The sequence below is a fragment of the Novosphingobium barchaimii LL02 genome (assembly GCF_001046635.1).
GTDB lineage: Bacteria > Pseudomonadota > Alphaproteobacteria > Sphingomonadales > Sphingomonadaceae > Novosphingobium > Novosphingobium barchaimii.
The window spans coordinates 463,644-578,986 of the sequence record NZ_KQ130453.1 but is presented as its reverse complement, the minus strand read 5'-3'; the positions used below and the strand labels follow the sequence as shown (position 1 = coordinate 578,986).

Genomic DNA, 115,343 nt, shown 5'->3' with positions numbered 1-115,343 from the left:
CGTTGCCGCATCGTCGCTGACGTGTTCGTTGAAGTAGTACAAACCGGCAACGTAATCCACGGTGCCGACAGTGCCGACGGCCTGGAGTTCCTGGCTGAACTGGCGCTGGCGCAGATCGGCAAGGCTGTAGCGGCTGAAGGCGCAGGGCGCGGCGGCCGTGCAGGCGGCGGTCAGGTTGACCACGGGCACGCGGTGCGCCCCGCCGCTGTTGTCCCACTGCGTTGCGTCCACACCGCGCCATGCGGTGATCGCGCGCAGCTCGATCTCGGGCGAGACGGTCCACTTGAGCGAGTTGGTGAAGCCGTGGGTCTTGTCGACGCTGACTTGCTGCGGCACGCCGATGTCGGCAACCTTCATGCGCGTCTTGCCGTCGACGACGACGCCCGGAATCAGCGGCTTCACGGTGCCCGTGAGGCTGGTGTACTGCGTGCCCGGCAGGGTGCAGGCAGCGCTGGCAGCCTGGGTTCCGGCGACGCAGCCATTAGGATTGTAGTTGAGCAGCTGACTGTAGAACGGCGTATTGGCATCACGCGCGACATCGTAGGAGAAGTCATCGGTGATGCTGCTGGTCGGCTGCCAGCGCACGGCCACGCGGCCACCCTTGCGGTGATACTGGTTGAATCCGGCCTGGCCTGCGAGCGGGTTCTTGGTCGTCGGATCCTGGTGCTGCAGCACGCCGTCCAGCTTGACGCTGAAGCCGGCGAACTTGGGCAGGTCGAGGTGGATGTCGCCGTTATAGGAGCCGTAATTGCCGAAACCGCCGCTGGCGCGCCCGCCGAATTCGCCGGTCGGCGCCTTGCTGACGATGCTCAGGGCGCCGCCTTCGGTGTTCCGGCCGAAGAGCGTACCTTGCGGGCCCTTTAGGACTTCGACGCGCTCAACGTCGAACAGCGCAGCGTTGAGACCATGCTGGCGGCCAAGGTACACGCCGTCGACATAGATGCCCACGCCCTGCTCGCGGGCTGGCTGGTTGGCATCGAGCGGCACGATGCCGCGAATGCCGATGGTCAGCGCACTCTGGCGGGCTTCGAACGTGGCGATGCGCAGCGAGGGGATAGCGCCGTCTGCAAGGTCGTAGAGGCTTTGAACGTGACGGTCCTTGAGCGTTTCCGTGCTCATAACCGCCATCGCGATCGGGGTTTCCTGAAGGTTCGTCTCACGCTTGGTAGCGGTGACGACGATATCGCCGAGTCCCGAATCCGCGGCATCTTCGGCAGTTGCCGGAGCCTCGGCGAACACACTTGTAGAGGCCATGCTCGCAAGCACCGACCCGGCGAGAAGCGCCGCGCGGACAGTTTTGTTTAACATGATGAAAACGCACCCTTTTAGAAACATTTTTGCTCTGCAAGGGCGCTGTTATGGCAACAACAAGACAGTTAGATTTAGGTTTGAAGACACCGTCGTCACCAGGTCTTCATGTTCATCTCATATTCGGGGTAAATTACTGTTTTTTCTTGGTTTACCCCCGATATGAAGCGCGAAAAATTTGTTCTTTCCGTGAAAAATTTCGCGCAAGGTCCATCCGCCGGCATCCAGTGGTGGCCGGTACACGCGGTACTGCAATACGATAGCCTGCCCGGCTCAGCCGAACAGCAACAGCGCAGTCAGAAACACCATCAGCGCCACAACGCTCATCGCACACAGCATGCCCAGCGGGCAGGCGTGAATGCTTGGGTCGTACCTCTCCATAAACCGACTCTCCGTCGACTAATATTATCCAGCCAAATTACGCCTCCGCGCGCCTTACGGCAAGCCGCCCCACCGATATCTGCATTCGGAACGATATCCTGTTTTCAGACGTTCCAGCGGGCCGAACATGTGATGCCTGGACGACGCACTTGCACAATGATCTTGACGCCATGCCCGCCCGGCGCGATCAGCCGCGTTGATGGCTGAAACTTCTCCCCCGCAAGACCCGGAAAACGAACCCTCCAGCGCCGGGCGCCGCGCGCTCAGTGGCAGGACCAAGGCGATCCTCATTGTCGTTGCGGTCATCGCGCTTGTCGCTGCCGGGCTATGGTACTGGCGACACAAGACCTACGGGCAGTACTTCCAGGAAACCGATGACGCCCAGATTCGTGCCGATACGGTTGCGATCGCGCCGAAAGTCAGCGGTTACGTCACTGAAGTGCTGGTGAACGACAACCAGGACGTGAAGCAGGGCGAGGCGCTCGCCCGGATCGATCCGGGCGACTACGACGCCAAGGTCGCACAGGCCCGCGCGCAGATCGCGCAAGCTGTCGCCGGGGCAGAGAACGCCCGTGCCGGGATTGCCGAACAGCGCGCTGCCATCGTTCAGGCGGAGGCGCAGCTTGCCGCGGCGCGCACCAAGGCCGCGCACGACGCCGCCGAAGTGGCGCGCTACGTCCCTCTCGCCGCCAGCGGTGCGGAAACCCGCCAGCAGCTCGATCAGCTGCGCCTTGCCGCTGCTCAATCGGCGCAGCAACTGCGCCAGCAGCAGGCCGCGCTTGAGATGCAGAAGCGGCATGTCGCAGGGATAGAGGCGCAGGTCCGTCAGGCCGAGGCGCAAGGCCAAGGCGCCCGCGCCCAGCTCGATGCCGCGGGGATCGACTTGTCCGCCACCAGGCTGACAGCGCCGATCGCAGGACGCATCGGTGACAAGACTGTCCGCATCGGCCAGTTCGTGCAGGCCGGAACCCGGCTGATGTCGGTGGTTCCGCTTAGCAAGCTCTACGTCGTCGCCAACTTCAAGGAAACGCAGCTTGCGCTGATGCGCCCCGGCCAGCCCGCCAAGATTTCCGTCGACGCGCTTTCGGGCGTCGAGGTCGACGGACGTGTCGCCAGCGTATCTCCGGGTACGGGGGCGCAGTTCTCGATCCTGCCGCCCGAAAATGCGACGGGCAACTTCACCAAGATCGTTCAGCGTGTCCCCGTGCGCCTTGTCATCGAGGCCCCGGCCTCGGCGCGCAAGGTGCTGCTGCCGGGCCTCTCGGTAAAGGTCACCGTAGACACCCGCAGCGCCAAAGACGAACTGCAACGCATCCAGGACGACCAGGAGCGGCTCGAAGCGAAGGCTCGCTGACCGTGGCAAGCGCCGCTCTTCCCGGCAATCCGCCGCGCCCCGAGCGGGCCGATCTCAGCGCCTGGCTGGCGGTGGCGGCAGGCACGCTGGGCGCGCTGATGGCGACGCTCGACATCTCGATCGTCAATTCCGCACTCCCCACGATCCAGGGCGAGATCGGCGCCACCGGGACCGAAGGGGCCTGGGTGGCGACGTCCTACCTCGTCGCCGAGATCATCATCATTCCGCTATCCGCCTGGCTGGAGCGCTTGCTGGGACTGCGCACGTTCCTGCTGATCGCGGTTACCCTGTTCACCGGCTTCTCGATCCTGTGCGGCTTCGCAAATTCGCTGACGATCATGATCATCGGCCGCGTCGGCCAGGGGATCACCGGCGGAGCGATGATCCCCACCGCGCAGACCATCATCGCTCAGCGCTTGCCCCGCAGCCAGCAATCCATCGGCACTGCCGCGTTCGGCGTCGTCGCCATCCTGGGCCCGCTGATCGGCCCGCTGGTAGGCGGCTGGCTGGCCGAGAACCTGAGCTGGCACTACGCCTTCTTTCTCAACGTGCCGATCTCGATCATCCTCATCACCCTGCTGGTCGTCGGCCTGCCGCACCAGCCCTCAAAGCTGCACCTGCTGCGCGAGGCGGACTGGGTGGGCATCGTCGGCCTCGCGCTCGGCATGGGCGGGCTCACCGTATTCCTGGAAGAGGGCGCACGAGAGGAATGGTTCGCCTCGCCGCTGATCCAGGCTATGGCGGCGACAAGCCTGTTCGGATTTATGCTACTGTTCTACGGCCAGTTCACCGCGCGGCGCCCCGTTATCAAGCTCAGCCTCCTGCTTGATCGGCAATTCGGTTCGGTGGCGCTGATGGGTATGGCGCTGGGCGTCGTGCTCTACGGCACATCCTATGCGATCCCGCAGTTCCTCGCCGCCATCGCCGATTACAATGCGCTGCAATCGGGCAAGGTCGTTCTGCTTTCGGGCATTCCCAGCATCCTCCTGATGCCGTTCGTGCCCTTGCTGCTCAAGCATCTCGACATCCGCATCGCAGTGGCCTTCGGCATGGGGATCATGGGCTTCTCAGCCTGGATGGAATCAGGGCTGACGCTCGATTCGACCGGCGCGGAATTCACAGATTCCCAGCTCATGCGCGGTATCGGCCAGATCTTGGGCATGTTGTTCCTGAGCCAGGCAGTGGTCCAGTCGGTCCCGCCGGAAGACGCTGGCGATGCCTCGGGCCTGTTCAATTCCATGCGCAATCTGGGCGGCAGCTTTGCACTGGCAGGCATATCCATCCTCCAGCAGAACCGCGTCTGGCTGCATTCGCGCCGGATGGAGGAAACACTCAACGCCAATTCGCCGGACGTGCAGGGCTACGTCACCGGCCTCGGGCAGGCGGTCGGGAGTCCCGATGCGGGCATCCGCCTGCTCGGCCAGCAGATCCAGGGACAGGCGCTTGTCATGACCTACAACGACATATTTTTCGTGATGAGCATGGTGACGATCTGCGTCATCCCGCTCGTCCTTTTCCTGCGGCCGCTGCCGCGAAATGCCTCGATCGCGGGGATGCACTAATGCGGCGCGCCCTGGTACTCCTGACAGCGACTTGTGTCGCTGCCTGCACTTCCGGTCCCGACTATGCCGGACCGCCCGAAGTGGCTGCCACTGCGGCAACGCGCGGCACATTCGTGCGCGCGGACGACCCTTCGTTTGCCGCCGGCCCCGGCATCGCGCGGTGGTGGGAGACGCTGAACGATGCAGCGCTGACCCACCTCGTCGACGAGGCTCTGACCGCCAGCCCCAGCATCGAAGCTGCGCAGGCCCGTATCCGCGAAGCGCGCGCGAAGCTGGAACAGGGGCGCGCCAACCTGCTGCCCACTGCATCGGCGACCGGCATGTACGTCCACGCCCGTCTGCCCGGCTCCAGCCTCGGAGCGCTGGCCGGCGGCGATTCCTCTGACAGCGGCGAAGGCGAAGCGTCTTCGGGCAGTTCCAGCGCGCTCAACTTCTACAACGTGGGCGCCAATGTCTCCTGGGAGCCGGACCTGTTCGGCGGCAAGCGGCGCGGCGTCGAAGCGGCGCGCGATACGCTGGACCAGCGGTATGCCGACCTTGCCGATGCCCAGGTGTCGTTGAGCGCGCAGGTCGCGCAGTCCTATGTCAATTTGCGGGATGTCGAGGAACGTGCCCGCCTCAACGCGCGGTCAAGCGAACTGCAGCGCCGCGCGCTGGACCTGTCGCGCCAGCGCCTTGCGGCAGGCACAGCCTCCGGGCTGCAGGTAGAGCGGCTGCGGGCCGAACTGGCCTCCACCGATGCGCAGAACGTCCCGCTCACCGCGCAGATCACGATCTACAAGGACGCTCTGGCGGTTCTGACCGGCCGCGCACCAGGAGAGCTGGACGCCATGCTGGAGGCCAGCGCGCCCGTTCCCCTACCGCCTGCGTCGGTCCCGATCGCCGATCCGGCAACGCTGATCGCGCATCGCCCCGACGTCCGCTCCGCGGAACGGGCGCTGGCGGCCAGCACTGCGAACATCGGCGTGAAGAAAGCGCAGGCCCTGCCCGGCATCAAGTTCTCCGGCATTCTCGGCCTTGGCGGCACCGAGCCGGGCGACGTGCTCGATCCGGGCAACCTTGCCGCGCTGCTGATGCCGCAGCTCAGTTGGCCGGTCCTCGATTTCGGCCGCAGCCGCAGCGCCGTACGCGAGGCCGAGGCCCAGCGTGACGGGGCACAGGCGCAGTACCGCCAGTCGGTCCTCGCCGCGCTTCAGGATGCCGAGGACAGTCTTGCCCGTTTCGGTGCGACCCGCCGCCAGCTTGCACAGTTGACCGGCGCCGAGCAAAGCGCGGCGCGCGCTGCCGGCCTCAACCGTCAGCGCTTTGCGGCGGGCACATCAAGCCTGATCGACCAGTTGGACGTCGAGCGGCAGCAGCTTTCCGCCGCGATTGCCGTGGCACAGGCGCGCGCGCAGCTAACCATCGACTATATCGCGGTGCAAAAAGCCTTGGGCCTGGGCTGGAGCGACGAGCGGGGCCAGCAACCCGCCCGCTAGGCAGCGAGCCGTTGGTCGAACTCCTGCCGCGCTTCCTCCACCTGGTCCAGATTGACCACGGTCCAGTTGTAGAGCGCCTTGAACGGCACCTGCAGCGACCGGCCGAGCGGTGAAATCTCGTACTCGACAGCCACCGGCGAGGCCGGGATGACGCGCCGCGTTAGCAGGCCGTTGCGCTCCAGACGGCGCAGGCACTGCGTCAGCGCCTTTTGGGTCACGCCCTCCAGGTGGCGCTTGATCGAATTAAACCGCATCGGCCCCGGATCGAGAACCGCCAGCACCATCATCGACCATTTATCGGCGAGCTGGTCGAACAGCAGCCGGCTCGGGCAATCGACGACAAACCGTTGACATTCGGCCATGTGGTATCCTCCGGTATACCTGGGCGATCCAGGGTGCCTCATTGACGTCAGGTATCCAAGATATACCTAGTGCGCCTGCGCTGCAATGGAGACTATCCGCATGACCGCTTCTGCCACCGACATCCTGTTTCGTCCGTTTCGTATCGGCTCGCTGGAACTGCCCAACCGCATCGTCATGGCGCCGATGACGCGGTCCATCACGGACCAGGGTGTGCCCGTTGCCGCCAATGCCGATTATTACCGGCGCCGCGCAGAAGGCGGCGTGGGCCTGATCCTTTCCGAGGGCACGGTGGTGGACCGCCCCGCATCGCGCAACGACGCGGGCATTCCCTTCTTCCACGGCGATGCCGCGCTGGCAGGCTGGAAAGGCGTGATCGACGCCGTCCACGGCGCCGGCGGCCGTATGGGCCCACAGCTGTGGCACACCGGCGCGGTCAAGAGCTTCCTGACCGAATGGACCCCAGAAATGCCCGTGGAGAGCCCCTCGGGCCTTGACGCGCCCAGCGCGCCGCGCGGGTTGGCCATGGACGACGCGGCCATTGCCGATACCATCGCCGCCTTCGCGCGCGCGGCCGCCGATGCCAAGCGCCTGGGTTTCGATACCGTCGAACTGCACGGCGCGCATGGTTATCTCATCGACCAGTTCTTCTGGGCAGGCACCAATCTGCGCACCGACCGCTACGGCGGCGCCAGCCTGCGCGAGCGTTCGCGCTTCGCGGCGGAAATCGTCGCGGCGGTCCGCGCAGCGGTGGGCCCTGACTTCCCGATCATCCTGCGGGTGAGCCAGTGGAAGCAACAGGACTATGAAGCGCGCCTTGCCGAAACCCCCGACCTGATGGCCGACTGGCTGCAACCGCTGGTCGATGCCGGTGTAAATGTACTGCACTGCTCACAGCGCCGCTTCTGGGAGCCTGAGTTCCCCGAGATCGATGGCGACAAGGGGTTGAACTTTGCCGGCTGGGCCAAGAAGTTGACGGGCGCGGCGACGATCAGCGTCGGATCGGTCGGCCTGTCAGGCGATTTCATGGCCGCATTCGGTGGAGAAAGCTCCACCTCGGCAGGGCTCGACGGCCTGATCGAACGCATGGAGCGCGACGAATTCGACCTCATTGCGGTTGGCCGCGCCCTCATCAGCGATCCGCAGTGGCCCTCAAAGGTACGCGCAGGCGACGTCGCCGAACTCAAGGGATTCGACGCTTCCGCTCTGGCCGAACTGGTCTGACGACGCACAAATGAAAGGACAGGGGAACGGCAATTGCGCTCCCCTGTCCTGTTTCGTCAGAAATCCACCGTCAGCCCGGTGAAGAACGTGCGCCCATAGACGTCGTACGTCGACGGGAAGGTATTCGCCTGTTCCTGGTTGTCGCCCAGGATCGGCGGCTTGCGGTTGAACATGTTGTTCATGCCGACATTCCATGTAAACCGCTTGGCGATATCGAAGCTCGCGGTCAGGTCGAAATAGTCGTACGCCTTGATCTTCTCGACGGTGTAGACGGTCGATGGATCGTCGTCCTTGACCGCCGAAAGATGCCGCCAGGCGAGCGAGAGCGTGGTGCCCTCGGTTGCCCATGTCACGCGGCTGTTGAGGCGCCACTTGGCATAGACGTTGCCGCACAGCAGCCCGAAGCTGCCCTTGCAATCGACCGTGAGATCCGAAAGCGCCGCGATCGGCTTGAAGGTCCAGCCCAGCAGGCGGGTGCCCGAAACGCGCAGGTTCAGCTTGCTCTCGTTATTCGTGCCGAACGCCAGTGGGGCGGTGTACTGCGCGTCGAAGTCGATACCATCGGTCTTCACGCCGCCCGAGTTGGTCAGGTTGTCGAGCGCGCCGGTAATCGTGTAGCTGTTGGCATCGCGCGGCAGCAGCGAGCAGTAACTGGTATCATAGCCGCCGAAGCAGGCATTGATGATGTTCGCCGTTCCTGCCGCGGTGATGAAATTGTCGATCTTGATGTGGTAGTAGTCGACGGTGATCGACAGGCCCGGGATCGCCCGTGGCTGCAGAACGGCACCGAACGTATAGGTGTTCGCAGTCTCCTCACGCAGGTCCGGGTTGCCGCCGTTCACGCTGTCGACCTGCGTGTCGCCGCCGTTATACTCGGTTCCGACGTAGTTGGCCGGGACACCGGACGCTACACAAGCTGCCACCAGCGAGGCATTGTTGGGCGCCCCGGCCACGGCGCAGGGATCCGACGCCGTCTCGAAGTTCTGGGCGCTGCCGCTGTAGAGGTCGTTGACGGTAGGTGCGCGCACGGCGCGCGAGAACTGGCCGCGCAGGCTGATGTCCTTGATCGGCGCCCAGACCAGACCGGCCGAGAACGTGCCGACCGACTTTGCCGCCGTCGAGTAGTAGGAGTACCGCGCCGCTCCGTTGAAATCGAGCCGGTCGATAAAGGGGCGGTCGGCCAGCAGCGGGACGTTGATCTCGGCGAACAGTTCCTTGACGTTGTATCCGCCAGAGGTCGGCTCCGAGGCGTTGAACCCGATCACGTCGCCCGATGCTAAGGCTGCGTCCGGGTTGAACGAGCCGTGCTCGCTGCGGTATTCCGCGCCGATCGCGAGGCCGGCGTAACCGGCGCCAAGGTCGAACAGGCTGTCGTTTGTGATCGCGCCGCTGACGACCTTCTCGGTGATGGTTGAGCGGTTCATCGTGTCGATGGAGATGAAATCCGCCGCAGCCTGACTGATGTTGCCCGCGCCGAAGATGTTCAGCGGGACGCAGCCATTGCTGGTGTCCGAGCAGACGAGGCTGCCGGAACTGTCGTATGTCGTCAGCAGAGCCTGCTGCACGGCGTTGGCAGATACGTTGCCCTGCTGCCGCTCGACGCGCCTGGTGCGCGAGAAGCTGCCGTAGATGTCGTAGCTCCAGTCTCCGTCGATGGTCCCGCGCGCGCCCAGCACGCCGCGATAGGCCTTGCTGTCCACCTTGGAGATGCGCGGCCCCACTTCGCTCAGGCGGCGATATACGGACGCCGAGCTATACCCGTCGCCATCGGTATCGTAGCCGGAAAGCAGCGACTGGCTGCCTGCGCTGAGGAACGAGGAATCGGTGTCGAGCAAGAACGTCCCCGTCAGCGGCGTCGGCGCCAGCTGGTTGGCGACGCGGTTGTGAACGTACTGTCCCTCGGCATAGAGCGTCAGGTGATCGCTGACGTCGAAATGGGCCTGACCGGACAGCAGCTCGCGCTTCTGCGGGACCTGGAGATAGTTGTCGGGCGCGTAGTTGTAGGCGTCCGCGGTGCTATCATAGGCCGAATAGCTACCGTCCTGCGCGAACTTGTAGCGGTTGCCCCCCACCGCGATCGCGCCTTGCGGGATCGAACTGGAGCCGCCGGCGGAAAGGCCGCCCTCACCATCGTCAGTCTGGGCGACGGAGGTGTAGCTGCGCGCCGATTGCAGGACCGACTTGCGCTTCATGTAATCGCCGTAAAGCGTGATGTTACCCCTGCCGTCCGCGAAGTTCTTACCTACCAGCAGTCCGCCGGTATACTGCGCGCCGTCGCCGGAATCGGTGATGCGGTAGTTGCCGTTGGCCTGGATTCCTTCGAAATCCTGCTTGGTCACGAAGTTGATGACGCCGCTGACCGCATCCGAGCCGTAGACGGCGGACTTGCCGCCCGTCACCACGTCGACGCGCTCGATCAGCGCGGTCGGGATCGTGTTGAGGTCGACGATCTGGTTGGTGTCGTAGGACACGTAGCGGCGGCCGTTGACCAGCACCAGGGTGCGCGCGGAGCCGAGGCCGCGCAGGTCGGCTGTGGCGACGCCGTCGCCCGGGTTGTTGGACGCGCCGGTGGCGCCAGGAAGGATCTGCGGCAGGTCCTTGAGGATGTTCTCCACATTGACCTGACCGGTCAGCTTCAGTTCCTTCTCGCTCAGCGCCATGATCGGGGCCGCCTGTTCGAGGTTGGCATTGGTCAGGCGAGAACCGGTAACGACGATGGCGTCACCCTCGCCCCCGCCCTCGGCAGTATCGGCTTCCTGAGCCTGGGCGATGCAGGGAAGGCCCATGAGCAGGGTGGACGCCAGCAGCAGGCGCTTCATTTCGGATGTCATTGATGCTCCTTTCGCGGATTCCGGCGGGACCGAAGTCCACGGCGCCGGAAGCAGGCGGCGGCGTTTGCCCCCGCGAGCATCGGACTGTCATCTGTTATTCAATAAACTGATGAACAACAGCAGCCATCCGTTGTATTTCAACAACAAGTATTTCAAATATTGATAATATCATGAAATATTTGCGAAATATATTTCATTATAATTCAGATCATCAAATCCTGTAATACAGTTAGAATATTCATCCTAAATTTACTAGGATTTAATTTTTATGATTATGGAAAATTCAAATAGCGCATTCTATAAAATGGTGGGCATTCAATAAAGGATCCGGCGCAGATCGCGGTCATTTTCCGGCTCCGAATTTCCGCTCACGCTTGTGCCACATCGCTGTCACGTGACGGGCTTAACCATGGAGACGATACCTCTTGGGGGAACCGGTTCCATGAATGCCAGCGTCGCGGTCAGCAAATATGAACGCCCTAACCTGGAGGGCGGGCTAGGCCTTGCCGGCCAGTTGGGCTTTGGCGCAGCGATCCTCGCCGCCATCGCTTACGTCGCCTACAGCGTTTACGCGGACGCCAACGCGGCGGGTGTGTCGGCCATGGCCTTCCTGCCCTTCGCCCTGCTGTTCATCGCTTTGCTCATCGCGCTCGGCTTCGAATTCGTGAATGGTTTCCACGATACAGCCAATGCCGTGGCTACGGTTATCTACACCAATGCCATGCCCGCGAATGTCGCGGTGGTCTGGTCCGGTTTCTTCAACTTCGTGGGCGTATTGCTGTCCAGCGGCGCGGTCGCCTTCGGCATCGTCTCACTGTTGCCGGTGGAATTGATCCTGCAGGTAGGCTCCAGCGCCGGCTTCGCGATGGTGTTCGCCCTGCTGATCGCCGCGATCATGTGGAACCTCGCCACATGGTGGCTGGGTATTCCGTCCTCCAGTTCGCACACGCTGATCGGCTCGATCATCGGTGTCGGCGTCGCCAATGCGATGATGCATGGCAAGAGTGGCACCGCCGGTGTCGACTGGACCAAGGCCAGCGAAATCGGCCAGGCCCTTCTCGTCTCCCCGCTGGTCGGTTTCGGCGTCGCAGCGCTGCTGTTCCTGGCCATGAAGGTGCTGATCCGAAACAAGGAGCTGTATCAGGAACCCAAGGACGGTGTGCCGCCGCCGCTGTGGATCCGCGCTCTTCTGATCTTCACCTGCACCGGTGTCAGCTTCGCACATGGTTCGAATGACGGACAGAAGGGCATGGGCCTCATCATGCTCATCCTGATCGGCACCGTGCCGACCGCCTATGCGCTCAATCGTGCGGTTCCCGCCAGCTACACGCAGGAATTCCACGTTGGCGCCGATGCCGCCTATGCTGCTCTCGGCGGTGCCCCTGGCACTAACCCGGCCCTGCAGCCCGTTGCGGCGCGCATCGCCGTGACCAGCTATATCGCCGACAAGACCCATCAGGCTTCCACAACCCCGGCACTGGCGGCATTGATCAAGGACATAGACCGCCAGGTCGATGAATACGGCTCACTCGCAAAGGTCCCTGCCGCGGCCAGCGAGAATGTGCGCAACGACATGTATCTCGCCTCGGAAGGCATCAAACGCCTTGCGAAGGACAAGGCCGCCCATCTGAACGAAAGCCAGGTAGAGGCGATCAACGGCTTCAAGAAGTCGCTCGACGCGGGCACACGGTTCATCCCGACCTGGGTGAAGGTGGCGGTTGCCTTCGCGCTGGGCCTTGGCACCATGGTGGGCTGGAAGCGGATCGTCGTCACGGTGGGCGAAAAGATCGGCAAGTCGCACCTCACGTATGCGCAGGGTGCTTCCGCTGAACTGGTGGCAATGGGCACGATCTTCGCCGCTGACCACCTCGGTCTGCCGGTGTCCACAACTCACGTTCTGTCCTCGGGTGTTGCGGGCACCATGGCCGCCAACGGCTCCGGCCTGCAGATGAGCACGGTGCGCAACATGCTGATGGCGTGGGTGCTGACGCTGCCGGTGTCGATCCTGCTCGCCGGCGGGCTCTACGCCTTGTTCTCGACGCTCCTCTGACGGCGCGGGAGGGATATACGGGCGAACGGCAAATCCCTTCCCCCTCGGAAAACGGTCACGGGACCGGCGCCATTTTCGGCGCCGGTCCGGGCCTCGTCTGGGGCCTGGACTTTGCGCCCGGCGGCGCGCACGAAGCCGCGCCGTGCGACGGGGACCCGAACGGAAGGTTCCGCTGGCTGCATTTCAACCTGGCTGACCACGGCACGCGTGTCTGGATCGAGCAGGCAGCCGCTCTGCCCGTCGGTGCGCGCGAACTGCTGCTTTCGCCGGACTCGCACCAGCGCGCGCTTGTGGATGGCGGCGCCGTGTGCTGCATCCTGCACGATTTCGAGCGTGACTTCGACGTGCGCGACACTGCCCGTATCGGCGCGCTGCGGGTGGCGATACTGCCCGGCATGATCGTAACCGCGCGGCGCCATCCGCTGGGGTCGGCCGACATCGTCAGCCAGCGCATCCGCGACGGCGGACGGGTCGATGGCCCCGCCAGCGCACTGGACGTACTGATCGGCAGTCTGAGCCAGAACATCGACATCGTGATCCGCCGCCTCTCCGCCGACGTGCAGGCAGCGGAAGACGCCTTTCTTGAAGGGCACCACCCGCCGACGAGCCGCAACCTTCTCGACATCCGCCGCCGCCTTGCGCAGATCCACCGGATGCTGGACGGTGCCCAGCGCGTTTTCCGTCGCCTGGAGCAGGACGACGACCTGCCCGAAGCCCTGCAATCGACAGTGGAGAAGCTGTCACAGCGCTTACAGGGCCTCGACGCGGATGCGCTCGGTGTGCAGGGGCAACTGCGCCTGTTGCGAGACGAGCTGGATTTGCAGTCCAATCAGCGAACCAACCAGAACCTTTATGTCCTGTCACTCATGACCGCTCTTATGCTGCCGGCTACGCTTGTGACGGGGCTGTTCGGCATGAATACAGGCGGTCTGCCGTTTACCGGCCCCGGAGGCACGATCGCCGCCGGAGTCGTCGCAGCCGGCACGGCGCTTGCGACCTATCTCTTCCTGCGAAGCAAGGGCTTCTTTCCGTAACATACACGCGCGGGTCCGGCACCGGCCCTGCCGCTACACTCCCTGCGACCGCCGCCATACCGAAGGCCATGCATGACCGACACGCTTGACTTCCCCCGCGCCCATCTGGACCGCATCCTCACCCTAGAAGGCGCGCACAACTTCCGCCATGTCGCCGGCTGGCGCACCGTCGACGGCCGCACCGTCGCGCCCGGTCGCCTCTACCGCGCGTCGAGCCTGCACGGCCTGACCGATACCGACCACGACATATTGGCCCCGCTCGGCATCGCCCACGTCGTCGACCTGCGCAGCCGCGCGGAGCGCGAGGCATTTCCCAGCCGCTGGACTACCCCGCCCGCAACCGTATGGACGGGCGCCGAAGGCAGCGCCAATGCCGACCTGACGCGGATGATGCGCCTCGACAATGTCGGTCCGAGCGATGTCCGGGCGGCGATGAGCAAGGTTTATGCCGATTTCACCCAGGACCTCGCCGAGGCGCTGACTGGCCTGTTCAGCGCCTTGTTAACGCAGAAAGCCCAAGGGGCCGTGCTGATCCACTGCGCGGCAGGCAAGGACCGCACCGGCTTCGTCACAGCCATGCTGCTGCGCGCGCTGGGGGTGATCGAAGATGATGTAAGGGCCGACTACCTGCTCACTAACGCCACATACGACCGTGCTTTTGGCGCCTTTGCCCGCCATCACCGGCTGGCCGAGCTGGACGCAGGCATTCCCGGTGCGGCCAGGCTCATGCTGGGCGCTCACGCCGAGTACCTCACCAGTGCCGACGAGGCCCTGCTCGAACGATGGGGTTCGTTCGAGCATTATCTCGCCGCCGCCTGCGGTCTGAATGATACAGGCCGCGCGCGGCTGCAAGGATTTTACCTGACCGGAGCATGACCGCGCGGACCAATCCGACTGTTTGACGCAAGCGGCTGCCGCCGCTACCGCGAACGACATGATTGCCCTGCTGTCCCCCGCCAAGACGCTCGACTTCGAGCGCCCGCTTCCCCCCCTTGCCGTGTCGACACCGCATTTCGCCGCAGAAGCGCAGAGCCTTGCCCGATCCGCCGCGAACCTGACGCAGAAGCGACTTTCCGAGCTGATGCACATCTCACCGCGTCTGGCCAAGCTCAATGCAGATCGGTTTCGCGACTTCGCCGAATTGCCCGAACGGCAGGCGCTGTTCGCCTTCGCCGGCGACGTCTACACTGGTTTCGAGGCATATTCGCTGGACGAAGCAGGCATTGCTTTCGCGCAGGACCATGTGCGGATGCTGTCAGGCCTTTACGGTCTGCTCAAACCACTCGATGCGATCCGGCCCTACCGCCTGGAAATGGGCACGCGCTGGGCGCCGCGCCACAAGAGTCTGACCGACTGGTGGGGCGACCGTATCGCCGAATTCCTGCGCGACCAGCTGGCTGAGGAGGGTTCGAACGTCGTACTTAATCTCGCCAGCCTGGAATACTTCGCAGCCGTGAAGGGGAAGCTGGACGGGGTGCGCGTGATCGAGGTCGAGTTCCGTGAGCCCGGCCCTGACGGCCCGCGTTTCATCAGCTTCAACGCCAAGCGCGCGCGCGGCATGATGGCTCGCTGGCTATGCGAGCATCACGTTACCGACATAGACGCGATGCGAGGCTTCGACAGCGACGGATATCGTTTCGACGCGAAAGAAAGCGACACCGATCGCTGGCGCTTCACCCGCGCATGAGCGGGGCGGGCAAAACCTGTGCCGTCGTCATCGGCGCGTCCGGTGGGATCGGCGGAGCATTCGAGGCGGCTCTGATAGAAGAAGGCACCTTCGGCACAGTGCACGGTTTCGCGCGGTCGCGCAGCGGAACGCAGCATCTCGACCTGTTCGATGAAGGGACCATCGCTGCGGCTGCCGCGCATGTCGCCAAGGGGCCTCCGCCTGCTTTGGTGATCGTTGCCACTGGCCTGCTTCATACGGCAGATCGCGGGCCCGAAAAGGCGCTGGGCGATCTTGATCCGGCGTGGCTGGCGCAAGTATATGCCGTGAACGCGATCGGTCCTGCACTGGTGGCCAAACATTTTCTGCCGCTCCTGCCCAAAGTCGGAAAGCCTGTGTTCGCGGCGCTTTCGGCGCGGGTCGGGTCGATAGCCGACAACCGCCTTGGCGGATGGTACGGTTACCGCGCCTCGAAGGCGGCGCTCAATATGCTGGTGCGCAACCTGGCGATCGAGGAACGGCGCCGCAACGCCCGCGCGATCGTCGTGGCGCTGCACCCCGGCACGGTGGACACCGCCCTGTCCCTTCCGTTTCAGGGCAATGTCCAGCCCGGAAAACTCTTCGATGCCGAAAGGGCCGCGCTGCAATTGCTCGACGTGATCGAAGGACTGAACCTGCCCGACAGCGGCAAGCTGTTCGATTTCGAGGGCAAGGAAATCCCTGCCTGAACAGGGAGACCTGCATCGGATCAGGCCAGTGTCACTTCATGGCCTCGACCGCAGGGTAGATGCCGCGTTCGATCAGGGCCTGACGGGTACCTGTCGGACGCCAGCCCAAAGCGGTGATGCTCTGCTCTGCATCATACGTGGCGCTATGGGATCGGCATCGCCAGTCGTGAAGACTGGAGAGATGGCGATTGGGATGACGGATCGCGGTCTTGACCAGTCCGCGCATCAGGTCTTCCAGCCAGTATCGCCAGATAGGGCGCGGCGCTGCGTGCACTTTGGCCCCCGAACGCGCCTGCATCGCCGCGACATAGTCCCTTGCCGAAAGAAGCGGCGCATCGGCGATCAGGAAGCTGCGCGCCTCGATGGCAGGTGCGTCGAGCGCGCGGACAAGCGCTTCGGCGGCATCCTCGACAAGAACGAAGGGAAGTTTGTGCCTGCCATCCCCCCAATAGGTCAGCCGGTTCCAGGTCTTGAAGCGGCCGATGCCGTAATGGATCGGGGAACTGCCCGCACCGATCACGATACCGAGGCGCAGGATCACAAGCGGCAGCCCCCGCTCCCGCGCCATCGTCAACAGCATGTCTTCGCAGATCGCCTTCGACCGGGCGTAATGATTGCGCCTATCGATGCGCGGATCGAGCGCCGTCGAACCATCGATGCGGTCAGCTGCGTTACCCGATGCGTAGGAATCGATCGATCCCACATAAATGAACCGGCGCACACCCCGGCGCAGCGCCGCTTCCGCAACCCGGCGCGTAGGCTCCACATCGTTGTCGAGATACTCCTGCCAGTTGCGCCCCTCCCCCTTCGCGAGGTGGTAGACCGCATCGACACCGCCCATCGCCGCATCCAGCGCCGCAGGATCGCGGTAGCTACCCGCCACAAGCTCGACCAGGTCGGAAGCCAGAGCAGCCTCTACAGCTTGCGGATCGCGGGTCAGCACGCGCAAGTGCCTTCCGGATCCAGCCAGCCGGGTGACCAGATGGCGACCGACGAAGCCGCTTCCGCCGATCACAAGAACACGCGGCGTCTGCTGGGCCTCGCGGCTTTTCTGAACCAGTGACAATGGCATGATGAAGTGTGCGCTCCTGAGTTGCGAATCCGCATGGGGCACGCGCCAGCCAGCGGCACCGGTCGGGTGAGAATAGCTCTATGATCTAGCTACGGAATTGGGAGAACTCAGGACCGTAAATACCGGGTTGTTTGTGTTGCTGTAGCGTATCACATGTGCGCCGGGCCGCTGGCCGAATGCCGGATTACGCCGTGGCTTCGTCAAGGTTCATCGTATCGAAGGATTCGGAATGTCGAAGTCCCTTGCCCAGAAAATCCTGAGCCGCCTCGGAGACAGGCCTGCGAAGCTGGCCTTCAACATCTCCAACACGCCGGTGATCCGCAAGCGGCTCTGGCGGCGTTATCACGACGCGCTGGAAGCCTATCGGCCTTCGCTGCCAAAACTGGACGGGATCGACCGGGAGATAGTGGAGGGGCTGGAGCGTGACGGGATATTCGTGACCTCACTTGAGGCATTGGGCCTGAAAGGCTCGGAAGCAATGCTTCGGGCGGCGCAAAAAGTCGCGAGCGAATACACTGAAAGCGCTCGGCGAGAGGCCAGCGCCGGGCGCGAATTTATCTGCGCTCCGACATCCGCAACGCTCGAAAATCCGGAGATATTCCACTGGGGGCTCGACGAGCGGCTTCTGAACATCGCCGAGGCCTATATCGGCTTGCCGGCTGCCTACGATGGCATGGCGCTCATTTACACGGTGGCTGACGGAACCGAGCTTGGCCCGCGCAAGTGGCATCGCGACCGCGAAGATCGCAAGATGATCAAGCTCGCGGTCTACTGCACTGACGTAACCGACCGCGGCGGTCCGTTCGAACTGATCAGCCGGGTCGACAAATCGCAAGGTGTGGATGATCGTTACGATTTCGAGTTTGGCACCGAGGAAGTTCTGATCCAGCGTTTGGGCGCTGATTATGCGCAAGGCATCGTCAGCTGCACCGGGCCGGTCGGAACGGTGGTGTTCGCTGACACCGCGCGTTTCTTTCATCGAGGCGCGCCGACTTACGACAAGGACCGCGCTGCGCTGTTCTACGGCTATTTCGCGCACCTCACGCGGCACCCCTATTTCTGCGAGCGATCGGGCCTGAGCCGGCGCGAAATCGCCGCGCTGGCGAGCGGCCTGTCCCTGCGCCAGCGGGCAAGCGCGCTTTGGCAGGAGGCTTTGCCGACGTTGCTGAAACTGATCCCTCCCGCTCCGATCTGAACCGTCCCGCCTCCTTCATCGCAGAGGGCGGCGCATACTTGCTTGCAAAACAGGATGAGTGCGCGATGTCGAGTATGCAATATCAGGCTGCCGACGGCGGTGCCCCAAGGGGCGCCGCCGTCGGCGTCGTGGTGATCGGGCGCAACGAAGGGGACAGGCTCCCGCCCTGCCTGCTATCGGCGAAGCGCGCTTGCGAGCGAGTGGTTTATGTGGACTCCGGTTCGAAGGACGACAGTGCCGCCATGGGACGCACCCTGGGGGTCGAGGTTATCGAACTCGATTCCTCTCAGCCCTTCACGGCCGCGCGTGGTCGCAATACCGGCTTCGCGCGGCTAAAAGCGCTGTGGCCGGACACGCAGTTCGTGCAGTTCATCGACGGCGACTGCGAACTGGATATCGGCTGGATCGACGCTGGCCTGGCAGGGATCGCAAAGGACGCGCGCACCGCCGTTGTCTTCGGCCGCCGACGTGAACGCTATCCCGATCGCACCGTCTTCAACCACGTCTGCGACATCGAGTGGGATGGCCTCGCAGGGCCTGTCGACAGCTGCGGCGGTGATGCGCTTGTCAGGGTCGAGGCGATGCTGGAGGTAGACGGCTATGACGCAGGGCTGATCGCGGCAGAGGATGATGACCTGTGCCACCGGATGCGGCGCTGTGGCTGGAAGATCGTCCGCCTGCCCGACGAGATGACGCTGCATGACGTCGCTATGACCACATGGTGGCAATGGTGGCAAAGGAACCGGCGCAGTGGCTATGCCGGGGCCGAGGCCTGGCACCGCCGCGGAGCCGAAGACCCCAAGCTGCTCAAGCATGTGGTGAGCAACCTGCTCTGGGCGCTTCCGCCGTTCTGGCTTTTGTGGCCAGCGCTGTGGTGGCGGGTCTATCGCCGCTCCGGGGCGATCTATGCAACGCATATCGTGTTGGGTAAAGTGCCCCATTGCGTAGGGCAGCTCGGGTTCTGGTGGACCAGCCTGCGCGCGCGCAAGATGGTGCTCATCGAGTATAAATAGCGCGTTTCCGAAGCGACTTTAGCGCACAATCGTCGCCCGCGCCGTCGCCAGCCATCTAAGACCGAACTGCCCCTGACCATGCCTGGGATCAGGGGCGGATGGAGTTCAGAAGGCGTCAGGTACGTAGAGTTCTTCCGGCACCGGCTGGCGGATATAATCGCTGTTGCGCACGCGGTCGGGCAGCACCACCGGCGCGCGGGGCACGTCTTCATATGGGATCTGTTCCAGCAGGTGCGCGATGCAGTTCAGCCGAGCGCGCTTTTTGTCCACCGCTTCGACCACCCACCACGGCGCCTCGGGAATATGCGTATGCTCCAGCATCGCTTCCTTGGCGCGGGTATAGTCCTCCCACCGGCGGCGCGATTCCACGTCCATCGGAGAGAGCTTCCACTGCTTGAGCGGATCATGGATGCGCATGTTGAAGCGGAACTGCTGCTCGTCGTCGGTGATTGAGAACCAGTATTTAAGCAGGACGATTCCCGAACGTACAAGCATCCGTTCAAATTCGGGGACCGAGCGGAAGAATTCCTCCACGTCGCCCTCGTCGCAAAAGCCCATCACCCGCTCCACACCCGCGCGGTTGTACCAACTGCGGTCGAACAGCACGATTTCTCCTGCTGCGGGCAAGTGGGCGACGTAACGCTGAAAGTACCACTGGGTGCGCTCGCGCTCGCTGGGAGCAGGCAGCGCCGCGACCCGGCACACGCGCGGATTGAGCCGCTGGGTGATGCGCTTGATAGCGCCGCCCTTGCCAGCAGAATCGCGGCCCTCGAAAAGGACCACCACTTTCAGGCCCTTGTACTGAACCCATTCCTGCAGGCGCACCAGTTCGTGCTGGAGGCGGAAAAGTTCACGAAAATAGATACGGCGGTCGAGCTGTGCCTGCTCGGGATGTTCGGACATCTCGTCCAGAAGCGATTCCAGACGGCTCTCGTCGATCTCCATTTCCAGCTCCTCGTCGAAGCTGTCGGCGATTTCCGCCTTGATGCGGTCCATTTCGAAACCATGGGGCGGGTTCATCGCTGGAATCCTCGTGTTCGTGACATATCGTTTCTGCCGCACTTGCATGACAGCCGGGTTACGGGCCCTCACAGGCTGCCCGTCCCCTGCGGGAACAGCGGCCGCAGCCGTTTATGGAACGAACGCCGCTCCGGTCGTGCCCGGGGCAACCTGCTGCGCGCCCCGTTCGCACTGGAAATACTAAACTGTCTGGCAACCAGTGCGCGCGTGACGACTTCCGATAGGGGAGACCGTCATGCGCAGGGCCGAGCCGCCTCGCGAAACTGGGGGAAGGCAATGAAATCGACCTGGCTGATCGCCGCACTACTGTTCACCAGTGGCGGACCTGCCCTGGCCCAATCCGCCGCATCCCGATCCGCCGCGCCGATTCCGGCCGAAGACCGTCCCCGCGTGGACACCCTGCCCGGTTCCCCGGTCGAACCAAAGGATAGTCCTGCCTTGCGCTACGGCGCGCTCTTCGAAGCGGTGCAGAGTGGGCGTGTCTTTGCCGATGGCAAAACCTTCGCCGATGCCGTTCCCCGGCGCGATCCCGATGCGATCATGGCAGACTATCTGGCCCACAGACCTTCCGGCGAGGCGCTGAAGACCTTCGTTCTCGCCAACTTTACCGTGCGCGGGCAGAACGACCGCGGCGGCCTTCGCGATCATATCCGAAAGCTGTGGCCGCAACTGGTCCGCCAGCCTGAAGCGGTGCCGGCGGGCAGCTCCGCCCTGGCGTTGACAGCGCCCTATGTGGTGCCGGGCGGACGGTTCCAGGAAATCTATTACTGGGACAGCTACTTCACGATGCTGGGCCTGCGCCTCGACGGCCAGCAGCCCCTTGTGGAATCGATGCTCGAGAACTTCACCGGCCTGATCGAACGGGTCGGCCACATTCCCAACGGTACGCGCACTTATTACCTCGGCCGCTCGCAGCCGCCGTATTATGCGCTGATGCTGGACCTGTCACAGAATACCGATCCGATCGTCGCCGCGCGCCGGCTGGCCGCCCTGCGCGCCGAGCACGAGTACTGGATGAAAGGCGCCGGATGCGTGAAGGGAAAAGCAGCGTGCCTGCGCGTCGTGAAGATGCCCGACGGCAGCCTGCTCAATCGCTATTACGACGACCGCGACACCCCGCGCGATGAATCCTGGGCCGAAGATGTGGCGACGGCGGCCGAGGCGGCACCCCGCCTCGCTGCGGATGTATACCGGGACCTGCGCGCAGGCGCCGAAAGCGGCTGGGACTTCTCATCTCGCTGGCTGGCCAAACCCGGCTCGCTGGCGACAATACACACCACTGACATCGTACCGATCGACCTCAACAGCCTGATGTGGGCGATGGAGCGCGGGATTTCCGAGCGGTGTGCGAAAGCGGGCGACGAGCCCTGCGCCCGCCAGTTCGACGCGCTGTCCGTGAAGCGAAAGAAGGCGATCGACCGCTATCTGTGGCAGCCCGGCCAATCGCGCTTTGCCGACTGGGACATGGCCGCGCGCAGGCCCACGGCAGTGACCAGCGCCGCCACCTTGCAGCCGCTGTTCGTCGGCCTTGCTTCACCCGCGCAGGCAAGGGCGGTTGCGGCCACCACGCAGCGCGTGCTTCTGGCCGAAGGCGGCCTGCGCACGACCGTCCTTTCCACCGGCCAGCAGTGGGACGAACCCAATGGCTGGGCACCTTTGCAATGGGTGGCGATAGAGGGGCTTTCGAAAACCGGCCACGACGATCTGGCCCGCGATATCGCCCGGCGCTGGATCGGTACGGTCCGCAGCGCTTACGGCGAAACCGGCAAGATGCTGGAGAAGTACAACATCGAAACCCGCACGCCCGGCGGCGGCGGGGAATATCCGGTCCAGGACGGCTTCGGATGGACCAACGGCGTGGCCAGCGCCATCCTCGACAAGTATCCCGAACTGGCTACCGAGAACTGATCAGGCCGCAACCGCCGCGCCGCATCAGGCGGGCGAAAAGCCTGCCAGTCGCAGTGCGCCGTCCAGCGAATCGCCCAGCGGTTCGCTCAGACGCTCTACCGTGCGCCAGCGCAGCCAGGGGCTGATGCGCGGGGCAAGCCCTCCAACCAGCGTGCAACGGGTGGCGCCGCGCTCGAAGATCGTCTCGATGAAGCGCTCGATGTGCCCCGCCGCGTGTTCGACTATGGAACGGGCGATGGCGTCGTCGGCTTCGGCATAGTCCATGACCAGCGGCGCGAACGTGCCGTAATCGCGCGGGGTGGCCTGATCCATCCAGGCGATGGCCTGCGCGGTATCATGTTCGAAACGCTCGGTCACCGCCGCGCTGAGCGGGGTCTTGCGGGTCCGCCCATCCAGCGCGCGCAGGGCGTGACGCATCGCCGAAAGGCCCAGCGCGGCGCCGCTGCCCTCGTCAGAGATCGGGAAGCCGTAGCCGCCGATGGTGAAGTCATCTCCGTTCAGGCGGACCTGCGCGGCGCTGCCCGTGCCGATGATGAGGATCGCGCCGTCCTGTCCGCCGTGCGCGCCCAGGTTGGCGATCAGTGCATCGGTGGAATAGGCGGTGGAGGCAAATCCGAAGTCCAGCTCGGCCAAAGCCTCACGCACGCCGGGGCGGGTCATTCCGGCGATGCCCATGCCGGCATGGATGGTGGCGCGCTGGGCGGTGCTCAGGCCAGCTTCGGCGACGGCCTGGTCGACGGTGTCCAGCAGCGTCTCGTACAGCGCGTCCATGCCGATGCGGGCGTTGGCGGTGCCGGATTTGCCGTGGCCGATGACCGCCCCGGCCGCGTCGACCAACCGGGCGCGGCAATTGCTGCCGCCTGCATCGATGCCAAGGAAATAGGTCATGGGTGGTCTCCGGTTGCGGCGTTATCGGTCCAGTCGCGCCCTCGCGGCGTGTGCCCGATACCCGGGTTGAGCTGGTTGTGCGGATCGATGCTGCGGTAGAATTCCTGAAGGCTCGGCCGCGCGACGTAGAGGTGGCCGACGTTGTGCTCCGCCGGATACTGGGCGCCGCGTTCGTCGAGCAGCGCCCACAGCGCATGTTCGAAGGCCAGTGGATCAGTGCCCTTTTTCACGATGTAGTCCTGATGGAACACCTGGCAGAAGAAGTGCCCGTAATAGAGCGCATGGATCGTCTGCGCTTCTAGGGCGGCGGGAAGCTGTTCCACCCATTCGCGGGTATTGCGCGGCAGGGCGATGTCAAGCGCGACGATATCCGCCACCTCGTCCGCATGGACGGCGCGGTAGCGCACGGCGGCGCCCGCCGCGACAAAGCGGTGAAGGAACGCCTTTGCGGCTTCTTTCGCGGTGCATTCGAAGTGGTCGCCCTCGCTGCCGCCGGGGAACAGGCGCGCCAGCAGTTCGCGCGCGGCCTCCACTTGTCCGCGCGGGACCTTGAGGATCAGGTGATGCGCGAAACGGTCCCGGTACAGGCGCATCATTTCGGGAAGATGGTCCGGTATGAAGCGGCTGGACCATTGCATCAACCTGTCGCTGAGGCCTCCACCTATGGCTGCATCCACCCGCGCCTTGGCGGCGAACAGCGCCGGCAAACGATCGGTGCCGAGGCGCTCGATGGCGAAGAACATGTCCCGCCCATAGCGGTCGGCCACGTCGAAGGCGGTGCGGTGCATGTACTCGCCCGCGATCGGCAGCGTATCGAAATCGCGCAGCATCGTGCGGCGCAGTTCTGTCAGGCGAGCGGGCTCGGCGGTGCCGATGTAGAAGGTGGTGGTCTCATCCTCGCGCGCGAAGGTATCGAGGCGGACGGCGAAGACGATCAGCTTGCCGGCGCTTCCCGCAGCTTCGAACAGGCAGCGCGGATCGGCGTTGAAACGGGCGGGCACTTCGCTTTCAATGTCTCGCACATGGTCGGCATAGCTATGGTCGTGGGCCCATTTGTCCTTCGCCGGGTCGATGTCATCCTCGGTGAAAGCACTCTTGTCGATCCGTGAAAGGATTGTCTCCGGCTCATCGCCCAGCGCGATGCCGAGGTGGTTGACGAGGCGCAGGGTTCCATCCGGCAAAACCTCGCCAAACAGGGCAAGCTGCGTATAGGCAGGCCCGCGCCGGATCAGTGAACCGCCCGAATTGTTGCACACACCGCCCACCACGGACGCGCCAAGGCAGGATGATCCGATCACCGAATGCGGCTCGCGGCCATAGGGACGTAAGGCCTGCTCCAGCCGGTGCAGCGTGGTTCCCGGCTGACACAATACCTGCGCGCCCTCGCGGATGACCGCGAGACCGCCGAGCCGCGTTGTGCTGATGATGACCAGCCCGCCGGGATAGTCCGCGCCGTCAGGCGTCGACCCGCCGGTCAGGCCCGTGTTCGAGGCCTGCATGATGATCGAGACATCTGCCGCCACGCAGGCGCTGGCCGTGCGCCACAGCTCCACCAGACTGCCGGGGCGCACCACCGCGATGGCCGGGCCGTCGCCGGTGCGATAGCCCTTGCGGAACCGCGCCGTGGCCCGGCTTGCGGTAAGCACATGGCGCTTGCCGACCGCGCCGCGCAAGGCGGCCAAAAGCTGCGTGTCGCGGGTGTCTGGCATGGCTTTTACTGCGTCTGGACCTCATCGTCGGTCATCAGGTCTTCGCCGGCCAGCCACGTCACGATCTCCCGCGCGGCGGGGTGGTCGATGGCGCCGTAGCGGGCGCGCAGGCGATCGACCCGTGCGCCCAGACGTTCATAACCCACGTCCTGAAGGGCGGGAAGGTCCTGCTGCAGCATCGCCGCGAACTCATCGCCCAGCAAGTGCCGTGCCGCCACGCCGAAAGCCTCGCCGTAAGCATAGTCGTCACCATCGGCGTAGAGCATCGGCAGGGTCAGCGCCGGGATGCAGCCGAGATGCGCCTGGATCGCGGGGTTGATCGCGTGGCCCGAGACATGCTCCCCAATCCGCGCCGGACGCCCGGTGAAGGCACGCAGGTGCAGGAAGCGCGACATGCGCGCGCCGTCGTTCACCGGGTAGTTGTCCCAGAGGCAAACTGGCCGTCCAAGCTCGTCCGCCACCCGCTCAAGGTGTGAAGATCCGATCTCGCGCGAGCAGACTTCCTCGCCGGTCCAGTAGACCTGCACGGCCGGATCGAGCGCGCGGCCCAGATCGCCGAGATAATCCTCCGGCCGGTCCCCGAACACCAGATCCAGCACCGGATCGTCGGAGTAATACGTCGGGCAGGTGTAGACCCGCGTGGCCCCGGTCAGCCCGGCGCAGAAGTTCACCACTTCCGCCTGCCGCGCGGCAAGCTGCGGCATGTCGCCGCGCAGATCGTCGAACAGCACCGCAAGGTCGTCGACACCGATCGCGTCGAGGTCAGCCACCCGGCGGGTCAGGTCGGCGCGGGCCTCGTCGTCGAACGGGTGGGTCGATCCCACCGGGGTAATCGCCATGCCGAAGCGCATTCCCAGCCCCCGGCATTCGGCCGAAAGACGCATCAGCGCGTCGGTCTTCGCGGTGTCATGGCCGGTGCGCCATTCGCGCCGCATCGCACGGTCGGCCTTGGGTCCATAGTGGTAGAACGCATAGCCCGCCTCGGCGAGCGATTGCACCACGTAGCTGCGCTCCGCATCAGTCCAGATGCGGCCGAAGCGCCCTTCTATCAGCCCGAGTTCGGGCACCTTGAACTGCGTTGTCATTCGCGGGTGTCCTCACGCGCGCCGCCGATCCACGTCGCCCGCACCAGCCGGTCGTCCGACAGGTGTACTAGGTCGGCGCGCAGACCCGGCGCGATGGTGCCGATTTCGTCGTCGAGGCGCAGGAACTTCGCGGGGTTACCGCTGGCCATGCGCGAGGCGGCGACGATATCGCAGCCCAGCATGTCCATCGCGTTACGCAGCGCCTGCGACATGCTCAGCGCCGATCCGGCCAAAGTACCGCCCGGCCCGCGGCAGGTGCCGTCGACCACGGCGATATCCTGATCCATCAGCGAAAAACGGCCCATCTGACCGCCCACCGGCGGCATCGCGTCGGTCACCAGCATGGCGCCGTCGATCCCGCGCGCCAGCAGCGCCACGCGCAGGGCGGCGGGGTGGACGTGGAGACCGTCAACGATCAAGCCGAAATGGCTCGCCCGGTCCTCCAGCGCCGCGCCCACCATGCCAGGCTCGCGGCTGAGGAACTGCGTCATCGCGTTGAACAGGTGGGTGAAGCCCACCAGTCCTTCGGCCAGCGCCGCACGGGTCTGGTCATAATCGGCAAGGCTGTGCCCGGCGCAGACCAGCACTCCGGCCTCTGCCAGCGCGCGCACGGTGCCCTCGGGAGCCAGCTCCGGCGCGATGGTGACGATGCGGCGGCCGGTGGTGGGGGCCGCAAGCCGGGCGATGACGGCCGCGTCGATGGCCGAAAAGCGCGTCTGGTCGTGAATGCCCTTCTTCGCGGCGTTGAGGTGCGGGCCTTCGATATGAACGCCCAGCACACCCGGAACCCCGGCCTCCAGCGCCGCCTCGCCCGCCTCGATCGCGGCTTCGACGACCTGCGGGTAATCGCTGATGAGCGTGGGCAGGATTCCAGTGGTGCCATAGCGGCGGTGCGCGGCGGCAATCGCGCGAATGCCCTCGATGTTGGGCATGTCGTTGAACAGCACGTCGCCGCCGCCGTTCACCTGCGTATCGATGAAGCCCGGCAGCAGCCAGCCCCCGCCCAGACTTTGCACCTCACAGCCATCGGGCAGAGCGCCTTGCGCGGCGAGACCGACGATGCGGCCCCATTTGAGGAGCAGGGCCTGCCCCTCCACCACCCGGTCGGCCAGAACGATGCGCGCGCCGGTAAGAGCCTGAACGGTCATAGGGTACGCGTTACCTTGTTGAGATGCGGAGGGCTGTCGGGGTTGCGGCCTCGCGCCAGCGAGAGCGCGTTGGCAAGGCCGTAGAAGCTCTGGATCTGGGCGATGGCACCCAGAACCGGGTGCACGTCGGTGCGCGAAGGCAGTACCAGACCGGCAGGCGCCACGTCCTCAGGCGCCCCGGCAGCAATCACATGCGCACCGCGCGCGGCGAAATCTGCGAGCCGGTCTCGCAGGCCGGTGCGCGCCACGTCTAGCGGCGCGAGTGCCAGCACGGCGCTGCCTTCGCCCACCAGCGTCATCGGGCCATGCGCCACTTCGGCGATGCTGAAGGCTTCCGCGTGCAAACTGGACGTCTCCTTCAGCTTGAGCGCGGCTTCACCCGCGATCGGCAGGGTCGGGCCGCGGCCCAGCACCAGCATCTCGCTGGCATCCTGCAACAGTGTGACGGCATCGGTCCAGTCGGCAATGGCCGCCGTTTCGAGCACTTCGCCCGTGCTTTCCAGCGCGGCGAGCAGCGCTTCATCCTGGCTCCACTCGGCGGCAAGGTGGGTGAGCGCGACCAGCATGCACACGAAACTCTTGGTCGCCGCCACGCTGGTTTCGGGTCCGGCGTGGACGGGGATGACGATCTGCGCCAGCTGCGCCAACGGCGATGCGGCATCGTTGACCACAGCGATGACGATCGCACCCTGTTCGCGCGCATCCTTGGCGGCGGCCAGCAGGTCAGGGCTGCGGCCGGACTGCGATATCGCGATCAGTGGTACATTGCGGAAATTCGCCGAAGTCGCGTGGTAAAGCGAGCCAACCGAAGGCGCATGGCTGAGCGTGGGCACCCGCGCGTGGGTCTCCAGCAGGAACTTGGCGAAGGCCGCCGCCTGGTCGGAACTGCCGCGTGCCAGCGTCGCCGCGAAAGGCGGGGCGAGGTCGCGCAGCTGCCGACCGGCATCGCGCACGAGATCGGCATTGAGGCGCAGCTGCTGCGCGCAGAGCGCCGGTGCTTCGCGGGCTTCGCGGGCCATCTGGGTCTGGTCCATAGGTGCCTCCAATGCCGTGTTAGGGGTCGTCAATGTCATGCCTAGGGCAGATACCACTTTCGCATTTTGGCACAAGTGGCATTAAAGTGGTTTTGTTTTTGACGCATCTGATGATACCGGTCTGGTTCGCATGAGGGTCGAACCTTGGGAGCAACCATGTTGAAGATCGAAACCGCCGTGTCCGATGGACAGGGCAGCGTCAACGAGGATGCGGTGGGCCACCACGGCAATGCGGCCTGGGTGATCGACGGCGCCACCGGCATCGGCGCTTCACTGCTGGACGCGCCCTCGGACGCTTCATGGCTGGCGCAGACCGCGAGCCGCCTCCTTGGCGAAGTGCTGACGCTAAGCCCCGAACTGCCGACCGTCGAAGTGCTACGCACCGTCATGACCCGCTGCGCCGAGGCGCTGAAGCGAGAGCAGGTTCGCCCCGCCGCCGAGCCGCATGAGCACCCCTCCGCCGCCTTCGCGATGGTGCGCATCATCGAAGGCGAGGCCGAATTCACGACGCTGGCGGACTGCCGGGTCGCCGCGCTCGGCGGGGCCGGTGAGGCCCGACTTTTCGGCGTTTCCACGCTCGATGCCATCGAGGCGCGCACGCTGGCAGCGGCCAAAACGATCCTCGATGCCGCCCCCGTCGTCACGCCCGATGCGCTCAAGGCGCAGCTTATGCCGGTGCTGCGCGCCAACCGCAGCCTGATGAACCGCGAGGGCGGCTACTGGGTGCTGGGCACCGAGCCTGCCGCCGCCGACCATGTGTGGCAGACCCGGATACCGCTGCGCGCGCAACAACGCTTCGCCATCGCCAGTGACGGTTTCCTGCGCCTCATCGAGCTTTTTGATGCCGCTACGCCTGCTGACATGCTCGCCATTTCTGGCGCCGAAGATGCGGCGCGCTGGATCGAGCGACTGCGCGACTTTGAACGCCAGCCCGATTCGCTGCGCCGTTTCACGCGCGTGAAGCCGCATGACGATGCCAGCCTTGTCGTTTGCATTTGGAAGGATACGTAACGATGCTGGTCATGGGTTACATGAGCGGAACGTCGCTGGACGGCGTCGATGTCGCGCTCGTCGAGACGGACGGGGAGCGGATCGAAGCCTTCGGGGCGTCAGCGATGATGGCGTTTTCGCCGGGCGAATGCGCCGCCATCGAGCGCGCGACTGCCGATGCACTGGCGTGGAATGGCTACGGCGATACGCCTGCCTCCTTCGCCGCCGCCGCGCAGGTTATCGAGGGCGCGCATATCCGCGCCGGGCGCGCGGTGATCGCGCAGGCCGGGCGTGCGCCCGACCTCATCGGCTTTCACGGACAGACCCTGCTACACCGGCCGGAACGCCAGATCACCGTGCAGATCGGCGATCCGCAGGTCATCGCCGATGCGCTGGACGTCTCGGTGGTCGCGCAGATGCGGCAGGACGATCTCATGGCCGGGGGGCAAGGTGCGCCGCTGGTTCCGGCTTATCACGCCGCGCTGGCGGAGCGGCTTGGATTGGCTGGCCCCGTTGCGTTTCTTAATGTCGGCGGCGTGGCGAACCTCACCTGGATCAGCGCTGACGGCGAACTGATCGCCTTCGATACCGGCCCCGGCAACGGGCTGATCGACCAGGTCGTGCAGGCCCGAGGCGCCGGGCGTTATGACGACGGCGGGCGCTTTGCGGCGGCGGGAACGGTCGATGCCGGCGTGCTGGCGGACCTGCTTTCCCACCCGCATTTCCGGGGAGAAGGCCCGAAGTCGCTTGACCGCTACGACTTTCCGCTCGAATGGGCCGCCGCAAGGTCGCTGGAGGATGCGGCCGCGACGCTTACGGCCTTCACCGCGGCAGCTGTGGCACTGACGGCGCAGGCCCTGCCAAGCCCGCCGAAAGTCTGGATCGTCTGCGGCGGGGGGAGCCACAATCCCACGCTAATGGAGGCGCTGCGCGACCTCCTTGGCGATTGCCGCACGGCCAACAATGTAGGCCTGCGCGGTGACTTCATCGAGGCAGAGGCGATGGCCTTCCTCGCAGCGCGCAGCTTGCGCGGGTTGCCGCTGACCTTCCCTGGCACCACCGGGACGCCCCGCCCGCTGACCGGCGGGACGATCTGGCACCCTGCAAAGATTGTTGAAGTGGTCTGATACCACCTATTTACAAATCCGTGACAGGTCTACATAGGTACCGCCGATAAAAGATTACACCGTCGAGTCTTCGGGTCGCACCAGAACGACAAGTGATCTGGTTCAGGGAATATGGAAAAGTGAGGAGTTCCTAATGGTTAAGTCAAACAGGCAGGCCGTTGCACTGGCAGCGCTGGCTTTCGCTCTCGCGCAGGCACCCGGCGTCGCATTCGCGCAGTCCAGTACCGATGCGATGCCAGCTGACGATGCAGCCCAGGGCGGCGACATTGTCGTCACCGGCACCCGCATCGCGGTTCCGGGCCTGACCTCCAGCAGCCCCGTCGCATCGACCAGTCAAGAGCAGATCAAGCTCCAGTCGGCGCTGACCATCGAGGACTTCTCAACCAAGATTCCCCAGCTTTCCGGCGGTGTTCGCCAGGGTTCGCAGGGCAGCGACGCATTCGGCGCCCAGGTTCTCGAACTGCGAAACTTCGGGCAGAGCCGCTCGCTTGTCCTGATCGACGGCACCCGCGCCGCGCCTTTCAGCTTCCGTAACTCGGTCGACGTGAACGCCATCCCCGCCTCGCTCATCAAGCGTGTCGACGTGCTGACCGGCGGCGCCGCCGCAGTCTACGGCGCAGACGCGGTAGCGGGCGTGGTCAACTTCATCCTCAACGACGAGTTCACCGGCATTCGCGGCACCGCGACCTCGCGCCTGTCCGAACATGGCGGCGCGCAGTACGGCGGCTCGCTGATGATGGGCACTGGTCTTGGCGACCGCGGCAACATCGTCATCGCGGCGGACTACACCCAGCGCGACCTGATCCGCGCCGGTAAGCGTGACTGGGCGGCAACGCCGAACCAGACCATCCCCAGCCTCGGCGGCGTCTTCACTGACGTGGCGAGCGGACGCAAGTTCGGCTTCAGCGACAGCGGCGAATTCAGCACCAACCCTTCGGCGACTTCGAACATCTCCGACCAGTATCCGCTGGTTTCGCCGCTCAAGCGCATCAACGTCGCCGCGCTCTACAAGTACGAGATCACGCCGCAGATCGAGATTTACGGCCGCGCGATGTACACAAATTCGCGCACCGAAGAGACCGGCACTCCCGGCGCGACCCCGGCTTCGGTCAACCGCACCGTCTCGATCAGCGAGAGCAACCCGTTCCTTACCGATGCGATCCGCAACCAACTTACGTTCGTCAACGGCGCGGCGCAGGTGAACGTCGCGCGTTCGCTGGGTGAACTGGGCCTCGTCAACTACGAGACAGAACGCAACACCCTGCAACTCCAGACCGGCCTGCGCGGCCCGCTTACCAGCGCGATCAAGTGGAACTTCTACGCCCAGTACGGCCGTTCGACCGAGAACACGCTGATTACCGGCGACGGCCTTGTCAGCAACGCGGCCGGCGCGAACAACTTCGCCGCGATCGTCAACACCGTGAACATCTTTGGCCCGAATGCGGCGCTGGGCGATGCGCTGGGTAGCGACATCAACGGCTTCAACCGCAAGCGCGACCAGTTCGTGACGGCGGCGACGCTCAGCGGCACGCTGGAAGAACTGTTCTCGCTCCCCGCCGGTCCGATCGGCTTCGCCATCGGCGCCGAGTACCGCCGCGAGACCGCAAGCATCACCCAGGACACGGCGCTGCTGACCGGCAATACCTACCGCCAGGGCGTGCAGGCTGCCTATAGCGGCTCGTTCGACGTCAAGGAACTCTACGGAGAAGTCCTGATCCCGGTCCTTCGCGACCTGCCGCTGATCCGCAAGCTGGACGTGGGCGGCGCCTACCGCCTATCGGATTACAACCTGTTCGGCACCCACGGCACCTGGAAGGTCGAGGGCAACTGGGAAGTCGACCGCAACTTGCGTCTGCGTGGCACCTATCAGCGCGTGCTGCGTACCCCGAACTTCGGCGAGTTCGCCGCCAGCACCTCGTCGCTGCCATTCAACAACCTGGTCACCGTGGACCGCCTGAAGCCACGTTACGGCGGCGACCCCTGCGTTCTGGGCACCGGCGACGCTGCGCAATGCGCAAGGCTGGGCGCACCAGCCGTCGGTTCAGCAAACTCAAACGCCGCCAGCTACCTGACCGGCAACTACTATTACGGCGGCAACCCGGACATCAAGCCGGAGACGGGCTACACCACCACCATCGGCGGCGTACTCACCCCGACGTTCCTGCCCGGCCTGAATATCACGGTCGACTGGTACGAGCTTGACCTCAAGGGCGCTGTCGGCGTGATCCAGCCCATCGCCGCGATCACCAGCTGCTACATCACCAACCCCACCGCCGGTAATCCGCTGTGCGGCCTGGTGACGCGCAACTCGGACGGCACCTTCAAGGACGCCTACGTCAATAACCAGAACCTGGGCCGCCTGCTCCAGCGCGGTCTGGACATCGGTGCCAGCTACACGCTGCGCCAGGACTGGCTGCCGGGTGAAGGTCTGCGCCTTAGCTATCAGGGCAACATCGTTACCTCGTACAAGATCCAGGCGAACTCCACCGTCGCCGCGATTCAGTGCAAGGGCACGTTCGGCGCCACTTGCTCCAGCGACGGCACCACGCTGGTTCAGCCCGATTACCGCCACACGGTCGGCGTCGGCATGCTGTTCGACAAGGGCGTGATCCAGTTCGACTGGCAGCGCATCGGCAAGGTCAAGTCGAGCACGGCCGGTTCCACCGAGACGATTTCGGCGCAGAACACATTCGACCTCTCGGCGTCTTACGACTTCACCGAGACCGTCACGATGAGCGCGGGCGTCTACAACCTGCTCGACAAGAATCCCCCCCGCGTGTCGACGGGAGGCGTGTTCAACACCTTCCCCGACACGTACGATATCCTTGGACGCACGTTCGGCTTCTCGCTGACCGCGCACATCTAAGGACGTCAAACCTGCGTAGCGCCCGGCCATCCTCCTCCGGCCGGGCGCTCGCTTCTTGGAACAGTTCATGCGGCTGTGTCGAGGTATCTGTTTCAAGGTTATGTTTTACCATGTTTTCTGAGTCGTCAGGTGATTTCGCCTGATTAGAAAACGCTCTAAATCGCGGGCCTGACGACGTAGTTCTGGCCTGACCGGAGAATAGTTCGATGATGCTGCCGTTCACGATGGCGGACTGGCTGGTTATCGCCGCCTATCTCCTGCTGCTCCTTGCCGGAGGCTGGATCTTCACGCCGCGCAAGACCGAAACCGCGAACGACTATTTCCTCGCCGGCGGCAACGTGCCCGCATGGCTGGCGGCGATCTCGGTGCTGTCGGCCACGCAGTCTGCCGCGACGTTCCTCGGCGGTCCGGACTACGGCTACCACGGCGACCTCACCTATCTCAGCGGCAATATCGGGGGCCTGATGGGCGCGATCTTCGTGGCCCATGTGATGATCCCGCGTTTCTACGCGATCAAGGCGACCACCGCCTACGAACTGCTGACGCTGCGCTTCAGCGAGAAGGCGACCCGCTGGGCGGGCGGCATGTTCCTCGTCGGCCGGGTGTTTGCGGGCGGTGCGCGCGTGTATCTTGCCGCGATTGCGCTGGCTATGGTCATTACCGGGACCGTCGAGGCGCAGGGGATCATGATCGCGGCGGCCGTGCTGGTCGTGGCGAGCGTTATGTTCACCTTCGTCGGAGGCCTCAAGTCGGTCCTGTGGAACGACCTCATCCAATTCGTCGTCTATCTTGGTTCTGCCATCGCGGTTCTGGTATTCCTGCGCATGTCGATCCCGGCTTCGACCGGCGACATCATCGCGGGCTTGTCCAACACGCCCGAGGGTATCGACAAGCTCAGGGTCTTCGACTTCTCGTTCGACCTGTCGCGTCCGTTCTCGATGCTGGCGATCGTGACCGGCCTGGCGCTGCTCTACATCGCCAACGCCGGCATGGACCAGGACACCACGCAGCGCTTGCTTTCGTGCAAGGACGCCAAGACCGGCGCGCGCAGCCTTTACCTTTCGGTCATCGCGACGGTGCCGGTGGTCGGCATGTTCATCGTCATCGGCCTGCTGCTCTACATCTTCTACGACCGGCCCGACCTGATGGGCGGCGCCACGGCGGCTGCGGGCAACGAGTTCGGCGGCGAGAAGATCTCGATCTTCATGCACTATATCCTCACCCAGCTTCCGGGCGGCCTGCGCGGTCTGGTGACCGTGGGCATCTGCGCGGCGGCAGTGGCGACCACCAACTCGGCGCTGAATGCGATGTCCTCGGTGCTGGTGCAGGATTTCTACCGCCCCTGGCGCGAGAAGCGCGCCGCCAATGTCGCTCCGGTGGCCGAGCATCACTACGTGCAGGCCGGACGCGCCGGGATGGGCGTGATCGGCTTCGCGATGTTCCTCATGGCGATCGTCTCGTTCTATTGGCAGCGGTATTCGAGCATGGGCCTGCTGGAATTCGCGCTCCAGGTCATGGTGTTCACGTATGCTGGGCTGCTGGGCGTGTACTTCACCGCACTGTTTACCAATCGCGGCAATACCGGATCGGTCATCGCCTCGCTGCTGGTGGGCTTCGTCACCATCCTGCTGCTGCAGCCGGGGATCGCCCATGCGCTGGGCCTGCCGACCATCCTGAACGGGCTTTCGTTTCCCTTCCAGCTTTGCATCGGTACGCTCGTGGCCTTCGTGGTCTGCGCCGCGCCTGCGGGCACGGGGCAACAGGCTCTGACCTCCAAACATTGATGCGCCCTATGCGGACACCAGGAAAATCATGAAGACCGAAACCCTCGACCCCCGTTATCTCGACCTCGACCTCTGGCCGACCGAACTGGCGGTGGAAGCGATGCTCGACGGCCAGATGGCGGCCATCGCCGCGATCCAGTCCCAGACCGCGGCCATCGCCCGCGCGGCCGAGGAGGCGGCCAAGCGCCTTGGCGAGAACGGCCGGCTGGTCTTCGTCGGTGCCGGCACTTCGGGTCGCCTTGCCGTGCAGGACGGCACCGAGCTCTACCCCACTTTTGGCTGGCCGATGGAGCGGATGATCTTCCTCATGGCCGGCGGCGCAGGCGCGCTCACCGAGGCCTATGAAAACGCCGAGGACGATATCGAGGCAGGGCGCACCGAGATCATCGGTCACGCGGTCGGCCCAGCGGACGTGGTGATCGGTGTCGCTGCCAGCGGCCGCACGCCTTACACCGTCGCTGCCATCGAGCAGGCCCGCGCAGCAGGCGCCCTGACCATCGCCATCGCCAACAACTCCGGATCGGTGCTGGGCGAACGGGCCGAGCACGCCATCGTCGCCGTAACCGGCAGCGAAGTCGTCGCCGGGTCCACCCGCATGAAGGCTGGCACCGCGCAGAAGGCCGTGCTCAACCTGCTTTCCACCGCGATCATGATCCGGCGGGGGCTGGTCTATCAGGGTCGAATGGTCGCTATGCGCATATCCAATGCGAAGCTATTGCAACGTGGGCGCGGGATGGTCCAGGATATCGCCGGAGTGGACCCCGCCGTCGCGGCTCGCGCGCTCGAGACGGCGGGCGGAGAAATCCGTCTGGGCGTCATCGTCGCCATGGGGCTTCCCCTCGAAGAAGGACGCGCTCTCCTTGAGGCGCACGGGGGTAGTCTGCGCGAAGTCCTGCAGGTCCTGGAAAGACGAGATTGATCGAAGATGCGTGACATTGCCTGGACTCGCAGTGACGAAGGGACGCCGCTGTACCTGCAGCTTGCGCGGTCCCTGCGCGAGCATATCAGCAGCGGCGGCATCGATCCGGGCAGCGCCCTTCCCTCCGAACGCGATCTCAGCGAAATGGCGGGCATGTCGCGCGTTACCGTGCGCAAGGGCATCGAACAGCTGATCGATGAAGGCGTTCTGTTCCGCAAGCAAGGCTCGGGCACGTTCGTGGCGCGCCGGATCGAGGCGCCGGGTGCCAAGCTCAGCAGCTTTTCCGACGACACCCGATCACGCGGGGAAGACCCGGGCGTAGTGTGGATCTACAAGTCCTACGCCCAGCCCACCGAAGAAGAAGCCTCCGCGCTCAATGTCCTGACGACGGCAAAGGTCGCACGTCTAGGCCGAGTCCGCTTGGCTGGCGGTGAGCCGCTGGCGATAGAACACGCGGTGATTCCGGCCATCTTTATGCCGGACCTCGAAAGTCTGGGAGATTCGCTTTACCAGGCATTGGAAAGCCACGGTTTTCGCCCCACATCCGGCACCCAGCGCGTACGCGCTTCACTGGCGACGCCAACCGAGGCCGGGATCCTGTGTGTGGAGCAGAATTCCGAGGTGCTGCGGATCGAGCGCAAGACCCGTATCCCTGACGGGCGCATCGTCGAATTCACCCGCTCAGTCTACCGCGGCGACCGCTACGAATTCGTCACGGAGCTCAACGAAGTCTGAAACTGTGCGAGCCGGTGTGGACCGGCTCGACCGTCCTCAGGCCTTCCGGGCAAACCAGATAATGTGATCGTGGCCCTTGCCGCTCGTATAGGCCTTCACTTCCAGCGCCTGCACTTCGAAGCCGGCTTCCGCCAGCTGCACGGTGAACTTGGGCTCGGGAGTGGCAGACCAGATGGCAAGAACACCGCCGGGCTTCAGCGCCAACATGGCAGCTTTCAAGCCATGCGGTGAATACAGGTGATCGTTCAGGCGCCGGGTGAGCCCTTCCGGGCCGTTGTCGACGTCGAGCAGGATCGCGTCGTAAGCGTCCCGTGCCGTGTCGATCAGCATCGCGACATCGTCGCCGACGAGTACGACGCGCGGATCCTCCAGGCAATTGCCGGTCAGTTCCCGCATCGGGCCGCGTGCCCATTCGATGATTTCGGGGACGATTTCCACCACCGTCACGCTCGCATCGTCGCCCAGGGCGGCGAGCGCGGCGCGCAGGGTGAAGCCCATACCGTAACCACCGATCAGCAGTTGCGGCGCTGCGCGGTCGCCCAGACGCTCGCACGTCATCGTCGCGAGCGCTTCTTCCGATGCGATGATGTCGGTGCTCATCAGCTCATTGCGGTCGAGAAGGATGGCGAAGTCGGCGCCATTGCGCACGAGCTTCAGCTCCACGCCGTCGGGCACGCGAGCGGTGCCGATCAGTTCGTCTTCCGCCGTTGGCTGCAGCATTGGCTCGATCATCACGGCACCTTTCGGAAGTGTCAGTTTACTTCCGGCGTGCCTTGCGCGCAGCGTACTTCGCATCACGAGCCGCCTTGCGTTCGGCTTCGGTAAGTTCGGGAGGCGGGGCAGCCGCGATCGCGTCAAGCTTTGCCTGCTCGGCCTTCGCAGCCTTTTCAGCAATCTTTGCTTCGCGTGCGGCCTTGGTGGCCTCACGCTTGGCGGCCTGAGCGGCCTCGCGTTCGGCGGCCTTCGCCAGACGCTCTGCCTGCACGGCCGGGTCGATCGGGGCCTTCGACTTCAGCAGCTCAAGAGCCTTCGCCCGAGCCTGCGCGGCGGCATTCACCCGGTCCTGAATGCCCGGTTCCTTGTATCCTGCCATCAACTGCTACCTAATTCTCTTCTGATCATCTTGAATCGGAAAAGCGGCGCACCTTTCAGGTACGCCGCTTCCGTTAAACCGTTCAGGCCGGCTGAAGGTTGACGGCCGAGGTCTTGCCACGGCGATCGGTTTCCAGCTCGTAAGAAACGCGCTGTTCCTTGTCGAGGGTGCGCATGCCAGCGCGCTCAACAGCCGAGATGTGCACGAAAGCGTCGTCACCGCCGCCTTCAGGCGCGATAAAACCATAACCCTTGTCGGCGTTGAAGAACTTTACTTTTCCGGTAATCATGGGACGCATTCCTTGTCCGAGGTTGGCGGGCATACACCAACGTGGTGCATCCCGGCTTCGCGAAGCAACTAAGGGACAAAGGGAGCAGCTGAAGCGGCCCGATATCCGTCGATGGCGACATCAGCGTCGACGCCCATAGCACATTCTTTGCAGATAGCCATGACTGGTGTGAAATGGTTCGCATGACGTGAAAAAATCCGGCACCCGTCGCGGCTCACGGATGATCTCAGGCGTGACGCGGTAAATCGCCGCAAGCTCGCCGCCCCTCATACAGCCCCGTCAAGCATCGGGATTGCCCGGCTTTGGCCGATCCCCTCATCGCCGCCGAGCCACAAAGCCTGCTCCCGCATCGCGCGTCGCATCAAAGTCATCGGTATCGAGCGTCCGTCATGCGGCGGGATTTCACGAAGCTGCGGAAACATTTGGCTCTCAGCGAATTCAATCGAAAATCGGGCGAGTGCCGAATTGGCGAATCCCGCCAGGTCCTATCCCCATCCGTGCAGCGGCGGACTGTTCGCGCGATGTCGGCTTCATCGCCCCCGCCATGGCCGCCAAGGTCAAGATCACCGCCTACGGCTACACTATCTACGGAGACCTCAACGGCAAGCGAAGTGTGGTCAATTGTCCGCTGCGCCCAATCCTCAAGGCGCGTCTGCACTAAGCGGCCGAGCGCTCACCCTCATCCGCTTGCGCCTCCGCGTGCCCGCTGATCTCAGCACCGGCATTGGGCGCGAAGCGCAAGTTCCACAGCGTGGCGGACAGCGATATCGCCGTGACCACCCAGAACGCCGCCGAGAAATCGTTCATCGTCGGCGCCGCGTTGCCGTTGACGACCATCGCCAGGTGCAGCGCCACCGCCGCCACGCAAATGCCCAGCGACAGCATCAGTTGCTGGAAGGTGGAATAGAAGGCTGTAGCGCTGCTCATATGTTGCTTGTCCACGCCGGCGTATGCGATCGTGTTATAGGCGGTAAACTGAAACGACATAAAAAAACCCGAGAAGGCAAGGACGCAAAACATCGCCCACACCGGCCAGGACGCGCTGAACAGCCCGCAAATTGCATAGCCCGCTGTAGCTATAACGCCGTTCCAGATCAGGGCACGGCGGAAACCGAAACGACGCAGCACCCGCTGCGCCATGCTTTTCATGGCGAGCGAGCCGATCGCGGTTGCCACGGTGATCGTGCCACTGCGCGCGGCCGAAAAGCCAAGGCCCACCTGCATCATCAGCGGCAAGAGGAACGGCTGCGCTCCCTGGGTGATACGGGTGATCGAACCGGCTATCACGGCAAGGCGGAAAGTTTCGTCCCTCAGCAGGCCGAGGTCCAGGATCGCACCGACGCGGCCGCGCGCATGGCGGATGTAGAACACGCCGGCAGTCGCGCCGATCGCAACCAAAATCGATGCCAGGGTCGCTTCGCCGGGGCGACTGACCATCTCGAAGCCGAACAGCAGGCAGCCCAGAGATACACCGCTGAGAATGAAGCCCAAGGTATCGAAACGGGGCGGTTCATCCTCGCGGATATTGGCGATGAAGCGTCCAACTAGCCAAAAGCCGAGCGCGCCCACCGGCAAATTGATGTAGAAAATCCAGCGCCAGTCAAGATAGGTGACGATGAAGCCCCCAAGCGGCGGGCCCACGATCGGCCCGATCAGGGCGGGCACCAGCAGCCACGACATCGCATTCACCATGTCACGCTTGGCCACCGAGCGTAGCAGAACCAGCCGTCCGACCGGGATCATCATGGCGCCGCCGATTCCCTGCACGAAGCGGGAGACGACAATCGTTTCCAGCGTCGGAGATTGGCCGCAGGCAAGACTGCCCAACATGAAAAGCAGGATGGCGGTGCGGAATACGGTGCGCGATCCGAAGCGGTCCGCCAGTACGCCCGATGCAGGAATAAATATCGCCAGTGCCAGCAGGTACGATGTCAGCGCAACGCTCATTTCCTGCGGACGGACGCCGAAATCGCGTGCCATGGTCGGCAGCGCAGTCGCCAGCACGGTGGCGTCCACGAACTCCATGAACAGCGCCGAGGCGATGATCAGCGCGACCAGCCGGTAGTTCGCGCTCGACTGCGGCGGTCCAAGATCATCCGTGCGTGCAAGCGAGCCTGCGGCAGGGACGATGCCATCGCGCACTTCGGCGTTTACCGAGGCTATGCCGCGCCGACGCGGCCTCATCTTGGGGCCTCTGCGGCGTGGGCTGAAAGATACATGGCCTGCTTTCCGGTTCGAGAATTCTGATCGCCTCTCCCAAACCGGGCCGTCCATCTGCGTGGGCGCGCCGCACGGCCCATATAGGCATGTTCGGGCGCATTGGAACCCACCCCCGCCTCATGCTCGCCGCTCGGACATTAGCGACGGGAGTGTAAGCGGCGATTTCGCAGCACCGTGCCGGTGGTTCGTCCAGATTGCATCGATTACGGGGGGGCAAAGTCCAGGCCGACGCCTACAAGAAACTGTAACGCGCAAGGCGGCTGCATGCCACATTAGCGTAGCATGCCGGACGTAAACGCGCCTTCGACAACGAGGGGCCTTTTATGAACTGGTTGGTATCTTGCGCGGTTAGCCTGTCTGCAATTTTTGGCGGGCCTGCTGCTCAAGCCCAGTCGGCCTCAGCTGCGGACAGGCCCTCTCCGCCGGCCGCCCCGGTGGCGATGCGCATGACGGCGGCTGAAGCGCACCAGGGCGCTGCATCCGACGGCATCTATATCTATGCGATCGACAACGACCGGATCGGTAAATACCGGATCGCAACGGGAGAAAAAGTGACGCAGTGGCAAGGCGACCCCCGCCTGTTCCCGCACATGAACAGCTGCACCGTAGCCGAAACGGAACTGGTATGCGCCGCCTCCAACTATCCGGCAGTGCCGCAGACCAGTGCGGTGGAAATATTCGACACTCGCACGCTGAAGCACATCCGCAGCGTCAGCCTGGGATTTGGCCCCGGATCGCTGACCGTGATGGATCGTCATGACGGTAAGTGGTGGGCGGTTTTCGCCAACTACGAAGGCAAGGGCGGACAACCGGGCCGCGACTATCGCCAGACCATGCTGGTACGCATGGACGACCAGTTCCGCGCCGAGGCAAGTTGGGCCTTCCCTGAGGAAGTACTCGGTCGCATGGCGCCCAAGAGCTGCTCGGGCCTCAGCTGGGGCAAGGATGGCTTGATCTACGCCACCGGCCACGACCGACCCGAAGTCTATGCACTTAAACTGCCCGAAGCAGGTTCGCGATTGGAACTGGAGGAAACGCTCGGCATCTCCACGCCGGGGCAGGCGATCGACTGGGACCCCAAGGTATCCCGCCGCCTTTGGTCGATCGGCCGCGGCGCGAACGAAGTCATCGCGAGCGACATGCCGGCGGTGGTCGGCCGGCACCGATAAACAGCCATGCCGCCCCGTTCGAGGCGGCATGGCTTTCATTTCAGATCAGGCGGCGTCGACCAGAACGATTTCGCTGTCCTCGATCGCGGTCACCCTCAGCACATCGAGGTCGCTGATCGCCGCGCCGTCACGCGCATTGACGCGGATGTCACCAATCGTGACAGCGCCGGTCGCGGGCACCAGGTAGCCCTTGCGGTCCTTGCCGATAGGATATTCCGCTGTTTCGCCGGCCTTCAGCGTGGCCGCGACGATGCGGGCATCGGTGCGGATCGGCAAGGCGTCGTTGTCGTTCTCGTACCCCGAGGCGAGGGTCACGAACTTGCCCGAACGCTCACCCTTGGGGAAGGGCTTGGCGCCCCATGCGGGCGCATCGCCGCTACGGGTGGGGATGATCCAGATCTGGAAGATGCGCGTGGTGACGTCTTCCAGGTTGTATTCCGAGTGGCGCACGCCCGTGCCGGCAGACATCACCTGCACGTCGCCCGCTTCGGTACGGCCCTTGTTGCCAAGGTCGTCCTCGTGGGTGATCGCGCCTTCGCGAACGTAAGTGATGATTTCCATGTCGCGGTGCGGGTGCGGCGGAAAGCCGGTCTTCGGCGCGATGGTATCGTCGTTCCAGACCCGCAGGTTGCCCCAGTTCACACGCGAAGGATCGTGGTAATCGGCGAAGGAGAAGTGGTGCTTGGCGTCCAGCCAACCGTGGTTTGCGCCGCCGAGGCTGTCGAAGGGACGAAGTTCGATCATGGTAAGGTCTCCGGTGGAGGGGCGCATCCTGCGTCCCGTTGAGACCTATCTAGACTCCCCCGACTTTCTTGGTCAGAGAGATAAAATTGCGCAGTTTGTTCGAGGAAATAGAAAAGTGAACAATCCCGGCACCCCCACCCTGGATCAGCTGCGCATCCTGCTGGCGATCGTCGATAGCGGCAGCTTCGCCGGCGCCGGGCGCAAGCTCAATCGTGCGGTTTCGGTCATCAGTTATGGCATCGCCAATCTCGAAACGCAGCTGGGCCTGACCTTGTTCGAGCGCGAAGGCACCCGCAAGCCCAAGCTGACGGTTGCCGGCCGCGCGGTGCTGGCCGAGGCCCGCAGCGTAGCGCAGGGGATCGACGGCCTGCGCGCCACGGTGAAAGGCCTGCTCGACGGGCTGGAAGCCGAAGTCGACCTTGCAGTAGACGTCATGCTCCCTGCCGAGCGGCTCGGGCAGGTCCTGCGCGATTTCGCAGCGCAGTTTCCCACCGTCCAACTACGCCTCCATGTCGAGGCGCTGGGCGCGGTAACTGCCATGGTGCTCGACGGGACAAGCGTCATCGGCCTTTCGGGGCCGCTGTCTGCCGGGGTCGAGGGGATAGAGAGCCGGCTCGCGGGCTCCGTGCCGATGGTTCCTGTCGCCGCGCCGGATCATCCGCTCGGGCAGATGACACTGATCCCGCCGGGTGCCGGGCGCGAACACATTCAGCTGGTGCTGACCGATCGTTCGCGCTTCACCGAAGGACAGGACTATTCGGTGGTCAGTCCCAAGACCTGGCGTCTCGCGGACCTTGGCGCAAAGCACGCGCTGCTGCGGCAGGGCATCGGCTGGGGCAACATGCCGTTACAGATGATCGAGGGCGACCTGATGGCCGGCACGCTGGTCCGGCTCGTCATGCCCGATCACATCGGCGGCACCTACCGGTTTTCCGGCATCTGGCGCCGCGACACGCCGCCTGGCCCGGCGGCTTCGTGGCTGCTCGACCAGTTCGTGACCCTCGGCGCAGGCGACCGCGAGCTGGAGGAAATGGCCGATATCTGACCTTACGCGATCATGACATCGCCGGCGGCGGTTTCAGGAAGGGATCGTCGGGCAAGGGGATGAATTCCTGATCGTCGGCATCTGGCAGCTTCATGCGGCCTGCATCCCAGTCGGCAGCGGCCTGCCGTAGCCGGTCCTTCGAAGACGAGACAAAGTTCCAGTAGAGAAAACGCTCCCCCACCGGCTCACCGCCCAGCACCATGACCGTGGAACCCTCGGCCGCCGTCATGCGCGAGGCATCGGCGCCAAGCACGAGCATCTGCCCTGCCCCATAGCGCTGGCCGTCCAGTTCGATCGCCCCGGTCGCGATATAGACCGCGCGCTCGGCATGGCCCACGGGGATTTCGGCCTCGGCGCCGGCATCCATGTCGAGGTGTGCGTAGAACAGCGGTGAATGCGTACGCACGCTGGCGGTGAGGCCATAGGCACTGCCCGCGATCAGCTGGCCGCAAACTCCGGCATCGCTCCACTGTGGCAGGTCGTCCCCGGCATGGTGAGAGAAGGACGGCGCAGTTTCCTCGTCGCTATCGGGCAAGGCCACCCAGGCCTGGATACCATGCAGATGATCACCCACACTGCGCGCTTTCTCGAAGCGCTCGCTATGGGTGATGCCGCTGCCCGCAGTCATCCAGTTCACTTCCTGAGGGCGGATCGCCTGATGCGAACCGACGCTGTCGCGGTGAACGATCTCGCCCGAGAACAGGTATGTCACGGTCGACAGGCCGATATGCGGATGCGGGCGCACATCCAGGCTGCGCGGCGCGCCTGCGGCCACGTCCAGCGGTCCCATGTGGTCGAAAAACACGAAAGGCCCCACCATGCGCCGCTTCGCGAAAGGCAGGACGCGGCCGACGTCGAGCCCTCCGCCAAGACTGCGCCGACGCTGTTCTATCACCATTTCAATCATGGCTTACTGCATAAGCCAGGAAAGCAGCACGTACCACGCAAAATCGACCGCACATGGCCCATCACTCAGGCCACATCGACGCACTGGTTCATGCCCGACTGCTTGGCCCGGTACAGGGCTCCATCCGCATTCTTAATCGCGTCGCTGCTGTCCTGTCCGGGAATGAGGCCCACGATGACGACGCTCACCGTCGTGCGGATAACTGCGCCAGATGCGTCCTACACGGATGTCTGTTCGGGGCGCTTGCGAAGACGCTAGCACACCGAACGCATGATCGTTTGGCATACGCGAACTCCTCTTCTCCGGGCCGGGCGATCAGGTCTCCTTCGCGCATGCCGAAGCGCAGGATCGCGGCGAAGCGGGCCAACACAAGGTCGCCCGCAGCGTGGGCCGTACCAGTCGTCGATCTGCTTGAAATCGTCGAGGTCGAAGACCGCAAGACGCCGCCCGCAAATGGCTTCCAATACAGGCGATGGTGCGTCCAAGTGTCCGTAGGGCGCTGCAAATGGTCATTTGCGTTGACGAGCAGCCCTGTCGTGTGCTGGTAATCAATGGTCCGCTCATCAATTGGGTTCGCTGATCGAAATACAGCGAATACGATGCGGCACTTTCCGGGAGAAACTCATGCCAGAAACCGAACAGCTCGATCTTACCACTCTGACGGTGCAACTCCTGAGTGCCTATGTGGCCAACAACATTGTGGCGAGTACTGAGCTTGCCGGCCTGATCCAGACGACCAGGGCAGCGCTTACCGGCCAGGTGGAACCCGATCCCGTATCGGTGCCCGAATATGTTCCAGCCGTGAGTGTGCGCAAGAGCCTGGCTTCGCGGGATCATCTGCTCAGCCTGATCGACGGCAAACCTTACAAGACCCTCAAGCGCCACCTTGCCAGCAATGGTCTGACCCCCGCCGAATATCGGGAACGTTACAACCTGCCCAAAGACTATCCGATTGTGGCCCCGGCCTATTCGGAAATGCGCCGGGAGGTTTCCGTGCGCCTGGGCCTCGGTCGTCGTCCGTCCGCCGCGTCGACGGTGGCGGCACCGGCCGCCGAAGCCGCCCCTGCTCCCGCTGCCGCTCCCAAGGCAAAGGCGGCTACGAAAGCCAGCGCATCGAAAAAGCCCAGCGCGCCCAAGGTCAAGACGGTGCCCCCTGCCAATGCCGAGGCGACTGTCGTAGCGGATGCTCCCGCTAAGCCGAGCCGCGCCAAGGCAAAAGCTACCATCGAAGATTCACCGGCAAACGCACCCGAACCCTCCGCCATGGCCCCGGCCAATACGACCGCCGAGCCGAAGGCACGACGCGCCCGGATGGCGAGGCCGAAAAGCGCACCTGAAGCGTGAGTGACAAGCGCTTGACACGTACCAGTGTGGCGGCCGGTTTCCGGCTCCCGCGCACGTCTTCGCATGTATCGCGAAGCGTGCATGAAGTTCTCGATATTTAGGCATCGGCATTAGCCGACAACAACCCGGCCCCTTCCCGTGCCCGGTCATGCATGACGCTTGCGGCATTTGCGATTGACGTAGCGGGTGTCCTCGCCACAAGCGGCGCGCACTGCCTGTCGAGGGCTGCACCGCACTGCCGAGGAACGCCATGTCCAAGCACGATTCCGACCACTCAACGCCTCTCACTCCCCCTCCCCTCAAGGCTGACCGGCGCAAGTTCCTCGAAGGCCTGGCCGCATTGGGAGCCGCCGCTGCGGCAGGCAGCCCTGCTACTGCCGCCCCGGCGCGCGACGCACGCGCAACCCATAAGCGACCTACCCACCCTGTCAGCGACACCAGACTGCGCGAAGCGATCGACACGGTAGTGGTGATTTATGCCGAAAACCGCAGCTTCAACAATCTCTTCGCCGATTTCCCGGGCCTGGAGCAGCCACTTGCCTCCGTCCCTGCCGACCGTTGCATACAGCGCGACCGTGACGGCAAGCCATTCGACAAGCTGCCCAAGATCTGGGAAGGCCTCGTCCCGGACAAACAGGTGGTCGAACACACCGAATACGCCATCGGCCCGGACGACCTGCCGCTTCTGCCCAACGCTCCCTTCGCGCTTAAGACCCCCGATGGCGATCCGCTGCCTCAGGGCGTGGTGACGCGTGATCTCGTCCATGCATTCTACCAGAACCAGTGGCAGATCAACGGCGGACGCAACGATGGTTTCGTCGCCTGGGGCGACAGCGGCGCGCTGGTCATGGGGCACTACGGTGACAGCCGGGCGCAGCTGCGCCTGTGGCAGACTGCACGCGAGTTCACGTTGTGCGACAACTTTTTCATGGGCGCTTTCGGCGGCTCGTTCCTCAACCACCAATACCTGATCGCCGCGCAGCCGCCCTTCTATCCCGATGCTGACAAGGGCCCGCCCGCCAAGAGCATCGCGCAGATCGAAGGCGCAGACCCGACCGGCATCCGGCTCAAGCTGGCGGCAAAAACATCGGCCAGCGCGATGGACGGGCCCGCCAGCTTTGCGCCCAGCACGCTCTCGCCTGACTTCTGGGCGGTAAACACCATGCTCCCGCCTTACGCGCCGACCTACCAGCTCGACCCCGCGAAGCCGGGGTATGCCGACTGGTCGAGCGCACACACGCTGGTGCCGCAGCAGCACAAGACGATCGGCGATGTCCTTTCGGCGCGCGGGATCGGTTGGGCATGGTACGCTGGCGGCTGGAATGCAGCGCTGGGCGGTAATGGCAACACCATGCAGTTCCCCTCGCGTCCGAACTTCCAGCCTCACCACCAGCCTTTCAACTATTACGGCCGCTTCGCGCCGGGCACGAAAGACCGTGAGGAACACCTGCGCGATGCCGGCGAAGGCAGCACCGCACGCACCAACCACTTCCTTGCCGATGCCGAAGCGGGGCGCCTGCCTGCGGTCAGCTTCTACAAGCCGCAAGGCAACCTCAACATGCACGCCGGCTACTCGGACATCGATGCCGGTGACCGCCACCTTGCCGCCGTGATCGACACCCTGCGCGCCAGCCCGCAGTGGGAGCGCATGATGGTGGTCATCACCTTCGACGAGAACGGCGGATGGTGGGACCATGTCGCGCCGCCAAAGGGAGACCGGTGGGGCCCTGGCACGCGTATTCCAGCCGTCGTCGTCTCGCCCCATGCGCGCCGCGGGACGGTGGATCATACTGTTTACGACACCGGCTCGATCTCGCGCTTTCTCACCCGGCGCTTCGGGCTGGAGAAACTGCCCGGCCTTCTCATGCGCGAACAGGCCATGATCGCGGCGGGCGGTGTTGCGCCGGGCGACCTGACAGCGGCGCTCGACCTTTAACGCTGCTCGCCGGGGCGGAGTGGCAAGCCCGCCAAACACCGCCTTGCGTATCCCGGTTGGCGACCATCTGACGCCATGCTAGCGAAGTTCATGCTGACTATCAGGCAGATCGAGATCTTTCGCGGCGTAATGATCACCAAGACGGTGAGCGGCGCCGCGCGCATGCTGGGCACATCGCAGCCCGGCCTCAGCCGCATGCTTGGCCACATGGAGGACAAGTTACGCTTCCGTCTATTCGATCGCACCCGCGGCAGACTTGTTCCCACGCCCGAGGCCCGCGTTCTGTTCGACGAGATCGAACAGATCTACAAAGGTTTCAGCGACCTAGAACATATCGTCCAGCGGCTCGCCAAGGGGGAAGACCGTACCTTTGCCGTTGGCGCATCGCCTTCGCTGGGCCATTCGATGGTGCCGCAGATGCTCTCGCGGCTTACCGGCAACTATCCGGGGCTGACGATCCAGTTCGACATTCTCTCGGTCGAGCAGGCGGTGGACTGGCTGGCGCTCCAGCGCGGCGACTATGCCATGACGGTATTCCCCATCGACCACCCAAACGTGCTGTCCAGCCGGATCGGCAGCGGGCGCATGGTCTGCGCGGTTCCGGCCGGACACCCGCTCGCCGAACGCGAGCGCATCACGGTCGCCGATATTCGCGGTGAGCGCATCCAATCATTCCGCCGCGATACGCCGCACGGGCGAATTATCGCCCAGATGTACGCAGACGCCGGCGAAGAGCTGGAAGTGGCCACTTACGTGCGCTTCGCAGAAACCGCCGTTGCCTTCGTCGCCAATGGCATGGGCATCGCTCTGGTGGACAGTTTCACCGCCATGCAGGCCCATGCCGATACCGTGCGTTTTTTGGAGTTCGAGACGCCGGGCGTGCTGCCGGTCTACGTCAGCCGCAACCTAGACACCGCGCGAACCCTGGTCGGCGAAACTTTCGAGGAAATAGCGCGTAACATTCTGCTGAACCTGCCAAGAGCGCCCGCCCTTTCCGCAATGCCGCCGCCATAACGGATAATATAATGGCAGGATATAACATAAGGGCATGAATCACATCGTTGGGTGCTCTGGCCAATACCGGTGCGAAATCGCACCCTGAGGATGTCGGCATCGGAGCGGCCACGTCGCAATCCGATCGCCAGGAACTGCAAAGGCGCGCATCAAGCGCCGCAAGAGGATGGGGAAAGGCGTTACAATGCCCAGTTATTCCGCAGCCGGATCAGTATCCGTGCGGCCCTATGTGACTGTAACCGAACGGGGCACGACCGGGGGTATTGCGCAGGGCAGCGATTTTTGGACGCTGCGCCAGGTCCTCATCGTGGCGATCTGTTTCGTACTCAACATGCTGGACGGTATGGACGTGCTGATCCTCTCCTACATTGCCCCGGCGCTTTCGGCCGACTGGCAGATCAGCCCGGAAAATCTCGGCGTCGTATTCAGCGCCAGCCTTGCCGGCATGGCCGCAGGTGGGTTGCTCATCGCCCCGCTGGCCGACCGCTTCGGCCGCCGCAAGCTGATACTCGCCTCGCTGGTGATGATGGCGACCGCGATGTTCGGATCGGCGCTGGCCGGATCCATCACTGAACTCATCGTCTCGCGCTTTATCGTCGGCATCGGCATCGGCACCGTGCTTGCCAGCATGGCGGCGCTGACTGCAGAGTATGCGCCTGCGCGGCACCGCACCTTCGCAGTCGGCTTCCTGCAGGCGGGCTACCCGGTCGGTGCGACTGTTACCGGCTTCGTGGTTGCTCATCAGATCGACCTTCACGGATGGCAGGCGATGCTGCTGGGCGCGGCTATCCTGTGCGCGGCCGCCCTGCCGCTGGTGTGGCTGCTGCTGCCCGAATCCGTCGACTTCCTGATTTCCAACCAGCCCCGCAACGCCCTTGCCCGCGCCAACAAACTGCTCGTCTCGATCGGCCGGCCCCCGCTGGAGGCCCTTCCCGAACTCCGCATCGCGGAAAAGAGCCAGATCGGCCTGCGCGGCGTACTTGGTGCAGGCCGCACCCGTGGCACGTTGCTGCTGTGGATGGCGACGATCTTCGGCTTCATGACGCTCTACTTCGTCATCAGCTGGATTCCCAAGCTGGCGGTCGAGGCCGGACTGCCCGCCACCGAGGCCATCTATGCCGGGGCGATCTACAACATCGGGGCTTTCATCGGCATTACCTCGATCGGCCTTGCCGCATCGCGCATCGACCTGCGCCGCCTGATCCTGATCTACATGGTGCTGGCCGCCGGAGCCCTCGTCGTGTTTGGCGCCGTGTCCATGCCGATCGCCGCAACGCTGTCGACCGCCTTTCTCATCGGCGCCTTCATCCAGGGCGGCTTCAACGGCTGCTACCCGCTCGCCACCAGATTCTACCCCGCGGAGGTCCGCAGCACCGGGCTTGGCTGGGCGATGGGCGTGGGCCGCATCGGCGCGGTGATCGGGCCAATGCTGGGCGGAATTCTGCTGGCGGAGAAAGTAGCGCTGCCTGTGATCTTCGTGATCTTCGCGGTTCCGGCGGTCTTGGCAGGACTGTGCGCCTCGTTGATCCGTCTCCCGGCCGAGGACTGAGCGCCTTTCTCCTTTCAAAGGATCGTTTTTCATGTTCCATTCCCCGGTGGCTGCCACGGGCGCCTCGCGCTCGTCCACTCTCTGCGCCCTGATCGGCACCGGCATCGGCGGATCGCGCAGCCGCGCCATGCACGAAGGCGAAGCGGCGGCCATGGGACTGCCGCTCGTCTACCGCATTCTGGACAGCGAAGTGATCGGCTTCGGAAACGACCTCGGCGAGTTTCTGGACATGCTGGCAAGGATCGGGTTCGACGGGTTCAACGTCACCCATCCCTTCAAGAACGCGGTCCTGCCCTTGATGGACGAACTCTCCGATGCTGCCCGCCGCCTCGGCGCGGTCAACACTGTGTTGCTACGCCAGGGTCGTATGATCGGCGACAACACCGACTGGTCGGGCTACCGCGCCCACTTTCTCGCCGGTCTGGGCAGCTTGCCGCGCTGCCGGGTAGCCATGATCGGCGCAGGCGGCGCGGCAGCAGCGGTAGGCTATGCCCACCTCGACCTTGGCGCCCGCCATCTGTCCATCTTCGACCCCGCTGCAGCCCGCGCGAAAGCTCTGGTGGAGCGCCTGTCCGGGCTGTTCCCCGAGGCGCAGGTGATTGCCGCATCGACCGTCGAAGATGCGATCTCCGGCACTGATGGCGTCGTTCAGGCATCGCCCGTCGGCATGCTCAGCCACCCCGGACTACCCTTCGATCCCGCACTACTCTCAAGCGAAATGTGGGTTTCGGACATCATCTACTTTCCTCTGGAAACCGAGATTCTGAAAGCCGCAAAAGCCTTGGGCTGCGCTACGCTTGACGGCGGCGGAATGGCCGTGATGCAGGCCGCCCATGCCTTCGCCCTCTTCACCGGGCGCAAACCGGACACCCTGCGTATGCTCGCCGATTTCGCCGCCGCCAGCGCAAGGCCGGCGCAGAGACCTTCCCCGTCACGAAGCGCGTTCCGCATCAGATAGCCGCCACCGCAGAACCCCTTCCAATGCGCGCACGAACGAAACTGCAACCACTTCGTGGACACGAAGCGATCAGGGTGATGGACTGGGGGCTCCCATCTATTCCATCACCTCCTGAACGTCGCGAAATCGGTTCTGCGCCGCCAGTCTAACCCCGGCGTTAGGCGCTCCGTACCCGGTATAAGTTCCGCACCTCTCGACGAATTCGAAGAAGAACAGCTTGTCGAATGCCCGGCTGTAGAGCTGGCGATAGGCGTTGCCATCGCCGTCCTCGTCGTAAAGCATACCGGCCTGTTCCATGCGCGTGGCCGCTTCCTCTTCGAACCCGAAGCGCGCGGCGAGATCGTCGTAGTAGTTTTCCGAAATCTCCAGCATCGCCGCGCCGCGTTGGCGGGTGACGGCTGCAGTCGTGAACAGGTCGTCGCTGGCGAATGCGACGTGCTGGAAGCCCCCGCCCATCCCTTGTGCAAGGAAGCGGGAGGACAGTGTCTCGCGTGCGTCGGAGGCGTTGAGCGTCAGGCGGAACGCGCCGCCAGGGGACTGGAGCGCTTGGCTGTGGACGAGGCCGGATGGGTCGATCACATCGTTCGCGTCGCGCCCTTCCAATCCGAATAGGGCGCGCCAGTAAAGTTGCCAGGACAGGAACTCGTCGTTGTGGACCACTGCCGCCAAGTGATCGATGTTGCAGACGCGGGCATCGTCGGTCAGGTCCGGTGCGGGCACGGCATCGAATTCGCGGGTCCAGAGTGCTTCCGCGCCGTCATCCTCGACGAGATAGACGAGGCTGCCGCCGACGCCGCGCAAGGCCGGCATGGCCATGCGGCCGGGGCGGCCTTCGGGGCTATAGGCACGAATGCCGAGGGCGGCGGCGCGGTCCATGACGGCCTGGGCATCCTTCACACGGACGCCGATGGCGCAGATCGAGGTGCCGTGGACGATGCGGTAAGAGCGTGCAAAACCCTTCGGTTCGGCATTGATGACAAGGTTGACGTTGCCCTGCCGCCAGCGGGTCACCTTCTTGGTGCGATGGCTGCCGACATGCGAGAAACCCAGCGTTCCGAAGGTATCGCCCAGCCTTGCCATATCGTCACCGGCGGCGGTGAACTCGACGAATTCGGCGCCCAGCGGGGCTTGCGGTGCAGGCATGTCCGTCGGCCGGTCCAGCAGGCGCTTGGCGGCGTCCCGCACGGATTCGAGCGAGCGGCGCCCGTCCTGCGCTACAAGGCGCGAGGAGATCGATCGGAAGCGGTCGTTGAAGATCTCCAGCGAAAGCGGCCCCTCGTAGCCGGTGCGCAGGATTTCCGCGACGTAGCCCGTCAAGTCCAGCCCGCCCTGTCCGGGAAGGTTGCGAAAATGACGGCTCCAATAAAGCAGGTCCATGTCGAGCAACGGTGCGTCGGCAAGCTGAACGTAGACGATCTTGTCGCCTGGAATATCGCGGATACTTTCGCTGGGAACGCGGCGCGCAAGCGAATGGAAGCTGTCGAGGATAATGCCGATCGCAGGGTTGTCGACTTCTTTCACGATCGACCAGACATCGCGGTGATCGTTAACGTGGCGGCCCCAGGCGAGCGCTTCGTAGCCGACGAGAATGCCGCGTGCGGCGGCCCGTTCTCCCAGTTCGCGAAAATCGTCGACGATGCGGGCACGCTCGCCCAGCGATACGGGGGAGCAATTGGAACAGACGAGGATACGGTCCGTGCCCAGTTCGCCCATCAGGTCGAACTTGCGCTCGGCCCGGTCCATGACGCGGGTGCGCAAGTCGCCGGGCATACCTTCGAAGTCGCGGAACGGCTGGTAGAGCGAGCAGTGTAGCCCGAGATCGGACATAACCCCGCGCACTTGCGCAGGCCGCAAAGCCGAGCCGATCAGATCATTCTCGAAGATCTCGACGCTGTCGAAGCCCGCGTCGGCGGCGGCCTTGAGCTTCTCCTCAAGCGTTCCGCGTAGCGAGACGGTAGCGATAGCGTTGGGCATGGAGACCTTCCTCGAAACGGTTACAGCTCCGATATCGGCCCGGCGAGAAGCCAGTTGAACCGGCTGTGACGCACTTTACCATGCCTTGGTGTTATAGGTGACGCGGCATTCCGCCGGCACGGCGTAATTCAGAGTTCCTCGGGCCAGTAGAGCCGCATCGGGTTCGTCACGAGGAGCTTGGTCTGCAATGCTGCGGTCGGCGCGATACGGGGGATCATGTCGACTAGATGGCCGTCGTCAGGAACATCGTCCTGCATGTTGGGGTGCGGCCAGTCTGTGCCCCATATCACGCGGTCCTGATAGTCCGATACCAGCGGCGCGACCGCATCGGCGAATGCGTTCCATGGAGCACCCACCCCGTCAAGTCGGTCGGGGCAGCTGGCTTTGAACCAGATGTCGTCGCGGGAATCGAGCAGACCGCGGAAGGCCTTCATGTCGCGGCAGTCTGGTCCCTGGGTTACGTCAGGGCGGCCCATATGGTCGATCACCAGCGGCACCGGGATCGCGTCCATGAAGGGGCGCAGTTCTTCGAGGATATCGGCTTCGAAGTAGATCACGACATGCCAGCCTTCTGGCAGACGGCTGGCGACTTCAAGGAACCTGTCCTTTGGCGCATCGTCGACAAGTCGTTTGAGGAAGTTGAAGCGGATGCCGCGAATGCCGCCTTCGTGCATGGCTGCAAGCTGGGTCTCGGAGATCGCCGGGTCGACCACGGCGACACCCCTCGCCTTGCCTTGCGATCTGGCGATCGCGTCAAGTGTAGCGGCATTATCGGTGCCGTGGCAGCTCGCCTGAACGATGACATTGCGCGCGAAGCCCAGATGGTCACGAAGGGCGAACAGCACGTCCGGACCGGCGTCTTCCGGCAGGTACTTCGCCCGGGCGCTGAACGGGAACTGCGCCATCGGCCCGAAGACATGGCAATGCGCGTCGATCGCGCCGGCGGGCGGCGTATAGAGGGGCTTCGACGGATTGCCGTGCCATGAAACGATACGGTCAGACATAGACGTTTCCATCCATCAGTTTGCGCGCGGTGCGTAACAAGGCGGCGGTGACAACGGCGCCGCTTTCGTCGGTTTCGAGCACGCAGCTCATCTCGCCGGTCGGGTGCTCGACAGAGAGGATCTTGCGCGGACCAGGCCGGACCTGCGCCACCTGGGCGGCGGGTGAGCCTTCGATCAGACATGCCGTTGCGACGGAAACCGCGCCGAGCACGCCAGTTGCGGCATGGGCGCGGTGCGGGATGAAGCTGCGCACGGTCACCGCGCCGCCGTAGCGAGGCGGTGCCACGAGCATCATCTTGGGTACCGATTTGTCGGTAACATCGCCCAGGTTCATTCGCTCGCCCACGGCAAGGCGGATCGCCTCCATCCGTGCCTTCAACTCGGCGTCGGCATCAAGGGTGTCCCGGTCCTCATAACCGGTGACGCCGATATCCTGCGCCTTCATCACCACACAGGGCATACCATTGTCGATCAGGGTAACCGGCACTCCGTTCACCACATCGACCGCGTTGCCTGAGGGCAGCAGCACCCCGCAAGAGGAACCGGCGGTATCGCGAAACTCCAGCGGGATCGGCGCGTGCTTGCCCGGAACACCGTCGATCGCGGCGTCGCCCTTGTAGGTCACCAGCCCGCCAGGCGATTGTACGGTGGCGACCGCGACCTGCCCGGTGTTCTCCATGAAGATGGCGACGCGGGTTTCATCGCCGGTGGCCTCGACCAGCCCGCGTTCGATGGCGAAAGGACCGATGCCGGCGAGAATGTTGCCACAGTTCTGCTGATCCGAGACAAGGGCCTTGTCGACGAAAACCTGCAAGAACAGATAATCAACGTCGATCCCATCGCGCGTGGACTTGCTGACCACGGCGACTTTGCTGGTCAGCGGATCGGCGCCGCCCATGCCGTCAATCTGGCGCGCGTCCGGAGAGCCCATCACGCCGAGCAAAAACGCGTCGCGCTCTGCAATGTCCGCAGGCAGATCGTCCCTGAGGAAATAGCCGCCCTTGGACGTCCCTCCCCGCATCCACATGCACGGTACCTCAGACATACTTGAGGCCCTCCTTTTCCAGACGTTCGCGCATCTTGTACATGTCGAGGCCCAGGATACCGGAGGCCAGCTTGTCGCGCTTTTCGCCTTCGTTGGCTTCGCGGGCCTGCGCTGCGGCGAGGACCTGCGCGGCTTTCTCACGGGGAACTACGCAGACGCCGTCGTCGTCGGCGACGATCACATCGCCCGCCTGCACCGGCGCATTGGCACACACGAGGGGTACATTGACGCTGCCCAGAGTGTTCTTGACGGTGCCTTGCGCGTAGATGGCCTTGGACCAGACGGGGAATTCCATCTCGGTCAGATCACGCACGTCGCGCACGCCGGCATCGATCACCAGACCCCGGCAACCACGCGCGATCGCGCTGGTGGCGAGCAGGTCGCCAAAGTAGCCATCCTCGCAAGGGGAAGTCGGGGCGAGCACCATGATGTCGCCTTCCCTCAACTGTTCGATGGCGACGTGGATCATCCAGTTGTCGCCCGGCGCCGCGCTGATGGTCACGGTTGAGCCGGCGATGCGCGCACCGCGATAGATTGGGCGAATGTAGCTGGCGAGCAGGCCGGTGCGGCCCTGCGCTTCGTGGACGGTTGCGACGCCGCACCGGGCGAGGCCGTCAATCACTGCCGGGTCCGCACGCTCGATGTTCTGGACGACGATACCACCCATGCCATGCACTCCTTCTGTTTATCCCGAGATGGTGGATGCGGTGCGGCGCGGGAAAGAGAACTTTGGCAAGTGCGATAGGATTTGGCTAAGAATGAGAACATGGAGATATGGAGCCTGAACCTGCGGCACCTGCGTGCAGTGGGACAAATCGCGCAATTGGGCACGGTGAATGCCGCTGCGCTGGCCGTGAACCTCAGCCAGCCTGCGATAACACAGGCGTTGGGTAGACTTGAAGTACAGCTGGGCCTGCCGCTGTTCGAACGCCGTCACGACGGCATGATGACAACCAGCGCCGGAGAAATCCTCAGCCCCCGGATCGAGGCCGCGCTGGCGCATATCCGCAGCCCGCATGTCACAATGTCGCGCATGCGCGCCATGCTCGCGCTGGCAGAAACTGGCAGCTATGCGGGCGCCAGCATCGCTACCGGACTGTCGCTACCCTCGATCCACCGCGCGGTGAACGACCTGGCACTGGCGCTGCGCCGTCCGCTGGCGGTGCGCCGTGGCAAGTCAGTCATTACGACCGAGGCCGGCACCCAACTCGCCCGTGAGTTCCGGCTGGCACAAGTCGAACTGGAAGCCGGCCTCTCCGAAATCGAGGCCTTGCGCGGTCACGAAACGCGGCGCATTTCCATCGGCGCCATGCCGCTATCCCGCGCGCGGATACTGCCTGCCGCCGTCGCCCGCTTCCTTACCCGGCGACCGCAAGTGCGCCTCACCATCGTTGAGGGATCGCGCGCCGAACTGGTCGAGCCTCTACGCAGCGGTGTCCTCGACGTGATGGTCGGCGCACTGCGCGATCCGCTGGTGGAGACCGACCTGCTGCAGAATCCCCTTTTCGAGGACGTGCCAGCCGTCTTCGCCCGGCGCGGCCATCCGCTGGCGCGCACCTTGCCCGGAACGCCGATCACTCCGGCCGAAATGGCGCGCTATCCCTTCACCCTGCCCCCGCGCGGTACGCCACTGCGCGACAGTTTCGACCGCTACTTCACTGCGCACCACCTGCCGCTGCCGCAAGTCCCGGTCGAATGTGGCTCGGTGATGATGATCCGGCAGGTGATGATGGGCGGAAATTCACTGGCGCTACTATCGCCCGATCAGGTCCAGGTGGAGATCGAGGCCGGATGGCTCAGCGAACTGGCGCGCCTGCCTGCGCAGTTCGCCCGGACAATCGGCATGACCACCCGCGCCTCCCTGCGCCCGACGGAAGTTCAGGCAGAGTTTTTCGCCGATCTGGAAGCTGCTGCGCACGACGACGGCGGCCGGCCCTGAAATAAACAATTAGACATAGCTTATCGCTAATAGGCAGTTCCGATTTGCCCAGAATGCACCATCGGGGCAGGCAGACCGCATGACAGGTTCCATCGCCCTGATCGGTTTCGGCGAGGCCGGATCGACATTCGCCCGCGCCGCAGGCTGGGGTTCGCGCGCCGCCGCCTTCGATGTGGCGCCCGTCCGGCGCGCCGCAATCGAAGCACACGGCGTCACGCTCTGCACCAATATCGCCGAGACGCTTGGCGGAGCCGCCATTGTACTCTCGCTAGTAACCGCGGACCAAGCCTTGGCGGTCGCCCGCGAATGCGCCGGGCTTATCGCCCCGGACGCACTATTCTGCGACATGAACTCGGTCGCGCCCGGCACCAAGCGAACGGCGGCCGAAGCCTTTGCCAAGACCCGGCGGCGCTATGTCGATGTGGCGGTAATGGCTCCGGTCAACCCCGCGCACATGGCCGTGCCGCTCAACATTTCCGGCCCAGACGCCGCCAGAGCCAGCGAAGGCCTGTGCGGCCTAGGCTTCACGAAAACCACCGTGGTGGGGGATGCGATCGGCCGCGCCTCGGCGATCAAGCTGGTGCGATCGGTCATGGTCAAGGGCATCGAAGCCCTGACGGCCGAGATGATGATGGCGGCCCATGCAGAGCGCGTGGCGGACGATGTTCTGGCCTCGCTCGATGCCAGCAAGAAGGCGCTTAACTGGGCCCAGCTCGCCGATTACAACCTTGATCGCATGATGGTCCACGGCCGCCGCCGCGCCGCTGAAATGGCCGAAGCTGCCCAGATGCTGCGCGACCTCGGAATTGCGCCGATGATGACCGAAAACACCGTGAACTGGCAACAAATGCTGGGAGATCGCGAGATCAATCCGCCGCCTGCAGGCTACGACGCCAAACTGGCCGCGGTCCATGAAACATCGACCGGAGAGAACTGAGCCATGAGCCTCGTCATCGACTGCCACGGCCACTACACCGTCCTGCCCAAGGCCCACGACGCCTGGCGAGAGGCGCAGGTCGCCGCCTTCAATGCAGGCGAGCCAATCCCCGCCTACCCCGAGATTTCCGACGCCGAAATCCGCGAGACGATCGAGCAGAACCAGCTGAAGCTTATCAAGGAGCGCGGCGCCGACCTTACGATCTTTTCGCCCCGTGCCAGCGCAATGGCGCACCACGTCGGCGACCAGGCGATCTCCCAGGAATGGGCGTTCCACTGCAACAATCTTGTCGCCCGAGTGGTGGAGATGTTCCCCGAGACCTTTGTAGGTGTATGCATGTTGCCGCAATCACCCAAGGCGGACCTGACCGGAAGTATCCGGGAACTGCGCCGCTGCATAGAGGAACTGGGCTTCATCGGTTGCAACCTCAACCCCGATCCGGGCGGCGGCCACTTCGAGCATCCGGCCTTGACCGACGAATACTGGTTCCCGCTCTACGAAGTCATGTGCGAACTGGACGTGCCGGCGATGATCCACGTGTCGGGTTCGTGCAACCCGGCGATGCACGCCACCGGCGGCTTCTACATCGCGGCGGATACAATCGCCTTCATGCAGCTGATGCAAGGTGATCTGTTCGCGAAGTTCCCGGCCTTGCGCTTCATCATCCCGCACGGCGGCGGCGCGGTGCCCTATCACTGGGGTCGCTACCGGGGCCTTGCGGACATGCTCAACAAGCCGAGCCTCGACGAATACATCATGAAGAACGTGTTCTTCGACACCTGCGTGTACCACCAGCCCGGGGTGAACCTGCTGGCCGACGTGATCGACAACAAGAACATCCTGTTCGGCTCAGAGATGGTCGGCGCGGTGCGCGGGATCGACCCGCAGACCGGCCACTACTTCGACGACACCAAGCGCTATATCGACGCGCTGGACATCACTGAAGAGAAACGCCGCGCCATCTTCGAGGGCAATAGCCGCACGGTCTTCCCGCGCCTCGACGCGCAGCTCAAGGCCAGAGGCCTGTGAGCGGCTCGCGCGACATACACGAATACCTTGGCGAGTTCGAGGATATCCCAGGCACGCGGGTCTATACCGCCGCTCGGGCACGGCGAGGCTATCACCTCAACCAGTTCGCGATGAGCCTCATGAAGGCCGAAAACCGGGCCCGGTGGCTGGCCGACGAAGCCGCCTATCTCAACGAATGGCCGATGACGCAGGACCAGAAGGGAGCCGTGCTTGCGCGCGATTACAACCTGCTGCTGGATCTTGGCGGCAACATCTATTTTCTGGCCAAAGTCTTCTCGACCGACGGCCTCAGCTTTCTGCAGGCGGTCAGCACCATGACCGGGATGAGCGTGGAAGAATACTCGGCGATGATGAATGCCGGCGGCCGCTCGCCCGAAGGGGTGCGGTCCATCAAGGAGCAGCGCTGACATGGCCCGGATAACCGCAGGCATCGCATCCAGCCATGTGCCGCTGCTCGGTGTTGCCGCCGACATGGGCAAGGACCGCAACGCCTATTTCACACCAATCTTCGAAGGCTACGACTGGACGCGAGAATGGATCGCGAAGCCCGAAGTCAAACCCGACGTCATAATCCTGGTCTACAACGACCATGCATCCGCCTTTGACATGAAGATCATCCCGACTTTCGCGATCGGCTGCGGCGAACGCTATAAGCCCGCCGACGAAGGCTGGGGGCCGCGCGAGGTAGCGGACGTGGAAGGCCACCCCGACCTCGCCTGGCATATCGCGCAAAGCCTTATCCTCGACGAATTCGACATGACCATCATCAACGAGATGGACGTCGACCACGGCCTCACCGTACCGCTGACGATGATGTACGATGCCCCGGATGCCTGGCCGGTCAAGGTAATCCCGCTGGCGGTCAACGTGGTCACGTATCCGCCGCCCTCCGGCAACCGCTGCTGGGCGCTGGGCGAGGCGATCGCGCGCGCCGTTCAGTCCTACGGCGAAGATCTCAACGTGCAGGTCTGGGGCACCGGCGGCATGAGCCACCAGCTCCAGGGCCCGCGCGCCGGCCTCATCAATGCCGAGTGGGACAACATGTTCCTCGACGGCATGGTGGGTACCACGCAGAAGTTGCGAACCATCCCGCACATCGAATATTTGCGCGAAACCGGCTCGGAAGGGATCGAGATGGTCATGTGGCTCATCATGCGCGGCGCGCTGGGGCACGAGACCAGGGCACTCCACCGGCATTACCACGTCCCCTGCTCCAACACTGCGATCGGGCACATCGTGCTTGAGCCGGTCGACGGCACGGTCCCGCCCAGTTCCACGCTGGAAGGCACCAATGCCGCCGCACAGGCCGCGATCTGATTTCCAACGCTTCACGAAATTCCAAGGAGAAACACATGCGTATTGCCCTGGTGGGCGCCGGTGCCTTCGGTGAAAAGCACCTCGACGGCCTCAAGAACATCGATGGTGTCGAGATCGCCTCCATCATCAGCCGGTCGGCCGAGCAGGCCGCCGAAGTTGCCGTCCGATACGGCGCGCCGCACTCCGGCACCGACCTTGCCGAAGCCCTCGCCCTTCGCGATGTGGACGCCGTGATCCTATGCACTCCCACACAGATGCACGCCGAGCAGGCCATCGCCTGCATGAACGCGGGCAAGCACGTGCAGGTCGAAATCCCGCTGTCGGACAGCTGGGCCGATGCCGAAGCGGTGGTCGCCAAGGCGAAGGAAACCGGCCTAGTGTGCATGGTCGGCCATACCCGCCGCTTCAATCCTTCGCACCAATATGTGCATGACAGGATCGCTGCGGGCGAATTCGCGTTACAGCAGATGGACGTGCAGACCTATTTCTTCCGCCGCAAGAACATCAATGCCAAGGGCGAGGCTCGTTCGTGGACCGACCACTTGCTCTGGCACCACGCCGCGCATACGATCGACCTGTTCGCCTACCAAAGCGGCAAGATCGTCACGGCCAACGTGATGCAGGGGCCAAGGCACCCGGAACTGGGCATCGCCATGGACATGTCGGTCCAGCTCAAGGCGGAGACGGGCGCGATCTGCACCCTTTCGCTTTCCTTCAACAACAACGGGCCGCTGGGCACCTTCTTCCGCTACATCGGCGATAGCGCTACGTACATCGCGCGCTACGACGACCTGGTGAACGGCAACGAAGAGCCGATCGACCTTACCGGCGTCACCGCCTCGAACAACGGCATCGAACTGCAGGACCGCGAGTTCGTCGCCGGCATCCGCGAGGGCCGTGAGCCGAACTCGTCGGCGGCCAAGGTGCTTGACTGCTACCGCGTCATCGGCGAACTCGCAGCCAGTCTCGAACAACAGGACGGCTGGAGCTGATGACACAACGCATTCTCGCGGGCCGGCAGGTCCATTCAGTGGGCCTTGGGTGCATGAACGTCGCGTGGGCCTACGGCTCTGCCCCTTCCCGCGAGGATGCGGTCGCGCTGTTCCGCCACGCGCTGGACGCCGGCTGCGATCACTTCGACACCGCGAACATCTACGGCGCCGGGGTGAGCGAGGAAATCCTTGGCGAAGCGATCATCGAACGGCGTGGGGAATTCCTGCTGGCCACCAAAACCGGCATCATCGTCGAAGGCCCGAACCGCGGCATCGACTGCCGTCCGGAATCGATCACGGCCTCGCTCGACGGCAGCCTCAAGCGGCTCGGCACGGATCATGTAGACCTGTTCTACATGCATCGTTTCGACCCCAAGGTGCCGATCGCCGATTCCGTCGGCGCCATGGCCCGCGCGATCGAGGCGGGCAAGATCAGCTCCTACGGCGTTTCGGAATGGTCGAGCGCCCATATCCGCGAAGCGCACGCCGTTCACCCGATGGCGGCGGTACAGACCGAATACTCGCTGTGGACCCGCAATGTCGAATTGGGCGTGCTGGAAACCACGCGGGAACTCGGCATCGCGCTTGTAGCCTTCTCTCCTCTCGCACGCGGGGCGCTGGGCGGCGAGCTACATGACGCCGCATCTCTCACCGAAAAGGACATCCGCCGCAGCATGCCCCGCTTCCAGCCGGAAAACTGGAACTGCAACATCGAACTGATCACCCGGTTCAACGCGCTCGCCGTCGAGGCGCAGACCACGCCCGCACAGCTGGCGCTGGCATGGGCCCTGTCGCGCGCAGAGCATATCCACGCGATCCCCGGCACCCGCACCATCCCCCACTTTGACCAGAACCATACCGCTGCCGGGCTGACCATCGCCGCTTCGGTGCTGGAAGAGGCCGGCGCGCTAATCAGCGAGCAGACCATCAGCGGCCGCCGCTACCCCGACGCCATACAGGCCAGCATCGACACCGAAGACTACTGAAACGAAGCGCGTGTTCCGGCTGCCCTTGCTAGCCGGAACACGCGCCATTCATGGTACAAACTTCGTCACGGGACGATTACGAAGTCCGGGTTGGACATCGCGAACACGGCATCGCGGTCGGGTGCGGGCGGGTAGATCCAAACGCCGTTGATCTCCTGCTTCACCTTCTTGCCCTCCTCACGCGTCAGGCGGACCTGCCGGTCCCAGCCCTCGGTGTAGAGCGCGCCCCAGGCGCCCAGGTCCAGACAGGTGACGTACTTGGGCTGACTGTAGGGATGAAGGTTCAGCCCGACGAGTTCGGCAGCCGCATTGTGCCCTGCCACGCGCCCGAGGCTGAGCGCGTGCTGGCAGGACATCACCGTAAAGTTGCCGACAGCGTCGGTTGCCGCCTTGACGGTATCGCCGGTGACGAAAATACCGTCCGCAGCCGGAGCGCGCAGGAAGGCATCGCCGACAACACGGCCCACCGCGTCATGCTCGCCGGGAACTTGCGCGGCGAGTGGATGGGCGCGCAGCCCCGCGCTCCACACCACCGTCGCGGCATCGATGCGCGAGCCGTCAGAAAGGGTGACGCCGTCCGCATCCACCGCCGTGAGGCGCACGCCGGGTCGCTGCTCGATATCCATTTCCACCAGCGCGGCCCGGACCGCCTCACCCGCCTCATCGCCCATGTCGGCGCCGATCTGCGGGGCGGGATCGACGATGACTACGCGAACCTGCGCGTCGCTGCCCAGTGCCGCGCGCAGGCGTTCGGGCATTTCAGCAGCGCCTTCGAGGCCGGTGAACCCGCCGCCGACAACAACCGCCGTATTGCGCGCTGCCGTTTCCGCCCGTGCTCCCAGCGACGTGATGTGAGCATCCAGACGCTGCGCGGAAACAAGCTGATCGACGTCGAAGGCATGGTCAGCAAGGCCGGGGATCGGCGGGGTCGCCAAGCGGCTGCCGGTGGCAAGGACGAAACGGTCCCACTTGATCGACTGCACGGCGCCATCGCCGTGCACGATCGTAGCCTCGCGCCCTTCCACGCCGATGTCCTGGATCAGGCCGCCGATATGGCGCACGCCCACGGCGGCCAGCAGTTCGGAAACATCCGGGTCCATATTCTCCAGCACGGCTTCATACAGGCGCGGGCGGATCACCAGGCGGGGTTCGGGCGATACGATCACCACCTCCACGTCGCCCTCACGCCCTGCCAACGAAATGGCACGGGCGGCAGAAAGAGCGGCCCAGACACCGGCAAAACCGGAACCGGCGACAAGAATGGTCTGCTTGCTCATTTGTGTTCTCCTTCAGGTTCACCGGACGCAAAGTCTCGATCCGCAAGGCACGATGCCTTATGGGGCAGGCACGAAGCAGGGCTTTCCCGGCAGCGTCCGGCGAGGACGACGGGAAAGAAAGTCAGATTTTCAGGGTATATCGAAGCGGATCAGGAAGGCCCGTCACGCGCCGGGCGACCGGTCCGGGCCGTTCGCGTGGTCTGGCGCTCACCGGCCCATTCTTTGAAATCGGCAAAGAAGCTGCCGGGCGCTTTGCGGTTAAATCGGCTGGCAACTTCGCCCAGCGTCTGGGCGGCAAGCACATCGCGCATTGCCTTTTCAGCCTGTTTCATCACCGCGTGGATCGCACAGATTCCCGAACTCGCCCAGCCGGGCACTTCGCCAGCGAACAACGCGCAGCGTTCGCGCACTTCCTGGCAGTCGAACAGCGGCTTCTCGCCTTCGATGGCATCGACGATCTGGAGGAACGTGATCTCATCCGCCGGACGCCCCAGCCGGTAGCCGCCACGCACGCCCTCGCTGGCGGCGACGATCCCGGCCTTTTCCAGCTTGGGGAAAATCTTTGCGAGGAAGCTGGGCGAGATGCCCTGAATCTCGGCGATCTCACGGCTGCTCAGCGCCTTGCCGTCATTTCCGACAAGCCAGAGCAATCCGTGGATGCCGTATTCGACGCTGGTGGTTATATGAGCCATGAACGCGGAGTTACTCCATCCGCGTTATAGCGTCAACAATTAAACGCAGACTAGATTGGTCCTCGTTAATTTTCCATCAGCCGTGGTAGCGCGTTTCTGAAAGGTCCAGTTCCCGCGTCAGCTTCTTGGCTGTCTCGCTGCCGATACGGCGGGTCCGCACGAGTTTAAGCACTGCGGCCCGCTCCGCCCTGACGCCGACGAGACGGAATTCCCGCAAGAGCCGGTCGCCGGCGCGGCTTTCGTCGGACTGCTTGCCGCTCAATCCCTCGACCCGCTCGCGGTAGAGGTTCATCACCTGCCCGCCTGCTTCGGCGTAGATATCGGCGTCCACCTTGTCTGTCGCCAAAGCGTGCTGGTGACGTTCGATGGCCTGAATGGCGGCTTCGGCAGTGGCGATGCGGGCATTGTCCTCCTCAGCCTGCTTGGCCGGTTCGGCGGGCATCGTCAGGCCTTTCAACAGCATCGGCAAGGCGACACTGGCCAGTACCAGCGAGACGACAATGACACCGGCCGCCAGGAAGATCGCCAGGTCGCGCGCGGGGAACGGGGTCCCGTCGTTCAGCACCAGTGGCAGCGTAAGTACACCGGCCAGCGTGATCGCGCCGCGCACACCCGCGAAGGACGTCGCCGCGACCAAGCGCCAGTCAGGGCTCTGGAAACCATCGCCCTTCTTCGCTTTGCGCAGGATGGTGAACTTGAGTGAAGCCCAGACCCATATAAAGCGCAGCGCCGCAAGCCCCGCCACGATCGCCAGAACATAGACGCCCAGCCACCAAGGCGCGGCATGGCCGGTCAGCGCGACTGTCTGCTTCGCGCCGGCAAGAATGCTCGGCAACTGCTCACCCAGTAGCACGAAGATGATGCCGTTGAGGGTGAACTGGACCATGTCCCACACCGAATTGCGGCGCATCCGCGTGACAGCAAGGGCCTGACGCGAGATTTCCGCGAAAGTCATCGTCACGCCAGCGCTCACCGCAGCAAGGATGCCGGAGGCGTGCATGTGTTCGGCGAGAAGGTAGGAGCCAAAGGGGATCAGCAGGCTGACGAGGATCTGCGAGCCGGTATCCTCACCCCAACGCTTGGTCACCCAGGCCTTGGCGCGCGTAGCGGCGATAGTGACGATGACGCCGGTCGCCAGTCCGCCAAGCGCGACCCAGGCGAAGCTCAGCGCCGCTTCCCCGGCCGAGAACGTGCCCGTCAACGCCGCCGCGACGGCAAAGCGCAGACAGACCAGGCCCGAAGCATCGTTGAGAAGCGATTCGCCTTCGAGGATGTGCATCATGCGCTTGGGGATCGGCACTCGCGCGGCGATGGCGGAAACTGCAATCGGGTCCGTCGGCGAAACGACCGCGGCAAGGGCGAAGGCCACGGCCAGCGGCATTGCCGGGATCATCCAGTGGATAAAAAAGCCCATGCCCACCACCGTCATCAACACCAACCCAAGGGCCAGTTCGACGACGGTGGAGGCATCCTTGAGCAGTTCGTCCTTGGGAATGCGCCAACCGTCCAGAAACAGCAGCGGCGGCAGGAAAAGGAACAGGAAAAGCTCTGGATCAAGCTCGACCCCGTGCGATGTAGACAGACCGATCGCCGCGCCAAGGACGATCTGGACCAGCGGAGTGGGAATGGAGAACGGCAGCATTCGGGCGAAGGCTCCGCTGACGACTACCGCCAGCAAGAGGAATAGCACGATAGAAACTGTCTCCAAAACTTCACTCCATGTTGCGGTGCACCCAGCTTAGGGGACTAGATGCAAAAGACGCAAGCCCCAGATGCCCTCCTGAACCGCATAAATGGCCATTTTCGGCCGATTGCAAAGCCGCCGTGAAGGCCCGAACGCCGCCGAGACGCGGCCCGGGATGGGGCAAGGCACCTATTTGGCAGAGCCCGCGTACCGGAGTGCAGTGTTTGCGTGTACCGCCGACGGGCCAGAACAGGTGGAACTACACCACCGAACAGACCCTGGAACAGGGATCGCCGCCAACGAAGCTGATGGTCGCCACCTCCAGATCGTGCCTCGCCTTGCGACCATCTGCGGCTGCAAGAAGTATCCTGCAACGCGCCCCGCTTGTTCCAGATTAGCGCGCCCTGCTCGGTCTGAACACTGGCGTCACCGGATCGAGTGCCCCTTTTTGGGCACCCGGTCTACCCGTCAGGCCGCCATGCGCACACGCGCCCTAGTATCTTCGTAAAGCGCGAAAAGTTCGGCGAAATGCTGGGTGATCGTGCGTGCCTCCTGCGGCTGCCGCCGCGGGCTGCGCAAGACGGTGGCGATGGCACGCGCCGCTGCCGCCGGGTCGCAGGCAGCGTAAGTCATGCCTGCGCCGTCGCCCGCGTGATCGGCCGCGCCGCCGCCATCGGGAACGATGACCGGCGTGCCGCTCGCGCGCGCTTCGGCAGCAGCCATGCAATAGGTTTCCGCCTCGCACCCATGGATCAATCCATCGGGACTGGCGAGAATGCGCGCGAACGTTTCGCGGTCGCGCTCGGGTTCGAACAGGCGAACGTGCGGATTGCCGGCGATGTGCTTGAGGATGGTGCGCCGCTCGCGCCCCTCACCGAACATGACGAGGCCGATAGGCGACTGCTGGCCGGCGGCGTTGACCGCGTCGATCACCATCGGCCAGCGCTTCTCGGGGGAAAGCCGCCCGCAGCCCAGCAGCAGGCTGGCACTTTCCGGCAGATCGCAGGCGGCCAGCAACCGCGCGCGCAACGCAGGATCGCGGTTAAGTGGGGAGAAGCGGCCCGGCTCCACCCCCATCGGCAACGTCACCGTGCGCGGCACACCGCCTTCGGCCAATCGGCGGGAAAGGTCGCTGTTGGCGCATACGACATGATCGAAGCGGCGAGAGTGGCGGCGCAGATGCTCCCAGTAGACCGAGAACTGCCAGTCGATCGTCCGGCGTGAGAAGACTTGGCCGAACCAGCGGTAGGCAAAGGCGGAAAGCGGGTCCGCATGCATCACCAGACTACGCGGCGCAGCGCCTGCCCAATCGGCGACAAGCCCCGCACTGCGCCAGGGCGAGGTCGCTTCCACGAAATCGGGCGCCAGTGCATCGAGGGCCCCGTGCAACTGCTCGGCCGAAGCGAAGTAGCCGTACTTGCGGTCCAGCGGGAAACGCGGGCTTTTCAGGGTGACGATACGGGCGTTAGGTCCGCGTTCGACCACGCCATCCTCGTCGCCGGGGGCGAGGATGACGATCTCGTGCCCCAGTTGTGGCCCGATGCGCAGCTTCTGTTCCACATAAGTGCGCACACCGCCGCCATGCGGGGTGTAAAAGGCGCAGACGTCGACGATCCTCATTGCCCGGTCACCTTGCTGCCAGCGGGGCAACGCCGAGGCCCCTGCGGTAGTTGAGCACGATCGAAAGCCGGGTCGGCGCGCCGCCCGCATTGGCGCTGGCACTGGCAGCCCGCGGCTTGCCAAGGAACAGCCGTGGGTTTCCGGCGAAACCGATGCCGTCGACCTTCCAGTTGAACTTGCGATCCTGGTCGCGGTCGTGGAGCAGGCTTACCGCATATGTGCCAGGGCGGGGCACTCGCACACAAAGGCGGACCGGGCCGCTCGCCGGAACCGGAATTTCCACGCGGCGGAAGGTCTTGCCGGCACCCACCAGCTTGTTGTCATCGGCGAGGAAATCGCGGTCGTTTGCCGGGTACACCTCAAGTTTGAGGTTGCCGGTGCGGTCCTTGAGGCCTTCGACCTCGACCGTGAAGGCGGCCCCGCTCTCGCCGGGACGGCAGCGGGCTTCGGCCTTGCCGAGATCAGGCGTGGAAGCCACGGCCGCAGCAGCGGCCAACGGCAATGCGACACCAAGGGATACGACGGAAATCATGGACGCCTCTCCAGGTTGACGAGATCGTGCAGGGCCACCAGCGCACCCAATACGAGGTGCGCGGCCAGGATCAGGCCCGCCATCAGCGCCATCAGCGTGCCGATATCCCGCTCCTCGCCCAGCACCACTACAGTGATGCCGGCAAACAGCAGGTCCTTGTTCGGGATGAGCGGCAGGCGCGAAACGAGCAGGCGCAGCGTCGCTAGGTAGAACCACCATGACAGTGCGACGCCGGGCAGGACAAGATGCCACAGGACCGCCGACAGCAGGGTCGACAGGACAATGCGGGCGAGGTGCATGCGCCCGATCATCCACAGTTCGGGCTTGGGCAGGCTGAACACCCTGCGGCGAAATGCCATCGCCGCGATCGAGATCACGAGGATCACGCCCAGCGATAGCATCAACACCCGCGCATCGATGCCCAGTGCATGGGTTCCCAGCAATGGCAAGACCAGCGCCATCAGCACCACGGTAACCGCGTTGCCGGTCATAGCGGAAATAATAGCGACGTCCTTGACCGCCCCGAAAGGCGCAGCAGCCAGGGTCACCCGGCGGCGAGCCCAGGTGTAGAAATAGGCCTCTCCGAGGTAGCCAAGCAAAAGCTCGTTATAAACCTTCTTACGTATCAGTGCGAGGAAGCCCGTCGCCGGAATGCCCCAGAGACGGCGGAAGATCAGCCATTCACTGGCAGGGGTGATGAGGTAGGATGCCGCAAAGACCAGCCAGAACGCCGGCGATGAAGGGATCATCGCCGGCAATCTGCGCAGTTCGATGCTGCTCGTCTCATGCACCACAGCGGCGATTACCGCGAGCGAGAGCAGAATCGAAAACACCGCGTTTCGCCCCCGGTTTGACGGGCGGTCCTGCGGCGTTAGCTGGATTGCGGGCAGATCGAGACTGCCTGCTGCAACGGTTTGGGACAAGGACATCTCCTGGATGATCCGAACTGCTATGAGCGCCGCAGCGACCGGCACGGCGCCAGCGCACTGCGGGCAAGGCCGCGCCTGCGATCGTGATCGCACCGCCGGGCAACATCCTGCATGAGTTCAATGTAACGATGCGCCGCGCCTTCGACTTCGTAGATCGAGGCCACTGAGCGGGCGCGCTGGGGATCGCCGCGCATCTGGCGAAGTTGTACCAGCCCTTGCGCAAAAGTCTCGATGCTGCCGGTGGGAACGATCAATCCGGTCCGTTCATGCTCGACAAGGCTGGTCATGCTGACGCAGCAGTCGGTCGCCAGTACAGGCAGCCCAGCCGCCAGCGCCTCGACGACGACGCCTGGAAGGCCCTCGTAATCCGAACTGAGGACCATCGCGTCGGACTTTTCCAGCAGCGCATCGATGCTGCCAACGTGGCCGGCGAAATGCACCTGCCTAGCGATGCCCAGCGCGTCCACCAGCGCTTCGAGCCGGGCGCGCTCTGGCCCTTCGCCGGCGATGGTCAGTTGATCGTCCGCCCGCGCCGCACCTGCGAAGGCCCGCAACAGCAGCGGATAGTTCTTCTGTGCCACCAGCCGCCCGGCGGCGAGGTAGCGCATACCCCAGGCAGAAGGCGGGCGCCGCTCGATCCGGCCCAGGTGGCGCAGCCGCTGCCGGGTGAGCACGGGATTGGCAATGACGCTGACCTGCTGCGCGTCCGCCAGCATACATTCGCGAATTTCCCGGCGCATCGGCTCGGATAAGGCGACCAGAGAATCGAACACTCTGCCTTGCATCCGCAGCCAGGTGCCATAGCCGCTGCGGATGGGCTGCGGCATGTCGGGCCGGTGCAGGGCGTTGCTGACCTTGAGCATCATCGGCGGCGCATGACCACCAAGCAGCAGTTTCATCGCAGCGGCGACAACAGCGTAAGTATTGCCAGGGCAGAACAGAAGATCGACCCGGCGCTCGACCAGGAAGCTGTAGAGGCTGTGGATCATCCACGGCGTTTCCCAGGACGCCGTCGCGAGCCGTGTGGGCACACTCCAGTAATCAAGCGCCGGCGCGCTGCACAGGCCCGAGCCACCCGAACGGCCAAGCACAACCGTCACCTGATGCCCCGCACTGCGCCACTGCGTGGCCAGCCCCAGCGCGACACGCTCCACGCCGCCCGGCTCCAGGCTGTGGATCGGAATCGCGATCCTTAGTGGTCCTTGTCCAAGCGCTTCGTGCATGTCCGTCAGACGCCGCCCCGCCGTCCTTATCCGCTCCGGCCCGCGCAGGACGGGAGGGAAATGAGTTCGTTACCAGCGGCCCTCTATGGAACGATGATTTCGGGTTTGTGACGGCGATACGGCCGGTCGCCTCACCGACACGCCAACGCCTTCGAACCGTAATGGGAAGTGTCAGACATGAATCTGCGCATAGCGGGAAGGTTCGTGGCTACGCGCGAAACGCGCCAGCGTGGTATCGATGCTGGCGATCAGCTCGGGTTTGGTGACATCGCCAGGATGCACCGCGATCCGCACCGTCGGCAGGACCGGCAGAACCTGCCGCGCCAGCCCGGCAAAGGCGATGGAAGAAACCGTGCGTGCCGCGCTGCGACTGGCCCAGGTAATCACCGGGCCGCGCGCCAGTACTTTGTCGCTGGCCGCGTCCCAGACCCGCCAGTGGTCCTCCGCCAAAGCCAGCCCGGATCGACGCAGCGCCGCGCGCGCTCCGGGACCATAGAGCCACGCCGGGGCAATGAATCCCGCCGCCGCGCGGCCCGTCGCGTCTTCGACAAGCGCCCTGCCCTTGTACATGCGGCGCAGAGCCTCGGCTTCCTCCAGCCCCAGGAACTCCCCCTCCGATGCCGTCATGTGGCGTGCCTTGATGCGGGCGAGGCCGCGATGCTCGGCGTAATCGCGGTGGAACCAGCCATGCACGAACATCTCCACTCCCGCATCCGACCAGGCCCGCAGCCGCGCCTTGAAAGCCGGAGCGCTGTCCAGCGGGTGACGCCCCCAGTGATCGGGAACCACCAGCATCGCGAAGCGCGGGCCGCCCAGCCGTCGTTCGAGCAGCGCGGCAAGCTGTTCCACCTCGCGCTCGAAACCGGGGCCGACATCATGGATCGAGGCAAGAAGGCGCTTGGTTTCGGTCATGGCTACCCCGCAGCTGATCGCGGCGTCCAATGCGCTCAGCCAGTTACAGTGTGAAGACGCCGCCTGTCATCGAAAGGTCGAAAGACGGTCAAGATAGCGACCCTGAACTGTCCTGAAACTGTCTGCACCACGTCAGAAAACACGCCCAGATGCTGCGTCGCACAAGAACTGGCACAGGGGGTTTTCAGCCATGCGCACCACATCGATCCGTAATTTCTGCATTCTGGGCGTCAGCTTCGCCGCGATCGCCGCCGCCACGCCCGCCTTCGCCGACGAGGCGGATGCTGCCGACGAAGCCGACGCCATCGTCGTCACCGGCCAGCGCACAACCTACAACAACGCCGCCCTCGACGAGAACCTGCTGGACGACAAGTCGCCGGTCGCCTCCGCGATCGACCTCATCGGCACCCTGCCCGGCGTGCAGGTCAACGAGGGCGACGCCTTCGGCTTCGACGACTGGTCGACCACCTATTCGATCCGCGGCTACCAGACCAACCTCGATACGCAGCAGGTCGGTCTGACCATCGACGGACTGCCCAACGGCGGCTCGGGCTACGGCGGCGGCTCCAAGGCCGGCCGCTTCGTCGACACCATGAACATCGGCACGGTGGAGGTTTTCCAGGGTACCGCCGACATCGCCTCGCGCTCGAACGAAGCGCTTGGCGGCACGATCAATTTCGTCACCTCGGACCCGAAAGACGAATTCAACGTGCGCCTATCCGGCTCGGTCGGCGACTTTGACGCAAGCCGCTATTACGGCCGCGTCGACACCGGTCTGATCGGCGGCGTCGCCAAGGCTTGGATTTCCTATTCGCACCAGCAAGCCACCGACTGGATGGAAGGCTCGGCGAACAACCGCCGCGACAACTTCGCGGGCAAGTTCATCGTCGACACGCCCGTCAAGCTGACCGGCTATGTCAGCTATGACGAGGCGTTCGAAAGCAACTACGACCAGATGTACTCGGAGGCGCAGTTCGCCGCCAATCCCAATTCCGACGGCCTCGTCGGCGTGTGGACCGGCGTGCCTGCGGCCGACCAGCAGTATCGCCAGGTCTGGAACACCAAGCGCAAGAACTTCTTCGCCTACCTCAAGGGCGAGACCACGATCGCCGATGCGGTCGATCTCAAGGCCTCGGTCTACTACCATGACATGGCCGGCCGCGGTGACTGGGCCCCGCCCTACATCGTCGACGTGATCCAGGATGGCACCGGCCCACAGAGCGAAATCTCGGGCGGTTCGGTCAAGGGTACACCCGCATGGTGGGCCGGCCTGCCCGCAGGCTCCGGCACGCCGGTCTATTATGCCACCAATGCCTCCGGCGCGGCGGTCGATCCCACCACGGCCGCCAGCTTCCTGTGGCAGCAGTCGTACCGCCACACCCATTACCGCAAGGACCGCCTCGGCGGCACCGCCGACGCGGCATGGAACGCGCAGTTCGGCATGGTCGAGAACACCTTGCGCGGCGGTCTTTGGTACGAAGACACCAACCGCCGCGAATGGCGCGACTGGCACCACGTCACCGACACCCGGGTCGGCCCTGCCTATGACGCAGCGCCGTACTGGACCCAGTACGACCGCAAGTATCCGCAGACCACCTTCAAGTGGTACGTGGAGGAGCAGGTCCAGGTCGGCCCGGTCACCGCCAATGTCGGCGCCAAGCAGTTCATCAACCACATCGACCGCGAGGACCTGTTCGGAGAAACCCCGAACCTGAAGACCAAGTCGAAGTCGAAGGTGCTGTGGTCCGGCGGCGTCAAGGTCGAACCGGTCGACGGCCTCGACGTATTCGGCGGCTATTCCGAGAATTTCAAGGCGCTGAGCGATACCCTGCTCGAATACAGCGCCAACGCCATCGAGAACATCGAGCCCGAAACCGCCGAGAACTGGGAAGCGGGCGTGCGTTACGCCAGCCCGATCTTCAACGCCTCGGCCACCTGGTTCAAGAGCAAGTTCTCCAACCAGGTGATCTTCGTGCCGTCCTCGACCTCGGCCGGCCCGGATTATCTGAGCGAAGGCGACGGCCGGTTCTTCAATGCCGGTGGCATCGATTCCGAAGGCTTCGAACTGCTCGCCAACGTGCGGCCGGTGGCAGGCGTCAGCCTCTACGGCGCCTACACCCACATCGACGCCACCTATCGCGGCACGGGCAGCACCGAACTTGATGCCGAACAGGGCGTAACGGCCGGCAACCGCGTTGCAGGCATTCCAAAGGACATGTGGGTGCTCTCGGGCACCTATACCTATGGACCGGTCAAGCTGGGCCTGACCGGCAAGTACACCGGCAACCGCTTCGTCAACGCGGACAACAGCTGGACGGCCAAGAATAATTTCCTCACCGACCTCTCGGTAGCGGTGAAGGGGCAGGCGCTGAGCGACCGTTTCAAGGCGCTGGAGTTCTCGCTCAACATCACCAACCTCACCGACGAGAGCTACCTTGGTGGTATCTCGGGCAACTACGCCTGGATCGGCACCCCGCGTACGATGATCTTCAGCGCAACTGCTGACTTCTGATCGGGGCCTGATCCTACGGTACACAAGGCGGGTCGGTGCAGCGATGCACCGGCCCGCAGCTTTTTCAGGTGCGCTGACGCGCCGGCCGACCCTATTCCCCTCCGACAAGACTTGACTGCCCGCACCCCGATGGGCAGAGAGAAAGAATATGCGATTGCATCGCAATAGCGATTACGACGTTGATGGGTACTGCGATTCTTTTTGCCGCTAATGTTGCCGATATTGTCCGTCTCCGGGGTCGCGGCGCGGCGGGCACCCCAGCAGCTGGGATCTCCAGTCCATCGCTCCGAACGTCCGGTGCGACTGGCACCACAGGAACATACATGCCGATGAACCGCATCAAGACTCTTCTTGCAACCGGCCTGTTTTCGATCGCACTGGGCTCAGGCCCGGCCGTGGCCCATCCGCCGGTCAGCGCCGACAAGGCCGCCGCCGGTTTCGAGCAGGACCACGTCGACATCCTGGCCATGGCAGGCACCTTCAAGGTGCGCTTCGACATGCAGGAATCGACGCCTTGGGTCGCCGGTTACACTCCGCTGGAACGCAAGATTTCCGGCGGAGACGAAGTGGTCCGCGTGATCGAGGATACCGGGCGCAAGATCGTACTCCAGCACATGCTGGTGGCCGAACATGAAGGCCGGACCATGGTCATCAAGCACTGGCGCCAGGACTGGGAATACGAGCCCACGCGCGTCCTCGTCTATGCCGACCGCAATACCTGGAAGTGGGTGGACGTCCCCGAGAAATTCCGTACCGGACGCTGGTCGCAGACGGTTTTCCAGGTCGACGATTCCCCGCGTTACGGCGGCTGGGGCCAATTCGAAACGCAAGGCGGGGTGCGCCGCTGGCGGTCCAACTGGACCTGGCGCCCGCTTGCCCGCCGCGATGCCGTGCGCAATCCGGTCTACGACCGCTACCTTTCCATCAACCGGCACCAGAATACGCCAGACGGATGGATTCACTGGCAGGACAACACCAAGATGGGCCTCAAGGACGGCAAACTCGTCCCCATCGTTCAGGAATATCTGCTCAACACCTACACCCGCTTCGACGGCTACGACGTCAAGGCTGCCGACGACTATTGGGTTGCGACCAAGGACTACTGGGCCCAGGTTCGCGCCGAATGGGCCTGCGTGGCAGAGGCGAAAGGCGGCATCGCCGTGGACGAAAAGGCCGATACCGGCACCGTCATCAGCGGGCGCCTGATGGAACTCGCGGACGAGATCCAGGCAGGCAGGATCAAGACCGCCGAGGCAGCGGCCGAAGCCCGCAAGCTGATCGCCGCCAACACCCGCAAGATCTAGGTTCAGGAGCACCGCCCCATGTACGACTTCATCGACCGCCCCGTCACCGAACTCGACAACGACGGGCGCTTCCTGCTCTGGGCCATGCGCGGCTGGGTCCATTGTGCTGCCACGGGCAACTGCCCCGCGCACTCGCTGTGCCGTGCTTTCGCCGGATTTAACGCCCAAGCCGTCCTGCCTGACTTTCATATCGCCATGTCGCTGCTCAGCCACCGGGCCGGCGAACGTGTCATGCTGGCACCGATGGGGTGCTGCCGGATTGCCGAGCATGAGGCCATGCTGCTTGCGCTTTGGCGCGATGTCGGTATAGGGCGCCGCGAGAACGTGCGTGCGACTCTGTCGCTCGTCGTGCCGGCGGACACGGTGGCCGCGGTCGCGCAGGCAATGTCCCGTGCCAGTGCCGCGATGACCATCGCCGGCTTCGGCATATCCCTGATTAACCCGCAGAATATCGAGGACTGAAGTTGATGAGCGATCACAAGGCCGAGGCGGCTACCCTGGCTTCCACCACGCTGGAGCCGATTGTCCTTGAGCCTACTGCCGCCCTGACCGTGGAAGAGGTTCTTTCGGTCCATCACTGGAACGACCACCTCTTCAGCTTCAAGATCACGCGGCCTGCCTCGTTCCGCTTCCGCTCGGGCGAGTTCATCATGATCGGCCTTCAGGGCGACAACGGCAAGCCGTTGCTGCGTGCGTATTCGATCGCCAGCCCCTCTTGGGCAGAGGAAATCGAGTTCCTCTCGATCAAGGTTGAGGACGGCCCGCTGACTTCCAAGCTGCAGAAGATCCAGCCGGGCGACCACATCTATCTTGGCCGCAAGCCGGTCGGCACGCTGGTGACCGACGCGCTTTCGCCTGGCAAACGCCTGTTTCTGTTCGGCTCGGGCACCGGCCTCGCGCCGTTCCTCTCGCTGATCCGTGACCCGGACGTCTATGAGGCGTTCGAGCAGGTGATCGTGGTCCACTCCGTGCGCACCGTCGCTGACCTCGCTTTCCGCGAAGAGCTGGAAAGCCAGCTTGCCGGCGACCCGCTGGTCGAGGACCAGGCGCTGCTCCAGTTGACCTACGTACCCACCGTCACGCGTGAGGACTTCCACACTACCGGGCGCATCAACACACTGATCGACAACGGCCGCCTGTTCGAGGGTCTCAAGGGCGAGGCGCGCCTCGTTCCCGAAAGCGACCGCGTGATGCTCTGCGGTTCGATGGCCATGAACAAGGACATCGCCGCGATGCTCGAGGGCCTCGGCTTCGTGGAAGGCTCCAACAACAAGCCTGCCGACTTCGTGATCGAGCGCGCATTCGTCGGCTGACGATCCCGCCGGCTGAATGCAATACGGGCCCCGGCGCGACATCGCGCCGGGGCCCGCTGCGTTTTAGGGGTCAGGCCGCCGTTACCTGTAAACGGGCTCCGGCGAAGTCCTGCGCCGCCACCGTTTCGATCTGCCGCTCGATCCCGCGCGTCAACGCCGCCGGTACGGTAACCGCGAAACCGCGTGCGATCAGGCCATCGATCGCCCAGCGCACGCAGTAGTCGGCCGCGACGCCGATCACCGTCACCTCGTCCACGTCGCTTGCCTTCAGGTCTGCGAAGAAAGGTTCGCGGGATATCGGCGCTGCCTGAAGACCGCGCGCGTCCTCGATTTCCAGCCCCGGCTCCGCCCACATATCGAACACACCCTTCTCGATCCGCCATACCGGGATCGCAGGGTCGATCAGGGCGGCATCCAGCAGGTTCGCCCAGCCCTCGCTGCCACGCACGCAGTGGATCGGAAACGCCTCGGCCTCCATCGAGCCGGCGTAGATTTCGGGTTCATGCGTGTCGAACGTGAACAGGACACCTGCCGTATCGCGCGGATCGAGCGACGCAAGCCAAGCGTTCATAGGCTCCACCAGCGCTTCCGCACCGGTAACGCCGAGTGCGCCCTGCGCCGTCATGAAGTCTTTCTGTGTATCCACCACGATCACGAAGCGCGCCATTAAAACCTCCTCAATTGCGTGCCGCTTGACATATATCCGAATCAAACATAAGTAAAGCGCATCTTGCACATAAGGCTTGTTCGATGACGGAATCGGTATTCCTCGAAGGGTATGACCCCGCCGCCTATGAAAGGCCATCGGTCACTGTCGATCTGGTCCTCATGGGGCTGCGCGGAGGCCGCCCGGCGGTGCTGCTTCAAGAACGGCGCGATCCTCCCTTCAAGAAGCGCTGGGCGCTGCCGGGCAGCTTCGTGGGGATCGACGAGGCGCTGGAAAGCGCCGCCGAGCGGACACTTCACGAAAAGGCCCGGCTTGAGAGAGCCCACCTGGAACAGCTCTACACATTCGGCGCGGTGGACCGCGATCCTCGAATGCGGGTCATAACCGTCTCGTGGCTGGCCTTGCTGAACGAGCAGGACTTTGCCGCAGCGCTGGCGGCGAATCCGGCGCTTCTGCCCGCCGCCATAGACGTTCCCTGGGCCGGCGATGCAGGTGGTCCGATCACCGTAGCGACGCCCGGCGGCACGCCGATCGATCTGGCGTTCGACCATGCCGCGATTCTTGCCCTTGCCGTGCAGCGGCTGCGCGGCAAGCTGGACTATTCCGAGATAGGCTTCGCGCTGCTGCCCGAACTGTTCACCCTGCGCCAGCTTCAGGACGTGCACGAGGCAATCCTGGGCACCGCGCTCAACAAGCCCGCTTTCCGGCGGCGGATGCAGGACCGGGGCTGGCTCGCCGCGACCGGCACGCGGGAAGAAGGCACTTCCTACCGCCCTGCCGAACTCTTTCGTTTCCAAAGACCGCTCTGACCCCAAAAGGAGGACATCATGGCCACGATCCACAACTTCGGCTTTCTCGCCCAGCTCAGGAGCGAAGCCAGCAACCACGTCATCCGCTACCGCGGCGGTCGTCCCCGGCAGAGCGGGCGCGGGCTTGTCTTCTGGTTCCGCCCGGAAACCGCCAGCATCGCCGAAATTCCCATGGACGACCGCGACATGACGCTGTTCGTCAAAGGCCGCAGCCAGGATTTCCAGACGGTCTCGATCCAGGGCACCATCGGCTGGCACGTCACTGACCCCGAACGGCTGGCGGAGCGGATCGATTTCAGCATCGCGCTCAGCACAGGCCGTCCGCAAGGTGAGCCAGTTGACAAGATCGAGGCGCGCATCACCGGCATCGCCAACCAGGCCGTGTTGCAATATCTGGCGCAGATGCCGGTGCGCGCCCTGCTCGATGCCGGACCGGAACCCCTGCGCCTGCAAGTCGCGGCGGCCTTGGCGCGCGATGCCGCATTGGCGGAAATCGGGGTCGCGGCGGTCGCTGTGCGGCTGACCAACCTGGCGCCCAGCAGCGAGCTGGAACGCGCCTTGCAGCCCCCCACCTTCGAGGCGCTCCAGCAGAAGGCCGACGAAGCCACCTTCGAACGCCGCGCCCTTGCGGTGGAAAAGGAGCGCGCCATTGCCGAGAACGAACTGGTCACCCGCACCGAACTCGCCCGGCAGGAAAAGCTGCTGATCGCTGAGGAAGCAAGCAACGCCCGCAACCGCGCCGCCGGTGTCGCCGAAGCCAGCGAGGTAGAGGCGGCAGCGGAAGCAAACCGCATCCGCACGGTGGAAGGCGCGCGCGCCGACGCCGAGAAGCAGCGCATCGCCGTCTACCGCGACCTGCCGCCCGCGATCCTGCTTGGCCTTGCCGCGCAGCAGCTGGCGGGCAAGCTGGAGACGATCGAGCACGTCAACATCACCCCCGATCTTCTGGCCACCGTCTTGGGCGAGTTCCGCAAGGCACCCGCCGCGATCGAGGCACGCTGAAGGACGCCGTCATGCCTGCCCCGATGTCCTCACCTCCCCCCGTCTCGACGATCGCGCCGCGCGCCGTGTTCGTCACGCGGGAAACCGACTACGAATTGCTGATCGCGCGCCATGCAACGCGCGATCAGGCCCGGTTCTTCCTGGAGACAAGGGGCCAGCGGATCGAGGACGTGGAAGCTCGCCACCATCGTTTCCACGCCGCGCTTGCTTCGGCACGCGGCGCCGTCCCCGGGCATTGGCGGCAAGCACTGGTAAAGCGCGCCGACCTTGATCGCTTCCTGTTCGCGCGGGACGATGTAGTTGTGCCGGTGGGGCAGGACGGGCTGGTCGCCAATGTCGCCAAGTACCTCGACGGCCAGCCCGTGATCGGGGTGAACCCCGCGCCCGATCTTCATGACGGAGTGCTGGTGCGCATCGCGGTGGACAAGCTCGCCCGGCTCTTGCCGGCCAGCGCCGCCCGCGACGCTGCGATAGAACGGCGAACCATGGTCCAGGCCACACTCGACGGCGGCGAGACACTGACTGCGCTTAACGAGATATTCGTCGGCCACCGCAGCCACCAGTCGGCCCGATATCGTATCGAGGCACACGGCATGACCGAGGATCACAGTTCCTCTGGCCTGATCGTCGCATCGGGCACAGGCGCCACCGGCTGGGCGCGCTCCATCGCGCAGGCCACGCACATCGACCAGCCTTTGGGGCTGGAGGAACGCGCGGTCGGCTACTGGGTCCGCGAACCTTTCCCCAGCATCGTCACCGCCACGCAGATGCGCGCGGGCAAGGTCACCGACGTACCGCTCCTGATCACTTCGCGGATGAACGATGGCGGCGTGATCTTCGCGGATGGCATCGAGCAGGACTTCATCGCCTTCGATTGGGGGCGCCGGGTACACGTTTCGCCCGCGCCCCGTTGCCTCCACCTCGTCATCGGGTAAGGATCGTTTTCATGGCCGTCACAGATCTCGCAACCCGCACCTACGATCACAATTTCCGGCTCGATCCGATCGTGCGCAGTCTTCTCGATACCGACTTCTACAAGCTGCTGATGCTGCAGATGATCCGCCATATCCATTCGGATGTGAAGGCTACCTTCTCGCTCATCAACCGCACCACCTCTGTGCGACTGGCCGAAGTGATCGACGAGGCGGAACTGCGGGCGCAACTGGACCATGCCCGCTCCGTGCGGTTTTCGAAGAAGGAGCTGATCTGGCTTGCCGGCAACAGCTTCTACGGCAAGCAGCAGATGTTCGCGCCCGATTTCATCGCCTGGCTGGCCGAATTCCGTCTGCCGGCTTATGATCTGCGCAAAGTCGACGGGCAGTACGAATTGCGCTTCGAAGGCCCCTGGACCCACACGACGATGTGGGAAATCCCGGCACTCGCCATCATCAACGAACTGCGCTCGCGCGCGGCGATGCGCGATCGGGGCAAGTTCGCGCTCGACGTGCTCTATGCCCGGGCCAAGACCAAGCTGTGGGACAAGGTCGAGCGGCTGCGCGAACTGCCCGACCTTGTGATTTCGGACTTCGGCACGCGGCGGCGACACGGATTTCTGTGGCAGCGCTGGTGCGTGGATGCGCTGAAGGAAGGTCTCGGAAACCGCTTCATAGGCACCTCCAACGTGCTGCTGGCGATGGACGCGGACCTTGAGGCGATCGGCACCAATGCGCACGAACTGCCTATGGTCGCCGCCGCCCTCGCCAAAAGCGACGACGCGCTTCTCAATGCGCCATACCAGGTGCTGGAAGAATGGCAGGCCCACTACAACGGCAACCTTCTGATCGCCCTGCCCGACGCCTTCGGCACCACTGCCTTCCTCAAGAACGCACCCGACTGGCTGGCGAACTGGACCGGTTTCCGCCCAGACAGCCCGCCGATAGAGGCAGGCGAACAGATCATCCGCTGGTGGCAGGAACGCGGCGTGGACCCCGCCAAGCGGCTGCTGATCTTCTCCGACGGCATGGACATCGGCACCATCGAGCAGACCTACCGCCACTTCCATGGCCGCGTGCGCATGAGCTTTGGCTGGGGCACCAACCTCACCAACGACTTTCGCGGCTGCGACCCGGACGGCGTCGCCGGGCTGGAGCCGATCTCGCTCGTCTGCAAGGTGACGAGCGCCAATGGCAGACCGGCCGTCAAGCTGTCGGACAACCCGTCCAAGGCAACCGGCCTGCCCGAGGAAGTCGCACGCTATCGCCGCATCTTCGGCACGGCCGGCCACGTCGCCGCGCCCGTTTTAGTCTGAGCGGGGCGCACGAAAACAGGGCTGACCCTGCTGACTTGCCCGCCGGCAATCGGGACAGACTGCTGAAACCCACCGCAATTATGGTATATCTTCATTGCGTTGGTCTGCATTGCGCGGCGAAAGTCCCGGAGAAAGTCGAGCGGGTGTTTCCCCTGCCAGCGATGCGCACGCTGGCAGGCTCGCGCACGGGCTGTTGGAGCAACCCGCGCGCGAGGCAGTTCAGGCAGGCGCCCGCAGAGAGGCATTCGCCTTTTCCACAAGGGCGCGCAGATCCTGCTGCTCTGCATCGGTCAGGTCGGTAAGCGGCAGGCGCACCGGACCGGCGGGGCGGCCGATTACGTTCATGCCCGCCTTCACGATCGAGACGGCGTAGCCCGCATTGCGGTTGCGAATGGCGATATAAGGCAGCACGAAGTCGCTGAGCTGCGCCATGACCGCCACCTTGTCGCGCGCGCGCACGGCCTTGTAGAAGCCGAGCGCCCATTTCGGCATGAAGTTGAAAATGGCTGAGGAATAGGTCGTCACGCCCATCTCCAGATAGGCCGGGGCGAAGGTTTCTGCGGTGGGCAGGCCGCCGATGTAGGTCAGCCTGTCGCCCATCCTGGCATAGATACGCATCATCAGTTCCACATCGCCGATGCCGTCCTTGTAGCCGATGAGGTTGACATTGCGCTCGCAAAGCCCGGCCAGCGTATCTTCATTGATGATCGCGTTGTCGCGGTTGTAGACGATCACGCCCAGCGAAGTCGCCTTGCAGACCGCTTCGATATGCGCGGCCAGTCCTTCCTGCGTCGAATTGACGAGATAGGGCGGCAGCAGCAGGATGCCGTTGGCACCGGCCTGCTCCACGTCCCGGGCGATCCCGGTGGCGATTGCGGTGCCATAGCCGCACCCCGAAAGCACGGGCACCTTGCCGCCCGCTTCCTCGACTGCGGCCTTGACCACCACTGGCACTTCCGCCGGCGTCAGCGAGAAGAATTCACCGGTGCCGCCAGCCGCGAACAGGCCCGCGACATCGTAATCCGAAAGCCAAGCGAGATGCTCGCGGTAGGCCCCTTCATCGAAGGCCATGTCCCGGTCGAAATGGGTGACCGGGAACGAGAGAAGGCCTGCGCCGATCCGGGCAGCCAATTCCTGAGGCGACATCGCTAATGCTCCAATTGATCCTGTGCCACTTTGCTAGCCGTCCCGCGCCCGTGCACCCACCGCTTTGAATGGATCAATTCATGTCCACCCGGCATCGATAGAATGCGTCAGGCGGGATAACCTCGCGTCTTTCACTGAGAGCGGGCAGCATGTACGCATCGATCATGTTCGAACTGACCCACTTGCGCTGCTTCGTCATTCTGGCCGAAGAACTCCACTTCGGCCGCGCGGCAGAGCGCCTGCATATGACCCAGTCGCCGCTCAGCCGGCAGATCCAGGTGCTGGAACGCATCCTGGGGGTAGAACTGTTCAACCGCACCAGCCGGCGGGTCACGCTGACGCTGGCCGGTGAGACGTTCCTCCACGAAGCGCGGCGCATCGTCCGTCTGTCCGAAAGCGCGGCGCTGGCGGCTCGGCGTGTATGGAAAGGCGAGACGGGGCGTATCTCGATCGGCTTCACCGCGGTCTCGGGCTATGTCCTGCTGCCGCGCATCGTCAAGCGCGCGGCAGTGGAACTGCCGGGGCTGGAACTGCAATTGCATGAACTGGTCTCGGGCGATCAGTTCGAGGCGCTGCATACCGGGCTGATCGATCTTGCGCTGGTACGTCCGCCGATAGACCGGGTGCAGTTCGATTCCGCGCCGCTGCTGCTGGAAAACCTGCTTGTCGCCCTGCCCGAGGATCATCCGCTGGCCGGACAGCAAAGTTTCGGCCCGGCAGACTTCGACGGCATCGACCTTGTCATGTATGCCCAGCGCGGCGCCGGATACTTTCACCGGTTGCTCAGCAGCCTGTTCGAGCGGGCCGGAGCGGCACCGAACTACGTGCAGTATGTCACCCAGATCCATTCGCTGCTGGGCCTCGTGGGCGCCGCGCTGGCACCGGGGATCGTGCCTGAGGCAGCGGCGGGGCTGCACCCGCGAGGGGTAGTGTTCCGCCCATTCGTAAGCGAGCCGGAAACGCCGGTGGAACTGCACCTCGCCTGGCGGCGCGAGAGCGAGAACCCCGCCCTGCCGGCATTCCGGGACTTGTGCCTGAAAGCGATATCGGCAGCCTGATGTCCTCCCCATATCGGGAGGACAGGGTTTCACGCGATCAGTTCAGGCCATGCCAAAGTCGGCTGCTGGCTATGACGGGCCATCTCCAAGATAATGCGCGCGCCTGACCCCGGTTCAATTCGCAGGGCCAGATCACGGCTGCCTACGGGGATGCGCCGGTTGCCCAATCGTACCGCCTCGATCCGGTGTTCGCCATAACCACCGCCCCGGATCACCAGTCGCCTCGCCAGCGCCGGGTTGAGGTTCACCAGCGACAGCGTCGTCGTGTCCGCGTCCAGCTTCTCCACCAGCGCCGCCACGTCTTCGGGCAAGCCGGGACGCCCGCGATCGGCATCGAAGTGCCGCAGCCGTGCAAACAGCAACGTCCCGCCCTGGTTAGGCGACGTCGGCGACCAGGGCGGCCGCGCAACGTGGATGGCCCCCATCGTCTGGTGCATCAGCGCCGTCACCGAAACCGGATTACGCTCGATCGGATTGTCCGCCAGACGGGTCTGCGCGGTGGTCTTGTCCTCACGCACGCGGACGAGTTGCGTACGCACCCGCTCCATGTCGGCCAGCAGAGACTGTTCGGCCCAGTCCGGCGCCTTGCCATCAAGGAACTGCGTCCACGGCGTGGAAGCCATGGCGGCGCGGTCGTCACCGCGCATCGAGAGATACCAGATTTCGCCGGTATTGAAGCGGTAGGGGCCGGGTTTGAAGCTGTACCAGCCATCACTGCCGTGCATCGTCGGGGCCGACATCACGCCGTCCACCTTGCGTGAAGCCGCATTGATCCGCGCATTCTGATCGCGCCACACCTGCAGGTAGCGATCGTCGCCCGTGGCGATATAGGCATTCATGAAACCCATGATCGCGCGCGGGATGCGGTTGCGGTCCTCGCGCTTGCCGGTGACGGGGTTTATCGGGCTGAACCCCCAGCCATAGGTGCCGCCATACCACTTGCCGTCCGCGCCGCCGCCGACAATGCCATCGGGGCCGATGTTGCTGGGCAAAATGCCGTCATTGGCGCGGGCACGGGCTGCCCATGCCTCGACATATTCCAGCATCCAGTCGCGAAACCGGTTCTCGCCCGTCAGCATCCAGGCGTTGAAGCCCAGCGCGGTGGAGTGGAGGTTTAGAGGGTTGTCGCCCACCGTCTCAGTATATTCGCGGTAGTGTTCGAGCGTGTCCGCGTAACTGGTTTCGCCGTGGACCATTTCGAAGGGCGCGGTGTCGAACGGATCGCCCGCCCAGTCGAGCATCGTCGCCGGGCGCATAAGCGGGCCGATGCTGCCGTTGAACATCGAGCGGATCAGTCGCAGCTTGGGATCGTAATTGGCGGCGATGGGATCGCGCCCGGTGTAGAAGTCCGCGAAACGGCGCGCACGCTCGATCAGCTTGCGGTCGCCTGGCGTGCACAGACCAAGCTGGTTGAAGGTGGTCAGGCCTTCGGAGATGTGTTGCCAATCCATCTGGGGCGGAAATTCGCGCACGTACATGCCGTTTCGGCCCATCGGCACGTCGCGGGTCTTCGCCCTCGAATATTGCGCGAAATGCGCTTCCTGCACTGCGCGGGCCAGCTGGAGGATATGGTCGCCCCCGCCCATCAGGTAGAGATAGGGCCAGTCGTTCACCGCCTCGATGGCATCGTCCGGGCCATCGTTGGCACCCCAGCGCAGAAACGCCTCGATCTCGTGCTTCTGGTTGAAGTAGCGGTCGTGGAACGCCTGCGCGGCGTCGCCCTGCATGGCGATCAGGTGGCGCTGCAGCACCGCCCAGCGCGGCGCCGCCATTGGTGTATCGATGGCGATTTCGGGCGCCTTGCGGGCCTCGGCGGCAAGGCCGGGCATCGCAGCGGTCAGCGCAACGATACCGCTGCCGGCAAGGAGGGAGCGTCGGTCGAAATTCATGGCACCAGCTCCAGGCGTTCCAGTTTCTGCACGATGACGAAGTAGGCAACGATGGTCAGCAGGCAATGCGCGCCGACAAAGACCAGCGCCGTATCGAACGACCCCGCATTGGCGACCAGCACGCCTACGACGATGGGGGTGACGATACCCGCCGCATTGCCGAACGTATTGAACACACCCCCTGCCAGCCCCGCCAGCTTGCGCGGCGCAACATCCGACATGACCGCCCAGCCGAGCGAGGCCACGCCTTTGCCGAAGAACGCCAGCGACATCAGCAGAATTACACCCCAGCGGCTCTCCACATAGGCGGCGGCCATGATCAGGCTGGCCAGCAGCATCCCGCCCAGCAGCGGCGCCTTGCGGGCCAGCGTGATGGACCCGGTACGCGCGAGAATTTTGTCAGACACGACGCCCCCCGCAACCCCGCCAACGAAGCCGCACAGCGCCGGTACGGCGGCCACGAAACCGGCCTCCAGAATGTCGAACCCGCGATCCTTGACGAGGTAGATCGGAAACCACGTCACGAAGAAATAGGTCAGCACGTTGATGCAGTACTGGCCCAGATAGATGCCGATCATCATCCGGTTCGCAAGCAACTGGCGCACATTGTTCCAGGTGAAGGTCGGATCGCCGCGCTTGCCCTTCTGGCTATCGAGTTCGACCAGCCCGCCGCCTTCGCGAATAAGGTCGACCTCGGCCCGGTTGGCCCACTTGTGTCTGACGGGATCCCGAATGAACGCGGCAAAGGCCAGCATCGCCATCAGGCCCAATCCGCCCATGACGAAGAACACCGCCCTCCAGCCGAAGGTGTGGACCACCCAGCCCATCAACGGCGCAAAAGCAACCAGCGAGAAATACTGCGCGGAATTGAAGATCGCCGATGCCGTGCCCCGTTCCCTCGCCGGGAACCAGGCGGTGACGATGCGGGCGTTGCCGGGAAACGACGGCGCCTCGCATAGCCCCACCAAAAAGCGCAGCACGAACAGCTGCGCGACCACGGCTGCTCCGGTCAGGAAGCCCGCAAAGCCCTGGATCGCGGTGAAGGTCGACCATGTACCGATCGCGGCAATATAGACCGGACGTGTCCCGAAGCGATCGAGCAACAACCCGCCCGGTATCTGGGCCGCAGCATAGGCCCACGCGAATGCGGAAAGAATGAACCCGGTCTCGATCGCCCCCAGCCCCAGTTCATCCGAAGCCGAGGCACCGGCAATCGAAAAGGTCGAACGGTCCGCGTAGTTCAGCGAGGTGATGACGAAGACCAGCGCGATAATCAGAAACCGGACGCGGGTGGGTTTGGCGATACTGGCTGGCGGGACGGCAATTTCGGCTCTGCTTGACACGTCCAACTCTCCCTTGGCCCATTTGCGGGCTTATCGTTCGTCCAGACTAGGCGCGCGACGGGCGGCCCATCCATGCCGCAATTGAACTCGATCAATGCCGGCTGCGCATCATCCACCGCGCAGCCCGTAGGATCGTACCAAATTTGCCCCGGCTGAAGCGCGCCGCGTCCGTCGAATTGCCTTGCCGGCCACCGCCATGTTGCAACCGATGCTGCGCGTGCATCGATCGTGCCTCTTTTCGCGGACGAAGCAACGGACGACTGCGCCTATCGTCCCAAGACCAAATTCGCGGTTGCTGACACCGGTATCAAGTTTACTGATAAAGCAGAGCCGGGGAAGCTCAACGATAACGGCGCTCTTTGAAGTGCCGGGTCGAATAAAAGGGGAGGATAACAATGACGTCTTCAATGGTACTTCGTCGCCGCCTGGCGCGCAGCGCTTCCATCACGGTACTGGCGATCGCCTGCGTTTCTCCCGCGATTGCGCAGGATAGCGAGGCCGAAGGCCTGGGCGGTGCCAGCCCTGCCGACATCATCGTCACGGGCTTTCGCAACTCGGTGCAGACCGCGCAGGCGGAAAAGCGCGAAGCGACCGGCGCGGTCGATGTCATCAAGGCCGAAGACATCGCCAAGTTCCCCGACAACAATCTCGCAGAATCCCTCCAGCGCATTCCCGGCGTCGCGATCTCGCGAGAGGGCGGCGAAGGACGCAGCATCTCCGTGCGCGGCCTTGGTCCCGAATATACCCGCGTGCGCATCAACGGAATGGAAGCGGTCGCCACCACGGGCGGTTCCGATGCCGGCGGCGGCGTCAACCGGGGCCGCGGCTTCGATTTCAACGTCTTCGCATCCGAACTGTTCAACTCGCTGACCGTGCGCAAGACCGCCTCGGCCTCGGTGGAAGAAGGCTCGCTGGGCGCCACTGTAGACCTTCAGGCGGCCCGCCCGCTGGACTACAAGGACAACTTCGTGATCGCCGGATCGGCCCGCGCCGGTTACAATGACCTGTCGAAAGCGTGGGATCCGCGCTTCGCCGGGCTGGTAAGCTGGCAGAACGACAGCGGCACGTTCGGCGTGCTCGCCTCGGGCGCCTATTCGACCCGCACCATCAAGGAAACCGGCCACTCCACCGTGCGCTGGAGCCCGGCGGGCGTCAACGGCGGGTTCAACGCCGCCTCCACCCTGCCCGGTTATACAGCCGCCCAGATCAACACCGCGCCCGCGGCGGACGGCTCCAACTGGGACAGCCTGATTTACCACCCGCGCATTCCGCGCTACGATACCTGGACCAACGACATCAAGCGCTTGGGGCTGACCGGCGCTGTCCAGTGGAAGCCCTCGGATCGCACCGAAATCACCGTCGAGGGGCTCTATTCGAAGTCCAAGACGAAGCGTCAGGAAAACTATATCGAGGCGCTGTCGTTCAGCCGCACCGGAGCGTCTGGCAAGTCGCAGACGATCATCCGCGACGGCGAAGTGAACGACCAGAACGAGCTGGTCTACGGCGTGTTCGATGACGTCGACATGCGCATCGAATCGCGCCACGACGAATTCAGCACCACGTTCTATCAGGTCAATTCGGAACTGAAGCAGGAACTGTCCGACACTTTCCGGGTCAATGGCTATGTCGGCTATTCCAAGTCCAAATTCGACAGCCCGGTCCAGACCACCGTGGTACTTGACCGCCTGAACTCAGACGGCTTCAGCTGGGACTACCGCGACAACGACCGCTCGCCCACGATAAACTGGGGCTTCGATCCCAACAATCCGGCAAACTGGTCGTTCATCAACGGCACATCCGACGTGCGTATCCGCAAGAACGAAGTCACCAACGACTACCTCTCGACCAAACTCGGCGGTCAATGGGATCTGGCCGAAGGCTTCAAGCTGTCGTTCGGCGGTGAATATCGCCGCTTCCGCTACGACACATTCGAATCCCGCCGCTTCGTGGCCGAAACGTCATCGGGCACACTGACGCCTGCGCAAGTCGCCGCACTAACCACGCCCTTCGGCGGCGTTACCGGCGATCCGGCTTACGGCGGCTACGTCATTCCGAACCTGCAGGGCTTCGTCGACACGCTGGGCATCTACTGCAACTGCGTGACCGACATCAACGGACGCGCCGTGGACTTCCGCGTCAACGACCGCGACGTCGCCGGGTCCAACCCCAACGCCACCGCCGCCAGCAACACGGGCAACATCAAGGAGGTCGACAAGGCGCTGTGGTTCCAGGTGGACTTCGAGCAGGAGTTCGGCGGTGTCACCGTTCGCGGCGATGCGGGTATGCGTTACGTCAAGACGCAGCAGACCTCGTTCGGCTATGGCCTTGCCAGCGGTGTCGCCACGCCGATCACCGTCAAGCGCAGCTATGAGAACTGGCTGCCTTCGATGAACCTGGTGGCGGAATTCTCTCCTGAATTCCTCATTCGCTTCGGCGCCGCGCAGGTCATCACCCGTCCGGGGCTGGGCGCGCTTTCCCCCGGCGGCAACCTGACATTGCAGGCCGCGAACCAGGTGTTCAACCAGGGCAACCCCTTCCTGAACCCCACCGAGGCATTCAACCTCGACCTTTCCGCTGAATGGTACTTCGCCCCCGGATCGCTGCTGGGCGTCAGTCTGTTCCAGAAGGACATCGGGTCGCTGAGCGGTACCCAGATCTCGACACTGGTGCCATTCAACCAGCTCGGCTTCCCGCTGAATCTGGCGACCGACCAAGGCCTTGCCCCCGACGTGCCGGTTACCGTGCGCCGCACGATCAACGGCGATGGCGGCAAGCTCAAGGGCTTTGAGGTCAACTACCAGCATCAGCTTGACTTCCTGCCTGGTATCTTCCGCAACCTCGGCATCCTGGCGAACTATACGTACGTCAAGGCAGACCTGAAGTACCCGGGCCCCGGCGGTATCGGCGTGGTCACCGGCCCGCTCACCAATTTGTCCAAGCATACCGCCAACGGCACCCTGTTCTACGAGGACAAGCTGCTCTCCCTTCGCGGTTCGGTATCCTATCGTTCGGGCTACGTGGAATCTTTCGGCGGCGGCGCGCGGGATCAGAACACCGAGGAAGGCGTGAACAGCGCGATCAATGTCGACGCCTCCATCGGCGTGAACATTACCGATGCCCTCACCCTTACCATCGAGGGCAACAACCTCACCAACGAGCGCAAGGATCAGTACATCGACGAGGATAACCGCGTCGTGCTGAACCACACCTTCGGGCGCCAGTTCTACTTCGGCGTACGTTTCAAGTACTGACGGCTGACCCCGGTCCTGCACACAGCGCAGGGCCGGGGTCCTTTTTTCAGGACGAAAGTATGAGACATAACTACCGAAACTCTTCGTCGGTGCGCGTGTAGCCAAGCAATCCAGATCGCCTGGGTCGCTTGGCTACACTCGCATTGACGAGACAACCGGGAGAGACGCAGCGTGACCAAAGGTTTCGAATTCAGCCGCCGCTCGATGATTGCGGGGAGCGCCCTGTTGCTGGGCGCTGGCGCCCCTGCCTTGGGGAAGGAACTGGTCGCGCCGCAAAAGCGCCCGCCTTTCCCCATCGAGGATGACAACGGCCGCCCAGTCGATCCGCCGCCGCCAGGCTACTACGATGTCGCGCGGCGCAGCGGTCCCGGCCTGCCCGTCACCGCTGAAACCGAGCGCGGCGGCTGGGTGACCAGCGAAGCGGCGGTGGACCGCAAGGGCGTGCGCTACAAAGGCCCCGGCCCGGCGCCGGCGAACCTGCTGCCCTGGGCCAATTCGGACTCGGCACGCGTGGTTACGCAAGGCCTGATCCCGCCGGTCAAGCCGCTGCTGCATCTGCACCTTCGCGACACCATCGTTTGCCTTGGCGGCGACGGCAATTACTACATGACCGGCTCGACCGGCGATGACATCTGGAAGGCCAATGACGGCGTCGAACTCTGGCGCTCGCCCGATCTCAAGCAGTGGGATTATCTTGGCCTGGTCTGGAGCATCGAGCGGGACGGTGTCTGGGAAAAGCAGTGGTCGGTGCGCAAGGGCGACTACTTCCGGGCGGTATGGGCGCCGGAAATCCACTTCATCAACGGCAACTACTACATCTGCCATTCGATCAGCCGCTCCGGCATTGCCGTGCTGCGCAGTACGACAGGCAAGGCGGAAGGCCCTTACGTCCACGCCTTTTCGCCGGACAAACCCTTGCGCAACGGCATCGACGCCACGCTGTTCGGCGACGACGACGGCGCGGTCTACCTGACCTATGCCGGGGCATTCGAGATGGTGCGCCTCAAGCCGGACCTGTCTGGCTACGACGGCGACTGGCAGCCGATCGCGCTGGAAAACCCTGACCCGGACCCCGCGCACCACAACAAGAAGTGTGTCCACCGGGGTTTCAAGGACATCGGCTTCGAAGGCGCGACGATGTTCAAGCACGATGGCACGTACTACCTCGGCGCCGTCGACCGCTTCGTGAACAACCGCTATTCCTTCGCGCTGGCGACTTCGGACAAGCCCTTCGGCCCCTACCGCGACCGCTATGAAAGCGTGGCCTGCGGCGGCGGCGGCAACATCTTCAAGGACAAGGAAGGCCGCTGGTGGTGCACCATCTTCGGTAACGACGACGAAGCCCCGTTCCGCGAGAAACCCGGCATCGTCCCTGCCCGCATGGATGAAAAAGGCCGGCTGGTGGCTGACTTCACCCCGCGCGAGGTTTAAGAGCGCAGCCTTTCCTTCACCGGCAAGCAAACTTCCAAGAAACGTCTTCATCTGCGGCGGCGGGGAACAACCCCGCCGCCGCCAGTTCATTACCGCTGGGAAACATCCTCGATCCGCACCGGCGCAAGGCGCGGGCTGAGGATATGCACCACCAGCAGCGCCAGCAGGTACGCGCTCGCGCAGATCGCGAACAGCACCTCGTAGCTATGCGTGGCATCCAGGATGTAGCCGGCGAACAGCGCCATGCCCATGCCGCCAAACGCGCCCACGGTGCCGCCTATGCCGACCACCGACCCCACCGCGCCGCGCGGAAACACATCCGATGGCAGGGTGTAGAGGTTCGCGGAAAACGCCTGATGCGCCGCCGTGGCAAGGCCGATCACCAGCACCGCCATCCAGACATTGTCGATCCCCTGCACAAACCAGATCGGCAGCACGCAAATAGCGCAGATCAGCATCGTCACCTTGCGCGCGAAGTTCGGCGTGCGCCCGGCCTTGATGAGCTTCGAGGACAACCAGCCACCCGCCACACTGCCCAGATCGGAGATCAGGTAGATCGCCGCCAGAGGCAGGCCGAAAGTCTTGAGGTCAAGATCGTAACGGTCGAACAGGTAGCCCGGCAGCCAGAACAGGAAGAACCACCAGATCGGGTCGATCAGGAACTTGCCGAGCGCATAAGCCCAGGTTTCCTTGACGGTGAGCAGGCGTCCCCAACCGATCTTCTCTACCGGGTCGGCCGGGTCCTGCCGGATCCAGGCGAGTTCGCCGGGCGTTACGCGGGTGTGCTCGGTGGGGTGGCGGTACACCATCCACCACACCGCCAGCCAGATGATGCCGAACAGGCCGGTCACGAAGAAGGCCATCCGCCAGTCGAACCACAGCACCAGCAGCGGCACCAGCAGCGGGGTGATGATGGCGCCGACATTGGCCCCGGCGTTGAACACGCCAATGGCGAAAGCGCGCTCCTTCTGCGGGAACCAGTCGGTCACGGCGCGGATGCCGGCCGGGAAGTTGCCCGATTCGCCGATACCCAGGCCAAAGCGCGCCAGCGCGAACGAGATCATGCCAGTGGCGAAACCATGCGCCATGTGGCTGATGGTCCAGATCACGATGGCGATCGTGTAGCCCAGCCTAGCGCCCAGCGCGTCAACCACCTTGCCGAATGACAGGTAGCCAATCGCATAGGCCACCTGGAACCAGAACACGATGCCCGCAAAGTCTGTTTCGGACCAATGAAATTCGGCAGCGAGCGTGGGCTTGAGCACGCCGATCATCTGCCGGTCGATATAGTTGATCGCCGTGGCCGCGAACAGCAGCGCGACCACGACCCATCGATAGCGGCCTACCTTGTCTCCGGCTTTGATTGCGCCGCCTGTTTCCGCACCCATTTCCCAACTCCCGTAACGGCGGCCTTGTTATCCTGCCGTGCTCGTATTCTTCCTCAGGCCGACGTCGCCGCCACGATACCGCAAGCTACGGTCCCCTGCCCCTCGAAGGTAGCGAGAACCTGCTCTCCCGGCACCACCGGGTGGACACCCGTGACCGCGCCTGTGGATACCCATGTGCCCGCGCTGCAGTCGATCCCCCGCCCGGCGAGATTTCCCAGCAGGAAGCGTACCGCGCCCAGCGGCCCGTCGAGCATGGCGGCAGTGGTGTTCTCCCCCGCGACGGACCCATCTATCTCGAGGCGGACGAGGACACTGGCAAAGTCGATGGTTTCCCAACCGGCAAGCGCCGGTCCAATGACCAGACCATAGTTGTTGCCATAGTCCGATACCGTGACCGGCGGCCCATCGGCGTTGATGCCTGGATACGGCGAACTGGCGACTTCGATTCCCAGATGCACTGCGTCGAGGACAGCGCGCGTCGCATCATCGTCCTGCGGGACGGTGCCATCCCAGCCGGCGGCGACGTGCAGCAGGAACTCCGCCTCTGCCGCGGCAAAACCATCGGCGAAAACCGGCATTGCAGGCGCTTCACCCACGTTTACCGTTACCACGCTGTCCGTAAAAATCGGCCCCGCGAGGCGGTTGCTGCCAAGGCGCTCGTCGTCGGGTGGATTGATCTTGCCGACCTTCCAGCCCGAGATCTCGCGGCCGTCTATGGCAATGGCGAAGTCCTGGATCGTATAGCCGCCGCCCATGTCGGCCGGCGTCTCTCCGGGGTAAGACACCAGCGCGCGCTTTTCGCGCCGGGCCGCCACGAAAGCCTCGGCTACTGCTTTTGCCGTATCAGTCAAACCAATCCCCATACTCAACCGCATCGCCGTCCCGGTCTGCCCTTAAGTCCGTCATGGACACCGGTGTCAAACCAGAACCCGATCGCTTACCGCAAAACTTCCGGAGATTGCTCTCAGGATCGATTACCTCAGGCGAACTTCGCCTATCTCTATGCCGGAGGCGGGAATCGGGTCTATAACTAAACCCGACAGGCGCGCGCCCCATAGAATGGTAACCGGTGTCATCTTGCCTTTTGGCTCACCCGAAGGCAAGTCGGAAAATCGTGCACGACACGAGGTCAAAAGGACGCCGTATGGCAAAAGGGCAGAAACCTACCATCAACGACGTCGCGCGCCTGTCGGGTGTGTCGAAAAAGACGGTCAGCCGGGTCATCAACAAATCGCCGCTGCTCAACCAGGCCACCCGCGAGAAGGTCGAAGCGGTCATCGCCGAACTGGAGTATGTGCCCAATCCGCAGGCCCGTGCACTGGCGCTGCGGCGCAATTTCCTGATCGGCCTGATCCACGACAACCCGAACGCCCAGATGGTGCTCGGCGTGCAGGAGGGTATTCTCGACACCATCCGCAATACCGAATTCGCCTTGGTCGTGCGCCCGGTGGACCGCCATTCGCCCACAATGGTCGAGGACATCCGGGGCTTTATCGAGCAACAGCGGCTCTACGGCGTAATGCTGCTTCCGCCGATTTCCGAGAACGACGAACTGGCGCAGGCCTGCCGCGATCTGGGATGCACCGTGGTACGCATGGGCTCGGCCCGGCTGGACGATGACGCTCACCTGGTGGCATCCAACGACCGGCAGGCAGTAAGCGACGCCGTCGCCTGGCTGGCGGAGTTGGGCCACAAGCGCATCGGGTTCGTCGCCGGACCCGAAGGATTTCTCTCGGCCCGAGAACGCGAACTCGGCTTTGCCGAGGGCATGGCGCGCGCCGGACTGAAGCCCGATGCGAAGATCGCGGCGCGCGGCAACTACCGTTTCGAATCGGGTCTTGCTGCAGGGCAGAAACTGCTTTCCGCCAAGTCTCCGCCTTCCGCGATCTTCTCCAGCAACGACGAAATGGCCGCCGGCGTCCTCCACGCCGCGCGCGAACGCGGCATGAGCGTGCCTGAAGACCTGTCGATCATCGGCTTCGACGATACCGCGATCGCCGCGCATATCTGGCCCCCCCTGACCACAGTGCGCTGGCCGATCCGCGCCATGGCGGCCACTGCCGCCGCCAAGCTGACGCGCCCGGAAACGGCAGCTTCCGAACCTTCGTTCTTCCTCTCCGATCTGGTCCGCCGCGCCTCTGCGATCGAATATCTGCCCTGAAGAATTTTTCCGTCCGGCAAAGAAAGCCGATCACCGTCCAGAAGCGTTGACACCGGTTACCTAATGCGGATACCAAGACCCTCGAGAGCTTAACGGGAGAGTTCCAAGTGTTCTGCAAAACCTATCACGCCACCCATCCGGACATGATGGAATGCGTCTCCAACGAGGAACTGCGCGACCGCTACCTCGTCACGGGCATGTTCAAGGATGGCGAAGTCAACCTCAACTACTCGCACAACGAGCGCTTCATCATCGGCGGCGCGGTTCCGGGTGCGACCCCGCTTCCCCTGCCGCTGCAGACCGTTCCGAAAAGCGCGGAAGGCAAGTCCTTCTTCGAGCGCCGCGAAGCCGGCATCACCAACATCGGCGGACCGGGCGCGATCACCGTCGACGGCCAGCGCTTCGAGATGAAGAACAAGGAATGCCTCTACGTGCCGATGGGCACCAATGAGGTGATCTTCGAAGGCCAGGGTGCGCGGTTCTACATCGCCTCGGTCCCGGCCCACAAGGCGCTGCCGATCAAGCACATCACGCTGGACCAGGCCAACCCGCTGGCACGCGGCGATCTTGCCAATTCGAACCAGCGCACGATCTACCAGCTGGTGATCCCCGGCGTCTGCGACAGCGCCCAGCTCCTGCTCGGCCTGACCGTGCTGGAAGAAGGTTCGGTATGGAACACCATGCCTCCGCACCTTCACGATCGCCGCAGTGAAATCTACCTCTACTTCGAACTGCCCGAAGAGAACGACCGCATCTTCCACTACATGGGAGAGCCGGACCAGATGCGCCACATCGTCATCGCCAACGAAGAAGCCGTCATCAGCCCGCCTTGGTCGATCCACATGGGTTCGGGCACCAAGAAGTACGCGTTCATCTGGGCTATGGGCGGGGAAAACCTCGACTATACCGACATGAACGTCCTCGACATCTGCCAGCTGCAGTAGTTCGATGGCAATTTCCTTCAGCCTCGAAGGCAAGTCCGCCCTGGTCACCGGTGCCAACACCGGGATCGGGCAGGCGATTGCCGTGGCCCTCGCACAGGCCGGCGCCGACGTTGCGGTGGCCGGCCGCTCCGAACCTGCCGAGACGCTCGACCTGATCGCACAGACAGGCCGCAAGGCCGTCAACATCAAGGCCGATCTCTCCAGCATCGAACCTGTCCAGCGCGTCATCGCAGAGGCCGTCGCCGGTCTCGGCAAGCTGGACGTGCTGGTCAACAACGCCGGCATCATCCGCCGCGACGACCTGCTCCAGTTCTCGGAAGAGGACTGGGATGCGGTGATCGACACCAACCTCAAGACGCTGTTCTTCCTGAGCCAGGCCGCCGCGAAGGGCATGGTCGAACAGGGCAGCGGCAAGATAGTCAACATCGCCTCGCTGCTTACCTTTCAGGGCGGTATCCGGGTGCCCAGCTATGCCGCGGCCAAGTCCGGCGTCAGCGGCGTGACCAAGGCGATGGCCAATGAACTGGCGCCCAGGGGCGTACAGGTCAACGCGATCGCTCCGGGCTATATCTCCACCAACAACACCGCAGCGCTTCAGGGCGACGAGACGCGCAATCGCCAGATCCTGGAGCGCATACCGACCGGCCGCTGGGGCAATCCGGACGACATCGCCGGCGCGGCGGTGTTCCTGGCCTCCCCCGCCTCGAACTACGTGACGGGCCACGTTCTAGCCGTCGACGGCGGCTGGCTGGCGCGCTGAGATGATCGGGCATGTCCTGTGCTTTGGCGAAGTGCTGCTGCGCTTCGCCACCCCCGCCGCCCGCCTGACTGTCCAGTGCGATGCGCTGGACATGGTGGTGGGCGGCGCCGAGGCGAACGTCGGCGCTGGCCTCGCCTCACTTGGCCACGGCGTTAGGATGCTCACCCGGTTGCCGTCCAGCACGCTCGGCGACAAGGCCCGCGCGGTGCTGGGGGCAGCCGGTGTGGATACCCTCCACATCGGCCGCACGGCGGGCCGCATGGGGCTCTACTTTCTGGAGAGCGGCGCAGGACTCAGGCCCTCATCGATCACTTATGATCGCGCTGGCAGCGTGTTCGCGAATTCCGCGCCGGACGATTTCAACTTCGCCTCCGCGCTTGAAGGTGCCCGGCTGCTGCACCTTTCCGGGATCACACCGGCGCTTGGCCCCGGCGGCGTGGCGCTGGCCCGGGCCGCCGTTGCTGCGGCGAATGCTGCAGGCGTGCCGATCTGCTTCGACGGTAATTACCGCGCGCTGCTATGGGATGCATGGGACAGCGACCCGCGCAGCATTCTGACCGATCTGATGCAATCGGCCACGGTCATGATCGGCAACCACCGCGACATCTCACTGCTGCTGGGCAAGCCGTTTTCCGGCGACGCTTCCGACCGCCGCCGCGAAGCCGCGCTGGCCGCATTCGAGGCTTTCCCCAAGCTGCAACTGATCGCCTCCACCGCGCGCCATGTCGTGAACGCCGGCCACCACCGCATCGCCGCCCGCATAGATACGCGGGATGCGGCTCACCAGACCGCCGAAGTCGACGTCACCGGCATCGTCGACCGCATCGGCACGGGCGATGCCTTTGCTGCAGGAGTGCTGCACAAGTGGCTCCAAGGCGCGGACACCGTCTCAACGGCGCAGGCGGGCCTTGCCTATACCGTCCTCAAACATACCCAGCCCGGCGACATGTGTCTGATCGGGCCTGCGGAACTCGAAGCCTTCTCCGCCAGTGGGGGCGACGTAAGGCGCTGAGCGATTGGATACCCCGCCGCTGCGGACCCGATCCGGGGCAGCGATATGATATAACGGGAGTGGACAGCATGAACACCGCCAGGATCACCCGGCGCACCCTCGTCAAATCCGCTGCCGTACTGGCTAGCGCCGCACCCGCACCGCTACTCGCGCGCAGCGTGACACGTCCGCGTGTGGGCCGCTATACCGGACTGGCCGAGAACGGCGTCCTCGCCTTCAAGGGCATCCGCTACGGCCGAGCCGCGCGGTTTGCCCGCGCCGTCGCCGAGCCATGGGACGGCCCTGCCCTCGGCGCCGACAAGTTCGGTCCAATCTGCCCGCAGCGCGCCATGGGCGGGGAAGCGCAATCGGAAGACTGCCTGTTCCTCAACGTCTGGACACCCGAGGCGAACCCGCGCGCGGGCCGGGCGGTGATGGTCTATTTTCACGGCGGCGCCTACACCACCGGCTCCGTCACCGATCCGTTGACCCACGGCGCCAAACTCGCCGCAGAGGGCGATGTGGTGGTGGTGACGGTCAACCACCGACTCAATGCGCTGGGTTATGCCTGGCTCAAGCCTTTCGGTGCGCGCTATGCCGATAGCGGCAATCTTGGCCAGCTCGACCTGATCCTGGCCTTGCAATGGGTGCGCGATCACATTGCAGCATTCGGCGGCGATCCGGCGCGGGTCATGGTCTTTGGCCAGTCGGGCGGCGGCGCCAAGATCGCCACCTTGATGGCCATGCCCTCCGCAAAAGCCCTGTTCCATACGGCCGCGACCATGAGCGGCCAGCAGGTGCAGGCAAGCGGCCCGGCCCATGCATGGAGCCGCACCCAGGCTTTAATGGCCGCGCTGAAACTGGCGCCCGGCGATGTCGAAGCCTTGCGCACCATGCCGGTCGAACGGTTGATGGAAGGTTTGGGCGCCACTGATCCCGTAATGGGCGGCGGGGTCTATTTCGGTCCCGTTCTCGACATGACCAACCTGCCGCGCCACCCGTTCTGGCCGGATGCTGCGCAGCAATCGCTGGCGGTGCCCATGATTCTGGGCAATGTGCGTGAGGAGACCCGCGCGTTCCTCAACCCGCGCGGTCCAAAACTTGAGGGCCTCTCCTGGGAGAACATCGCGGCGCGCATCCTGCCCGAGATCAAGATCGACCTCGACCCTGTCTGGGTGGTTGAGCAGTATCGAAGCCGCGAACCAGATTGGTCCCCCCAACAGGTCTATTACGCCGCTACCACGGCAGGTCGTTCGTGGCCGGGACAGGTGATCGAGGCGGACGAACGCGCCGCTGCGGGCGCTTCCTCGACGTGGGTATACCAGCTCGATCGCCCTTCGCCCGTCGATCCCCTGCGCGGGGCCGCGCATACGGACGACATCCCCTATGTCTTCGGCACGCTGGATGCGCCGGGGAGCTTTTCCGGGACCGACGAGGCTGCGCGCAGACTCAGCATCGCGATGATGCGAGCGTTCACCGGCCTTGCGAAAACCGGACGACCCGGACTTCCGGAATGGTCGGCCTATCGCCTGCCCGAACGTGCGACGATGGTCTTCGACGACACCGTGCGGATTGAAAACGACCCGCGCCGCTGGCAGCGAGAGCTTTGGGCGACTGCGCCCTACGTCCAGCCAGGTACCTGAAGCCCGGCCCTTCGCCAACCGATCGTTTGAAATGCGTAGCAGAGCGCATTTGGAATGGGCAAAGCGCAATCTCAAACGGTCTCCAAGCACTGGAAAAGCGCTTGGATACGGGACATCGCCCGCTGGCGAGTGCGGGGTAACGCCGAGGAAAAACGCGTAAACCGAGAGAAACATCGGGTCGGCGTCGGGGCGTCCTGTGCCAGGACGCGAGGAGGGTGGCCTTTGGTGCGAACGGCCGGATAGCGGCTACTACAGCCCGGCTCGGTCCTGACGGATCGGTTCGAAACGGCCGCGCGGACTCGCAAAAGCCGCCGCTTCGAGAAGGGCATCCGCAAAGCCCCCTCTTCGTGGGAGGCGGGCCGATGGCGGAAGACCTGACGAATTGCCCCAGTGAAGGGGAATCGGGAACCGATCCGGTCGGACGCTGGTGGCGTGGTCCACGGCTTGCGCTCGCGTCCGGCCCACGGCGCCGACCCGATACACCGCCAACCCTTGTACGTCAGGTCAGCGGATGCGGCGTCCTATAACCGATACGGTTATATTTATCAAGCCGGTCGCCCATTCACCGCGCCTTGGGCGGATTGGGATAAGCGATCACCAGGGCCAGCGGCTCCGCCCCCTTCTGCCAGATGCCCACCACCGCGCCGCGGTAGAGATAAGCCGCCATGCCCGGCCTGAGGGCCGCACGCTTGCCGTCCGAGACGACCTCACCCTCCCCTGCGGTGACGTAGTAGACCTCGTCATGGTCGATGGGATGTTCGCCGATCGCCGCGCCCTTGTGCAGCACGCGGCGGCGAAATTCCATCGCACGCGGTCCGGGCGCAGCATCCGAGATCCGATAGGCGGTGCTCATGCCGATCTCACCATGCGGAGGCGCCTCCTCCCGCACGGTATCACGCTCGTCGATCACTGCCATCGGTGGAGCGGGCACCGCGGACACGGCGATGCGCTTGCCTTTGGCCTCCGCGACTTGCGTGACGGAGCGCTGATCGTCCTTCGCCAGCGCGTTGACGCGAATAATTCGCCCCTTTTTGCCGCGATTCTGCTCGGCCGAAACGGTAGCCGAAGTCTCTCCCGGCGCAGCAATTGCTGCGTGCGCAGCAGCGGGGAACAGGAGAACAACAGGAACAAACTGCCCTGCCAGCCTGCGAATTTTCACTTTGCATCTCCCAATGACAGTGGTTCTTGACAGGGCGCCCTCCCTGCGGCAACTATTCATGACACCGGTTACCAAAGCTCGCAAGAATGAACTTGGGAACGGTCGGGCGATCTTGGAGGGTCGTCCGCGATGCCCCGCGAGGGGCAAGGGAGTTGTGTTGCCGGAGAGGATGCGCCGCCACTGCGCGCGTCATTGACACCGGTATCATTCGGCCGTCAGAGGCCGTGGAGGGGATGTTACGATGCGCCATACCATTTCTAGAATCTCGCTTGTGAAGATTGCCCTGTTCGCCGGCAGCGCTCTGGCCATGCCGCAACTCGGGTTCGCACAGGACACCGCCGAAACCGCCGCTGCCGAGCCCGCCCCGGAAGCCACGCCGCAGGACATCATCGTTACCGGCTTTCGTCAGTCGCTGGAGGCCGCGCTCAACGTGAAGCGTACTTCGGTCGCGGCGGTCGATGCGATCGTGGCCGAGGACATGGCCAAGTTTCCCGACCAGAACCTGGCAGAATCGCTCCAGCGCATTCCCGGTATCTCGATCCAGAAGGATGGTGGCGAAGGGCGGTCGATCACCGTGCGCGGCCTGGGCGCGCAGTTCACCCGCGTGCGTGTGAACGGGCTGGAGACGATCGCCACCAGCTCGGACGGCGCCTCCGCCAACCGCGACCGCTCGTTCGATTTCAATGTCTTCGCCTCGGAACTGTTCAGCAGCCTGGTGGTCCACAAGACCGCCGAAGCCACGCTCGACGAGGGTTCGCTGGGCGCGGTGGTGGACCTCAACACCGGCAACCCGCTGGCGGGCAAGACCGGCCTCAGCGCGGTTCTCAACGTGCAGGGTTCGTACAACGACCTGTCCGACAATGTCGGCCCCCGCATTGCCGGGCTGCTGTCGTGGAAGAACGATGCGGGCACGCTGGGCGTCAACGTCTCGGCCGCCTATTCGCATACCGACACCATCGAGAACGGCAACAACTCGGTGCGCTGGTCGCAGGCCTATTTCAACTCGGTCGGCGGCACGCCCTGCTTCTATTCCAACGTCGGGGCGACCGGTGGCACTCCGGTCAATTCGGGCGGCGGCTACCGTCCGTCCGAGGCGTGCGACGCGGCTTCGCTTTCGTTCCACCCGCGTATTCCGCGCTACGGCGTGATCGAGCATGACCGCCGCCGCCTGGGCCTGACCGGCTCGATCCAGTTCGAACCCAGCGATCGTACCAAGATTTCCGTCGACGGCCTGTTCTCCTCATTCAAGGAAGACCGCGCCGAGCAGTGGCTCGAAGTGCTCGCCCGCTCGAACGAGCGCCGCTTCGATGTCGTTAACCCGGGCTATGACGACAAAGGCAACATGGTCAGCGCGACCTTCAACAATGCCTACGTGCGTACCGAAAGCTACTTGCGCAAATCCGAGACCAAGTTCCACCAGATCGGCGCGACATGGGATCAGGAAGTGGGCGATACTTTCCGCTTCACCGTGCTGGGCGGCATGTCGCAGTCAAAGGCCGACATCCCGGTCGAGACGACTATCGCCTATGACAACCGCAACGCCAACGGCTTCAGCTACGACTATTCGAACATGAAGTCGCCGGTGCTCGGTTATGATCTGGACGTCACCAACCCGGCGAACTTCCAGCTCGCCGAAATCCGCGACCGTCCGTCCTATGTACGCAACCGCTTCAAGACCGGGCAGCTGCGTACCGAATGGGACCTGACCGACGGCTTCACCGTCAAGGCCGGCGCGATGTGGCGCCGCTACGATTTCCGCACCCAGCTGTTCCAGCGTGACACCGCCGCCTGCGGCGCCAATGGCACGCGCGATCTGATCCTGGGCGCGGTCACCTGCTCGTCCAGCGTATACGGCCTGCCGGTGACTTCGGGCATTTCCGATCTGGTCAACCTTGGCGATGCCGGCCAGCCGGACGGCACCACCAATTCGTGGATCGTCGGCAACATCGCCAACGCGGCGGACTATACCAACCTTTATGGCCGTACCGCCGTCGAGGATCTGGGCTCCAACCGCAAGGTGCGCGAGACGACATCGGGCGGCTATCTGCAGTTCGACGTCAAGGGTGAGATTTTCGGCCTCGAATACGCGGGCAATGCCGGTATGCGCTATGCCCACACCAAGCAGTCCTCGACCGGATACACCGCCGGCGTCGCGGCAACTGTCGAGCGCAGCTATGACGACTGGCTGCCTTCGATGAACCTGGCGTTCTATCCGCGTCTTGACGTGATCCTGCGCGGTGCGGTGGCCAAGGTCATTACCCGTCCTTCGCTTGGCAACCTCAACCCGGGCGGTTCGGTCGACGGGTTCAACTACCGCGTTACTTTCGGCAACCCGTTCCTCGATCCCTACCGCGCGACCAACTTCGACATCTCGGCCGAGTGGTACTTCGCCCCGCAGGCGCTGTTCTCGGTCGCAGGTTTCATCAAGAAGATCGATAGCTTCCCGGTTTCCGGCACCTATGTGGCCACACTGCCGCAGCTTGGACTTGATCGTTCGGTGCTGGGTGCAAGTACTCCGGCCTTCATCAACTATGATCCCAACCAGGAATACGTGGTGTCCTCGCAGGTGAACGGGCAAGGCGCGACGCTCAAGGGGGTCGAAGTGGCCTTGCAGCTGCCGTTCACCTTCCTGCCCGGCCTGCTCAGCCATACCGGCTTCCAGGGCAACGCCACCTTCATCAAGAGCGACGCCGACTATACGATCACCGGCCCGGCGACTTCGGCCTGCACCCGCACAACCGGCGCCTGCTCCCTTACGGGCGTTACGAAGGACTACAACCAGACCCTGCTTGGCGTATCCAAGAAGGCGTGGAACGCGACGCTTTATTACGACGACGGCAAGTTCAGCATCCGTGGCTCGGTAAGTTATCGCGGTCCCTTCGTTGATGGCACCAGCGCCACATTCAACGTCTTTGAAGGCTATGGTTCGTATACCAGCGTCGATGCGGCGATCCGGTACAAGGCGACGGAATGGCTGGAACTGTCGATCGACGGCAACAACCTGACCGACGAGTATCGTTATCGCTTCAACGATGCCGACGCGGTCCGTAACTACGAGAACAATCACTTCGGCCGCACCATCCTGTTCGGTGCGCGCGCGAAAATCTGACGAAGACGGCAAACCGGGAGACGGCCATGGACTTCGATCGCAGAACCCTGATCGCCGGCTCCCTTGCTGCCGGAGCCCTGAGCAAAGGGCTCATCACGAGCGCGGCGGCGCAGACAGCGCCGCCAGGCAGCCCCGGGGCCCTCCCCCCGGGGCTGCCACAACCGACAGAGACGATCGACCTGTGGCCCAAAGGCGCGCCCGGGATGCCGCGCACGCCGCTCACCGAAAAGTTCGACGAGCGCTCCACCGATGCGCTCATCACCGACCGCGCCGTTTACGGTATTACCCGTCCGCGCATGGCGGTATTCCGGCCCGACCGGCCGAACGGCGCGGCGGTGATGATTACGCCGGGCGGCGGCTACAAATGGATCGTGGTCGACAAGGAAGGCTATGAAATGGCCCGCTGGCTGACGGCGCGCGGCTTCACCGCTTTCGTCCTGTTCTATCGCCTGCCCGGCGACGGCTGGGCCAGCGGCCCCGACACTCCGCTGGCGGACGCGCAGCGCGCCATACGTCTGATCCGCCACCGCGCGCGGGATTTCGCCATCGACCCGGAGCGCGTTGCGGCGATGGGCTTTTCCGCTGGCGGGCACGTCTGCGCCGACCTTGCCGCGCGCTTTTCAGCGAACGTCTATGCCCCCGTCGACGCCGCCGACAAGCTCTCTGCCAAGCCGCTTTGCGCCGCGCCGATGTACCCGGTCGTCAGCATGGACGCGGCGATCGCCCATGCCGGATCGCGCGGCCTGCTGCTTGGTCCCTCGCCTACCCCGGCGCTGGAAGCGGCGCATTCGCCCGACCGGAACGTACCTGCGGATGCCCCGCCGCACTTCCTTGCCCATGCCGAGGACGACGCGACGGTTCCGGTCGAGAATACCTTGCGCCTGCGCGCCGCGCTCAAGGCGCGCGGTGTGCCGGTGGAAACGCACCTGTTCGCCAACGGCGGCCACGGCTTCGGCCTGCGCCGCGCGATCGGCAAACCGGCAGAGGTCTGGCCGGACCTATGGCGTAACTGGGCCCGGACGGTGGGACTGGGATAGGCCCCGATTCAAATCGTACCGATACCGGTTTGCACGGCGATCGCGTCGAACTCGGCCGGCCATTCCGCGCGCCATTCCGCGCGCTGGGCATCGCTGGCCCAAGACCCGTCGATGCCGTTGAGCATCATGGCGCGAAGGTCCGCCACATCGAATCCGAGGTGCGTGTACATCAGTTCCCACGCACCTGCGGGACTGACGTGGTGCAGCGTGGGGTCGTCGGTATTGGGGTGCATTTTCAGCCCCAGCTGCGCCATTCGGCGGATCGGATGGTCAAGCGCCCAGCGATCCGGGTCGAGCGTGCGCAAGTAGTACGAATTGGTCGGGACGATGGTGAACAATAGCCCGCGCTGCGCATAGCTGCGGGCAAGGTCGGGATTGTCAACGATGGTGTAGCCGTGGTCCACCCGGTCCACGCCGATGTCGTCCACCACGGTGGCCACGTTGGTCCACGGCATGCCGAATTCACCCGCATGGGCAGTGGCGCGCAGGCCGTGCCGCTTGGCAAGGGCATAAGCCGCCGCGAACATTTCGGGCGGGCCGTCCGGCTCGCGGTAGTCGATGCCGATGCCGGCCACCAGCGGATCGGGATGGGCGACCACCTGCTCCACCATCGCCAGCGCATCGGCGGCGGGTGCCTCGCGGTCGATGGAGGGGATCAGCAGCGAACTGATGTCGAAGTCTGCCAGCGCCTCGCGCATACCCGAAAGGATGCCGGAAACCGCTGCTTCGTAGGGCAGTCCGGCGTCGCGGATCGTCGCCGTGGGGTTCCAGAAGAATTCGGTGTGGCGGATGCCTCCGGCGGCGGCGTCTTCCAGGTATTCGTAGGCGATCCGGTGGAAGTCCTCAGGCGCCAGCAGCAGGTGCGCTTCCAGTGCGCGCAGCACGCGCAGGACGCCGATCGGCTTGGAGCCCCGGTGGTAGAACCCCTCCACATCCTCGCGGCTCAGCGGCGCGGCGTGCTTCTCCGCCAGATCGAGGAACGTGTCGCGGCGCACCGCGCCCAGCAGGTGGCAGTGCAGTTCCACCTTGGGGATGCGTTCGAAGAAGCTGCGCTGGCTATCCGTCAGCGTCCGGGCAAGCGGAGACGACGGAACATAGCCGATGGAGGCTGGCCCAAAGGAGGCCGGGGTCTGGTCTGCCATATAAGTCCTGGAAAAAAGATCGGGCCGCGCGCTCAATGCGCGGTGGCGGCGCCGTAGAAATAGTAGCCAAGCGGCAATGTCAGGATGAACAGGCCCAGCGGGATTTCCCGCCAGCGCCCCGCCAGCACCTGAACGATCACATGGACCAGCAGTCCGCCCGCGATCCCGGTGCCGAAGCTGTTGGAAATCAGCGTGAGGAGCATCATCGCCATCGCCGGGAACAGGTCGACGATATCGTCTCCCTTGGCGTTACGGATCGTGCCGAGCATGGATATGCCGATGAGGATCAGGGCGGGCGCGGTCGCCTCGCGCGGGATCGCCATCGCCAGCGGCATCAGCAGCAGGGTCAGCAGGAACAGGCCGGCGGCGGTCAGCGGCGTCAGGCCGGTACGCCCGCCCGCTTCCACGCCGGCAGCCGATTCCACCAGCGCGGTTCCGCCCGGCACGCCGACCAGCGGGCCCAGCGTGGCCGCCAGCGAGTCGACCAGGAACGGACGCTCGATGCCGGGCAGGTTGCCCTGCTCGTCCGTCAGCCCGGCCTTGGCGCCGATCGCCAGTGTGGTGCCCAGGGTGGAGAAGAACTCCGCCGCGAAGAAGGTGAACATGTAGGGCAGCGCCACCAGGGTGAACGCGCCGAGCAGGTCGACCTTGCCGGTCACCGGCATGGGCGAATGCGGCAGCGACAAACCGCCGGTAAAGCTGGTGATGCCAAGCGGCACCCCGACCAGCGCCGCCGCGACGATCCCGACCAGCACCGCGCCGGGCACGCGCCGGGCCTGGAGGGCAATGGCGACGGCAAGGCCGATCAGGGCCACCACCGGCCCCGGCTGGCTGAAGTCACCCAGCGCCAGCGCATGGCGCTTCACGTCCACCGACACCAGCCCCGCATCGCGGCAGCCGAGCATCGCGATGAACAGCCCGATCGAGGCGCCAAGGCCCAGCTTGATCTGCGGCGGAATCATGCGCACGACCATCTCGCGCGCGCCCGTCAGGGTGAGGATGACAAAAGCGATGCCCGACATCATCGCGATGCCAAGGCCCGTCTGCCAGGGGATATGCTCCACCTGCGCCAGCGTGACGCCAAGGATCGCCGATCCGCCGATGCCGGGGCCGACGATGAACGGCAGGTTGGCGTAAAGGGCCATGGCAATGCTGCCCACCGCCATCACGATGATGACCCCGGCGGTGACGGCCGCGCGGTCCATCCCGCCGCTGGCCAGCAGCGAGGGGATGACGACGATAAGGTAGGCGGCCGCAAGGAACGTGGTCATCCCCGCGATCATCTCGCGCGGGATGCTTGTCCCCCGCGCAGTCAGCGCGAAGCGGCGTTCCAGCAGGCCCTGCTTCGGGGCGGTCACTTGCGGGCCTGGGCCACGAAGCCGGCGAGGAAGCGCTCCTCGTCGATGGCGCGCACGATGTGGACGGGGCGTTCACCCGCCTTCGGCGCCATTTCCTCGGTCCATACCTGCGGTTCGCCGTAATGCATGCCTGGCATCGTATCGACGTCCATCCGCACGACGAGGTCGTCGGTGACGAGCGAACGGTCGATAGCGACGGCAACGGTCACCTCGTCCCAGAACGGCTGGCCGAGGCGGGCATAGGTCTTCACGTATTTCGCCACGGGGCTTCCCGCGCTGGCGATGCTGTCCACCACCTCGGGCGTCGCTTTCACTTTCGAGCTGACGTTGCCGACCAGCGTGATCGACTTCCACGGCGCCGTCAGCACGATGTGCGCCGCTTCGGGGTCGAACAGGAAGTTGAAGTCCGTCGAATAGTCGGTGTTGGAAGTGGTGCGGGCGAAGGCCGTGTCCAGTTTTCCTGGTTCTATCACGATTTCCTTCGCCAGCTGCGCTATGTCCGGTGCGACCCGAAGAGCCAGCGCAATATTGGTGAGCGGCCCGGCGGAGACGATAGTCACTTTGCCGGGATGGGCGCGAACCGCCGCGATCAGCGCGTCGACCGCGCCGTTCGCCTGCGCCTTGATGCGCGGCGTGCCTTCGGGCATCGGCGGCACAAGGTCAGGCTCGTTGGGATGATAGGTACGGCCCGGGCGGGGCGCATTCCAAGCGCCCTTGAACGGAATGCGGCCGTAGCGCGCCTCCCAGTTCGCCATCTCGGCCTGGGTGCGCAGCAGCGGCATCGAGGCACCCTTGTGCACCGGCACTTCGGGACGCCCCGCGATCTCTAGGAAGCGCAGCAGATGCTGCGTCTCTTCCGTCATCCAGGCATCGCCGGTGACGACGCCGACGCCGATCAGGTTAACCCGGCTGTCCCGCAGCAGCGGGATCATCGACTGGATATTGCTCTGCCCGGGGCCGAGGAAATCGTTGTCGAAGAAGATCATGACCCGGTCGTCCTCGGCGGCCAGTGCCTCGGGCACCGATCCCAGCAACGCCGCGCCTGCAAGCAGTATGGTCAGCAGTTTTTTCATGCGCGAACGTTCCCTAGGTTCCCGGTATTCCGTCGTCCAAGATCAGAGCTTGGCGGTCACGCTGGCGAAAAGATAGCGGCCAAGCGAGTCGTACATGCCCGCATAGAACGCGCCGTTCGACGTCTGCCCGCTGGTGCTGGCGGTGATCGGCGGATCGCGGTCGAAGACGTTGCTGATGCCCAGACGCAGCGTGTACGAACCGGACACGTCGAAGGAAGCTGCCAGATCGAAGTAGTTCACCGCCTTCAGCTTGTAGTCGTAGGGCTGATAGGTGCCGGCCAGGAACGTCGCGCTGCTCGACTTGTCGTTGCGGGTGCCGCCAATGTAGCGCCACGTCGCCGCGAGGCGGATGGCGCCGCTGGGCGCGGTCCAGTTGACTTCGGCGCGGTGGCGCCAGGTCGGGATCGGCTGGCCGCAGGTCACGCCGAAGTAGCCGTCGCAGCGATAGGCCTGGGTGCCGGGCACGATCTGCACTTCGTATTTGTTGGTGCGCGTACCCGAGAAGTTGAAGCCCACGGTGCCCAGATCCGCCTTCACCAGATCGCCAAGGTCCTGCTTCGCGCTGGCCGAAAAGTCGATGCCGGTGGTCTGGAGGTAACCCGCGTTGAGGTTCGTGGTCAGCACGTAGCCGGTCGTCACCAGCGAACCGGTGGCCGGATTACGCAGGATCTGGTCGCAGAAGGTGCCGGCGTTGATGCACTGGCTCAGCGTGATCGTGGCGGGCAAGGTGGTGATCAGATCGTCCACCTTGATGTCGAAGTAATCGACCGACAGCGTCAGGCCGCGCAGGAACGGCGGCGCGATCTGCACGCCGAACGACTTGGTGTTCGACTTTTCGGGCTTGAGGTTCGGGTTACCTCCGACGAGCGCGCCGGAAAGCTGGCCCGCTGCCGGCTCGATCGTGCCGTACTGCGTGGCGGTCACGCCGGACTGGGCGCACTGCGCGAAAGTCGCGGTGGGCCGCACGCCCTCGCACGGATCGGTCAGACGCGCGGTGGTGACGCGCTGCGGACCGAACAGCTCGACCAGATTGGGCGCGCGGACCGCGTGCTGGAAGCTGCCACGGAAGCGGATCGCGTCGACCGGCGACCATTCAGCGCCCGCCTTCCACGCGAAAGTGTCGCCAGCGGTGCTGTAGTGCGAGTAGCGCGCGCCGCCTTCGACGGCGAGGCTCTTGAAGAACGGCCGATCCTCGACCAGCGGCACGCGCACTTCGCCGTAGAGTTCCTTGACGTCGAACGAGCCGGAGATCGGGTATTCGCCGCCCGAGTTGCCGGCCACGTCGCGGCTGGAATAGTGCGTGTCGGGAGTGAACCCGATCCGCTCCTTGCGATACTCGGTGCCCAGCGCGACGCTGATCGGGTTGCTGGCGAACGGACTGGCGACGCCAAGGTCGCCAGTCACCGATCCGCTCACGATCGTCTCTTCGGTAAAGCCGGTACGGGTGAAGGTGCCCTGCACGTAGTTCAGCGCATCGGCGGTGACGCCGGTGGTCGAGAAGATGTTGAGCGGGACGCAGCCGTCCGCCGCGTTCTCACAGACGATCTGGCCGCTGCTGTTGGTCACCGCGCGCAGCGAATTGGCGAAGCTGGCGAGCGATATGTCGCCGGTCAGGCGCGAGCTGTAGTTGGTGCGGCCATACTGCGCGTAGGCGTCGTAGCGCCAGCCGGGCGCGATCTCGCCGCGCACGCCGCCAACCGCGCGGTAGGACGTGTGCTTGGTGTAATCATGGCGCGATCCGCCGGGCGCGTTGCGCAGCGACACGTTGACGGTGGCGCTCTGCGCGTCGGTCAGGCCCACCGAGGTGCACATCAGGTTCTTCTGCTGCGCCGACAGGAACGGGTTGGAGCAGTTGATGCTTTCCGGCACGGTGAACACGCCGGTGGGCGACAGGCGGATGTCGGCCTTGTCGCGCATGAACATGGCCTCACCGTAGAGTTCGAGGGCGGGCGACACCTCGAAGTGGGCGAGCAGGTCGGCGTTGATACGCTCGTCCGGTGCCTGCAGGTCGTAGGTGTTGCCGTTGTTGAAACCGTCCGACGTGCGGTAGGTGCGGAAGGTGTTACCGGTGGTGGGGTTCAGCGTGTAACTGCCGCGCGTCGCGCCGGTCGCCGGGTTGGTCAGCTGGAACTGCGCGGGGTAGGTCGTTGAAGAAAGCGAGCAGGAATAGCCCGCCGCAGTCGCGTTAAGGTTGCAGATCGAGAAGTCGCGCTCGGACGTGCCGACGCCGTCGATGTGGCGATAGCTCACGAAGCCTGTGATGTTGCCTCGGCCATCGGCGAAGTTGTGACCGGCGGTGACCGAGAAGCTCTGCTGCAGGCCGCCCACGGTGCTGCCGGTGGGCACGTCCTGCCCGGCGGCGGTTGCGACCGAGGCGATCGAATTGCCGTTGTCGTGCTGGAAAACGCCCGAGCTGGCGTCGAGCTGGACGCCTTCGAAGTTCTTCTTCAGCTCGAAGTTGACCACGCCTGCCAGCGCGTCCGAACCGTAGACCGCCGAGGCGCCGCCGGTCACCACGTCGATGCGCTCCACCAGGGCGGCGGGCACGTTGTTGATGTCGGCTGCCTGCGCGGCAGAGCGGGCCGGATCGCCCTGCATCAGACGGCGGCCATTGATGAGCACCAGAGTGCGCTGGTTGCCGAGGTTGCGCAGGTTGATCGTCGCGGTGCCGCTGGCGCCCACGGTGCCGCCGCGGTTGCCGCCGCCCTGGTCGGCATAGACCTGCGGCAGGGTGTTGAGCATGTCTTCCAGGCGGGTGACGCCGCGCTGCGCGAGGTCTTCGCTGCTCACCGTCGTGATCGGGCTGACGCTGGTCGCGTTGGGGACGCGGATGCGCGATCCGGTAACCACGATGTCATTGCCGCCCGCGGGACCGGCTTCCGGAGCGGCAGTGTCCTGCGCAAAGGCGATGGCCGGCGAAAGGGCCAGCAGCGAAGCGGTCATCAGCGTTGCGGTACGCATGGCGCGCGATGCCCGGCCTTTGGATGAAACCTGATGCGGTGAACGTGCGGCGACGGCAGACGACAGCATGGAAAACCCCCTTGAGAAATCTCGCGGCCTGTCAGGATCATCCACTGTCCCTGTGTTTTCGGGCGCCACGGATTTTCCGCGTTGATGCGCCGAAAGCCGCCCGGGTTCGCCTCATACGGCCCGGATGGCAGGACAGGAATGAGGCTATGTCGGGCCTTCTATTAATGGAAACTGTTTATATTTATCATTTCATAAAATTGCCTTATAATCGTTGCAACTCCGTCAGGGAATCTGTTGCATGCCGTCCAGACAGCTGCCCGCCGGCCGCATGCCGCTCTCTATCCGGCAATTGCGCTTTTTCGTGGCGTTGAGCCAGAGCGGAAACTTCAGCCGGGCGGCGGAAACCATGGCCGTCTCCCAGCCGGCGCTCAGCGCCGCGATCCGCCAGATCGAACACCTGCTCGACACCCGCCTGTTCGATCGCACCACCCACAGCGTCGTCCTGACAGAGGCCGGGCAATCCCTGCTGCCCCATGCGTGGCGCCTGCTGACGACGGCGGACAACGCCTTTCAGGACATGAGCGACACCTTGCAGCGCAGCCGGGCGACGGTGCGCATCGGCTCGGTGCCCTCGGCCCTGCCCGCCGCCGCGCAAATCGTTGCCGGGATCGATCAGGACGCCCACCGCGTGAACCTGCACCTGACGGACGGGACCAGCGACGCCCTCATCGCGCAGCTGCATCGCGGCGCGCTGGACATGGCCGTCTGCGTCGCCAGCCTTATCGAGGAGGGGCTGGTCTCCACCCCGCTGATCGAGGACGAGATGACGCTGGTGCTATCGCGCGAACACCCGCTGGCCGGCGCCGCGCAGCTGCCATGGAGCGCGCTTGCCGAGATGGAAGTAGTGCACTTCACCAGCGGCAGCATCGGCGAAATCAGCGCGGCCGCCATGCGCGAGAACAACATCGTCCATTCGCGCCGCTACCGGGTAGATCACATGGAATCGCTGTTTGGCCTCGTGGAAAGCGGCCTTGCGGCGGGGGTGATGCCCCGCCTTTACGTGCGCGGCCACGATCATGAAGCGCTGGCGGTCGTTCCGCTGACCCAGCCATCCATCCGGCGCAAGGTGGTACTGCTGCAAGGCGCACGTCTGGCGGCCGAGCACCCTTCCGCCGCCGAGATCGCAGGCTATCTGGCCAAAGCCCTGCCCGGCGGCCTGGCGGCGGTGTGGTCTGGCAACCGCGCGCGAAGCGGCTAGGGCCGGCAGGGCTTGCCTTCATACTGATGGCGGTTGAGCACATAGTCCCGGCCGTTCCAGCGCTCTACCGGAAAGCAGAAGCCGGGACCGCCGATCTCGATGTCGGGCCATCCACCAACGCCCTTCCCGGCCAGGAAGGTAGCAATCCCTTCGCTTTCGGTGACGAGCTTCCAGGTGCCGTCCGCCTGCTTGCTCAGCAATTTGAAGCCCGTTCCCGTATTGCCGAAGCAGTACGTACTACCCTCTGTGAGGACGACTTCGGGGCGCCCATCTCCGTTCAGGTCCTTGACGGTCTCGACAGAGCCAGCGGTGTAACTGGCCGTCCCCGGATCGCCGCACGCATGCCATTTCCCGCCTTGCAGCTTGAACCCGCCCGCACGGAAAGCCGCCGTCTTTTCCGCTGGCGGCAAGGCACCTTGCGCCATCGCCGATGGAGCAAGCAGGCAAAGACCGGCCGCGATGGCAAGATAATAGCGCATGGCACCTTGCTTACACCAAACAAATGGGCGGCGCATAAAGGCAAATACCCACCGTAATTGACCACAGTGTGACAAGACCGCAACATAGGCGCACGAAAAACACGACCTTACAGCATCGTATGTTCGTTTCATGTTGCAGTGCGGCATACTCCACCCTGCGGGGAAAACAGGAGTAAACCATGACTCTAGGTGCGAAGAGGTTTTCGGGTTGCGCTGTGGCGGTGATTGCCATTTCACTTTCAACCACGCCGACACAGGCGCAGGACATCGGCCAGGGGCCGGCCGCTGAAGGAGAGGCGGCGCCGCAGGACCAGATCGTGGTCATCGGTTCGCGCAGGCAGGACAGAACCGTGGCAGACAGCACGGTTCCCGTGGACGTGATCGGCGGAGCAGCGCTGACCCAGTCCGGCTACACCGACACCGCCCGCGTGCTGAACCAGCTCGTGCCCAGCTTCAACTTCCCGCAGCCGTCGATCACCGATGGCACCGACGCGCTGCGCCCGGCAACGCTGCGCGGCCTGTCTCCCGACCAGACGCTGGTGCTGGTCAACGGCAAGCGGCGCCACACTTCGGCGCTGCTCAACATCAACGGATCGGTGGGGCGCGGCTCGGCGGCGGTCGACCTCAACACCATCCCCACGATCGCGATCGAACGCATCGAAGTGCTGCGTGACGGCGCGTCCTCGCAGTACGGATCGGACGCGATCGCAGGCGTCATCAACATCCAGCTGCGCAAGTCGGCGGGGATGCATGCCTCGGCCACCTGGGGCAAATACGTGACGACGATGGACGGCGTTGCCAACTACGGCGGCGTGGTAACGGGCGCGAACGGCCAGCCCGCGCTGGATGCCAATGCCGGTGCAGGCGGTGTCTACCAGCTGGCGCCCGGCGGCAAGCGCAAGCGCCGCGACGGCGAATCGCTGACTTTGGCGACCAATATCGGCCTGCCGGTGGGCGATGCCGGCTACCTCAACTTTACCGCGCAGTATCAGGACAAGGACCCGACCAATCGTTCCGGCGCCGATCCGCGCCAGCAATACACCAGCGTCGGCGGTCTGGCCGATCCGCGCGAGTTGACCGTCAATCGTTTCAACCACCGCTACGGTGATCCCGGGACCACCGATTACAACTTCTTCCTGAACGGCGGTTACGAACTCAGTCCCGATGTCGAATTCTACGCTTTTGGCAGCTACGGCATCCGCGATGCCGAAAGCGCGGGCTTCTTCCGCCGCCCGAACGACGCACGCAATCGCGACTTTTCGGCCTCCGCCACCAGCTTCGTGCCCTATTACCCCGAAGGCTTCCTGCCCCTGATCGTCTCGACCATCGAGGATGTCTCGGCTGCTGGCGGGTTCAAGGGCAATGTGGATGGGTGGAACTATGACGCATCGCTTGCCTACGGGCACAACTCGTTCCACTTCTTCGTCGAGGACAGCTTCAACGTGTCCTACGGCAGCGAGGCCAGCCAGCAGCGCTTCGATGCAGGCAAGCTATCCTTCGGTCAGACGACCGCCAATCTCGACCTGCAGAAGAGCTTCGACGTGGGCTTCACCGACTTGTCGGTGGCGTTCGGCGGCGAGTATCGCAACGAGAACTTCCGCATCCAGGCCGGTGACCCGCAAAGCTACCTCGGCGGGCCTTATGCCGGTCCTCCGTTCAACGGCGCAGCCGGCGCGCAGGTCTTTCCCGGCTTTCGCCCCAGCAACGAAGTCGACGCCAGCCGCGACAGCTTCGCGGGCTACCTGGAACTGGAAGGTGACTTCGCGAATATCCTGACCCTCCAGCTTGCCGGTCGCTACGAACATTTCAGCGACTTCGGCGATACCGTGAACGGCAAGGCAGCGGCCCGGCTGGAGCCGGTGGACGGCATCGCCCTGCGCGGTTCGATCTCCACGGGTTTCCGGGCCCCGTCGCTGCACCAGCAGTATTATGCCACGACTTCAACCAACAACGTCAACGGCACTTTGGTGGAGATCGGGACTTTCCCCGTCTCGGATCCGGTCGCGATCGCGCTCGGCTCGCAGCCGCTCGATCCCGAAAAGTCGCTCAATCTTTCGGGCGGCGTGACCTTCTCGCTGATACACGGCCTGTCGATCACGGCAGACTATTATAACATCAAGATCAAGGACCGGATCGTCGTCACCGAGAACCTGCAGGGCGCACAGGTGGTCTCGCTGCTGCAAGGAGCAGGCTTCAACAATATCACGTCTGCGCGCTTCTTCGTGAACGGCATCGATACGCGCACGCAGGGCGTCGAAGTTGTGGGCACCTATCGCGTGCCCGACATGGGCTTTGGCCGCCTTTCGCTGACGGCGGGCTACAACTACAACAAGACCAAGATCACCGACTATGCTGAACTGACCAGCCTGCCCGGCCTGACCCTGTTCGGCCGCCAGGAATCGCTGCGCCTGACCCGGGGCCAGCCGCGCGACAAGATCAATGTCGGGCTCGATTGGGACTACGACATCGTCGGCCTCACTGCCCGCGCCAACCGGTACGGCAAGGTGCTGGCGCCCGGGGCCGATGCCGCGCGCGATCAGGAACTGGGCCGCCAGTGGATCGCCGACCTGGAACTGCGGATAAAGCCCACCCAGCAGCTGGAACTGGCGGTGGGCGCCAACAACATCTTCGACAGCTATCCCGACACGGTCTACGCCGGGCTGCAAAATGGCCAGAACTATGGGCTGAACGGGTATTTCATTCCCTATAGCGCGTTCTCGCCGGCCGGCTTCAACGGGCGCTTCCTGTATGGAAGGGTCAGCGTGAACTTCTGATCGAGTGATGCACCGACCGGCGCCCGATGCGCCGGTCGGTGCGCAAGCCTACGCCGCCAAGACCGGCAAGGCGCCCATCAGGTGGCGCGCAAGGGACGCACCCTGATCTCCAGATCGATCACCTGCCGCGCCCCCGGTGCAAGGGTTACGCCGCCCGCCGCCGCGAAGTCAGGGCGATTAAGGGCGTCGGGCATCTGGCTGGTGGGTTCAAGGCAGATGAAATCCTCCCCCGGCGGCGCGAATACGTGCAGGAACCGGGCGCTGCGCGAATGGAGCGATATTTCCGCCCCCCATT

96 protein-coding genes (2 of these 96 cut by a window edge) are annotated in these 115,343 nt (G+C 64.3%); 53 read left to right on the top strand and 43 right to left on the bottom strand.

Annotation, left to right across the window (positions count from 1 at the left end; translation table 11 throughout):
- On the bottom strand, nt 1-1,308 hold the 5' portion of the coding sequence (locus V474_RS09275; protein WP_059151487.1) for a TonB-dependent receptor. Its footprint begins 1,182 nt before the window's first position; 1,308 of the gene's 2,490 nt are visible here — the first part of the coding sequence; the start codon lies at nt 1,306-1,308; its stop codon lies off the left edge, out of view.
- Nucleotides 1,309-1,888: 580 nt separating this feature from the next.
- Here V474_RS09275 and V474_RS09270 point away from each other — a divergent pair.
- From V474_RS09270 to V474_RS09260, 3 genes are read left to right on the top strand one after another with little or no spacing between them, the layout of a single operon-like run.
- Nucleotides 1,889-3,043, top strand: a complete 1,155-nt coding sequence (locus tag V474_RS09270) for an HlyD family secretion protein (RefSeq protein ID WP_059151216.1) — start codon at nt 1,889-1,891, stop codon at nt 3,041-3,043.
- Between the two features lie 2 nt (nt 3,044-3,045).
- Nucleotides 3,046-4,605, top strand: coding sequence for an MDR family MFS transporter (locus V474_RS09265; protein ID WP_059151215.1), 1,560 nt, complete (start codon nt 3,046-3,048; stop codon nt 4,603-4,605).
- Complete coding sequence (locus V474_RS09260) at nt 4,605-6,083, top strand: efflux transporter outer membrane subunit (protein WP_059151214.1); 1,479 nt, start codon at nt 4,605-4,607, stop codon at nt 6,081-6,083. The genes V474_RS09265 and V474_RS09260 overlap by 1 nt, the downstream gene beginning before the upstream one ends.
- Here V474_RS09260 and V474_RS09255 read toward each other — a convergent pair.
- Nucleotides 6,080-6,445: a winged helix-turn-helix transcriptional regulator gene (locus tag V474_RS09255; protein WP_059151213.1), complete on the bottom strand. Its 366-nt coding sequence runs from the start codon at nt 6,443-6,445 to the stop codon at nt 6,080-6,082. The genes V474_RS09260 and V474_RS09255 overlap by 4 nt on opposite strands.
- Before the next feature lie 100 nt (nt 6,446-6,545).
- On the opposite strand from V474_RS09255, the gene V474_RS09250 reads away from it, so the two are divergent.
- The gene (locus tag V474_RS09250; protein WP_059151212.1) at nt 6,546-7,667 is read left to right on the top strand and encodes an NADH:flavin oxidoreductase; all 1,122 of its coding nucleotides are present in this window, start codon (nt 6,546-6,548) and stop codon (nt 7,665-7,667) included.
- A 56-nt stretch (nt 7,668-7,723) separates the two neighbouring features.
- Here V474_RS09250 and V474_RS09245 read toward each other — a convergent pair whose 3' ends face one another.
- Nucleotides 7,724-10,498, bottom strand: a complete 2,775-nt coding sequence (locus tag V474_RS09245) for a TonB-dependent receptor (RefSeq protein WP_059151211.1) — start codon at nt 10,496-10,498, stop codon at nt 7,724-7,726.
- Between the two features lie 442 nt (nt 10,499-10,940).
- On the opposite strand from V474_RS09245, the gene V474_RS09240 reads away from it, so the two are divergent.
- The 5 genes from V474_RS09240 (at nt 10,941) to V474_RS09220 (ending at nt 15,976) form a co-directional block, all read left to right on the top strand.
- Nucleotides 10,941-12,548 carry an inorganic phosphate transporter gene (locus V474_RS09240; RefSeq protein ID WP_059151210.1) on the top strand — a complete coding sequence of 536 codons (1,608 nt, stop codon included), beginning with the start codon at nt 10,941-10,943 and terminating at the stop codon, nt 12,546-12,548.
- Nucleotides 12,476-13,582 (top strand): CorA family divalent cation transporter, encoded by a 1,107-nt coding sequence (locus V474_RS09235; RefSeq protein ID WP_236711010.1) that lies wholly within the window; start codon nt 12,476-12,478, stop codon nt 13,580-13,582. Before V474_RS09240 ends, V474_RS09235 begins: the two co-directional genes overlap by 73 nt.
- Before the next feature lie 72 nt (nt 13,583-13,654).
- Nucleotides 13,655-14,458 carry a tyrosine-protein phosphatase gene (locus V474_RS09230; RefSeq protein WP_059151209.1) on the top strand — a complete coding sequence of 268 codons (804 nt, stop codon included), beginning with the start codon at nt 13,655-13,657 and terminating at the stop codon, nt 14,456-14,458.
- 58 nt (nt 14,459-14,516) lie between these two features.
- On the top strand, nt 14,517-15,269 hold the full coding sequence (gene yaaA, locus V474_RS09225; protein WP_059151208.1) for a peroxide stress protein YaaA: 753 nt from the start codon (nt 14,517-14,519) through the stop codon (nt 15,267-15,269).
- Nucleotides 15,266-15,976 carry an SDR family NAD(P)-dependent oxidoreductase gene (locus V474_RS09220; protein WP_059151207.1) on the top strand — a complete coding sequence of 237 codons (711 nt, stop codon included), beginning with the start codon at nt 15,266-15,268 and terminating at the stop codon, nt 15,974-15,976. The genes yaaA and V474_RS09220 overlap by 4 nt, the downstream gene beginning before the upstream one ends.
- 31 nt (nt 15,977-16,007) lie before the next feature.
- Here the strand turns inward: V474_RS09220 and V474_RS09215 are convergent, their stop codons facing one another.
- The gene (locus tag V474_RS09215) at nt 16,008-17,048 is read right to left on the bottom strand and encodes an NAD-dependent epimerase/dehydratase family protein (RefSeq protein WP_082699692.1); all 1,041 of its coding nucleotides are present in this window, start codon (nt 17,046-17,048) and stop codon (nt 16,008-16,010) included.
- Between the two features lie 229 nt (nt 17,049-17,277).
- On the opposite strand from V474_RS09215, the gene V474_RS09210 reads away from it, so the two are divergent.
- Together V474_RS09210 and V474_RS09205 are read left to right on the top strand one after the other, a co-directional pair.
- Nucleotides 17,278-18,243 (top strand): hypothetical protein, encoded by a 966-nt coding sequence (locus V474_RS09210; protein ID WP_236711002.1) that lies wholly within the window; start codon nt 17,278-17,280, stop codon nt 18,241-18,243.
- A gap of 65 nt (nt 18,244-18,308) precedes the next feature.
- On the top strand, nt 18,309-19,256 hold the full coding sequence (locus V474_RS09205) for a glycosyltransferase (protein ID WP_236710999.1): 948 nt from the start codon (nt 18,309-18,311) through the stop codon (nt 19,254-19,256).
- Nucleotides 19,257-19,361: 105 nt separating this feature from the next.
- On the opposite strand, the gene ppk2 is transcribed toward V474_RS09205, so the two are convergent.
- A complete protein-coding gene (ppk2, locus tag V474_RS09200; RefSeq protein WP_059151204.1) occupies nt 19,362-20,276 on the bottom strand; it encodes a polyphosphate kinase 2 in 915 nt (304 codons plus the stop codon).
- 276 nt (nt 20,277-20,552) lie between these two features.
- On the opposite strand from ppk2, the gene treF reads away from it, so the two are divergent.
- Complete coding sequence (gene treF, locus V474_RS09195; protein WP_059151203.1) at nt 20,553-22,184, top strand: alpha,alpha-trehalase TreF; 1,632 nt, start codon at nt 20,553-20,555, stop codon at nt 22,182-22,184.
- Between the two features lie 24 nt (nt 22,185-22,208).
- Here treF and V474_RS09190 read toward each other — a convergent pair whose 3' ends face one another.
- The 5 genes from V474_RS09190 to V474_RS09170 are packed head-to-tail and all read right to left on the bottom strand — an operon-like array spanning nt 22,209 to nt 28,087.
- Nucleotides 22,209-23,072, bottom strand: a complete 864-nt coding sequence (locus tag V474_RS09190; protein ID WP_059151202.1) for a BadF/BadG/BcrA/BcrD ATPase family protein — start codon at nt 23,070-23,072, stop codon at nt 22,209-22,211.
- On the bottom strand, nt 23,069-24,781 hold the full coding sequence (dld, locus tag V474_RS09185) for a D-lactate dehydrogenase (RefSeq protein ID WP_059151201.1): 1,713 nt from the start codon (nt 24,779-24,781) through the stop codon (nt 23,069-23,071). Before dld ends, V474_RS09190 begins: the two co-directional genes overlap by 4 nt.
- Before the next feature lie 5 nt (nt 24,782-24,786).
- Nucleotides 24,787-25,866, bottom strand: coding sequence for a beta-N-acetylglucosaminidase domain-containing protein (locus V474_RS09180; RefSeq protein ID WP_059151200.1), 1,080 nt, complete (start codon nt 25,864-25,866; stop codon nt 24,787-24,789).
- Entirely contained in the window at nt 25,863-27,014 is a 1,152-nt protein-coding gene (nagA, locus tag V474_RS09175) for an N-acetylglucosamine-6-phosphate deacetylase (RefSeq protein ID WP_059151199.1), read from the bottom strand. The genes V474_RS09180 and nagA overlap by 4 nt, the downstream gene beginning before the upstream one ends.
- Nucleotides 27,011-28,087 (bottom strand): SIS domain-containing protein, encoded by a 1,077-nt coding sequence (locus V474_RS09170; RefSeq protein ID WP_059151198.1) that lies wholly within the window; start codon nt 28,085-28,087, stop codon nt 27,011-27,013. Before V474_RS09170 ends, nagA begins: the two co-directional genes overlap by 4 nt.
- 117 nt (nt 28,088-28,204) lie before the next feature.
- Here V474_RS09170 and V474_RS09165 point away from each other — a divergent pair, with 117 nt between their 5' ends.
- The 6 genes from V474_RS09165 (at nt 28,205) to V474_RS09140 (ending at nt 36,469) form a co-directional block, all read left to right on the top strand.
- Nucleotides 28,205-29,059: a protein phosphatase 2C domain-containing protein gene (locus V474_RS09165; RefSeq protein ID WP_059151197.1), complete on the top strand. Its 855-nt coding sequence runs from the start codon at nt 28,205-28,207 to the stop codon at nt 29,057-29,059.
- A gap of 2 nt (nt 29,060-29,061) precedes the next feature.
- Nucleotides 29,062-30,165, top strand: a complete 1,104-nt coding sequence (locus tag V474_RS09160) for an anhydro-N-acetylmuramic acid kinase (protein WP_059151196.1) — start codon at nt 29,062-29,064, stop codon at nt 30,163-30,165.
- 133 nt (nt 30,166-30,298) lie between these two features.
- A complete protein-coding gene (locus tag V474_RS09155; protein WP_059151195.1) occupies nt 30,299-33,031 on the top strand; it encodes a TonB-dependent receptor plug domain-containing protein in 2,733 nt (910 codons plus the stop codon).
- Nucleotides 33,032-33,237: 206 nt separating this feature from the next.
- Entirely contained in the window at nt 33,238-34,815 is a 1,578-nt protein-coding gene (locus V474_RS09150) for a sodium:solute symporter (RefSeq protein ID WP_059151194.1), read from the top strand.
- A gap of 28 nt (nt 34,816-34,843) precedes the next feature.
- Nucleotides 34,844-35,734, top strand: coding sequence for an N-acetylmuramic acid 6-phosphate etherase (locus V474_RS09145; RefSeq protein ID WP_059151193.1), 891 nt, complete (start codon nt 34,844-34,846; stop codon nt 35,732-35,734).
- A 6-nt stretch (nt 35,735-35,740) separates the two neighbouring features.
- Nucleotides 35,741-36,469, top strand: a complete 729-nt coding sequence (locus V474_RS09140; protein ID WP_059151192.1) for a GntR family transcriptional regulator — start codon at nt 35,741-35,743, stop codon at nt 36,467-36,469.
- Between the two features lie 36 nt (nt 36,470-36,505).
- On the opposite strand, the gene V474_RS09135 is transcribed toward V474_RS09140, so the two are convergent.
- From V474_RS09135 to V474_RS09125, 3 genes are all read right to left on the bottom strand, one after another.
- Complete coding sequence (locus tag V474_RS09135; protein ID WP_236710996.1) at nt 36,506-37,201, bottom strand: spermine/spermidine synthase domain-containing protein; 696 nt, start codon at nt 37,199-37,201, stop codon at nt 36,506-36,508.
- A 25-nt stretch (nt 37,202-37,226) separates the two neighbouring features.
- Nucleotides 37,227-37,562: a DUF6481 family protein gene (locus V474_RS09130; protein WP_043970482.1), complete on the bottom strand. Its 336-nt coding sequence runs from the start codon at nt 37,560-37,562 to the stop codon at nt 37,227-37,229.
- Between the two features lie 82 nt (nt 37,563-37,644).
- Entirely contained in the window at nt 37,645-37,851 is a 207-nt protein-coding gene (locus V474_RS09125; RefSeq protein ID WP_007684000.1) for a cold-shock protein, read from the bottom strand.
- Nucleotides 37,852-38,308: 457 nt separating this feature from the next.
- On the opposite strand from V474_RS09125, the gene V474_RS09120 reads away from it, so the two are divergent.
- The gene (locus tag V474_RS09120) at nt 38,309-38,512 is read left to right on the top strand and encodes a hypothetical protein (RefSeq protein WP_059151191.1); all 204 of its coding nucleotides are present in this window, start codon (nt 38,309-38,311) and stop codon (nt 38,510-38,512) included.
- On the opposite strand, the gene V474_RS09115 is transcribed toward V474_RS09120, so the two are convergent.
- Nucleotides 38,509-40,035 (bottom strand): MFS transporter, encoded by a 1,527-nt coding sequence (locus V474_RS09115; RefSeq protein ID WP_059151190.1) that lies wholly within the window; start codon nt 40,033-40,035, stop codon nt 38,509-38,511. The genes V474_RS09120 and V474_RS09115 overlap by 4 nt on opposite strands.
- A 482-nt stretch (nt 40,036-40,517) precedes the next feature.
- Between V474_RS09115 and V474_RS09110 the strand changes: the two genes are divergently transcribed.
- Nucleotides 40,518-41,240: a YncE family protein gene (locus tag V474_RS09110; RefSeq protein ID WP_407938321.1), complete on the top strand. Its 723-nt coding sequence runs from the start codon at nt 40,518-40,520 to the stop codon at nt 41,238-41,240.
- 45 nt (nt 41,241-41,285) lie between these two features.
- On the opposite strand, the gene V474_RS09105 is transcribed toward V474_RS09110, so the two are convergent.
- Entirely contained in the window at nt 41,286-41,984 is a 699-nt protein-coding gene (locus V474_RS09105; protein ID WP_059151188.1) for a pirin family protein, read from the bottom strand.
- A 115-nt stretch (nt 41,985-42,099) separates the two neighbouring features.
- On the opposite strand from V474_RS09105, the gene V474_RS09100 reads away from it, so the two are divergent.
- On the top strand, nt 42,100-43,029 hold the full coding sequence (locus V474_RS09100) for a LysR family transcriptional regulator (protein WP_059151187.1): 930 nt from the start codon (nt 42,100-42,102) through the stop codon (nt 43,027-43,029).
- A 10-nt stretch (nt 43,030-43,039) separates the two neighbouring features.
- Here the strand turns inward: V474_RS09100 and V474_RS09095 are convergent, their stop codons facing one another.
- From V474_RS09095 to V474_RS26955, 3 genes are all read right to left on the bottom strand, one after another.
- Nucleotides 43,040-43,936, bottom strand: a complete 897-nt coding sequence (locus tag V474_RS09095; protein WP_059151186.1) for a pirin family protein — start codon at nt 43,934-43,936, stop codon at nt 43,040-43,042.
- Nucleotides 43,937-44,001: 65 nt separating this feature from the next.
- A complete protein-coding gene (locus V474_RS26535; RefSeq protein WP_236710993.1) occupies nt 44,002-44,124 on the bottom strand; it encodes a GGDEF domain-containing protein in 123 nt (40 codons plus the stop codon).
- On the bottom strand, nt 44,121-44,375 hold the full coding sequence (locus V474_RS26955) for a diguanylate cyclase domain-containing protein (RefSeq protein ID WP_407938320.1): 255 nt from the start codon (nt 44,373-44,375) through the stop codon (nt 44,121-44,123). The genes V474_RS26535 and V474_RS26955 overlap by 4 nt, the downstream gene beginning before the upstream one ends.
- Nucleotides 44,376-44,503: 128 nt before the next feature.
- Here V474_RS26955 and V474_RS09090 point away from each other — a divergent pair, with 128 nt between their 5' ends.
- The 5 genes from V474_RS09090 (at nt 44,504) to V474_RS09070 (ending at nt 50,737) form a co-directional block, all read left to right on the top strand.
- Nucleotides 44,504-45,280 carry a MucR family transcriptional regulator gene (locus V474_RS09090; protein WP_236710991.1) on the top strand — a complete coding sequence of 259 codons (777 nt, stop codon included), beginning with the start codon at nt 44,504-44,506 and terminating at the stop codon, nt 45,278-45,280.
- A 250-nt stretch (nt 45,281-45,530) separates the two neighbouring features.
- Nucleotides 45,531-47,216 (top strand): acid phosphatase, encoded by a 1,686-nt coding sequence (gene acpA, locus V474_RS09085; RefSeq protein WP_059151184.1) that lies wholly within the window; start codon nt 45,531-45,533, stop codon nt 47,214-47,216.
- Between the two features lie 90 nt (nt 47,217-47,306).
- Nucleotides 47,307-48,230, top strand: a complete 924-nt coding sequence (locus V474_RS09080) for a LysR substrate-binding domain-containing protein (RefSeq protein WP_059151483.1) — start codon at nt 47,307-47,309, stop codon at nt 48,228-48,230.
- 229 nt (nt 48,231-48,459) lie between these two features.
- A complete protein-coding gene (locus tag V474_RS09075; protein ID WP_236710981.1) occupies nt 48,460-49,779 on the top strand; it encodes an MFS transporter in 1,320 nt (439 codons plus the stop codon).
- Between the two features lie 31 nt (nt 49,780-49,810).
- Nucleotides 49,811-50,737, top strand: coding sequence for a shikimate dehydrogenase (locus V474_RS09070; RefSeq protein WP_059151182.1), 927 nt, complete (start codon nt 49,811-49,813; stop codon nt 50,735-50,737).
- A 96-nt stretch (nt 50,738-50,833) separates the two neighbouring features.
- On the opposite strand, the gene V474_RS09065 is transcribed toward V474_RS09070, so the two are convergent.
- The 4 genes from V474_RS09065 to ligK form a co-directional block, all read right to left on the bottom strand.
- Complete coding sequence (locus V474_RS09065; RefSeq protein ID WP_059151181.1) at nt 50,834-52,711, bottom strand: bifunctional sugar phosphate isomerase/epimerase/4-hydroxyphenylpyruvate dioxygenase family protein; 1,878 nt, start codon at nt 52,709-52,711, stop codon at nt 50,834-50,836.
- A gap of 128 nt (nt 52,712-52,839) precedes the next feature.
- Nucleotides 52,840-53,715 carry an amidohydrolase family protein gene (locus V474_RS09060; RefSeq protein ID WP_059151180.1) on the bottom strand — a complete coding sequence of 292 codons (876 nt, stop codon included), beginning with the start codon at nt 53,713-53,715 and terminating at the stop codon, nt 52,840-52,842.
- A complete protein-coding gene (locus V474_RS09055; RefSeq protein ID WP_059151179.1) occupies nt 53,708-54,760 on the bottom strand; it encodes a 4-oxalomesaconate tautomerase in 1,053 nt (350 codons plus the stop codon). Before V474_RS09055 ends, V474_RS09060 begins: the two co-directional genes overlap by 8 nt.
- Nucleotides 54,753-55,427 (bottom strand): 4-carboxy-4-hydroxy-2-oxoadipate aldolase/oxaloacetate decarboxylase, encoded by a 675-nt coding sequence (gene ligK / locus V474_RS09050; RefSeq protein ID WP_059151178.1) that lies wholly within the window; start codon nt 55,425-55,427, stop codon nt 54,753-54,755. The genes V474_RS09055 and ligK overlap by 8 nt, the downstream gene beginning before the upstream one ends.
- A gap of 99 nt (nt 55,428-55,526) precedes the next feature.
- Here ligK and V474_RS09045 point away from each other — a divergent pair, with 99 nt between their 5' ends.
- From V474_RS09045 to V474_RS09015, 7 genes are all read left to right on the top strand, one after another.
- Entirely contained in the window at nt 55,527-56,699 is a 1,173-nt protein-coding gene (locus tag V474_RS09045; RefSeq protein ID WP_059151177.1) for a LysR family transcriptional regulator, read from the top strand.
- Nucleotides 56,700-56,778: 79 nt separating this feature from the next.
- Nucleotides 56,779-57,636, top strand: coding sequence for an NAD(P)-dependent oxidoreductase (locus tag V474_RS09040; RefSeq protein ID WP_059151176.1), 858 nt, complete (start codon nt 56,779-56,781; stop codon nt 57,634-57,636).
- 3 nt (nt 57,637-57,639) lie between these two features.
- On the top strand, nt 57,640-58,665 hold the full coding sequence (locus V474_RS09035; RefSeq protein ID WP_059151175.1) for an amidohydrolase family protein: 1,026 nt from the start codon (nt 57,640-57,642) through the stop codon (nt 58,663-58,665).
- Nucleotides 58,662-59,072 carry a protocatechuate 4,5-dioxygenase subunit alpha gene (ligA, locus tag V474_RS09030; protein WP_059151174.1) on the top strand — a complete coding sequence of 137 codons (411 nt, stop codon included), beginning with the start codon at nt 58,662-58,664 and terminating at the stop codon, nt 59,070-59,072. The genes V474_RS09035 and ligA overlap by 4 nt, the downstream gene beginning before the upstream one ends.
- A 1-nt stretch (nt 59,073) precedes the next feature.
- Nucleotides 59,074-59,982: a class III extradiol dioxygenase subunit beta gene (locus tag V474_RS09025; protein ID WP_059151173.1), complete on the top strand. Its 909-nt coding sequence runs from the start codon at nt 59,074-59,076 to the stop codon at nt 59,980-59,982.
- 35 nt (nt 59,983-60,017) lie between these two features.
- The gene (locus V474_RS09020) at nt 60,018-60,974 is read left to right on the top strand and encodes a Gfo/Idh/MocA family oxidoreductase (protein WP_059151172.1); all 957 of its coding nucleotides are present in this window, start codon (nt 60,018-60,020) and stop codon (nt 60,972-60,974) included.
- Complete coding sequence (locus V474_RS09015) at nt 60,974-61,960, top strand: aldo/keto reductase (protein ID WP_059151171.1); 987 nt, start codon at nt 60,974-60,976, stop codon at nt 61,958-61,960. Before V474_RS09020 ends, V474_RS09015 begins: the two co-directional genes overlap by 1 nt.
- A gap of 65 nt (nt 61,961-62,025) precedes the next feature.
- On the opposite strand, the gene V474_RS09010 is transcribed toward V474_RS09015, so the two are convergent.
- The 8 genes from V474_RS09010 to V474_RS08975 form a co-directional block, all read right to left on the bottom strand.
- Complete coding sequence (locus tag V474_RS09010; protein WP_059151170.1) at nt 62,026-63,237, bottom strand: NAD(P)/FAD-dependent oxidoreductase; 1,212 nt, start codon at nt 63,235-63,237, stop codon at nt 62,026-62,028.
- 149 nt (nt 63,238-63,386) lie between these two features.
- Nucleotides 63,387-63,929 carry an RrF2 family transcriptional regulator gene (locus tag V474_RS09005; protein WP_059151169.1) on the bottom strand — a complete coding sequence of 181 codons (543 nt, stop codon included), beginning with the start codon at nt 63,927-63,929 and terminating at the stop codon, nt 63,387-63,389.
- Nucleotides 63,930-64,005: 76 nt separating this feature from the next.
- Entirely contained in the window at nt 64,006-65,637 is a 1,632-nt protein-coding gene (locus tag V474_RS09000) for a Na+/H+ antiporter (protein WP_059151168.1), read from the bottom strand.
- A gap of 444 nt (nt 65,638-66,081) precedes the next feature.
- Nucleotides 66,082-67,233, bottom strand: coding sequence for a glycosyltransferase (locus V474_RS08995; RefSeq protein ID WP_059151167.1), 1,152 nt, complete (start codon nt 67,231-67,233; stop codon nt 66,082-66,084).
- Nucleotides 67,234-67,240: 7 nt separating this feature from the next.
- On the bottom strand, nt 67,241-67,765 hold the full coding sequence (locus V474_RS08990; RefSeq protein WP_059151166.1) for a DUF2141 domain-containing protein: 525 nt from the start codon (nt 67,763-67,765) through the stop codon (nt 67,241-67,243).
- The gene (locus V474_RS08985; RefSeq protein ID WP_148649333.1) at nt 67,762-68,694 is read right to left on the bottom strand and encodes a hypothetical protein; all 933 of its coding nucleotides are present in this window, start codon (nt 68,692-68,694) and stop codon (nt 67,762-67,764) included. The genes V474_RS08990 and V474_RS08985 overlap by 4 nt, the downstream gene beginning before the upstream one ends.
- A 20-nt stretch (nt 68,695-68,714) precedes the next feature.
- Nucleotides 68,715-69,917 (bottom strand): glycosyltransferase, encoded by a 1,203-nt coding sequence (locus V474_RS08980; protein ID WP_059151164.1) that lies wholly within the window; start codon nt 69,915-69,917, stop codon nt 68,715-68,717.
- Nucleotides 69,918-70,088: 171 nt separating this feature from the next.
- On the bottom strand, nt 70,089-70,829 hold the full coding sequence (locus V474_RS08975) for a DUF2334 domain-containing protein (RefSeq protein ID WP_059151482.1): 741 nt from the start codon (nt 70,827-70,829) through the stop codon (nt 70,089-70,091).
- Between the two features lie 190 nt (nt 70,830-71,019).
- Between V474_RS08975 and V474_RS08970 the strand changes: the two genes are divergently transcribed.
- The 4 genes from V474_RS08970 to V474_RS08955 all read left to right on the top strand — a co-directional run bounded on the left by V474_RS08970 (nt 71,020) and on the right by V474_RS08955 (nt 75,958).
- Entirely contained in the window at nt 71,020-73,341 is a 2,322-nt protein-coding gene (locus V474_RS08970; protein WP_059151163.1) for a TonB-dependent receptor, read from the top strand.
- 329 nt (nt 73,342-73,670) lie between these two features.
- Nucleotides 73,671-74,645 carry a DUF6607 family protein gene (locus tag V474_RS08965; protein WP_059151481.1) on the top strand — a complete coding sequence of 325 codons (975 nt, stop codon included), beginning with the start codon at nt 73,671-73,673 and terminating at the stop codon, nt 74,643-74,645.
- 18 nt (nt 74,646-74,663) lie between these two features.
- On the top strand, nt 74,664-75,107 hold the full coding sequence (locus V474_RS08960) for a hypothetical protein (protein WP_059151162.1): 444 nt from the start codon (nt 74,664-74,666) through the stop codon (nt 75,105-75,107).
- Between the two features lie 5 nt (nt 75,108-75,112).
- Nucleotides 75,113-75,958 (top strand): ferredoxin--NADP reductase, encoded by an 846-nt coding sequence (locus V474_RS08955; protein WP_059151161.1) that lies wholly within the window; start codon nt 75,113-75,115, stop codon nt 75,956-75,958.
- A gap of 70 nt (nt 75,959-76,028) precedes the next feature.
- On the opposite strand, the gene V474_RS08950 is transcribed toward V474_RS08955, so the two are convergent.
- Nucleotides 76,029-76,625, bottom strand: coding sequence for a cysteine hydrolase family protein (locus V474_RS08950; protein ID WP_059151160.1), 597 nt, complete (start codon nt 76,623-76,625; stop codon nt 76,029-76,031).
- Between the two features lie 83 nt (nt 76,626-76,708).
- Here V474_RS08950 and V474_RS08945 point away from each other — a divergent pair, with 83 nt between their 5' ends.
- Genes V474_RS08945 through pncB form a run of 4 tightly spaced genes read left to right on the top strand, consistent with a single transcriptional unit; the run spans nt 76,709 to nt 80,684 of the window.
- On the top strand, nt 76,709-77,434 hold the full coding sequence (locus V474_RS08945) for an NUDIX hydrolase (RefSeq protein ID WP_059151159.1): 726 nt from the start codon (nt 76,709-76,711) through the stop codon (nt 77,432-77,434).
- An 18-nt stretch (nt 77,435-77,452) separates the two neighbouring features.
- On the top strand, nt 77,453-78,436 hold the full coding sequence (locus tag V474_RS08940; RefSeq protein WP_059151158.1) for an SPFH domain-containing protein: 984 nt from the start codon (nt 77,453-77,455) through the stop codon (nt 78,434-78,436).
- A 23-nt stretch (nt 78,437-78,459) separates the two neighbouring features.
- Nucleotides 78,460-79,371 (top strand): NAD(+)/NADH kinase, encoded by a 912-nt coding sequence (locus tag V474_RS08935; RefSeq protein WP_059151480.1) that lies wholly within the window; start codon nt 78,460-78,462, stop codon nt 79,369-79,371.
- Between the two features lie 11 nt (nt 79,372-79,382).
- Complete coding sequence (gene pncB, locus V474_RS08930) at nt 79,383-80,684, top strand: nicotinate phosphoribosyltransferase (protein WP_059151157.1); 1,302 nt, start codon at nt 79,383-79,385, stop codon at nt 80,682-80,684.
- Nucleotides 80,685-80,903: 219 nt separating this feature from the next.
- Here pncB and kdgD read toward each other — a convergent pair whose 3' ends face one another.
- The gene (gene kdgD / locus V474_RS08925) at nt 80,904-81,830 is read right to left on the bottom strand and encodes a 5-dehydro-4-deoxyglucarate dehydratase (RefSeq protein ID WP_059151156.1); all 927 of its coding nucleotides are present in this window, start codon (nt 81,828-81,830) and stop codon (nt 80,904-80,906) included.
- A 149-nt stretch (nt 81,831-81,979) separates the two neighbouring features.
- Between kdgD and V474_RS08920 the strand changes: the two genes are divergently transcribed.
- Complete coding sequence (locus V474_RS08920; protein ID WP_236710979.1) at nt 81,980-82,888, top strand: LysR family transcriptional regulator; 909 nt, start codon at nt 81,980-81,982, stop codon at nt 82,886-82,888.
- Nucleotides 82,889-82,917: 29 nt separating this feature from the next.
- Here V474_RS08920 and V474_RS08915 read toward each other — a convergent pair whose 3' ends face one another.
- Nucleotides 82,918-84,777: a hypothetical protein gene (locus tag V474_RS08915; protein ID WP_059151155.1), complete on the bottom strand. Its 1,860-nt coding sequence runs from the start codon at nt 84,775-84,777 to the stop codon at nt 82,918-82,920.
- Entirely contained in the window at nt 84,774-86,120 is a 1,347-nt protein-coding gene (locus V474_RS08910) for an MFS transporter (RefSeq protein WP_059151154.1), read from the bottom strand. Before V474_RS08910 ends, V474_RS08915 begins: the two co-directional genes overlap by 4 nt.
- Nucleotides 86,121-86,515: 395 nt before the next feature.
- Between V474_RS08910 and V474_RS08905 the strand changes: the two genes are divergently transcribed.
- Nucleotides 86,516-89,371, top strand: a complete 2,856-nt coding sequence (locus V474_RS08905) for a TonB-dependent receptor (RefSeq protein ID WP_059151153.1) — start codon at nt 86,516-86,518, stop codon at nt 89,369-89,371.
- A gap of 171 nt (nt 89,372-89,542) precedes the next feature.
- Nucleotides 89,543-90,802, top strand: a complete 1,260-nt coding sequence (locus V474_RS08900; protein ID WP_059151152.1) for a family 43 glycosylhydrolase — start codon at nt 89,543-89,545, stop codon at nt 90,800-90,802.
- 89 nt (nt 90,803-90,891) lie between these two features.
- On the opposite strand, the gene V474_RS08895 is transcribed toward V474_RS08900, so the two are convergent.
- On the bottom strand, nt 90,892-92,190 hold the full coding sequence (locus V474_RS08895; RefSeq protein ID WP_059151151.1) for an MFS transporter: 1,299 nt from the start codon (nt 92,188-92,190) through the stop codon (nt 90,892-90,894).
- Between the two features lie 53 nt (nt 92,191-92,243).
- Nucleotides 92,244-93,041: a 2-keto-4-pentenoate hydratase gene (locus tag V474_RS08890; protein ID WP_082699734.1), complete on the bottom strand. Its 798-nt coding sequence runs from the start codon at nt 93,039-93,041 to the stop codon at nt 92,244-92,246.
- A 293-nt stretch (nt 93,042-93,334) separates the two neighbouring features.
- Between V474_RS08890 and V474_RS08885 the strand changes: the two genes are divergently transcribed.
- The 5 genes from V474_RS08885 (at nt 93,335) to V474_RS08865 (ending at nt 98,689) form a co-directional block, all read left to right on the top strand.
- On the top strand, nt 93,335-94,351 hold the full coding sequence (locus tag V474_RS08885) for a LacI family DNA-binding transcriptional regulator (RefSeq protein ID WP_059151149.1): 1,017 nt from the start codon (nt 93,335-93,337) through the stop codon (nt 94,349-94,351).
- Between the two features lie 107 nt (nt 94,352-94,458).
- Nucleotides 94,459-95,295, top strand: a complete 837-nt coding sequence (kduI, locus tag V474_RS08880) for a 5-dehydro-4-deoxy-D-glucuronate isomerase (RefSeq protein ID WP_007677423.1) — start codon at nt 94,459-94,461, stop codon at nt 95,293-95,295.
- A 4-nt stretch (nt 95,296-95,299) separates the two neighbouring features.
- Nucleotides 95,300-96,055 carry a 2-dehydro-3-deoxy-D-gluconate 5-dehydrogenase KduD gene (gene kduD / locus V474_RS08875; RefSeq protein WP_059151148.1) on the top strand — a complete coding sequence of 252 codons (756 nt, stop codon included), beginning with the start codon at nt 95,300-95,302 and terminating at the stop codon, nt 96,053-96,055.
- Between the two features lies 1 nt (nt 96,056).
- The gene (locus tag V474_RS08870) at nt 96,057-97,067 is read left to right on the top strand and encodes a sugar kinase (RefSeq protein ID WP_059151147.1); all 1,011 of its coding nucleotides are present in this window, start codon (nt 96,057-96,059) and stop codon (nt 97,065-97,067) included.
- Nucleotides 97,068-97,135: 68 nt separating this feature from the next.
- Complete coding sequence (locus V474_RS08865) at nt 97,136-98,689, top strand: carboxylesterase/lipase family protein (protein WP_059151146.1); 1,554 nt, start codon at nt 97,136-97,138, stop codon at nt 98,687-98,689.
- A gap of 562 nt (nt 98,690-99,251) precedes the next feature.
- On the opposite strand, the gene V474_RS08860 is transcribed toward V474_RS08865, so the two are convergent.
- Nucleotides 99,252-99,605 carry a cupin domain-containing protein gene (locus V474_RS08860; RefSeq protein WP_059151478.1) on the bottom strand — a complete coding sequence of 118 codons (354 nt, stop codon included), beginning with the start codon at nt 99,603-99,605 and terminating at the stop codon, nt 99,252-99,254.
- Nucleotides 99,606-100,089: 484 nt separating this feature from the next.
- Here V474_RS08860 and V474_RS08855 point away from each other — a divergent pair, with 484 nt between their 5' ends.
- Together V474_RS08855 and V474_RS08850 are read left to right on the top strand one after the other, a co-directional pair.
- Nucleotides 100,090-102,957: a TonB-dependent receptor gene (locus tag V474_RS08855; RefSeq protein WP_059151145.1), complete on the top strand. Its 2,868-nt coding sequence runs from the start codon at nt 100,090-100,092 to the stop codon at nt 102,955-102,957.
- 26 nt (nt 102,958-102,983) lie between these two features.
- Nucleotides 102,984-103,994 (top strand): alpha/beta hydrolase, encoded by a 1,011-nt coding sequence (locus V474_RS08850; protein WP_059151144.1) that lies wholly within the window; start codon nt 102,984-102,986, stop codon nt 103,992-103,994.
- Nucleotides 103,995-104,002: 8 nt separating this feature from the next.
- On the opposite strand, the gene V474_RS08845 is transcribed toward V474_RS08850, so the two are convergent.
- From V474_RS08845 to V474_RS08830, 4 genes are read right to left on the bottom strand one after another with little or no spacing between them, the layout of a single operon-like run.
- The gene (locus tag V474_RS08845; protein ID WP_082699689.1) at nt 104,003-105,136 is read right to left on the bottom strand and encodes an adenosine deaminase family protein; all 1,134 of its coding nucleotides are present in this window, start codon (nt 105,134-105,136) and stop codon (nt 104,003-104,005) included.
- Between the two features lie 32 nt (nt 105,137-105,168).
- Entirely contained in the window at nt 105,169-106,494 is a 1,326-nt protein-coding gene (locus tag V474_RS08840; protein ID WP_059151143.1) for an NCS2 family permease, read from the bottom strand.
- A complete protein-coding gene (locus V474_RS08835; RefSeq protein ID WP_059151142.1) occupies nt 106,491-107,567 on the bottom strand; it encodes a nucleoside hydrolase in 1,077 nt (358 codons plus the stop codon). Before V474_RS08835 ends, V474_RS08840 begins: the two co-directional genes overlap by 4 nt.
- Nucleotides 107,568-107,609: 42 nt before the next feature.
- A complete protein-coding gene (locus V474_RS08830; protein WP_201786015.1) occupies nt 107,610-110,597 on the bottom strand; it encodes a TonB-dependent receptor domain-containing protein in 2,988 nt (995 codons plus the stop codon).
- A 238-nt stretch (nt 110,598-110,835) separates the two neighbouring features.
- Between V474_RS08830 and V474_RS08825 the strand changes: the two genes are divergently transcribed.
- A complete protein-coding gene (locus V474_RS08825) occupies nt 110,836-111,795 on the top strand; it encodes a LysR family transcriptional regulator (RefSeq protein ID WP_082699688.1) in 960 nt (319 codons plus the stop codon).
- On the opposite strand, the gene V474_RS08820 is transcribed toward V474_RS08825, so the two are convergent.
- Nucleotides 111,792-112,274, bottom strand: a complete 483-nt coding sequence (locus V474_RS08820; RefSeq protein ID WP_059151139.1) for a hypothetical protein — start codon at nt 112,272-112,274, stop codon at nt 111,792-111,794. The two genes, V474_RS08825 and V474_RS08820, sit on opposite strands and share 4 nt — an antisense overlap.
- Before the next feature lie 221 nt (nt 112,275-112,495).
- Here V474_RS08820 and V474_RS08815 point away from each other — a divergent pair, with 221 nt between their 5' ends.
- Nucleotides 112,496-115,048 (top strand): TonB-dependent receptor plug domain-containing protein, encoded by a 2,553-nt coding sequence (locus V474_RS08815; protein WP_236710976.1) that lies wholly within the window; start codon nt 112,496-112,498, stop codon nt 115,046-115,048.
- A 77-nt stretch (nt 115,049-115,125) separates the two neighbouring features.
- On the opposite strand, the gene V474_RS08810 is transcribed toward V474_RS08815, so the two are convergent.
- On the bottom strand, nt 115,126-115,343 hold the end of the coding sequence (locus V474_RS08810; protein ID WP_059151137.1) for an aldose 1-epimerase. The gene runs 649 nt beyond the window's last position; the window shows 218 of its 867 coding nt (coding positions 650-867); its start codon lies beyond the right edge, outside the window; its stop codon occupies nt 115,126-115,128.

Coding starts and splice junctions, on each gene's coding strand:
- V474_RS09270 (WP_059151216.1), top strand. CDS start 1,889: ATGGCTGAAACTTCTCCCCCGCAAGACCCGGAAAACGAACCCTCCAGC.
- V474_RS09260 (WP_059151214.1), top strand. CDS start 4,605: ATGCGGCGCGCCCTGGTACTCCTGACAGCGACTTGTGTCGCTGCCTGC.
- V474_RS09255 (WP_059151213.1), bottom strand. CDS start 6,445: ATGGCCGAATGTCAACGGTTTGTCGTCGATTGCCCGAGCCGGCTGCTG.
- V474_RS09250 (WP_059151212.1), top strand. CDS start 6,546: ATGACCGCTTCTGCCACCGACATCCTGTTTCGTCCGTTTCGTATCGGC.
- V474_RS09245 (WP_059151211.1), bottom strand. CDS start 10,498: ATGACATCCGAAATGAAGCGCCTGCTGCTGGCGTCCACCCTGCTCATG.
- V474_RS09240 (WP_059151210.1), top strand. CDS start 10,941: ATGAATGCCAGCGTCGCGGTCAGCAAATATGAACGCCCTAACCTGGAG.
- V474_RS09230 (WP_059151209.1), top strand. CDS start 13,655: ATGACCGACACGCTTGACTTCCCCCGCGCCCATCTGGACCGCATCCTC.
- yaaA (WP_059151208.1), top strand. CDS start 14,517: ATGATTGCCCTGCTGTCCCCCGCCAAGACGCTCGACTTCGAGCGCCCG.
- V474_RS09220 (WP_059151207.1), top strand. CDS start 15,266: ATGAGCGGGGCGGGCAAAACCTGTGCCGTCGTCATCGGCGCGTCCGGT.
- V474_RS09215 (WP_082699692.1), bottom strand. CDS start 17,048: ATGCCATTGTCACTGGTTCAGAAAAGCCGCGAGGCCCAGCAGACGCCG.
- V474_RS09210 (WP_236711002.1), top strand. CDS start 17,278: ATGTCGAAGTCCCTTGCCCAGAAAATCCTGAGCCGCCTCGGAGACAGG.
- V474_RS09205 (WP_236710999.1), top strand. CDS start 18,309: ATGTCGAGTATGCAATATCAGGCTGCCGACGGCGGTGCCCCAAGGGGC.
- ppk2 (WP_059151204.1), bottom strand. CDS start 20,276: ATGAACCCGCCCCATGGTTTCGAAATGGACCGCATCAAGGCGGAAATC.
- treF (WP_059151203.1), top strand. CDS start 20,553: ATGAAATCGACCTGGCTGATCGCCGCACTACTGTTCACCAGTGGCGGA.
- V474_RS09190 (WP_059151202.1), bottom strand. CDS start 23,072: ATGACCTATTTCCTTGGCATCGATGCAGGCGGCAGCAATTGCCGCGCC.
- dld (WP_059151201.1), bottom strand. CDS start 24,781: ATGCCAGACACCCGCGACACGCAGCTTTTGGCCGCCTTGCGCGGCGCG.
- V474_RS09180 (WP_059151200.1), bottom strand. CDS start 25,866: ATGACAACGCAGTTCAAGGTGCCCGAACTCGGGCTGATAGAAGGGCGC.
- nagA (WP_059151199.1), bottom strand. CDS start 27,014: ATGACCGTTCAGGCTCTTACCGGCGCGCGCATCGTTCTGGCCGACCGG.
- V474_RS09170 (WP_059151198.1), bottom strand. CDS start 28,087: ATGACATTGACGACCCCTAACACGGCATTGGAGGCACCTATGGACCAG.
- V474_RS09165 (WP_059151197.1), top strand. CDS start 28,205: ATGTTGAAGATCGAAACCGCCGTGTCCGATGGACAGGGCAGCGTCAAC.
- V474_RS09160 (WP_059151196.1), top strand. CDS start 29,062: ATGCTGGTCATGGGTTACATGAGCGGAACGTCGCTGGACGGCGTCGAT.
- V474_RS09155 (WP_059151195.1), top strand. CDS start 30,299: ATGGTTAAGTCAAACAGGCAGGCCGTTGCACTGGCAGCGCTGGCTTTC.
- V474_RS09150 (WP_059151194.1), top strand. CDS start 33,238: ATGATGCTGCCGTTCACGATGGCGGACTGGCTGGTTATCGCCGCCTAT.
- V474_RS09145 (WP_059151193.1), top strand. CDS start 34,844: ATGAAGACCGAAACCCTCGACCCCCGTTATCTCGACCTCGACCTCTGG.
- V474_RS09140 (WP_059151192.1), top strand. CDS start 35,741: ATGCGTGACATTGCCTGGACTCGCAGTGACGAAGGGACGCCGCTGTAC.
- V474_RS09135 (WP_236710996.1), bottom strand. CDS start 37,201: ATGATCGAGCCAATGCTGCAGCCAACGGCGGAAGACGAACTGATCGGC.
- V474_RS09130 (WP_043970482.1), bottom strand. CDS start 37,562: ATGGCAGGATACAAGGAACCGGGCATTCAGGACCGGGTGAATGCCGCC.
- V474_RS09125 (WP_007684000.1), bottom strand. CDS start 37,851: ATGATTACCGGAAAAGTAAAGTTCTTCAACGCCGACAAGGGTTATGGT.
- V474_RS09115 (WP_059151190.1), bottom strand. CDS start 40,035: ATGAGGCCGCGTCGGCGCGGCATAGCCTCGGTAAACGCCGAAGTGCGC.
- V474_RS09110 (WP_407938321.1), top strand. CDS start 40,518: ATGACGGCGGCTGAAGCGCACCAGGGCGCTGCATCCGACGGCATCTAT.
- V474_RS09105 (WP_059151188.1), bottom strand. CDS start 41,984: ATGATCGAACTTCGTCCCTTCGACAGCCTCGGCGGCGCAAACCACGGT.
- V474_RS09095 (WP_059151186.1), bottom strand. CDS start 43,936: ATGATTGAAATGGTGATAGAACAGCGTCGGCGCAGTCTTGGCGGAGGG.
- acpA (WP_059151184.1), top strand. CDS start 45,531: ATGTCCAAGCACGATTCCGACCACTCAACGCCTCTCACTCCCCCTCCC.
- V474_RS09080 (WP_059151483.1), top strand. CDS start 47,307: ATGCTGACTATCAGGCAGATCGAGATCTTTCGCGGCGTAATGATCACC.
- V474_RS09070 (WP_059151182.1), top strand. CDS start 49,811: ATGTTCCATTCCCCGGTGGCTGCCACGGGCGCCTCGCGCTCGTCCACT.
- V474_RS09065 (WP_059151181.1), bottom strand. CDS start 52,711: ATGCCCAACGCTATCGCTACCGTCTCGCTACGCGGAACGCTTGAGGAG.
- V474_RS09060 (WP_059151180.1), bottom strand. CDS start 53,715: ATGTCTGACCGTATCGTTTCATGGCACGGCAATCCGTCGAAGCCCCTC.
- V474_RS09055 (WP_059151179.1), bottom strand. CDS start 54,760: ATGTCTGAGGTACCGTGCATGTGGATGCGGGGAGGGACGTCCAAGGGC.
- ligK (WP_059151178.1), bottom strand. CDS start 55,427: ATGGGTGGTATCGTCGTCCAGAACATCGAGCGTGCGGACCCGGCAGTG.
- V474_RS09045 (WP_059151177.1), top strand. CDS start 55,527: ATGGAGATATGGAGCCTGAACCTGCGGCACCTGCGTGCAGTGGGACAA.
- V474_RS09040 (WP_059151176.1), top strand. CDS start 56,779: ATGACAGGTTCCATCGCCCTGATCGGTTTCGGCGAGGCCGGATCGACA.
- V474_RS09035 (WP_059151175.1), top strand. CDS start 57,640: ATGAGCCTCGTCATCGACTGCCACGGCCACTACACCGTCCTGCCCAAG.
- V474_RS09025 (WP_059151173.1), top strand. CDS start 59,074: ATGGCCCGGATAACCGCAGGCATCGCATCCAGCCATGTGCCGCTGCTC.
- V474_RS09020 (WP_059151172.1), top strand. CDS start 60,018: ATGCGTATTGCCCTGGTGGGCGCCGGTGCCTTCGGTGAAAAGCACCTC.
- V474_RS09015 (WP_059151171.1), top strand. CDS start 60,974: ATGACACAACGCATTCTCGCGGGCCGGCAGGTCCATTCAGTGGGCCTT.
- V474_RS09010 (WP_059151170.1), bottom strand. CDS start 63,237: ATGAGCAAGCAGACCATTCTTGTCGCCGGTTCCGGTTTTGCCGGTGTC.
- V474_RS09005 (WP_059151169.1), bottom strand. CDS start 63,929: ATGGCTCATATAACCACCAGCGTCGAATACGGCATCCACGGATTGCTC.
- V474_RS08995 (WP_059151167.1), bottom strand. CDS start 67,233: ATGAGGATCGTCGACGTCTGCGCCTTTTACACCCCGCATGGCGGCGGT.
- V474_RS08990 (WP_059151166.1), bottom strand. CDS start 67,765: ATGATTTCCGTCGTATCCCTTGGTGTCGCATTGCCGTTGGCCGCTGCT.
- V474_RS08985 (WP_148649333.1), bottom strand. CDS start 68,694: ATGTCCTTGTCCCAAACCGTTGCAGCAGGCAGTCTCGATCTGCCCGCA.
- V474_RS08980 (WP_059151164.1), bottom strand. CDS start 69,917: ATGCACGAAGCGCTTGGACAAGGACCACTAAGGATCGCGATTCCGATC.
- V474_RS08975 (WP_059151482.1), bottom strand. CDS start 70,829: ATGACCGAAACCAAGCGCCTTCTTGCCTCGATCCATGATGTCGGCCCC.
- V474_RS08970 (WP_059151163.1), top strand. CDS start 71,020: ATGCGCACCACATCGATCCGTAATTTCTGCATTCTGGGCGTCAGCTTC.
- V474_RS08965 (WP_059151481.1), top strand. CDS start 73,671: ATGAACCGCATCAAGACTCTTCTTGCAACCGGCCTGTTTTCGATCGCA.
- V474_RS08960 (WP_059151162.1), top strand. CDS start 74,664: ATGTACGACTTCATCGACCGCCCCGTCACCGAACTCGACAACGACGGG.
- V474_RS08955 (WP_059151161.1), top strand. CDS start 75,113: ATGAGCGATCACAAGGCCGAGGCGGCTACCCTGGCTTCCACCACGCTG.
- V474_RS08950 (WP_059151160.1), bottom strand. CDS start 76,625: ATGGCGCGCTTCGTGATCGTGGTGGATACACAGAAAGACTTCATGACG.
- V474_RS08945 (WP_059151159.1), top strand. CDS start 76,709: ATGACGGAATCGGTATTCCTCGAAGGGTATGACCCCGCCGCCTATGAA.
- V474_RS08940 (WP_059151158.1), top strand. CDS start 77,453: ATGGCCACGATCCACAACTTCGGCTTTCTCGCCCAGCTCAGGAGCGAA.
- V474_RS08935 (WP_059151480.1), top strand. CDS start 78,460: ATGTCCTCACCTCCCCCCGTCTCGACGATCGCGCCGCGCGCCGTGTTC.
- pncB (WP_059151157.1), top strand. CDS start 79,383: ATGGCCGTCACAGATCTCGCAACCCGCACCTACGATCACAATTTCCGG.
- kdgD (WP_059151156.1), bottom strand. CDS start 81,830: ATGTCGCCTCAGGAATTGGCTGCCCGGATCGGCGCAGGCCTTCTCTCG.
- V474_RS08920 (WP_236710979.1), top strand. CDS start 81,980: ATGTACGCATCGATCATGTTCGAACTGACCCACTTGCGCTGCTTCGTC.
- V474_RS08915 (WP_059151155.1), bottom strand. CDS start 84,777: ATGAATTTCGACCGACGCTCCCTCCTTGCCGGCAGCGGTATCGTTGCG.
- V474_RS08905 (WP_059151153.1), top strand. CDS start 86,516: ATGACGTCTTCAATGGTACTTCGTCGCCGCCTGGCGCGCAGCGCTTCC.
- V474_RS08895 (WP_059151151.1), bottom strand. CDS start 92,190: ATGGGTGCGGAAACAGGCGGCGCAATCAAAGCCGGAGACAAGGTAGGC.
- V474_RS08885 (WP_059151149.1), top strand. CDS start 93,335: ATGGCAAAAGGGCAGAAACCTACCATCAACGACGTCGCGCGCCTGTCG.
- kduD (WP_059151148.1), top strand. CDS start 95,300: ATGGCAATTTCCTTCAGCCTCGAAGGCAAGTCCGCCCTGGTCACCGGT.
- V474_RS08870 (WP_059151147.1), top strand. CDS start 96,057: ATGATCGGGCATGTCCTGTGCTTTGGCGAAGTGCTGCTGCGCTTCGCC.
- V474_RS08865 (WP_059151146.1), top strand. CDS start 97,136: ATGAACACCGCCAGGATCACCCGGCGCACCCTCGTCAAATCCGCTGCC.
- V474_RS08860 (WP_059151478.1), bottom strand. CDS start 99,605: ATGGCAGTGATCGACGAGCGTGATACCGTGCGGGAGGAGGCGCCTCCG.
- V474_RS08855 (WP_059151145.1), top strand. CDS start 100,090: ATGCGCCATACCATTTCTAGAATCTCGCTTGTGAAGATTGCCCTGTTC.
- V474_RS08850 (WP_059151144.1), top strand. CDS start 102,984: ATGGACTTCGATCGCAGAACCCTGATCGCCGGCTCCCTTGCTGCCGGA.
- V474_RS08845 (WP_082699689.1), bottom strand. CDS start 105,136: ATGGCAGACCAGACCCCGGCCTCCTTTGGGCCAGCCTCCATCGGCTAT.
- V474_RS08835 (WP_059151142.1), bottom strand. CDS start 107,567: ATGAAAAAACTGCTGACCATACTGCTTGCAGGCGCGGCGTTGCTGGGA.
- V474_RS08830 (WP_201786015.1), bottom strand. CDS start 110,597: ATGCTGTCGTCTGCCGTCGCCGCACGTTCACCGCATCAGGTTTCATCC.
- V474_RS08825 (WP_082699688.1), top strand. CDS start 110,836: ATGCCGTCCAGACAGCTGCCCGCCGGCCGCATGCCGCTCTCTATCCGG.
- V474_RS08820 (WP_059151139.1), bottom strand. CDS start 112,274: ATGCGCTATTATCTTGCCATCGCGGCCGGTCTTTGCCTGCTTGCTCCA.